This is a genomic window from Corynebacterium ureicelerivorans (genome assembly GCF_000747315.1).
Classification (GTDB): domain Bacteria; phylum Actinomycetota; class Actinomycetes; order Mycobacteriales; family Mycobacteriaceae; genus Corynebacterium; species Corynebacterium mucifaciens.
Window position 1 is genome coordinate 2,091,082 of the sequence record NZ_CP009215.1, and the last position, 113,493, is coordinate 2,204,574.

The 113,493-nt window shown below is 63.3% G+C and carries 106 protein-coding genes, 3 rRNA genes and 7 pseudogenes (2 of these 116 cut by a window edge); 45 read left to right on the forward strand and 71 right to left on the reverse strand.

Going from position 1 to position 113,493, the window contains the following annotated elements:
• The 3 genes from CUREI_RS10275 to glf form a co-directional block, all read right to left on the reverse strand.
• A protein-coding gene (locus CUREI_RS10275; protein WP_038613258.1) for a cation:proton antiporter crosses the window boundary here: on the reverse strand, positions 1-1,521 show its 5' portion. 72 nt of this gene lie to the left of the window's left edge; only the first 1,521 of its 1,593 coding nucleotides appear in the window; its start codon is at positions 1,519-1,521; the stop codon falls past the left edge of the window.
• 230 nt (positions 1,522-1,751) lie between these two features.
• Positions 1,752-3,464 carry an RNA-binding domain-containing protein gene (locus tag CUREI_RS10280; RefSeq protein ID WP_038613260.1) on the reverse strand — a complete coding sequence of 571 codons (1,713 nt, stop codon included), beginning with the start codon at positions 3,462-3,464 and terminating at the stop codon, positions 1,752-1,754.
• 536 nt (positions 3,465-4,000) lie between these two features.
• Entirely contained in the window at positions 4,001-5,191 is a 1,191-nt protein-coding gene (gene glf, locus CUREI_RS10285) for a UDP-galactopyranose mutase (RefSeq protein ID WP_084768537.1), read from the reverse strand.
• 160 nt (positions 5,192-5,351) lie between these two features.
• Here glf and CUREI_RS10290 point away from each other — a divergent pair, with 160 nt between their 5' ends.
• Positions 5,352-7,196 (forward strand): N-acetylmuramoyl-L-alanine amidase, encoded by a 1,845-nt coding sequence (locus tag CUREI_RS10290; protein ID WP_038613264.1) that lies wholly within the window; start codon positions 5,352-5,354, stop codon positions 7,194-7,196.
• 18 nt (positions 7,197-7,214) lie between these two features.
• Here CUREI_RS10290 and glpK read toward each other — a convergent pair.
• Positions 7,215-8,675, reverse strand: a pseudogene (gene glpK / locus CUREI_RS10295) (glycerol kinase GlpK).
• 413 nt (positions 8,676-9,088) lie between these two features.
• Between glpK and CUREI_RS10300 the strand changes: the two are divergent.
• Entirely contained in the window at positions 9,089-9,841 is a 753-nt protein-coding gene (locus CUREI_RS10300) for a hypothetical protein (protein WP_038613266.1), read from the forward strand.
• Here CUREI_RS10300 and CUREI_RS10305 read toward each other — a convergent pair.
• From CUREI_RS10305 to serS, 3 genes are read right to left on the reverse strand one after another with little or no spacing between them, the layout of a single operon-like run.
• Entirely contained in the window at positions 9,838-10,662 is an 825-nt protein-coding gene (locus CUREI_RS10305) for an HAD family hydrolase (protein ID WP_038613268.1), read from the reverse strand. The genes CUREI_RS10300 and CUREI_RS10305 overlap by 4 nt on opposite strands.
• Positions 10,663-10,666: 4 nt before the next feature.
• Entirely contained in the window at positions 10,667-11,515 is an 849-nt protein-coding gene (locus CUREI_RS10310; RefSeq protein ID WP_038613270.1) for a lysophospholipid acyltransferase family protein, read from the reverse strand.
• Entirely contained in the window at positions 11,515-12,768 is a 1,254-nt protein-coding gene (serS, locus tag CUREI_RS10315; RefSeq protein WP_038613272.1) for a serine--tRNA ligase, read from the reverse strand. The genes CUREI_RS10310 and serS overlap by 1 nt, the downstream gene beginning before the upstream one ends.
• A gap of 80 nt (positions 12,769-12,848) precedes the next feature.
• Here serS and CUREI_RS10320 point away from each other — a divergent pair, with 80 nt between their 5' ends.
• Genes CUREI_RS10320 through CUREI_RS10330 form a run of 3 tightly spaced genes read left to right on the forward strand, consistent with a single transcriptional unit; the run spans position 12,849 to position 14,959 of the window.
• Positions 12,849-13,577 (forward strand): GntR family transcriptional regulator, encoded by a 729-nt coding sequence (locus tag CUREI_RS10320; protein ID WP_038613274.1) that lies wholly within the window; start codon positions 12,849-12,851, stop codon positions 13,575-13,577.
• Between the two features lie 8 nt (positions 13,578-13,585).
• Entirely contained in the window at positions 13,586-14,608 is a 1,023-nt protein-coding gene (locus tag CUREI_RS10325; RefSeq protein ID WP_038613276.1) for a septum formation family protein, read from the forward strand.
• Between the two features lie 3 nt (positions 14,609-14,611).
• Entirely contained in the window at positions 14,612-14,959 is a 348-nt protein-coding gene (locus tag CUREI_RS10330) for a metallopeptidase family protein (protein WP_038613278.1), read from the forward strand.
• A 7-nt stretch (positions 14,960-14,966) separates the two neighbouring features.
• Here the strand turns inward: CUREI_RS10330 and pheA are convergent, their stop codons facing one another.
• On the reverse strand, positions 14,967-15,785 hold the full coding sequence (gene pheA, locus CUREI_RS10335; protein WP_038613280.1) for a prephenate dehydratase: 819 nt from the start codon (positions 15,783-15,785) through the stop codon (positions 14,967-14,969).
• Positions 15,782-16,696, reverse strand: a complete 915-nt coding sequence (locus CUREI_RS10340; protein WP_038613282.1) for a DUF2891 family protein — start codon at positions 16,694-16,696, stop codon at positions 15,782-15,784. The genes pheA and CUREI_RS10340 overlap by 4 nt, the downstream gene beginning before the upstream one ends.
• A 17-nt stretch (positions 16,697-16,713) precedes the next feature.
• On the opposite strand from CUREI_RS10340, the gene CUREI_RS10345 reads away from it, so the two are divergent.
• From CUREI_RS10345 to CUREI_RS10355, 3 genes and pseudogenes are all read left to right on the forward strand, one after another.
• Complete coding sequence (locus CUREI_RS10345) at positions 16,714-17,415, forward strand: CPBP family intramembrane glutamic endopeptidase (protein ID WP_038613284.1); 702 nt, start codon at positions 16,714-16,716, stop codon at positions 17,413-17,415.
• A 39-nt stretch (positions 17,416-17,454) separates the two neighbouring features.
• On the forward strand, positions 17,455-18,690 hold the full coding sequence (locus CUREI_RS10350; RefSeq protein ID WP_084768332.1) for an LCP family protein: 1,236 nt from the start codon (positions 17,455-17,457) through the stop codon (positions 18,688-18,690).
• A 13-nt stretch (positions 18,691-18,703) separates the two neighbouring features.
• Positions 18,704-19,055, forward strand: a pseudogene (locus CUREI_RS10355) (DDE-type integrase/transposase/recombinase); the annotation flags it as partial.
• Positions 19,056-19,295: 240 nt separating this feature from the next.
• On the opposite strand, the gene CUREI_RS10360 reads toward CUREI_RS10355, so the two are convergent.
• The 3 genes from CUREI_RS10360 to CUREI_RS10370 form a co-directional block, all read right to left on the reverse strand.
• Positions 19,296-19,562, reverse strand: a complete 267-nt coding sequence (locus tag CUREI_RS10360; protein ID WP_144242497.1) for a metal-sensitive transcriptional regulator — start codon at positions 19,560-19,562, stop codon at positions 19,296-19,298.
• Positions 19,563-19,929: 367 nt separating this feature from the next.
• The gene (locus CUREI_RS10365; RefSeq protein ID WP_038613289.1) at positions 19,930-22,266 is read right to left on the reverse strand and encodes a heavy metal translocating P-type ATPase; all 2,337 of its coding nucleotides are present in this window, start codon (positions 22,264-22,266) and stop codon (positions 19,930-19,932) included.
• Between the two features lie 169 nt (positions 22,267-22,435).
• On the reverse strand, positions 22,436-22,645 hold the full coding sequence (locus CUREI_RS10370; protein WP_038613291.1) for a heavy-metal-associated domain-containing protein: 210 nt from the start codon (positions 22,643-22,645) through the stop codon (positions 22,436-22,438).
• 300 nt (positions 22,646-22,945) lie between these two features.
• On the opposite strand from CUREI_RS10370, the pseudogene CUREI_RS12060 reads away from it, so the two are divergent.
• Positions 22,946-23,216, forward strand: a pseudogene (locus CUREI_RS12060) (M23 family metallopeptidase); the annotation flags it as partial.
• A 230-nt stretch (positions 23,217-23,446) separates the two neighbouring features.
• Here the strand turns inward: CUREI_RS12060 and lnt are convergent.
• From lnt to CUREI_RS10400, 5 genes and pseudogenes are all read right to left on the reverse strand, one after another.
• Positions 23,447-24,916, reverse strand: coding sequence for an apolipoprotein N-acyltransferase (gene lnt, locus CUREI_RS10380; protein WP_038613295.1), 1,470 nt, complete (start codon positions 24,914-24,916; stop codon positions 23,447-23,449).
• Between the two features lie 230 nt (positions 24,917-25,146).
• Positions 25,147-25,527 (reverse strand): annotated as a pseudogene (ccsA, locus tag CUREI_RS12820) (cytochrome c biogenesis protein CcsA); the annotation flags it as partial.
• A gap of 33 nt (positions 25,528-25,560) precedes the next feature.
• Positions 25,561-25,815 (reverse strand): annotated as a pseudogene (locus tag CUREI_RS12825) (TlpA family protein disulfide reductase); the annotation flags it as partial.
• 151 nt (positions 25,816-25,966) lie between these two features.
• Positions 25,967-27,475 (reverse strand): multicopper oxidase family protein, encoded by a 1,509-nt coding sequence (locus CUREI_RS10395; protein ID WP_038613297.1) that lies wholly within the window; start codon positions 27,473-27,475, stop codon positions 25,967-25,969.
• 71 nt (positions 27,476-27,546) lie between these two features.
• Positions 27,547-28,122 carry a CueP family metal-binding protein gene (locus CUREI_RS10400; protein WP_038613299.1) on the reverse strand — a complete coding sequence of 192 codons (576 nt, stop codon included), beginning with the start codon at positions 28,120-28,122 and terminating at the stop codon, positions 27,547-27,549.
• Positions 28,123-28,525: 403 nt separating this feature from the next.
• Between CUREI_RS10400 and CUREI_RS10405 the strand changes: the two genes are divergently transcribed.
• The 3 genes from CUREI_RS10405 to CUREI_RS10415 all read left to right on the forward strand — a co-directional run bounded on the left by CUREI_RS10405 (position 28,526) and on the right by CUREI_RS10415 (position 30,810).
• Positions 28,526-29,248, forward strand: a complete 723-nt coding sequence (locus tag CUREI_RS10405; RefSeq protein ID WP_144242456.1) for a response regulator transcription factor — start codon at positions 28,526-28,528, stop codon at positions 29,246-29,248.
• Positions 29,245-30,357, forward strand: a complete 1,113-nt coding sequence (locus CUREI_RS10410; protein ID WP_038613303.1) for a sensor histidine kinase — start codon at positions 29,245-29,247, stop codon at positions 30,355-30,357. Before CUREI_RS10405 ends, CUREI_RS10410 begins: the two co-directional genes overlap by 4 nt.
• Positions 30,358-30,483: 126 nt before the next feature.
• Complete coding sequence (locus tag CUREI_RS10415) at positions 30,484-30,810, forward strand: heavy-metal-associated domain-containing protein (RefSeq protein ID WP_038613305.1); 327 nt, start codon at positions 30,484-30,486, stop codon at positions 30,808-30,810.
• A gap of 6 nt (positions 30,811-30,816) precedes the next feature.
• Here CUREI_RS10415 and CUREI_RS12700 read toward each other — a convergent pair whose 3' ends face one another.
• Positions 30,817-31,053 carry a hypothetical protein gene (locus tag CUREI_RS12700; RefSeq protein ID WP_236627199.1) on the reverse strand — a complete coding sequence of 79 codons (237 nt, stop codon included), beginning with the start codon at positions 31,051-31,053 and terminating at the stop codon, positions 30,817-30,819.
• Between CUREI_RS12700 and CUREI_RS10425 the strand changes: the two genes are divergently transcribed.
• Positions 30,988-33,096: a copper-translocating P-type ATPase gene (locus tag CUREI_RS10425; RefSeq protein ID WP_236627200.1), complete on the forward strand. Its 2,109-nt coding sequence runs from the start codon at positions 30,988-30,990 to the stop codon at positions 33,094-33,096. The two genes, CUREI_RS12700 and CUREI_RS10425, sit on opposite strands and share 66 nt — an antisense overlap.
• A 90-nt stretch (positions 33,097-33,186) precedes the next feature.
• On the opposite strand, the gene CUREI_RS10430 is transcribed toward CUREI_RS10425, so the two are convergent.
• A complete protein-coding gene (locus CUREI_RS10430; RefSeq protein ID WP_051952344.1) occupies positions 33,187-34,740 on the reverse strand; it encodes an alanine/glycine:cation symporter family protein in 1,554 nt (517 codons plus the stop codon).
• A 186-nt stretch (positions 34,741-34,926) separates the two neighbouring features.
• Between CUREI_RS10430 and CUREI_RS10435 the strand changes: the two genes are divergently transcribed.
• Positions 34,927-36,384, forward strand: coding sequence for a YjiH family protein (locus CUREI_RS10435; protein WP_084768339.1), 1,458 nt, complete (start codon positions 34,927-34,929; stop codon positions 36,382-36,384).
• A gap of 11 nt (positions 36,385-36,395) precedes the next feature.
• Here the strand turns inward: CUREI_RS10435 and hutG are convergent, their stop codons facing one another.
• Positions 36,396-37,346: a formimidoylglutamase gene (gene hutG, locus CUREI_RS10440; protein WP_038613312.1), complete on the reverse strand. Its 951-nt coding sequence runs from the start codon at positions 37,344-37,346 to the stop codon at positions 36,396-36,398.
• A 37-nt stretch (positions 37,347-37,383) separates the two neighbouring features.
• On the opposite strand from hutG, the gene CUREI_RS10445 reads away from it, so the two are divergent.
• From CUREI_RS10445 to hutI, 5 genes are all read left to right on the forward strand, one after another.
• Positions 37,384-38,118: an IclR family transcriptional regulator gene (locus CUREI_RS10445; protein ID WP_038613314.1), complete on the forward strand. Its 735-nt coding sequence runs from the start codon at positions 37,384-37,386 to the stop codon at positions 38,116-38,118.
• A gap of 33 nt (positions 38,119-38,151) precedes the next feature.
• Entirely contained in the window at positions 38,152-39,693 is a 1,542-nt protein-coding gene (gene hutH, locus CUREI_RS10450; protein ID WP_038613322.1) for a histidine ammonia-lyase, read from the forward strand.
• Between the two features lie 128 nt (positions 39,694-39,821).
• Positions 39,822-40,484, forward strand: a complete 663-nt coding sequence (locus tag CUREI_RS10455) for a flavin reductase family protein (RefSeq protein WP_038613324.1) — start codon at positions 39,822-39,824, stop codon at positions 40,482-40,484.
• A 541-nt stretch (positions 40,485-41,025) separates the two neighbouring features.
• The gene (gene hutU, locus CUREI_RS10460) at positions 41,026-42,717 is read left to right on the forward strand and encodes a urocanate hydratase (protein WP_084768342.1); all 1,692 of its coding nucleotides are present in this window, start codon (positions 41,026-41,028) and stop codon (positions 42,715-42,717) included.
• A gap of 91 nt (positions 42,718-42,808) precedes the next feature.
• Positions 42,809-44,002, forward strand: a complete 1,194-nt coding sequence (gene hutI / locus CUREI_RS10465; protein ID WP_038613326.1) for an imidazolonepropionase — start codon at positions 42,809-42,811, stop codon at positions 44,000-44,002.
• Positions 44,003-44,084: 82 nt separating this feature from the next.
• Here hutI and CUREI_RS10470 read toward each other — a convergent pair whose 3' ends face one another.
• From CUREI_RS10470 to CUREI_RS10500, 7 genes are all read right to left on the reverse strand, one after another.
• Positions 44,085-45,215, reverse strand: a complete 1,131-nt coding sequence (locus CUREI_RS10470) for an ABC transporter ATP-binding protein (RefSeq protein ID WP_038613328.1) — start codon at positions 45,213-45,215, stop codon at positions 44,085-44,087.
• Between the two features lie 32 nt (positions 45,216-45,247).
• Positions 45,248-46,585, reverse strand: coding sequence for an ABC transporter substrate-binding protein (locus CUREI_RS10475; protein ID WP_051952345.1), 1,338 nt, complete (start codon positions 46,583-46,585; stop codon positions 45,248-45,250).
• Between the two features lie 32 nt (positions 46,586-46,617).
• The gene (locus tag CUREI_RS10480) at positions 46,618-47,427 is read right to left on the reverse strand and encodes a carbohydrate ABC transporter permease (protein ID WP_201773358.1); all 810 of its coding nucleotides are present in this window, start codon (positions 47,425-47,427) and stop codon (positions 46,618-46,620) included.
• 177 nt (positions 47,428-47,604) lie between these two features.
• Positions 47,605-48,558, reverse strand: coding sequence for a carbohydrate ABC transporter permease (locus CUREI_RS10485; RefSeq protein ID WP_038613334.1), 954 nt, complete (start codon positions 48,556-48,558; stop codon positions 47,605-47,607).
• A gap of 197 nt (positions 48,559-48,755) precedes the next feature.
• Positions 48,756-49,679, reverse strand: a complete 924-nt coding sequence (locus CUREI_RS10490) for a DUF5926 family protein (RefSeq protein ID WP_038613336.1) — start codon at positions 49,677-49,679, stop codon at positions 48,756-48,758.
• A 56-nt stretch (positions 49,680-49,735) separates the two neighbouring features.
• Positions 49,736-50,425 carry a glycerophosphodiester phosphodiesterase gene (locus CUREI_RS10495; protein WP_038613338.1) on the reverse strand — a complete coding sequence of 230 codons (690 nt, stop codon included), beginning with the start codon at positions 50,423-50,425 and terminating at the stop codon, positions 49,736-49,738.
• 10 nt (positions 50,426-50,435) lie between these two features.
• A complete protein-coding gene (locus CUREI_RS10500; RefSeq protein WP_084768345.1) occupies positions 50,436-51,215 on the reverse strand; it encodes a glycerophosphodiester phosphodiesterase in 780 nt (259 codons plus the stop codon).
• Between the two features lie 64 nt (positions 51,216-51,279).
• On the opposite strand from CUREI_RS10500, the gene CUREI_RS10505 reads away from it, so the two are divergent.
• A complete protein-coding gene (locus CUREI_RS10505) occupies positions 51,280-53,196 on the forward strand; it encodes an alpha/beta-hydrolase family protein (protein WP_236627202.1) in 1,917 nt (638 codons plus the stop codon).
• Here the strand turns inward: CUREI_RS10505 and msrA are convergent, their stop codons facing one another.
• Positions 53,197-53,850: a peptide-methionine (S)-S-oxide reductase MsrA gene (gene msrA / locus CUREI_RS10510; protein ID WP_038613340.1), complete on the reverse strand. Its 654-nt coding sequence runs from the start codon at positions 53,848-53,850 to the stop codon at positions 53,197-53,199.
• Positions 53,851-53,940: 90 nt separating this feature from the next.
• Here msrA and CUREI_RS10515 point away from each other — a divergent pair, with 90 nt between their 5' ends.
• Positions 53,941-54,543: a superoxide dismutase gene (locus CUREI_RS10515; protein ID WP_038613342.1), complete on the forward strand. Its 603-nt coding sequence runs from the start codon at positions 53,941-53,943 to the stop codon at positions 54,541-54,543.
• 241 nt (positions 54,544-54,784) lie between these two features.
• Positions 54,785-55,957 carry an MFS transporter gene (locus tag CUREI_RS10520; protein WP_236627203.1) on the forward strand — a complete coding sequence of 391 codons (1,173 nt, stop codon included), beginning with the start codon at positions 54,785-54,787 and terminating at the stop codon, positions 55,955-55,957.
• 52 nt (positions 55,958-56,009) lie between these two features.
• On the opposite strand, the gene CUREI_RS10525 is transcribed toward CUREI_RS10520, so the two are convergent.
• The gene (locus CUREI_RS10525) at positions 56,010-57,485 is read right to left on the reverse strand and encodes a TM0106 family RecB-like putative nuclease (protein WP_236627204.1); all 1,476 of its coding nucleotides are present in this window, start codon (positions 57,483-57,485) and stop codon (positions 56,010-56,012) included.
• A gap of 87 nt (positions 57,486-57,572) precedes the next feature.
• Here CUREI_RS10525 and CUREI_RS10530 point away from each other — a divergent pair, with 87 nt between their 5' ends.
• The gene (locus CUREI_RS10530) at positions 57,573-58,208 is read left to right on the forward strand and encodes a DUF6474 family protein (RefSeq protein WP_038613348.1); all 636 of its coding nucleotides are present in this window, start codon (positions 57,573-57,575) and stop codon (positions 58,206-58,208) included.
• A gap of 45 nt (positions 58,209-58,253) precedes the next feature.
• On the opposite strand, the gene CUREI_RS10535 is transcribed toward CUREI_RS10530, so the two are convergent.
• Together CUREI_RS10535 and CUREI_RS10540 are read right to left on the reverse strand one after the other, a co-directional pair.
• Complete coding sequence (locus CUREI_RS10535; protein ID WP_038613350.1) at positions 58,254-58,892, reverse strand: LuxR C-terminal-related transcriptional regulator; 639 nt, start codon at positions 58,890-58,892, stop codon at positions 58,254-58,256.
• Positions 58,870-60,144, reverse strand: coding sequence for a sensor histidine kinase (locus CUREI_RS10540; RefSeq protein ID WP_051952346.1), 1,275 nt, complete (start codon positions 60,142-60,144; stop codon positions 58,870-58,872). Before CUREI_RS10540 ends, CUREI_RS10535 begins: the two co-directional genes overlap by 23 nt.
• Before the next feature lie 519 nt (positions 60,145-60,663).
• Between CUREI_RS10540 and CUREI_RS10545 the strand changes: the two genes are divergently transcribed.
• The gene (locus tag CUREI_RS10545; protein ID WP_038613352.1) at positions 60,664-61,113 is read left to right on the forward strand and encodes a hypothetical protein; all 450 of its coding nucleotides are present in this window, start codon (positions 60,664-60,666) and stop codon (positions 61,111-61,113) included.
• Between the two features lie 243 nt (positions 61,114-61,356).
• Positions 61,357-62,025: a helix-turn-helix transcriptional regulator gene (locus CUREI_RS10550; protein ID WP_038613354.1), complete on the forward strand. Its 669-nt coding sequence runs from the start codon at positions 61,357-61,359 to the stop codon at positions 62,023-62,025.
• Here the strand turns inward: CUREI_RS10550 and CUREI_RS10555 are convergent.
• The 5 genes and pseudogenes from CUREI_RS10555 to CUREI_RS12895 form a co-directional block, all read right to left on the reverse strand.
• Positions 62,022-63,194, reverse strand: coding sequence for a globin domain-containing protein (locus CUREI_RS10555; RefSeq protein ID WP_038613356.1), 1,173 nt, complete (start codon positions 63,192-63,194; stop codon positions 62,022-62,024). The two genes, CUREI_RS10550 and CUREI_RS10555, sit on opposite strands and share 4 nt — an antisense overlap.
• Positions 63,195-63,568: 374 nt before the next feature.
• Positions 63,569-64,372, reverse strand: coding sequence for a DUF6414 family protein (locus CUREI_RS10560; protein ID WP_038613358.1), 804 nt, complete (start codon positions 64,370-64,372; stop codon positions 63,569-63,571).
• Positions 64,373-64,420: 48 nt separating this feature from the next.
• Positions 64,421-64,552 carry a helix-turn-helix domain-containing protein gene (locus tag CUREI_RS12885; protein WP_456263886.1) on the reverse strand — a complete coding sequence of 44 codons (132 nt, stop codon included), beginning with the start codon at positions 64,550-64,552 and terminating at the stop codon, positions 64,421-64,423.
• Positions 64,553-64,582: 30 nt separating this feature from the next.
• Positions 64,583-64,885, reverse strand: a pseudogene (locus tag CUREI_RS12890) (recombinase family protein); the annotation flags it as partial.
• A gap of 36 nt (positions 64,886-64,921) precedes the next feature.
• Positions 64,922-65,050 carry a hypothetical protein gene (locus CUREI_RS12895; protein WP_456263885.1) on the reverse strand — a complete coding sequence of 43 codons (129 nt, stop codon included), beginning with the start codon at positions 65,048-65,050 and terminating at the stop codon, positions 64,922-64,924.
• 340 nt (positions 65,051-65,390) lie between these two features.
• Between CUREI_RS12895 and CUREI_RS12360 the strand changes: the two genes are divergently transcribed.
• Positions 65,391-65,969 (forward strand): hypothetical protein, encoded by a 579-nt coding sequence (locus CUREI_RS12360; RefSeq protein ID WP_144242458.1) that lies wholly within the window; start codon positions 65,391-65,393, stop codon positions 65,967-65,969.
• A 792-nt stretch (positions 65,970-66,761) separates the two neighbouring features.
• Here CUREI_RS12360 and CUREI_RS10570 read toward each other — a convergent pair.
• Positions 66,762-67,043, reverse strand: a complete 282-nt coding sequence (locus CUREI_RS10570; protein ID WP_051952347.1) for an ArsR family transcriptional regulator — start codon at positions 67,041-67,043, stop codon at positions 66,762-66,764.
• 416 nt (positions 67,044-67,459) lie between these two features.
• On the opposite strand from CUREI_RS10570, the gene CUREI_RS12365 reads away from it, so the two are divergent.
• Complete coding sequence (locus CUREI_RS12365) at positions 67,460-67,816, forward strand: hypothetical protein (protein ID WP_144242459.1); 357 nt, start codon at positions 67,460-67,462, stop codon at positions 67,814-67,816.
• 203 nt (positions 67,817-68,019) lie between these two features.
• Here the strand turns inward: CUREI_RS12365 and CUREI_RS12370 are convergent, their stop codons facing one another.
• A complete protein-coding gene (locus CUREI_RS12370; RefSeq protein ID WP_144242460.1) occupies positions 68,020-68,400 on the reverse strand; it encodes a hypothetical protein in 381 nt (126 codons plus the stop codon).
• A 305-nt stretch (positions 68,401-68,705) separates the two neighbouring features.
• Positions 68,706-68,981, reverse strand: coding sequence for a XamI family restriction endonuclease (locus tag CUREI_RS12075; RefSeq protein WP_084768351.1), 276 nt, complete (start codon positions 68,979-68,981; stop codon positions 68,706-68,708).
• A gap of 177 nt (positions 68,982-69,158) precedes the next feature.
• On the opposite strand from CUREI_RS12075, the gene istA reads away from it, so the two are divergent.
• On the forward strand, positions 69,159-70,802 hold the full coding sequence (gene istA, locus CUREI_RS10575) for an IS21 family transposase (protein WP_038613077.1): 1,644 nt from the start codon (positions 69,159-69,161) through the stop codon (positions 70,800-70,802).
• On the forward strand, positions 70,799-71,566 hold the full coding sequence (locus CUREI_RS10580) for an ATP-binding protein (protein ID WP_038613079.1): 768 nt from the start codon (positions 70,799-70,801) through the stop codon (positions 71,564-71,566). The genes istA and CUREI_RS10580 overlap by 4 nt, the downstream gene beginning before the upstream one ends.
• A gap of 70 nt (positions 71,567-71,636) precedes the next feature.
• Here CUREI_RS10580 and CUREI_RS12080 read toward each other — a convergent pair whose 3' ends face one another.
• The 3 genes from CUREI_RS12080 to CUREI_RS10590 all read right to left on the reverse strand — a co-directional run bounded on the left by CUREI_RS12080 (position 71,637) and on the right by CUREI_RS10590 (position 74,097).
• Positions 71,637-72,158 carry a XamI family restriction endonuclease gene (locus CUREI_RS12080; RefSeq protein ID WP_084768356.1) on the reverse strand — a complete coding sequence of 174 codons (522 nt, stop codon included), beginning with the start codon at positions 72,156-72,158 and terminating at the stop codon, positions 71,637-71,639.
• Between the two features lie 37 nt (positions 72,159-72,195).
• Positions 72,196-72,906 (reverse strand): IS6 family transposase, encoded by a 711-nt coding sequence (locus CUREI_RS10585; protein WP_038613360.1) that lies wholly within the window; start codon positions 72,904-72,906, stop codon positions 72,196-72,198.
• A gap of 288 nt (positions 72,907-73,194) precedes the next feature.
• On the reverse strand, positions 73,195-74,097 hold the full coding sequence (locus tag CUREI_RS10590) for a DUF2262 domain-containing protein (protein ID WP_084768544.1): 903 nt from the start codon (positions 74,095-74,097) through the stop codon (positions 73,195-73,197).
• A 136-nt stretch (positions 74,098-74,233) separates the two neighbouring features.
• Between CUREI_RS10590 and CUREI_RS10595 the strand changes: the two genes are divergently transcribed.
• The 3 genes from CUREI_RS10595 (at position 74,234) to CUREI_RS12880 (ending at position 76,541) form a co-directional block, all read left to right on the forward strand.
• A complete protein-coding gene (locus tag CUREI_RS10595) occupies positions 74,234-74,968 on the forward strand; it encodes a hypothetical protein (protein WP_144242462.1) in 735 nt (244 codons plus the stop codon).
• A 263-nt stretch (positions 74,969-75,231) separates the two neighbouring features.
• Complete coding sequence (locus CUREI_RS10600) at positions 75,232-75,600, forward strand: DUF2020 domain-containing protein (protein WP_236627206.1); 369 nt, start codon at positions 75,232-75,234, stop codon at positions 75,598-75,600.
• Positions 75,597-76,541, forward strand: a complete 945-nt coding sequence (locus tag CUREI_RS12880) for a TIGR00730 family Rossman fold protein (RefSeq protein WP_038613379.1) — start codon at positions 75,597-75,599, stop codon at positions 76,539-76,541. The genes CUREI_RS10600 and CUREI_RS12880 overlap by 4 nt, the downstream gene beginning before the upstream one ends.
• Positions 76,542-76,710: 169 nt before the next feature.
• On the opposite strand, the gene CUREI_RS12705 is transcribed toward CUREI_RS12880, so the two are convergent.
• The 6 genes from CUREI_RS12705 to CUREI_RS12515 all read right to left on the reverse strand — a co-directional run bounded on the left by CUREI_RS12705 (position 76,711) and on the right by CUREI_RS12515 (position 79,705).
• On the reverse strand, positions 76,711-76,899 hold the full coding sequence (locus CUREI_RS12705) for a class E sortase (protein ID WP_236627207.1): 189 nt from the start codon (positions 76,897-76,899) through the stop codon (positions 76,711-76,713).
• Between the two features lie 125 nt (positions 76,900-77,024).
• Complete coding sequence (locus CUREI_RS12710) at positions 77,025-77,276, reverse strand: sortase domain-containing protein (protein ID WP_236627208.1); 252 nt, start codon at positions 77,274-77,276, stop codon at positions 77,025-77,027.
• A gap of 220 nt (positions 77,277-77,496) precedes the next feature.
• Entirely contained in the window at positions 77,497-78,123 is a 627-nt protein-coding gene (locus tag CUREI_RS10615; RefSeq protein WP_038613381.1) for a TetR/AcrR family transcriptional regulator, read from the reverse strand.
• Between the two features lie 110 nt (positions 78,124-78,233).
• Positions 78,234-78,503: a GlsB/YeaQ/YmgE family stress response membrane protein gene (locus CUREI_RS10620; protein ID WP_038613384.1), complete on the reverse strand. Its 270-nt coding sequence runs from the start codon at positions 78,501-78,503 to the stop codon at positions 78,234-78,236.
• A 102-nt stretch (positions 78,504-78,605) separates the two neighbouring features.
• A complete protein-coding gene (locus CUREI_RS10625) occupies positions 78,606-79,502 on the reverse strand; it encodes a universal stress protein (RefSeq protein WP_038613386.1) in 897 nt (298 codons plus the stop codon).
• A 56-nt stretch (positions 79,503-79,558) separates the two neighbouring features.
• Complete coding sequence (locus CUREI_RS12515; protein ID WP_169740484.1) at positions 79,559-79,705, reverse strand: hypothetical protein; 147 nt, start codon at positions 79,703-79,705, stop codon at positions 79,559-79,561.
• 22 nt (positions 79,706-79,727) lie between these two features.
• On the opposite strand from CUREI_RS12515, the gene CUREI_RS10630 reads away from it, so the two are divergent.
• Entirely contained in the window at positions 79,728-80,708 is a 981-nt protein-coding gene (locus CUREI_RS10630) for a pseudouridine synthase (protein WP_038614449.1), read from the forward strand.
• A 165-nt stretch (positions 80,709-80,873) separates the two neighbouring features.
• On the opposite strand, the gene rrf is transcribed toward CUREI_RS10630, so the two are convergent.
• From rrf to CUREI_RS10660, 6 genes are all read right to left on the reverse strand, one after another.
• A 5S ribosomal RNA gene (gene rrf, locus CUREI_RS10635) occupies positions 80,874-80,991 on the reverse strand.
• 168 nt (positions 80,992-81,159) lie between these two features.
• Positions 81,160-84,246, reverse strand: a 23S ribosomal RNA gene (locus tag CUREI_RS10640).
• A gap of 412 nt (positions 84,247-84,658) precedes the next feature.
• Positions 84,659-86,177, reverse strand: a 16S ribosomal RNA gene (locus CUREI_RS10645).
• The 16S, 23S and 5S rRNA genes sit together here, the layout of an rRNA operon.
• A gap of 579 nt (positions 86,178-86,756) precedes the next feature.
• A complete protein-coding gene (locus CUREI_RS10650) occupies positions 86,757-87,755 on the reverse strand; it encodes a hypothetical protein (RefSeq protein ID WP_038613388.1) in 999 nt (332 codons plus the stop codon).
• Positions 87,755-88,513, reverse strand: a complete 759-nt coding sequence (locus CUREI_RS10655) for an ATP-binding cassette domain-containing protein (protein ID WP_051952348.1) — start codon at positions 88,511-88,513, stop codon at positions 87,755-87,757. Before CUREI_RS10655 ends, CUREI_RS10650 begins: the two co-directional genes overlap by 1 nt.
• A complete protein-coding gene (locus CUREI_RS10660; RefSeq protein ID WP_038613390.1) occupies positions 88,510-88,884 on the reverse strand; it encodes a GntR family transcriptional regulator in 375 nt (124 codons plus the stop codon). Before CUREI_RS10660 ends, CUREI_RS10655 begins: the two co-directional genes overlap by 4 nt.
• 173 nt (positions 88,885-89,057) lie before the next feature.
• On the opposite strand from CUREI_RS10660, the gene CUREI_RS10665 reads away from it, so the two are divergent.
• Entirely contained in the window at positions 89,058-90,395 is a 1,338-nt protein-coding gene (locus tag CUREI_RS10665; protein ID WP_038613392.1) for an NYN domain-containing protein, read from the forward strand.
• A gap of 19 nt (positions 90,396-90,414) precedes the next feature.
• Here CUREI_RS10665 and CUREI_RS10670 read toward each other — a convergent pair whose 3' ends face one another.
• Complete coding sequence (locus CUREI_RS10670) at positions 90,415-91,203, reverse strand: PspA/IM30 family protein (RefSeq protein WP_038613394.1); 789 nt, start codon at positions 91,201-91,203, stop codon at positions 90,415-90,417.
• Between the two features lie 87 nt (positions 91,204-91,290).
• Entirely contained in the window at positions 91,291-91,662 is a 372-nt protein-coding gene (trxA, locus tag CUREI_RS10675; protein ID WP_038613396.1) for a thioredoxin, read from the reverse strand.
• 129 nt (positions 91,663-91,791) lie between these two features.
• Between trxA and CUREI_RS10680 the strand changes: the two genes are divergently transcribed.
• Genes CUREI_RS10680 through CUREI_RS10695 form a run of 4 tightly spaced genes read left to right on the forward strand, consistent with a single transcriptional unit; the run spans position 91,792 to position 95,892 of the window.
• Entirely contained in the window at positions 91,792-91,992 is a 201-nt protein-coding gene (locus CUREI_RS10680) for a heavy-metal-associated domain-containing protein (protein ID WP_051952349.1), read from the forward strand.
• A gap of 50 nt (positions 91,993-92,042) precedes the next feature.
• Positions 92,043-92,243, forward strand: a complete 201-nt coding sequence (locus tag CUREI_RS10685; protein WP_038613398.1) for a heavy-metal-associated domain-containing protein — start codon at positions 92,043-92,045, stop codon at positions 92,241-92,243.
• 20 nt (positions 92,244-92,263) lie between these two features.
• Positions 92,264-94,549, forward strand: coding sequence for a heavy metal translocating P-type ATPase (locus CUREI_RS10690; RefSeq protein ID WP_038613400.1), 2,286 nt, complete (start codon positions 92,264-92,266; stop codon positions 94,547-94,549).
• Between the two features lie 29 nt (positions 94,550-94,578).
• Positions 94,579-95,892 (forward strand): MFS transporter, encoded by a 1,314-nt coding sequence (locus CUREI_RS10695; protein WP_038613402.1) that lies wholly within the window; start codon positions 94,579-94,581, stop codon positions 95,890-95,892.
• 18 nt (positions 95,893-95,910) lie between these two features.
• Here CUREI_RS10695 and CUREI_RS10700 read toward each other — a convergent pair whose 3' ends face one another.
• The 4 genes from CUREI_RS10700 to CUREI_RS10715 all read right to left on the reverse strand — a co-directional run bounded on the left by CUREI_RS10700 (position 95,911) and on the right by CUREI_RS10715 (position 100,361).
• On the reverse strand, positions 95,911-96,099 hold the full coding sequence (locus CUREI_RS10700; protein WP_038613404.1) for a hypothetical protein: 189 nt from the start codon (positions 96,097-96,099) through the stop codon (positions 95,911-95,913).
• Between the two features lie 107 nt (positions 96,100-96,206).
• Positions 96,207-97,721: a replicative DNA helicase gene (dnaB, locus tag CUREI_RS10705; protein WP_038613406.1), complete on the reverse strand. Its 1,515-nt coding sequence runs from the start codon at positions 97,719-97,721 to the stop codon at positions 96,207-96,209.
• Positions 97,722-98,071: 350 nt separating this feature from the next.
• A complete protein-coding gene (locus CUREI_RS10710; RefSeq protein WP_038613408.1) occupies positions 98,072-100,132 on the reverse strand; it encodes a RecQ family ATP-dependent DNA helicase in 2,061 nt (686 codons plus the stop codon).
• Positions 100,133-100,175: 43 nt separating this feature from the next.
• Positions 100,176-100,361 carry a hypothetical protein gene (locus CUREI_RS10715; protein WP_038613410.1) on the reverse strand — a complete coding sequence of 62 codons (186 nt, stop codon included), beginning with the start codon at positions 100,359-100,361 and terminating at the stop codon, positions 100,176-100,178.
• Positions 100,362-100,520: 159 nt separating this feature from the next.
• Between CUREI_RS10715 and CUREI_RS10720 the strand changes: the two genes are divergently transcribed.
• From CUREI_RS10720 to CUREI_RS12095, 6 genes and pseudogenes are all read left to right on the forward strand, one after another.
• Complete coding sequence (locus tag CUREI_RS10720) at positions 100,521-101,489, forward strand: replication initiation protein (RefSeq protein WP_236627210.1); 969 nt, start codon at positions 100,521-100,523, stop codon at positions 101,487-101,489.
• 160 nt (positions 101,490-101,649) lie between these two features.
• Positions 101,650-101,895 carry a ribbon-helix-helix domain-containing protein gene (locus tag CUREI_RS10725; RefSeq protein WP_038613412.1) on the forward strand — a complete coding sequence of 82 codons (246 nt, stop codon included), beginning with the start codon at positions 101,650-101,652 and terminating at the stop codon, positions 101,893-101,895.
• A gap of 680 nt (positions 101,896-102,575) precedes the next feature.
• Positions 102,576-103,214, forward strand: coding sequence for an ATP-binding cassette domain-containing protein (locus tag CUREI_RS10730; protein ID WP_038613414.1), 639 nt, complete (start codon positions 102,576-102,578; stop codon positions 103,212-103,214).
• Position 103,215: 1 nt separating this feature from the next.
• Positions 103,216-104,952, forward strand: coding sequence for an ABC transporter permease family protein (locus CUREI_RS10735; protein WP_038613416.1), 1,737 nt, complete (start codon positions 103,216-103,218; stop codon positions 104,950-104,952).
• 139 nt (positions 104,953-105,091) lie between these two features.
• Positions 105,092-105,622 (forward strand): hypothetical protein, encoded by a 531-nt coding sequence (locus CUREI_RS10740; RefSeq protein ID WP_144242463.1) that lies wholly within the window; start codon positions 105,092-105,094, stop codon positions 105,620-105,622.
• Between the two features lie 142 nt (positions 105,623-105,764).
• Positions 105,765-106,184 (forward strand): annotated as a pseudogene (locus CUREI_RS12095) (recombinase family protein); the annotation flags it as partial.
• Here CUREI_RS12095 and CUREI_RS12715 read toward each other — a convergent pair.
• Positions 106,158-106,625, reverse strand: coding sequence for an SMI1/KNR4 family protein (locus CUREI_RS12715; protein ID WP_038613422.1), 468 nt, complete (start codon positions 106,623-106,625; stop codon positions 106,158-106,160). The pseudogene CUREI_RS12095 and the gene CUREI_RS12715 sit on opposite strands and share 27 nt — an antisense overlap.
• An 11-nt stretch (positions 106,626-106,636) precedes the next feature.
• Positions 106,637-107,071, reverse strand: coding sequence for an HNH endonuclease (locus CUREI_RS12720; RefSeq protein ID WP_236627211.1), 435 nt, complete (start codon positions 107,069-107,071; stop codon positions 106,637-106,639).
• Positions 107,072-107,353: 282 nt separating this feature from the next.
• Here CUREI_RS12720 and CUREI_RS12725 point away from each other — a divergent pair, with 282 nt between their 5' ends.
• Positions 107,354-107,509, forward strand: a complete 156-nt coding sequence (locus CUREI_RS12725; protein WP_236627212.1) for a hypothetical protein — start codon at positions 107,354-107,356, stop codon at positions 107,507-107,509.
• Positions 107,510-107,782: 273 nt separating this feature from the next.
• Here the strand turns inward: CUREI_RS12725 and CUREI_RS12730 are convergent, their stop codons facing one another.
• The 9 genes from CUREI_RS12730 to CUREI_RS10795 all read right to left on the reverse strand — a co-directional run.
• Positions 107,783-108,052, reverse strand: a complete 270-nt coding sequence (locus tag CUREI_RS12730; protein ID WP_236627288.1) for a hypothetical protein — start codon at positions 108,050-108,052, stop codon at positions 107,783-107,785.
• A gap of 290 nt (positions 108,053-108,342) precedes the next feature.
• Complete coding sequence (locus tag CUREI_RS10760; RefSeq protein ID WP_051952351.1) at positions 108,343-109,017, reverse strand: AAA family ATPase; 675 nt, start codon at positions 109,015-109,017, stop codon at positions 108,343-108,345.
• Entirely contained in the window at positions 109,017-109,703 is a 687-nt protein-coding gene (locus CUREI_RS10765) for an AAA family ATPase (protein ID WP_038613424.1), read from the reverse strand. Before CUREI_RS10765 ends, CUREI_RS10760 begins: the two co-directional genes overlap by 1 nt.
• 132 nt (positions 109,704-109,835) lie before the next feature.
• A complete protein-coding gene (gene rplI / locus CUREI_RS10770) occupies positions 109,836-110,288 on the reverse strand; it encodes a 50S ribosomal protein L9 (protein ID WP_038613426.1) in 453 nt (150 codons plus the stop codon).
• A gap of 48 nt (positions 110,289-110,336) precedes the next feature.
• Complete coding sequence (locus tag CUREI_RS10775) at positions 110,337-110,984, reverse strand: single-stranded DNA-binding protein (RefSeq protein ID WP_038613428.1); 648 nt, start codon at positions 110,982-110,984, stop codon at positions 110,337-110,339.
• A 51-nt stretch (positions 110,985-111,035) separates the two neighbouring features.
• Positions 111,036-111,323, reverse strand: coding sequence for a 30S ribosomal protein S6 (gene rpsF, locus CUREI_RS10780; RefSeq protein WP_201773331.1), 288 nt, complete (start codon positions 111,321-111,323; stop codon positions 111,036-111,038).
• A 150-nt stretch (positions 111,324-111,473) separates the two neighbouring features.
• Positions 111,474-111,662: a hypothetical protein gene (locus tag CUREI_RS10785; protein WP_038614457.1), complete on the reverse strand. Its 189-nt coding sequence runs from the start codon at positions 111,660-111,662 to the stop codon at positions 111,474-111,476.
• Positions 111,659-113,149, reverse strand: coding sequence for a glycosyltransferase family 87 protein (locus CUREI_RS10790; protein WP_051952352.1), 1,491 nt, complete (start codon positions 113,147-113,149; stop codon positions 111,659-111,661). Before CUREI_RS10790 ends, CUREI_RS10785 begins: the two co-directional genes overlap by 4 nt.
• Positions 113,150-113,493: the 3' portion of a transglycosylase domain-containing protein gene (locus CUREI_RS10795; protein ID WP_051952353.1), read on the reverse strand. Its footprint extends 1,978 nt past the window's final position; only the last 344 of its 2,322 coding nucleotides appear in the window; its start codon lies off the right edge, out of view; the stop codon is at positions 113,150-113,152. It abuts the gene before it with no gap.

Here is a 113,493-nt window from a genome sequence, read left to right on the forward strand (position 1 = left end):
TAGATCCGCGAGCACCGCGTCGACGTCGGCGGGGTTGTATTGGCGCTCCCGGCGCGCCTGCTGCAGCTCCCTACTCGCAGCCCGTAGCGCAACTTCCTGCATCTGCGCCGCCCCGGCGCGGGCGCGCTTGAAGGCTTGCTTTCGCTCCTCAGATCCCTCCGGGTCCTGCAGGCGCTTCTCCGCAATGGAATCGAGCCACTCCTGCACCATCGCGTAGGCCTCCGGTGCGAACTCCTCGCCGTGCTCCTTCACCGCCTTGCGCGCAGCGGCGTACGCGCGCTGGTTCAGCTCCTCCATAGCTTGATCGCCACCGGGCCCATTTTGCAGGTCGAGCTTGTCAACGAGCCACGGGAGCAGCAGCCCGGGTACCACCATCGTGCAGGTGAGCACAGTCAACGCGATGACGGAAAGCTCGTAGTGGTATGCGGTCGCGGACGCAGGAATTGCCAGCACAAGCGCCAGCGTGACCAAGCCGCGCATGCCCGCCCACGCCATGAGCAGCACCTCCTGCATGCGCAACGGCGAGACGTTTGTGTGATGCATGTTCTGGTTGATCTTGTACAGCACGAACATCCAGGCGAACCGGACAGCGAAAGCCACCGCCGAGAGGACGACGCCGACCTGCACCGCCTGCCAGATGTGCGTGCCTGCGGTGTCGAGCGCGTCGCGCACACTCATGCCGATCAGGCCGAACGCGACGCCGGTGAACAGCAGCTCCACCGTCTCCCAGAACGAGTGGCCGGTCAGGCGGTCCTCGGCGGTCATGGTGGAGCGCGACGACATCTCCACCGCGGCGATGACGATGGCGATGACGCCGGAGGCCTCGATGGCCTCGCAGCCCGCGTAGATGGCGAACGGGAGCACCCAGGTAAACGCGGTGCGGATCACCGAATCCGGCACGGAGTTGGCGAACATGGCGGCTAGCCTGCCCACGATCAGGCCGATGACCACGGCGGCGACCGCCGCGTACAGGAACTGGAAGAACCCTTTGGTGAAGTCCACCTCGCCGTGAGCCACCGCCGCCGCCATGGCGACGTTGAAGGTGACGATGGAGGCGGCGTCGTTGAACAACCCCTCCGTCTGCAGGGTGCTGGTGATGCGCTTCGGGATGCCGGCCGGGCCCGCCACCGCGTCCACCGCCACTGGGTCCGGCGGCGCGATCGCGGCGGCGAGGACCATCGCGGCGGCCAGGCTCAACCCCGGCAGCATCCACATCGCCGTGGCAGTCAGCGCCGCGATGGTGAGGAACACCAGGATGACGGACATGGTCAGCACCACGTTGAGCTGCGAGCGGATCTGCCCCCAGCTCGTGCGCCGGGCCAGCGACCACAACAGCGGGGGCAGGAAGATCGGCAGGATCAGGTGCGGATCGATGGACACCGTGTCGATGCCGGGGATAAAGATCACCGGCGCGACCACCACAGTCAGAAGCGCCGGCCACGGCAGGCCGGTGCGCTCACCTACCGCGGCGACGAGGACGGTGGCGAGCAGCAGGCCGATTAGTGCTATGAAAGTTCCCACGAGGGGTGAGTTTACGGCGTACCGCGGGCTGCAGCAGGTGTCGGCACGGGCGCGGGCATCATCAACCACTCCGACATCAACCGGTACCTCGTTTCGACCTTCGTCGCCCCGGCCCTGAGCGCCTAACCAACCCTTTTCGGAGTTGTTTGAAACAACTCCGAAACAACTCGCAGTAAAACTGACCCGAAATCAACCCATCTGAGCAGGTCAGGATAGTTGTTTGGAGTTGTTTAGAGGGAAACCCACCGAACACTCGGACCTCGAGTCGGGCTACCGTCGGCAATCTTCGCTTTACCCAAATCTCGAAGGTGGCGAAGGATTCGGCTCACTGATTCACGCTCTACGCCGAGTTCATTCGCAACCTCACGAGCGTTCAGGGACTGCCCCTCGCGCAACTGAGCAATGATCCAGTCCTCGGTAGTCACGGATGCAATCGCAGTAGATTCGTTCCCCTCAAAGGCCGCCCGAGCTCGAGCGGACAGTATCCACTCAGGAGCATCCCGCAAAGGTTCTAGGAAGCCCTGACTTGCGTACCAACCCAAGGTTTCTTGGGCCTGCGCTTCCGGGACTTGCATGAGTCGAGCTGCCGTGGACGTCATCAAAATCTGGTTGTTCGCTAGATGACGCGCAACCAAAAGCCCATCCACACTCTTGAAGATCGCTTCACCAAACTCAGTACGCAACAGGTACAGCGTCTTAATAAACGCCGAATCGACATGTCCGGCGGGCAACGTGACCTCAACAAACGGCCCATCGGCATTCAGACTGGGGGCTTGCCTACCACTAGCAAGCATGGAGACCCACATGCGATCGAAGCCTCGCGAAGATTCTTCAGCAAGTCCTAACTGTCGCAGTGCACCCATCAGAATCGGGTTGCGCGGAATCGATTGGGTGCTCAGAATCCTCTCCTCGGGCACGCCTACGGGGAGGCCACCAGGAGACCAAACGGTCAGACTGGTCGGAGACTGATCAACGACGATTGCAGTGGTCGCTCCCCAGTCGCGGTGCGCGAATGCGTTAGAAACAATTTCATCTACAGCAGCCGCAGGAAACGCCGGAATGGGAAACTCTTGCCCGTTCGGGAGCTGCACTCGCGCAATCTCCTGCGACGTGTGAGCCTTAATCAACGCACGTAGCTGTTCTGACGCAGTAATCAACGGTGCGGAGATCTCGGTTACTTTCGGATCGCCACTGGGCACGTCGCGAAGCAAATGTCTCACGACCGTCCGGTTGTGCAGTGGCTGCATGAAGAGAATTTCTGCCGCAAATGTCAGCGCGCCATCGGCCGTAAGCAATCCCAACTCACTGCAGAGTTGAAGACTCGTCTGGGGTACAGGCGAGTCATCACCCAAGGCATGCTTCCGGTTGGCAAGGAGTGCTTTAGCCTGCTCGATTGCCTTAGGGTCGAGATCTTTAGGGCTTCGTCGAGACACAGTAGCGCTCAGGTCAGGGTTCGAACGGGACAGGTGAATACTGCGACGCTCATCCTCCCCCAAAGGAACACAGTTTTTCCCGACGCGTTTACTGGCCTGGCCTTTGGAACGCTGATACAACGCCATCCCCCGCGGGATGCGCAACGCAATCAAACGCTTGCCACAGCGCTCGATTTCAGAAGCTTCGACCTGAATATGAGGCTGCGTCTTGCTGTATATCTTTTCTACCAACCAATCACATGAGCGATCAGTACCAGTGAACGCAGCAGGGCCTGCCTTCTTGTCATTGACGCCAAGGACAACGTAGGCGACTCCGCCGTCGGCGTTGGAGAAACAAATAACTTCGTCGATGAGAAACTCCACAAGACCCGCATCGGGGTTCTTGTTCATCGGGTGGACGGCAGGATCCTCCTTGAAATCCAGTACCTGGGATTCCCAGATATCGGCGCTATCTCCGGCCTCAATTGCCGACAGTGCTTCCTCCACACCCTCAAAACCCGAATCGAGCATGAGCTCAGAATAACAAAAGTTGTTTCAAAGTTGTTTGAAACAACTCCGAAACAACTTACCGCAAAAATCGCCTAGAATCATTCCATCGACGCAGGTCAGAATAGTTGCTTGGAGTTGTTTCGAGTTGTCTACAACTCGACCGGAGCTACCATTCTCGTTGTAATCCCGTTCATCAGCTGGCCAGGAGGCGTGGTTATTTTCCACAACCTGGTCGGCGTTTTAATTGGTCGGCCGGGCAGCGGTGCCGGGCGACCCCGGCACCGCGCCGCCGTGGCCGCTACACCGCGTCGAAGAACTCCACCGTGGTGCCGTCGAGCACCTTCGAGGGCACCCCGATCTTGCCGGCGTCCCGAGCGGCGGCGTAACCGGACAGCCGGTCACGGTAGTGCATGAAACGCTTCAGACTGCCGAGCTCGGTGACGTCGACAAGCTCCGCGTCGCCGAAGCTGTTCGGGTTGTCGTGTACTCGACGATGACGCCCGCGCAGTCCGGACAGTCGGGGTGAACGAAAATCTCTTGAATTGCCATGCCGCCCCCTAGTGCCCGCGCGGCTGGCTCAAGGGTTCGCCGGACTCGAAGAACGGGCGCAGCTGGTTGTCAAACAAGGTCAGCGCCGCGGCGATGGCCATGTGCATGTCCAGGTACTGGTAGGTGCCCAACCGGCCGCCGAACAGGACGTTGCGCTGTTCGGCTTCTTCCGCCGCGAGGCGTCGATAGGCTTCCAGCTTCTCGCGGTCCTCCGGGGTGTTGATCGGGTAGTAGACCTCATCATCGTCCTCGGCGAAACGGGAGTACTCCTTCACAATCACGGTCTTGTCGGACGGGTACTCAGACCGCTCCGGGTGGAAGTGGCGGAACTCGTGGATGCGGGTGTACGACACGTCCGCGTCGTTGTAGTTCATCACCGGGGTGCCCTGGAAGTCCCCGACCTCGAGGACCTCTTGCTCGAAGTCGAGGGTGCGCCAGCCCAGGCGGCCCTCGGCGTAGTCGAAGTACTGGTCCAGCGGCCCGGTGTAGACCACCGGCGCGTCGGGGTTCTCGGCGCGGATGGAGTCGCGGACTTCGAACCAGTCGGTGCCGGTACGTACGTCGATATGCTCATGCGCCGCCATCTTTTCCAGCCACGCGGCGTAGCCGTCGACGGGCAGGCCTTCGTAGGTGTCGTTGAAGTAGCGGTTGTTGAAGGTGTAGCGCACCGGCAGGCGCGAGATGATTTCCGGCGGCAGGTCGGTGGGGTCGGTCTGCCACTGCTTGGCGGTGTAGTGCTTCACAAACGCGTCGTAGAGCGGCTTGCCGATCAGCGCAATGCCGCGCTCCTCCAGGTTCGTCGCGGCTGCGGGGTCGAGGCCCTCGCGCTGCTCCTCGATGAGCGTCTTCGCTTCCTCCGGCGAGTAGTAGCGGCCGAAGAACTGGTTGATCAGGCCCAGCCCCATGGGGAACTGGTACGCCGTGCCGTCGTGCATGGCAAAGACGCGGTGCTGGTAGTCCGTGAAATCGGTGAAGCGGTTGACGTACTCCCACACGCGCTCGTTGGAAGTGTGGAACAGGTGCGCACCGTACTTGTGCACCTCGATGCCGGTTTCCGGCTCGTTTTCGCTGTAGGCGTTGCCGCCGATGTGGCTGCGCTTTTCCACCACCAGGACGCGTTTGCCCAGCTCGCTCGCCGCCTGCTCGGCCACGGTGAGGCCGAAGAAACCCGATCCAACAACTATGAGGTCGTATGCCATGTGGCCCATTTTCGCACAGTTGCTTATCGACGCAGCTTCGCCGCGACACGCCCCGTCACATCTCAAGTCTTACTTTAGAGTTGAACTTCCACTACACTGCACTTCTGTCACATTTACCACTGTTATCCCAGTGAACTTTAACCGCCTCAGGAGTACTACCGTGCAGCAACGTCGCAGCATCCAGGGTGGCGCGGCCCGGCCCGCCCGAGCCGCGATCATGCCCGTGATCGTGTCCATCCTCCTCATCATCGCCCTCGTCGCCGCCAACGCGCTCAGCGGCAACCGCATCCTCCCGGTCCAGTCCCTCAGCGCGGACGCGCCCGAGGTCTACACCACCTCCGAGTCCTTTGCGTCCGGCGCGAACGTCACCGTCGACGACGCCGCCATCCGCACCCAAGGCGGCGAGGACCAGGTACGGCGTGCGGTGAAGGAATTCACCAACGACCGCGAGTTCTCCCTGGTCGGCCTGACATGGACGGGCGACCGCGACGTCGCCGCCTACGTGCGCGCCCTGCGCGCTGACGGCACCTGGTCCGAGTGGTTCCAGATGGACCGCTTGGACCCGCCAGCGGGCAGCGACAAGTTCGGCACCGAGCCGATCTTCGTGGGCCGCACCAACCGCGTCCAGGTCTCAACCGGCAACGTCGACCTGCTGGACGGCGGCCGGACCGACTCAGCCGCGTCCACCACCGCCAACGACATCCAGGCAGTCTTCCTGGACGGCGGCGCCGGCACAGCCGAGGGCGGCATCCAGCCCGTCGCCGACTCCTACACCTGGGGCATGCCCAAGGTGGTCACCCGCGCGCAATGGGGCGCCGGTCGCAGCAGCGCGCCGTACTACGCGGAACCCACCACCGCCGCCACCGTGCACCACACCGCGGGCTCCAACAACTACTCCGCAGCCGAGGCACCCGGCATCGTGCGCGGCATCTGGCAGTACCACGCCGTCCAGCTGGGCTGGGGCGACATCGGCTACCACGCGCTGGTGGACAAATACGGCAACATCTACGAGGGCCACGCGGGCGGCATGGACCGCGGCCCGCAGGGCGCGCACGTGGGTTCCTTCAACCAGAACACCTGGGGCGTGTCCATGATCGGCGACTACCAGAGCGCCGAGCCCACCCCCGCGGCGCTGAAGGCCATGGGTGACATCATTGGTTGGAAGGCAGCTGTCGCCGGCTTCGACCCCAACGGCACCAGCTACCACTACGCCGAGGGCAACTTCAAGGGATCCAAGTTTGCGGCCGGCCAAGGCGCTATGTTCCCGAACATCAACGCGCACCGCGACTTCCACTACAACACCTGCCCGGGCGACAACCTCTACGCCAAGCTTCCCATCATCCGCGCAAACGCGGGGGCGAAGTACCGCGCGCTTCGCGCAGGTGAGCGCGTGGGCGTAGAGGCGAAGCCGAGCACTACAGCCGATAGCCCTGCTCCGGCCCCGGCGCAGCAGCCGTCCCCCGACGGCGTGCTGACCGACCTCGCTTCCGGAGATCCGGCCACCGTCGCCGGCGTAGCGGGCACCGCCGTCGGGCTGGTGCTGCTCTACCTGGCCGGCCAGGGCAAGCTGCCCACCGTCGACACCATGGGTGAGGTGCAGATTTTCGACGGCCTGACGCTCGCAGACGCGGCGGAGCTGGCCAAGCAAATTAGCCCGTCCGTTGCGCCGACGCTCAACGCGTTCGGCTCCAGCGACGCCGCCGAGGTCTGGACCACCCTTGAACCGGCCTTGGGCAAGCTCGTCGCCGGCGTCGGCGGCCCGACCGGGCCTGCTGTGGCGCTGTACGCGAACGGCATCGGTGCCCGCAACGACCAGGGCGAGATCATCGCCCTCGTCGGCAAGATTGCGGAGGCGTGGCTGCAGCAAGGCCTCGACGCCGGCCCGCTCGGCATGCCGATCACCCCGGCTTTCAACCCCAGCACCGACACCGTGCGGGTGGACTTTGAAGGCGGCTTCATCACCTACAACCCGGCCACCGACTCGGTGGACATCAACACCAACTAGACCCCCGCGAACTCGGACCTAGGCGAGATCTAAGCAGCGCGCCACCGCGTCCTCCCACGCAGAGACAAGCCGGTCCCTTTCGGGGCCGGCCATTGTGTTGTTCCAGGTGGTCGCGGTGCCGAGCGTGAGCGGCCCGTCGAGAAGCAAAGACCCCATCCCGGCTGCCGACGCCGCGCCCATGACCGTCGTCTCGGTGTTAGCGGGCCGCTCGACGGTGAGCCCGAGGATGTCCGCCTGCATCTGCATGAGCAGGTCGTTGGTGGTCATCCCGCCGTCCACCTTCAACGACGTCGGCCGGCCTCCCATCGCTTCCACCACCTCGCGCGCCTGCAGGCACGTCGCCTCCAGCGCGGCCCGGGCGATGTGGCGCTTATCCACGAAACGGGTCAACCCCACGATCACACCCCGTGCGTCGGGGCGCCACCGCGGCGCGAACAGGCCCGAAAACGCCGGGACGATCACCACTCCCCCACTGTCATCGACTTGCCTGGCCAGGGTTTCGGACTCCGCGGCGGTGCCCAGGATGCCCAGCTGGTCGCGCAGCCACTGGATCAACGCGCCGCCCACAGCTACCGAGCCCTCCTGGGCGTACACCGGTGGCTGGCCCTCCACCTGGTAGGCCACGGTGGTGAGCAGCCCGCGGTCACTGAACCGCGGCGTGTGACCTGTGTTGAGCAGCATGAACAGACCGGTGCCGTAGGTCATCTTGGCGTCGTTTTCGTGGAGGCCCCCTTGGCCGAACAACGCCGCCTGCTGGTCGCCCAGCACGCCCGTGATGGGCACCCCCGCCAACGGGCCGCGGCGGCGGATCGTGCCGAAGTGGCCCACCGACGGGCGGATCTCGGGGAGGATGGCGCGGGGGACGCGGAGCTCGCTACAAAGCGCCTCGTCCCACTGCAGCGTTTCCAAGTTCATGAGCAGCGTGCGCGACGCATTAGTCACGTCCGTGAGGTGCAGCGCGCGCTCCGGCTCCTTGGCGCCGCCGGTGAGGTTCCAGATCAGCCAGGTGTCGATCGTGCCGGCCAGCAGCTCGCCATTCTCCGCCCGCTCGCGCGCGCCGGGGACGTTGTCCAGGATCCACGCCCACTTCGGCGCGGCCGGGTACGAGTTGTGCAGCAGCCCCGTCGTGCGCAGGTACCTCGCCGGGTCGCCGTCGTGGTTGGTGCGCGTGTCCTGCCACACGATGGCGTTGTAGATCGGCTTGCCCGTCTTCTTGTCCCAGATCACGGCCGTCTCGCGCTGATTGGTTAGCCCGAGCGCGTCGATGTCTTGTTCGGAGATGTCCTCCGCCGCAAGCGCCTCGCTCAGCGCCCGGCGCGTGTTGCGTCAGATCTCCATCGGGTCGTGCTCGACCCAGCCCTGCTGCGGCATGTGCTGGGCGTGCTCGTATTGCGTCTGCGCGATGACGGTGCCGTCGGTGCGCGTGATGCACACGCGCGTCGACGTCGTGCCTTGGTCAATCGCCGCAATCAAAGCCATGCGCGCGATCTTACGGGTGGGGCGAGGGGGCTATCGGGGCGGGGATTGCTCCCGCGTTGCCGGATCTGCTAGTTGCCTCCGTGGCCCAACTAGCACATTCGAACCTTATTGATACTGAGTTTCACCATCACCTGGGGAAACGCAGAGTTGAACGCTTGATCTGCTAGTTACTTGCACCGGTCAACTAGCAGATCCGCAAAAGGGCACCCGCCAAGCTTCAGTTGCCCACTGAAATCGCCACGCCACCTCTTTACCTTCGCCCGGGGCCGCGAGATAGTGGGCCAATGGGGGATGTAGCGAAAAGACGCAGAGACGAGCTGGAGCTGATTAAAGATGTGGCATCGAGGTGCAAAACTGCGGTAGTGACCGGACCCGCGGCCGCAAGGTGGCTCGGTCTTTCGACATACAGGTGGGTGCAGACAGTAGATCTCGCACTCCCGGGCAACTCCAGGACCTGGGGAGACACCGATAGACGCAGGGTCTACCACGGAGGGCTCCTGCGGGAGGCGGAATACCTCACCCACAACGGCGTCCGCACCGCCACGGCGATCCGGGCCATATTCGACACCTTCCGCTACTACGGCCGCATGGATGCGCTGGTGCAGATCGAGTCCGCGCGCTTCCAGCACGACCACCTGACCACCGACTACTTGCTGGCTAAGACCGAAACACTCACCCGCGCCCGCGGGATCAAACCCTTCCGCGAGCTGATCGCGTACTCCGCAGACACGTCGGCGAGCGCGCTCGAGACGATTGCGCGGGACACCCTCCTGCGCGCCATCGCATCCGGCAGGCTCACTGGCGTCGAGACCATCGAGTTCCAGGTTGGGTTCCAGATCACGGACGCCGACGGCTGGGCTACCGTCGCGTGGGCGGACGCGCTCATCAACGGGTTCCTCATCGTCGAGGCGGATGGGCTGGAAAAGAACAGCGGCGCGATGGGAGATGCGGCTGAAGCTTTACGACGTGAGCGCCACCGCGAAACGGAGCTGCAAAACCGCGGCGCGGTAGTTCGCCGTGTGGGGTGGACCAGCGTGCAGGAGGACGCATTTATTGCGCAGGTCCAGCACGCCATCAACCAGCGCCCCGGGGTGCACCAGCTGCCCAATCGGGTGGACACGCCGTACCGTGTGTGGCTCGCCGACCTTGAGCGGCGGGCGAGCTAGAACCAGCGCTCGAGCACTTCGGCGACGCCGTGCTCGTCGTTGGTGCGGGTGACTAGGTCGGCGGCGGCGTGCAGCACGGGCGAGGCGTTGGCCATGGCAACACCGGTGCCCGCCCAGCGGAGGAGCTCGAGGTCGTTGGGCATGTCACCGAACGCGATGGTCTCCTCGGCCGCCACGCCGTAGCGTTCGGCGAGGTAGCGCGCACCGGCGGCCTTATCCACGCCGGGCCGGGAGATCTCGATCAACCCCTCGTCCATGGAGTACGTCACGTGCGCCACCGTGGCGTCGATAGCAGGCGCGATGCGCTCGTACATCTGCGCAGACGTCATCGAAGCGCAGCGGACCAGCAGCTTTGCGGCGGGTTGGCTAATGAGGTCCGCGGTGACGGCGACGCCGAACCTACTGTCCCACGCATCCCGGTTGTACTCGGGGGTGATGAGGAAGCACTCCTCCTCCGGGTCCAGCGCGGAGGAGCCGACGCGCTCCACGCCGTAACCGTGGGGCACCCCGTCAAGGGCGCGCTCGGCGACCTCCACCACCTCGGCCATGGCCGCGGGCGCCAGCTCGAAGGCGTGCAGGACGCGGTCGTCGGCTGGGTCGTACACCACCGCGCCGTTCGCGCACACGCATACGGGGGCCAGCGGCAGCTGCTCCAGCACCGGAAGGAGCCAGCGGTGCGGGCGCCCCGTCGCCAGGCCGAAATTCACACCGGACTCCACCGCGCGCACGATCGCGCCGCGCAGGCGCTGCGTCACCCGTCCGGTGGAGGTGATGAACGTGCCGTCGATGTCCGAGATGATCAGGCGGGGCGCGGCGGTCATGGGGCTACTTCCTGCGCTTTCTCGCGGCCTTTGCCGCCTTTTTCGCTTCCCGCTCGGCGCGTTCGCGGGCGTAGATGGCGTCGGCCTCCTCCAGGGTCGGCGCTGTGCCGCCGAGGGCAACCGGCATCCAGGGCTCGCCCTGGCCGTCGTCGAAGAAGTCGGCGTATTGGGCCCGTGAGGCGTCGAGAAGCAGTTGCATGCGGCGCTTGAGCTCGGTGGTGTCGGCGTCGGCGTCGCCGGTGAGCTGGACCGGCTCACCGTAGCGGACGATGACGGGGACGTTGCGGAAGTGCTTGGGCAAGTCCTTTGTCCAAATGCGCTGGGAGCCCCAGATGGCGCATGGGATGAGCGGCACACCGGCTTGGTGCGCGATGCGGGCGGCGCCGGTTTTGAAGTGCGCGAGCTCGAAAGAGCGCGAGATGGTGGCCTCAGGGAAGATGCCCACCAAGTTGCCGCTGCGCAGCATGTCCACCGCGGGCGCGATGGAGTCGCCGCCGCGGGCGCGGTCCACGGGCACGTGCTTCATCACTTTCAGCAGGTGGCCGAGCACCGGGACGTTGAAGACGGAAGCCTTCGCCATAAACCGCACCAGGCGGTTGCCGTGCAGGTAGGGGCCGGTGCCGAGGAGGATGAAGTCCGCGTACCCGGTGTGGTTGCCGGCGAGCATCGCGCCGTCGTGCGCGGGGATGTTCTCGGCGCCGATGACCGTGACATCGATCTTTGCCGTGCGCATGACGCGTCGGGCGGCGCCGACGAGGCCCTGGTAGAACCGCTCGACGGCCTCGTCCCGGTTGGCGGCTATCCCTTCGTAGAGCCCGGGAACCAAGAACCCGCGGTATCGGCGCATATCCATTAGGGCGTCAGCACATCCTTGCCCACCCACGGGCGCAGCGCCTCGGGCACGCGGACCGAGCCGTCGGCCTGCTGGTTGTTTTCCAGGATGGCCACCAGCCAGCGGGTGGTGGCCAGCGTGCCGTTGAGCGTGGCCGCGATCTGGGTCTTGCCGTCTTCGTCCCGGTACCGCGTGCGCAGGCGGCGCGCCTGGAACGTGGTGCAGTTGGAGGTGGAGGTCAGCTCGCGGTACGTGCCCTGAGACGGCACCCACGCCTCGGTGTCGAACTTGCGGGCGGCGGAGGAGCCGAGGTCGCCCGCGGCGACGTCGATGACGCGGTAGGGCACCTCGACCGCGGCCAGCATCTCCCGCTCCAGGCCGAGCAGCTTCTGGTGCATCTCCGCCGCCTGCTCGGGCTTGCAGTACGCGAACATCTCAAGTTTGTCGAACTGGTGGACGCGCAGAATGCCCTTGGTGTCCTTGCCGTAGGAGCCGGCCTCGCGGCGGAAGCAGGAGGACCAGCCGGCGTAGAGCAGCGGGCCGTCGGACAGGTCGATGATCTCGTCCTGGTGCAGGCCCGCCAGCGCGACCTCGGAGGTGCCCACCAGGTACATGTCGTCGCGCTCGAGGTAGTAGATCTCCTCGTCGTGCGCGTCCAGGAAGCCGGTGCCCTGCATGACCTCGGGGCGCACCAGCACGGGCGGGATCATCACCTTGAAGCCGGCTTCGCGCGCCTTCTGGGCGGCGAGCATGAGCATGCCCAGCTGCATCCAGGCGCCGTCGCCCGCCAGGTAGTAGAAGCGCGCGCCGCCGACCTTGGTGCCGCGTTTCATGTCGATGATGCCGAGCGCCTCGCCAAGGTCGAGGTGGTCTTTGACCTCGAAGTCGAATTCCGGCACCTCGCCCACGTGCTCGAGCACGACGAAGTCCTCCTCGCCGCCGGCCGGCGCGCCCTCCACGACGTTGGAGATGGAGTACTGCAGCGTCTGCACGCGCTCTTCAGCCGCGGTCTGCGCGGCCTCGGCGTCCTTCACGCGAACCTTGAGCTCGTTGGCGCCTTCCAGCAGCGCCGGGCGATCCTCAGGCGCGGCCTGGCCGATCTTCTTGCCAAACGCCTTTTGCTCCGCGCGCAGCTCATCCGCCGATTGGATGGCAACGCGACGGGCTTCGTCGGCGGCCAGCAACTCGTCCACAAGCGCCGGGTCTTCGCCACGGGCTCGCTGGGACTCGCGGACGGCCTCGGGGTTTTCGCGCACACGCTTCAGATCAATCACGCTTGTCTACCCTACCCTGTCCCCCGACACCGGCACGGCACACTGGCGCCCGGTCATAACCAGTGCGCTATGGTGGGCCTATGCCCCACCCGATCACAGACGGCCCGGTGCCCAAGCACGAGCAGCTGCGCTCCATCCTGGAGTCCCGCATCGCAGCAGAGTACTCCCCCGGCGACCCGCTGCCCGGCGAGCGCGCACTGGAGGAAGAGTACGGCGTCTCCCGCATCACCGTGCGCCGCGCCATCGGGGACCTCGTGGCGGCGGGTCGTTTGCGCCGGGTGCGAGGCAAGGGCACGTTCGTCGCCCCGGCGCCGCTGGTGTCGCGCCTGCACTTGGCCAGCTTTTCCGACGAGATGCGGGCGCAGCGCGTCGAGGCGTCGTCGCGCATCCTGCTCTGCGAGCGCACCACGCCGCCCGAGGCGGTCGCCGAGTTCTTCGGCACGGCGCCGAACGCCACCCACATCCGCTTGCGCAGGCTCAGGCTTGGCGACGGCGAGCCGTACGCCGTGGACGACGCCTGGTACAACGCCACCTACGTGCCGGACCTGCTGGAAAACGACGTCTACCACTCCGTGTACACCCTGTTGGACAAGCAGTACGGCCTGGGCATCACCGAGGCGGAACAGACCGTCACCGCCGTGACAGCCGGGCCCGACAACGCGCCGCTTTTGGACGTGGACGCCGATACGGCGCTGCTCCACATCGTCCGCTACGCCCGCTCAGGCACGCACAACGTGGAGTTTTGCTCCTCGGTGTACCGCACGGACCGCTACCGGCTGACTACTCGGGTCGCGCGCGAAGTGGAATAATAAGGCCCATGGCTTCGAAACAGAGTGCGCTCCGCTCCTTTCTCATCGCCGCGCTGGCGGGCTCTGTCGCCGCGGGCACATACACGTTGGCCGCGGATACCTCCGACACGGGAGAGACTGCCGCCTCCACCACAGAAACCTCCACGGCGCCAACCGAGGAGGTCGCCTCCTTCACCACCGCCGACGCCGGATCGTGCCTGACCTGGCAGGTTGGACCGGACGGCGCGATCACCGGCTTCGAGCAGGCGGACTGCGCCGGTGAGCACCGCTTCGAGGTGTCCTTGCGCCAAGATCTGGCCACCTACCCCACCGCCGAGTTCGGCCCCGATGCCCCGATGCCGAACCAGACGCGCCAGGCGCAGTTGCGGGAAGAGCTGTGCGGCGCCGGCACCCTGCGGTACTTAAGCGGCAAGTACGACCCGAACGGGCGCTACTCCATCGCGCCGATCCTGCCGCCGGCCGACGCGTGGCAGCGCGGCGATCGCACCATGCTGTGCGGCCTGCAGGAAACCGACCGCGCCGGCGAGCCGGTGCTCACCTCCGGCCGCGTGGCGGACCAGGACCAGGCGCGCGTGTTCGAGGCCGGGCAGTGCGTGTCCGTCGATTCCGCCAACACGCTGACCGACGTCCCGTGCGCGGACCCGCACCAGCTGGAAATCACCAGCCAGGTCTCCCTTGCCGACGTGTTCCCGGACAGCACCCCCACCGTCGAAGACCAGGACAGCCACCTCGAGGACGTGTGTACCGCCGCCGCGCAGGACTACCTCGGCGGGGAGGAGAACCTCTACCAGGTGGCGCTGAGCCCCTTCTGGACGACGCAGACCGCCGCCGCGTGGGAGGGCGGCTCGAGAAGCGTCAACTGCGCACTCGTGTTCTCGCGCCCCGAGGGCGGGTTCGCAACACTGACCGGCTCCGCGACAGAGGGGCGCGAGCACCTGCGTATCGACGACGCTCCGCCCCCAGAACGCCCAGCCCGTCGCCCGCTCCGAGAGCAGCAGACAACCAGCTCGGCCCCGGCTCAAGCGCAGTAGCCCATGCTCCTGGTCAGCGACGAAGCGTTCGAGGGGATGATCGACGACGCGCTCGACACCATCCCCGACGACTTCGCCCAGCACATGCGCAACATGGTCATCCTTGCCAGGGACTACAACCCGGACAACCCCACCCTGCTGGGCCTGTTCGAAGGGGTGCCGCTGACGGAGCAGCACTCCAACCACTCGGGGTACCTGCCGGACGCGGTGTTCATCTATAAAAACGCGCTCGAGGCCATCTGCGAGGACGAGGACCAGCTGCGCCACGAGGTGAAGGTCACCGTGCTGCACGAGGTGGGCCACTACTTTGGGCTGGAGGAGCACGAGCTCCACGCCCTCGGCTGGGGCTGAACCGAGGCTAGGCGCGCGGCCACGAGCCGAGGAACAGCATCGAATCCGCCTTCGCCTCTACCGCCTTAAGCGCGGCTGCGACGGCCGGATCCTCGGCGTGCCCGACGAGGTCGATGAAGAAGTTGTACGTGTTCGGCTCGATGCGCGTGGGGCGCGACTCGATGCGCGACATGTCCACCCCGCGCGCCGCGAACTCCTGCAGCACCCCGACAAGCGCGCCCGGCATGTTCGGCGTGCGCAACACCACCGCGGTGCGGTCCGCGCCGGTCGCTGCCGGCAGGGCGGTGTGCTGAGCGACGAGCACGAACCGCGTCCTCGCCGTCGCCGAGTCAGCCACGTCCGTGGCGTGCACCTGCAACCCGAACAGCTCCGCCGCGCGTTCCGGCGCCACCGCGATGTCTGCCTGGCCGTCCGCCACCATCTGCGCGGCCGCCGCGTTCGACGCGGCGGGCACGAACTCCGCGTTTGGGGCGTGCTCGCGTACCCACCCCTTGACCTGCTGGAATGCGACCGGGTGGGTGGCCAAACGGGCGGCGGCTGCAAGGGACTGCCCGGGCCGCGACATCACCGCGAACGCAATGGCTAGCTCGGTCTCGGCCACGATCTGCACACCCGGCGTAGCCGCGAGCGCGTCGGAGGTGGCGGTGACGGCGCCGTCGACGGAGTTTTCAATCGCGCACACCGCGAAGTCCGCGCCGGCACCCAGCGCCGCCAGCGCCGCAGCCGGGGAGTCCACGGGCTCGTACTCGGCGCCGTCGATGCTGAACTGGCGCGCGGCCTGCTCTGTGAACGTGCCAGCGGGGCCGAGGTAGGCGATGCGGGTCACAGCGCAGCCTCCCCTGCGTCCGCGTCCTGCGCAAGCAGCGCGTAGGTGATCAGCCAGTGCGTGGCCATGAAGTTGTCGCCGGTGAGGTGGGGCGAAGCTGCGTCGATAAGCTCGCACGTGCCCTGCGGTTTCCCGATCTCCCGCAGTAGCCACGCCCGGGTGAGCATGAGCCCGACCAGGTGGGCCTGCTGTCCGTCTTCCGGGTCGTTGACCTGGATGGGCGTGGTGTAGAACGCGAACGCGTCCGGCGCGAAAAAGCTGCCCAGCCAGGCCTCAAACTCGACGGCCGGCAGCACCCGGCGCATCAGCGCGGCCTCGGCCAAGCCGTTGGAGACGAAGTCGTGCCCCGAGACTTCCCACTCGTGCGGGTACGCGCGGTCGCTGCCGAACCAGGCGCGGGCGGTGCGCCCCACACGCTCGCGCAGGTTGGGCGAGGCGTCGTGGATAAGCAGCAGCGCCAGCGCCGAGTTGGCATGCACGCCGTGGCGCACCGGCCATTGCTGGGTGTCCAGCCAGGAGGCTACGTTGCGCTCCAGCTGGGCCTCCAGCGGGGCCAGTGCGCGCTCCCACCGGGTGCCGCGGCACACCTTGACCAGCTGCATTGCCCACGCCCAGCCGTAGGGCCGCTCGTACAGCGGGTGCTCGCGCAGGTACTCGGCCTCCGCGGCGACGTGCTCGGGGGTGAGGCGCTCGTCGAGGAGGTTGGCCAGCCTGGGGTCGTCGTCACGCACATGCAGCTTCGCGGCTGAGCAAAGCATGTGCACGCACGAGTGCCAGTCGAACGAGCCCCAGAACGCCGGGTGCAGCTCGTGCGGGACAGCGGTGTCCGGCGCTGAGCTGACGTGGTGCATCGAGGCCGGGTATTCCTGACCGACAACCTGGATGATGGTGCGCGCCCACGATTCGTTCATGGCGTTAAAGTTAGCGCATGCGCAGGCGCCTGAAGCTCGAGATCGTGCTCGTCCTCGCCGTCAGCTTCGGCACCTCGGGGTTGCGCGCTGCCCTGCGGCTCATCGATTCGCTGCTCAAAGCACCGTTGAACCAGCAGACCACCACGATCCACGACTCGGCCTCCACCATCCCGTGGCTGGACCTGGCACTGCAGGCCACCTCCGCGCTGACGCTGTTCGCCTGGGGCGGCCTGGCCTGGTTCCTCCTGGAGGAGCGGTGGCGCTGGCCGCGCTGGGCGGACCTGGCCCGCGGCGCCGGGTTTGCCGCGCTGATCGGCCTGCCTGGGCTGGCGTTCTACGTGGCGGCGGTGCACCTGGGCCTGTCCAAGGTTGTCGTGCCCACCACGGAGGCGGTGCAGATCCCCACCTCGCTGCTTTGGTCTTTCGCCAACGGCTTCGGCGAGGAGGTCGTGGTGGTGATGTATTTGGTCACGCGCCTGCGCCAGCTGGGGTGGAAGCCGCGGCAGTTCATTGCAGCGTCGGCGGCACTGCGCGGGTCGTACCACCTGTACCAGGGCGTGTCCGCCGGGTTTGGCAACATCGTGATGGGCGTGGTCTTTGCCTGGTATTTCCACAAAACCGGGCGCGTGTGGCCGCTGATCATCGCGCACTTCCTCATCGACGCAGTGGCGTTTGTCGCCTACCCGCTGCTGGACCTGTCCTGGCTAGGAATTGGCTAGGAATCTAAACACTTCCGTCACGCTGGCTACACTGTGCGCATGTCTACAACGCCCCATTCCAACGACCCCCGCGACAACGCGGGCGAGTTCGTGCTGGGCAAAGACGGCAAGCCCATAGTGGACCGCTACGGCCGCCCCATTCGACGCAGGGCAGCCGCCTCTCGACGCCACGATCCCGCCGACCCCCACCCCGGCGCGTTCACACGCGTGGAGCCGGAGCGCGCCGCCTACCAGCCGCGTCGCGCACCTGAGCACCCGCGCAGCGTGCCCGCGCGGCCGGCACAACAACCGCCGCGTCGTGCGCGCGTTCGCCAGCGCCCCGCTCCCCGGCAGGCGCCGCAGGCGGTGCCGGTGCAGGTTTCTCGGCCGAAGGGACGTCGGCAAGCAAAGCTCCCGGGCTGCGGCGCGGTGTTACTGCTCGTCATCGCGTTGCTTCTGGCATCGGTGCTGTTTGCCGACGCGCGCCTGAACCGCATCGACGCCATGCCCGAGCAGCAGATCCGCGGCACCTCGGGAACGAACTGGCTACTGGTCGGCTCCGACTCGCGCACGGGTTTGAGCGAGAAAGACGTGGAGCGCCTCGGCACCGGCGGCGACCTGGGCACGGTGCGCACCGACACCATCATGCTCATGCACCTGCCGATGCGCGGGAAGCCGACGCTGGTGTCCATCCCCCGCGACTCGTATGTTGCGGTGCCCGGGTACGGCTACGACAAGATCAACGCCGCATTCGCCATCGGCGGCCCCGAGCTCCTGGTCGAGACCGTCGAGCAGAATACGGGCCTGCGCGTCGACCGGTACGCGGAGATCGGCATGGGCGGGCTCGCCGGCGTGGTCGACGCGGCCGGCGGCGTGGAGATCTGCGTGGCCGAACCCATCGACGACCCGCTGGCCAACATCAACCTGCAACCCGGCTGCCAGACCATGGACGGCGCAACCGCCCTCGGCTACGTGCGCACCCGCGCCACCGCGCAGGGTGACATCGACCGCGTGGCTCGCCAGCGCGAATTCATGACCACCCTGGTCGAGCGGGTGCTCTCCCCCGGTGTGCTGCTGAACCCGCTCCGGATGGCGCGTCTGCTGTGGGCCTCCCCGGCCCTGCTCACGGTGGATTCCGGCGACCACGTGTGGAACCTCGCGCGGATCGTTCTCGCGCTGCGCGGCGGCCTGGAAACGGAGACCGTGCCCATCGGCGGGTTCACCGACACCGAGGTGGGCAACGTGGTGCTCTGGGACGACGCGGAGGCCGAAGCGCTGTTCGAGTCGCTGCGTTAGGGCGTCGGGCGCCGGGTATCCCAGAGTGATCAACACCGATAAAGCACCCTCACTAGCCAGGGCAATCGCCGAGTTGAAGTCAGAGGGAATCTGCCCGCCAACAGTGGAACACCGGCATGAAATACCTCAACAACATCCTGGAAGGCGACCATGGTCGGCTGAAGCGGATCCTCGGGCCGAAAGGCGCGTTTAAGAACCGGACATCTGCATATCGGACGTTGAAAGGGATGGAGGCGATGCACTCATTGCGGAAAGGGCAAGGCACGATGTTTGCCTACGGGCAACCGAACCCGGACGCGGTGATCGTCAACCGGGTCTTCGAGACGGCCTGGGAACGCCCACACGCAGCGGCCATCAGAGAATGAGAAACTGAGTTTTTGCGGCTCTCCCCCCAACTTTGCAACAGCACCGGTTGATGTTGCAGGTGGGGATGTGGTCGAGGTTGTTCAGCGGCGCGATCTTTTCGACCAGCAGCACCACAGTGGCCATCAACCCGATCATGCCGCCGCCAGCAGCAGGACTCCCAGCCTCCAGCCGGCAACAAGGGCGGTCAGAGTGGCCTGGCCGCCGTAATCGACGGGGTGTGGTGGTCGGGTCCCGGCCTGTCACCGGGCGAAACGGGCGATAGCGTCGGTGACTTCCTGGAACTTCGCGTCGGCCTCCTCTCCTCCTAACTGGGCGGCGTCACCGACGCAGTGTTTCATGTGGTCATCGAGTAGTCCCAGGGCAACGCTGCGTAGGGCAGCATTGACCGCGGAGATCTGGGTAAGGATGTCGATGCAGTACTGTTCCTCGTCAACCATGCTGTGCAGGCCCCGGGCCTGGCCCTCGATGCGCTTGAGGCGGGCGAGATAGCGATCCTTGTCGTTTATGTAGCCATGGGTGGTGTGACAGGTGTCAGCCCCACCCGAGGAGGAAACGGCCTGATCAGGGGTGCGAGTATCCACAATGATCTCCTTGCTGAAAAAAAGGGGGCAGGTATGTCCTGAGTCAGTTGCGGGTCGATCAGGATGGAAAGCCCGAGGGTATGGAATGAGGCGTGAGAACCTCATGGTCCTCACGCCCTGTGGCGTTATTCGGATAAGTAGTCGGCAGATTGTCGGCCCGGAGGGGCCTGTCGGGTTGGGCCGGGGGAGAGGTCAAGAGCAGGTACTTGGGGACGGAGGTCTGAGTGTTATTGGAGGGACTCAGCCACAGGAGGAGGACACGGGGTTCCTTATCGCTAGAAAAGGATGTGGATTAGGCGGTGACCGGCTGCCGCACGGAGGGGCGAGCGGGCTGCGGTGAGGAACTGGTGTTGTCGTGGGAGGGCTTGAATCTACGCAGCGTGAGGGAGTTGGAAACCACGAACACCGAGGAGAAGCCCATCGCAATGCCCGCCAACCCCGGGTTGAGGAAACCGATCGCGGCGACCGGGATCAGCACGACGTTGTAGGCGAACGCCCAGAACAGGTTGCCCTTGATGGTGCCCAGCGTGCGACGTGACAGACGGATGGCATCGCCCGCGGAGCGCAGGTCGTTGTTCATTAAGGTGATGTCGGAGGCCTCGATGGCCACATCCGTGCCCGCCCCCATGGCCAGACCCAGATCGGCCTGGGCCAGGGCGGCCGCGTCATTGACGCCGTCGCCGACCATGGCGACCTTCTTGCCCTCATGTTGCAGCTTCTCGATGACCGCGACCTTGTCCTGCGGCATGACCTCGGCACTCACGTTGGCCGCATCGATGCCCACCTCTTGGGCGACGGCGGCCGCGGCCTTCGCGTTATCGCCGGTGAGCAGGTACGGCCTCAACCCCAGCCTGCGGAACTGGGCGACCGCTTCCACCGAGGAGTCTTTGATGGCATCGCGCACCACGACCACACCGGCGGGCTGGTCATCGACGTAGACGGCCACCGGGGTCGCGCCCTGCGACTGTGCGTGGTCGAAGGCGGTGGTGAGGTCACGGGGCAGCTGGCCGGCGGGACGGCCGACGGTGACGACGTGACCCTTGACGGTGGCCGTGACACCCCGGCCGGCGGTGCTGTCGAAGTCGGTGGCCTCATGGATGTTCCCGGAGCGCTCGGCCTCGGTGACAATCGCCTTGGCGATGGGGTGCTCGGAGCCTGCTTCGACGGCCGCCGACAAGGCGAGGACCTCGTTGTTGGTGTAGCCGTCGGCGGCGTGGACGCCGGTGACCGACATTACCCCGGAGGTGACGGTGCCGGTCTTGTCCATGACGATGGTGTCGACCTGGCGGGTGGATTCGAGGACCTCCGGGCCCCTGATCAACAAGCCCAGCTGCGCGCCCCGGGAGGTGCCAACCAGCAGGGCGGTCGGGGTGGCCAGTCCCAGGGCGCATGGGCAAGCGATGATCAGCACCGCGACTGCGGCGGAAAAGGCCCAGTTCGCCCCGCTGCCGAGGGCGAGGTGGACGATCAGGGTGATGATGGAGACGACAATGACCGTCGGGACGAAGACCGAGGAAATCTTATCCACCAGGCGCTGGACTGGGGCTTTTTTCGCCTGGGCGTCAGTGACCAGCTTGGCCATCTGGGACAGCGTGGTCTCCGAACCTGTGCGGGTGACTTCGACCAGCAGTCGACCGGAGGTGTTGATCGTCGCGCCCGTGACCGGGGTGCCGGGGGCGGCCTCGACGGGAACGGACTCGCCAGTCAGCATCGACTCGTCGATGGCCGAGGTGCCCTCGATGACACGACCGTCGGTGGCGATCTTCTCACCCGGGCGGACGACGAAGACGTCACCGACTGTCAGCTGTGAGACCGGGACGCGGACTTCCTTACCGTCGCGGATCACCGCGGCGTCTTTCGCACCCATGTCCAGCAGGGACTTCAGCGCCGCGGAGGACTGGCCCTTGGCGCGGACCTCAAACCACCGGCCGAGCAACAGGAAGGTGATGACTACGGCGATGGTCTCGAGGTAGATGTGGTCCATGCCGTCCTGGCGGGGCAGCAGGCTCGCCTCCATGACCATGCCGGGGCGCCCGGCGTTGCCGAAAAACAAGGCCCACAGCGACCACAGATACGCAGCGGTAGTGCCCAGAGACACAAGCGTGTCCATCGTGGTCGAGCGGTGACGCAGGTTGGTTAAGGTCGCCCGGTGGAACGGGGCGCCACCGTAGAAGTAGATCAGGGTGGACATGACGAGCAGGGCCCACTGCCAGTTCATGAACTGCAGGGACGGGATCATCGAGATCGCGACCACCGGAACGGAGAGGATCGTCGACCCGATCAGACGCGACTTCAGGTCTGTGGCCTCGGCCTCGCGGGCCTGTTCGTGGCGGTCACCGGCCACCTCGGTGTCCTCCTCCGGGCCGCTGCCCACGGCGGAGGCGTGTTGATCCCCCATGGTGAACGCGTCGTACCCGGCACCCCGCACGGTTTCGATCAGCCGATCGGCGTCGACTTTGGTGGGGTCGTAACTGACGGAGGCGGATTCGGTGGCGAAGTTGACGGTGGCCTCCACGCCATCGAGCTTGTTGAGCTTGCGCTCCACCCGCCCTGAGCACGACGTACAGGTCATGCCGGTAACGCCCAGATCGACCTGGAGTAGGTCAACCGACGGTTGAGTCTGAATCATCAGTGATCAGTCCTTCAGCAAACAGTGGTGAGGTGCATCTCCGAGGTTCCAAAAGGCCACCCACAGATGCACCGTCGGGGATTTCGAACCAGCATGGCTGGGCCTGATGGTCATATCCAGCAGGGTTGGCCCGGCCGTGTCTACCCGAGGCGGGGACCGGGCCCAGGGATTAGAGCTTGACGGTGTAGCCGGCTGTCGTGACAGCGGCGACAACATCGTCATCGGTGAAGTTTTCACCCGTGACGGTCACCTGCCCGGTATCCACGGTGGCCTCCACCATGGTCACACCGGCGACCTCGCCGATCTCCTCCTCCACGGAGGACTTGCAGTGTCCGCAGGTCATGCCTTCGATGATGTACTTCTTTGTTACGGCGCTCATTAGATGATCCTTTCCTTGATGTCCTGAAGGGCAGGAGTGGAGGTGCCCCAACAACCTTCAACCTATACCCTTGGGGGGTATCAGTCAAGGAGGTGCCTGCCCCTAAGCGTCCCGTTCGGCGGGCAGGACTTCCGGAACGGCCGCGATCGTTGCTGCACTTCTTGTACAAAATGCACGTTAAAGGGCATGGGCATCACGGTCACCCTCAGTCAGTTCCGCAGCGAACAAAGCCACTATCTTGATGCCGCCCAACGTGAACCGGTCACCATCCTCAGTCGCGGGCCCCGCCGCCGGGTGGTGATGGGCGGCACTGTCATCGACTCCGGCCCGGCCTCCGGTTTCGGGCAGTGGATCCGCATCCAGCACGATGATGGCTCGATTGCCGTCTACGGCCATATGGAAACTCTCGACGTGACCGTTGGAAAACGCGTCACCGCTGGTCAGAGGATCGCTGGCATGGGCAACCGGGGGTTTTCCACCGGCTCTCACCTGCACTTCGCAGCGTTACCCGACTGGCAGCGGGGCGGTCGACCCGTTGCCCTGGTTCGCCGAGCACGGCGCCACCGTCTAACCTTCCCGCACTCACCAGGACCGGCCCCGACACCGGAACCGGCGGCAGTGACTGGGCATGAGGCACCCACCTCAGACCGCAGAGACGCTTCTCACTCATCGCCGACACAGCCCAGACTTGATAGCTTCTCCAGGCAGGGCAGACCGGGGCACAGGGGAAGCAGTCCGTGCTCGTCATATATGGGGGCGGCGAGCGTCCCGCCAACGAGGAGCAGGTGCCGTAATCCACGTTTAGTGGGATATTTCCGTAACCTGCCTTCTCCTGCGCCAGCTGACGAGGCCGGTAACCGCAGGCCATGCAAGAGCCAGCATCGCGAGAACCAACAGGGGCGTATCCCCCATGCGCGCATACGGCGTCAAACCAGTATGAAGGGGAACGGTTGCCGTCAGCAGTTCGTTCGTGCCCAGGCCACTGAGTTGTGAGACTGTGCCGTCGGGCTGGATAACTGCGGAGTATCCGGTGGGGGCAGCCTGGAGAACGGTGCGGCCAAACTCGCGGGCACGCATCCGGGATGCGGCCACTTCAATTGCAGGTACTTCCTCGGTCACAAAAGACGCGGCGTTGGTCGGTGCGAGGAGTAGCTGCCCACCATTGCGAACGGCATCGGCGACCCGGTCGGCGAAGAAGACCTCATAAGAAATGACGATCCCCAATCGTGGTGTCCCGCTGGGATCGAGCACCGCCGGTCCCTCTCCGGCAATGGCGTCGCGGGGAATGAACCGTGCGTCCTCGCTGAGTCGTTCAATCAGATTGCGCATAGGGATGTACTCGCCGAACGGCACACGATGATGCTTCTCATAGCGTCCTAACCGGGTCCCGTCCGGTCCCCACACTATGGATGCGTTCCGGAAATGTTGATCCTCGGATTCGGTAATTCCGACGACGATGTTCGTGTCGAGTTGCCTGGCCAGTTCAGCGAAAGCTGCATCAACGCGCGTCCCGTCGATTGAGCCGTCGATATTGACGACGTTTTCGGGCAGCAGAACCAGATCAGGGTCCCCGGTGATATCTTCGGCAGCCTGTAGGTGCCGGCGGGTCGTATCAAACGGATCGGTATTGACCGCGCGAAGCCCGCGGGGGCCTCCACCCTGCACGAGCACGACGTCAAGGCTGCCTTCTGCCGTATCATCTACGATCGTTGGCGCGAACGCCGGTACCGCGAGTACCACGACCACTGCGACCACGGATGCTGCACGGGCTCGTCTCGGCCCGAAGATGACAGCGGTAACAACGGCCCCCGCAACTGCGGCCAACGCGGTCACCAGGAGAGTCCCACCCAGGGGCGCTGCCGCCATGAAAGGACCATCGGTCTGGCTGTATCCGAAAGCGGACAGCGGGAAACCGCCGAACGGGAACCGGTGCTGCACAGCCTCCAATAACACCAAGGCAGCAGGGGTAAGCAGCCACCAGCCCGACCAGCGGCTGCGAAAAGCCGCCTCGTTAGGCGATACCGCGGCAACCAGCATTAACAGTAGCGCCTGAACGGCAACAACAGCAGCGTACCCGGCAGTGTTGAAGTCGGTGAGCCAGCGCAGAGCAAGAGCGTAGTGCGCCACCCCGCCCAACCCACCGAGCCACAAACGGTTGCGTAGTGGTTGATCTGCCAAAGCCAGCATGAACATAGTCACGCCCACCGGGAACAGCACCCACCAACCGCGTGGCGGCAGCGCCAGCCACCAGACCACCGCAGCTCCCATCATGAGCGCGGTGGGACCGGCCAATCTGCGCCAGTTATCGCCGGCTATCCCCCGAGAAAGACGTGAGACTGTCACGTCTGATGCAGCACTAGCCTTCACCGGAGATCACGGCCTTCTTCGGGTTGCCGCTCAGTTGTGAATATATGCCCAATCCTTCGAGTCATGTGACAGCAACTTTCAGTATTTTCCCAGTGGATCTGGGGGTGTCCGGCAAAGCGTTGACGAATCCGGATTTAGTTCAGGCCGGCATAGGAGTGCAGGCCGGAGACGACCAGGTTGATGAAAAACAGGTTGAAGATTATCGTGGCCGGGGCCAGGATATTGATCCACGCGGCCTTGTGATCGCGCCACCCGGCCGTGGCACTGGCATGCAGGTAGGCGGCATAGAGCACCCAGGAGATAAAGGATGCGGTCTCCTTCGGATCCCATCCTCAAAACCGGCCTCACGAGGCCTCCGCCCAAATCGCCCCCAGAACAATGCCCAACCCCAGCACGGGCAACGTAATGATGGCGGACTTGTAGGCCAGGGCGTCAAGCTTTTTCGCACTCGGCAGCGGCTCGGCCACAGCACCGAAGAAGCCACGCTCCGCACCCTTCGGCTGAGAGATACGCAGCCGCTGGGAAATATGTACGAGTGCATCTCCATGATCTGCGTGGACAAGCTGCAGGTCATCGACTTCCGTCCGACACGGTGCACACCACTGGCCCCAAGCGTTGAGGACGACGACCTCGTCTTCAGAATCAGACAGGCTGATCTCCTCACCCTCCTCCATCAGCGACGGGCCGGAGAAGTCCGGCAGCGGGGCACGTTCCTCCTTTGCGTAGATAATCTCGGTTTGGCCTCCTGGCGAGTGGAACTGGAAGGCAACCGCGATGGCGGCTCTGCGGGATGTGCTCGGCATGGATTAGATCTCCTTATTCCGGGGCGGTGGGGAAGAAGACGGTGTTTTGGTTGTCCCGGAAGACCACAACACCGAGGAAGGTCATCGTGCTGCCCGGTGGGTGGTCTGCAGCGACTCTGCCCACCTCGGTACTCCACCCCTGCTGTGGGGGTTACTCGTAGCGAAGCGAGCTGAACATCCCGGCTTCCATGTGATAGACGTTATGGCAGTGAAATGCCCACTCACCGGGGTTGTCAGCGATCAAGTCCGCGTCCACCGTTTCGCCGGGCAGAATGAGGACAGTGTCCTTGCGCAGCCCGCCGCTGCCGGGCAACGCCCACGTGTGACCGTGGATGTGCATCGGATGGGGCATGGCCGTGGGGTTGTGCATCCGCATCCGCAGGCGTTGGCCTTCTTGGACTGTGCCCGGGGAATCAGCACCGTCGATGCGTAGCCCCCACTGGTAGGGCATCATCTGGCCGGTTAATTCGACCGCTGTTTCCTTATCCACGTCACCGGCCGGGAGCAGGGCTCGTTCCGCCGGCTCAAAGGACGTCAAGAAGGTACCGGGGGCAGTGAGTTCGGGGAAGGTAGTCTCTGGTGCGGGGGTCTGGCCCGCGGCGGTCCGGATGACGGCAAAGGCGCGGTCGTCCTTGCCGGCGGCCAGGGCGGTCAAGGGAAAGACACCATCACCGAGTACCACCTCCACGTCGACGCGTTCACCCATCGACAGGTAGAACGACTCGATGTCGTGGGGACGGACCGGGAAACCGTCGACGTGGGTGACGGTCATACGGTGACCACCGAGGGCCACCTTGAAGATGGTGTCACCACCGGAGTTGATGAACCTCAGGCGGGCCTTGTCGCCCGGGCGAGCCTCGAAGGTCCGGTGAGCACGGGGGATACGCCCGTTGATGAGGTAGTGCGGATACATCACATCGCCGGCATCTCCGCCCAGAGCCAGATCGGGCGTGCCTTGGGCCATCATGCCCCCCTCACCACCCATATCCATCCCGCCGTGACCTCCCATGTCCATGTTTCCGTGTCCGCCCATGTCCATCCCCGTCAACATGGTCAGCTGATCTTCGGGACTGCTGCCGTCGATGCCGTCCACCCAGTCGTCGAGCACGATGGTCCACTCGACGTCCTGGTCCTCAGCGTCTTGCGGGTCACGGACGATCAGAGGGGCGTGGAGGCCGCGATCAAGCTGCAGGCCGGAGTGGGAATGGTAGAAGTAGGTGCCACCGTGGGGGACTTCAAAAACATAGGAGAAAGACTCGCCAGGTTCAATGGGGTCCTGGGTCATGCCGGGCACACCGTCGGCGGCGTTGTGGACTGCGATACCATGCCAGTGGATGGAGGTGCTCTCAGGCAGTTCATTGGTGATATCGACCTGGAGGACGTCGCCGGCGGTAGCCTCAATGGCCGTATCCCCGGTGTCAGAGACGTATCCCCACGTCTTGGCTTCGATGCCGCCGATATCCAGAGACAGGGGCCGGGCGGTCAGTGTCCGGCGCACCGTCGGCTCACCGAGCGCAGTGGGGGTGGGAGTGGGGCGAAGAGAGGAACCTGGTGCCGAGGCAGCGGGCCCAGTGTCGCTGGTGCAGGCGGCCACGGCCCCTGTGCCGGCGAGGACGAGCCCGCCGAGCAGAACCTGTCGTCGGGAAAACGCGTTCATCATGATTTAACCTTCCTTGGTGTTAGATTTCAGTGACACGGGAGACAGGCGCAGGTGAGGACCCTGCTGAGCCGTCACGTCAGGCGCAGGTCTGTGACACAGGTGGCACCGTCGTCGGTGGTGGAAAACTCCGTGGTGCCGGTACGCCCCTGGTAGCTGACCTCAATCAGGCCGGTGACATCATCGGGAAGCCAGAAGCCAATAAACCCGTTGTCGAAGGTGGTTGTCGCCTCGTCCACCAGCACCTCACCGGTCGCCTCATCGGTGATCGTGACCTGGATATCCTCATTGTCGAGTTCCCCTACGCAGGTCGTGAGGCTGTGGTAGAAGCAGTCGTGGGTGGAGGTGAGATAGGGTGCGATCGAGACATACGTCTGATTGTCGGGAAGATCGAGCGCGACTTCCTGGTCACCGCTCGAGAGCAGCAGTTCATCGGAACGCACTGAGGCGATCAGATCCGTGGGACGCTCAGTGACCTTCTGCCGGTCGAGGTGATCAATGATCTCCACCGCGTCCATGTCGGCCAGGCCATGGGTAGTCAGGATTGTGTCCTGAGACACCGTCCCGTCGGCGGTGGGTTCCGGGTCGGCGGCCGAACACCCCGTGAGGGCGAGGGCAAGGGCTGTGGCTGCGATCGCTGCTCGTTTCACGTCAATCTCCTTGGATCGTGGTAAGACCGTGAGAAGACACCGTCTCAAGGTCGATGCCATACCTTTATCTAGCACGGGTGTCTGACTGACTAGAAATCAAAAACCCTGCTCACAGCCTTATAACAGGGCGAAAAGGGGGTGAATTTGGTGGGCTGGGTCACAACCGGGGCACCACCCCACAGCCGTGGGCGATGTCCTTCTACCCGCCCCGGGTATGCGGTGCAGGCAGTGAATTCCCTGGTGGTGCCTGCTGAACCGACGAGGAGAGGCGATGCCGCCGGCCTGGGGTGGGGTACAGGGGTGACGGCGGTCGAAGGGTGATGTTTGAAGATTTGATGAAGATTGCCGCGCCGGGCACTGAGCGAGGGCGGTATTCCCCCTGCCCGGAGCGATACTGGGGTCTATGGCTGACCGCACACCGACCACCGCCACGCCCCTGGGGCGGGTGCTGGTCGTCGATGATGAACAACCCCTGGCTCAGATGGTGGCCTCCTACCTCATCCGGGCCGGCTTCGATACCCGCCAGGCGCACACCGGCACCCAGGCCGTGGACGAGGCCCGTCGCTTTTCTCCCGATGTTGTGGTGCTGGATCTGGGGCTGCCCGAACTCGACGGCCTGGAGGTGTGCCGACGGATCCGCACCTTCTCGGACTGCTACATCCTCATGCTCACCGCGCGTGGCAGCGAGGACGACAAGATCAGCGGTTTGACCCTGGGGGCGGATGACTACATCACCAAACCTTTTAGCATCCGGGAACTGGTGACCCGGGTGCATGCGGTGCTGCGCCGTCCGCGCACCAGCACCACCCCACCGCAGGTGACCACCCCCTTGATCGTTGGTGACCTCATCCTTGACCCCGTCGCCCATCAGGTGCGTGTGGGGGAGACGACCGTGGAGCTCACCCGTACGGAGTTCGAGCTGCTGGTTGCCCTGGCCCTGCGCCCCGGCCAGGTGCTGACCCGCCACGACCTGGTCGCCGAGGTCTGGGACACCACCTGGGTCGGTGATGAACGCATCGTCGATGTCCACATCGGCAACTTGCGTCGCAAGCTCGGCACCGACACCCGGGGCCGGGGGTTTATCGACACCGTGCGTGGCGTGGGCTACCGGGTGGGGCAGCCATGAATCACGGACCCGGCCTGACCTTCCGCTTCCTGGCCGCCCAGGTGTTGGTCGTGGTGATTAGCCTGCTGGTGGCCGCGACCGTGGCCACGATGGTGGGCCCGACCCTGTTTCAGGATCATATGTTGATGACGGGCCGGGAGTACCCCTCGCTGGAGCTGTTCCATGCCGAGCAGGCCTACCGGGACGCCAACGTGATCACCCTGGCCGTCGCCCTGCCCACCGCCTTGATCAGCGCCCTGCTGGCCAGCCTGTGGTTATCGCGTCGCCTGCGCACCCCCCTGCAGGATCTCACCCGCGCCGCTACCAGCCTGACGGCCGGCAACTATCGTATCCGCGTGCCCGCCGGAGAAGCAGGCCCCGAGGTCACCACCCTGGCGCATGCCTTCAACACCATGGCCGACCGGCTGGCACACACCGAACAGGTCCGCCGCCAGATGCTCTCTGATCTGGCCCACGAAATGGGCACCCCCTTATCGGTGCTCACGGTCTACCTCGACGGTCTCCAGGACGGGGCCGTGGACTGGAATAATGCCACCCACACGATCATGGCTGACCAACTCACCCGCCTGACCCGGTTGATGGAAGACATCGACGATGTCTCCCGGGCCCAGGAACACCGGATCGAGTTGGACCTGGCGGAGGAAGGGCTCGGGGATCTGCTCCATACCGCCGCTGCTGCCGCCGGGGAAGCTTATGCTGACAAAGGCGTCGATTTACAGGTCGAGGCCATTACGGACACCGCCCGGGTGCTCGTGGACCGGCAACGCTTCGGCCAGGTGATGAGCAATCTCCTGTCGAACGCGCTACGGCACACCCCGGCCGGCGGGCAGGTCCGGATCAGCGTCCACCGACAGGGGGCGTCCACCGCGCTCATCCACGTCGCCGATGACGGCGAGGGCATCCCACCTGGCCAGATCGGACACATCTTCGAACGCTTCTACCGGGGGGATGCCGCCCGCAGCCGGGACAACGGCGGGGCCGGTATCGGTCTGACCATCTCCAAGGCATTGGTCGAGGCCCATGGCGGCACTCTCACCGCCACCTCCCCCGGGCCCGGTCGCGGAGCGGTGTTTGCCATCCGCCTCCCGCTGTCCCCTCCCGGCAGTTAGGAGGCTGCTCGGTGACCACACCCTGCCCCGCGTGAGGGCCGTGCCCTCTACCTCTTGGAAATATACCCCAGGGGGGTATATGCTAGCGAGCGTTACCGTATCCCATCGACCCATAGGAGTTTTCCCATGAACACCTCCACGCCCCGCCTCTTGCCGATGGCCTCTCACGGCTGCAGCTGTTGCGGACCCGACTCACAAGCCGACACCGCCTCCATCCCTGCCGCCAGCGACTCGTCAGCAGGAGGATCCTCCCCTAGCTACCAGGTCACCGGCCTGACCTGCGGGCACTGCGTGAAAAGCGTTACCCAGGCCCTTCAGGCCCTCCCCCAGGTCGACGACGTCCAGATTGATCTCGCTGCTGGTGGTGTTTCCACCGTCACGGTCACCGGTGCCGTACCTCCGGAGATGGTTCGCCGGGCCATCGAAGAGGCCGGCTACACCGTCTTATCCTGATCAGTTTTACCCATCATCTCGACCCCGACCGGGTTGAGCGGAAGGAACCTCATGAGCACTCCCCACCATTCCGGTGATCACCATGGTGATCACCCCGCTCCGGAAACAGACCACACCCACCACCCGGATCATGCCAGCCACGAACACCACGCAGATGCCGACACCCACGGCCAGGCGATGCCCCACGATCACCCGCACTCCGCCCTGGACGAAGACCACCAGGTTCATAGTCACGGCGAACACGCCGGACACAGCACCGCAATGTTTCGGGAACGCTTCTGGTGGTCGCTGATTCTGTCCATTCCCGTCGTTATTTTCAGCCCCATGGTCGCCCAGCTGCTCGGCTACAACCTCCCGGCATTCCCCGGATCCACCTGGATCCCCCCGGTGCTGGGCACGATCATCTTCGTCTACGGCGGAACGCCTTTCCTCAAGGGCGGATGGAACGAACTGAAATCCCGCCAACCCGGGATGATGCTCCTGATCGCCATGGCCATCACCGTGGCGTTTGTCGCCTCCTGGGTCACCACTCTGGGGCTGGGCGATTTTGACCTGGACTTCTGGTGGGAGCTGGCCCTGCTGGTGACCATCATGCTGCTGGGCCACTGGCTGGAGATGCGTGCTCTCGGGGCCGCGTCCTCCGCGCTTGACGCGCTGGCTGCCCTGCTGCCGGATGAGGCCGAGAAAGTCATCGACGGGACCACCCGCACCGTGGCCATCTCAGAGCTGGTCGTCGACGACGTCGTGCTGGTGAGGGCCGGCGCCCGGGTGCCGGCCGACGGAACCATCCTCGACGGAGCCGCCGAATTCGATGAGGCGATGATCACCGGCGAATCCCGTCCCGTCTTCCGCGACACCGGTGACAAGGTGGTCGCCGGTACTGTGGCCACCGACAACACCGTCCGCATCCGGGTGGAGGCTACCGGCGGGGACACCGCCCTGGCCGGGATCCAACGCTTGGTTGCCGACGCCCAGGAGTCCTCCTCCCGGGCCCAGGCCCTGGCGGATCGGGCGGCCGCGTTGTTGTTCTGGTTCGCGCTGATCTCCGCTCTGATCACCGCGGTGGTGTGGACCATTATCGGCAGCCCGGACGATGCCGTGGCGCGCACGGTCACGGTTCTGGTCATCGCCTGTCCGCACGCCCTGGGCCTCGCGATTCCGCTGGTCATTGCGATCTCCAGCGAGCGGGCCGCGAAATCCGGGGTGCTCATCAAGGACCGGATGGCGCTCGAGCGGATGCGCACCATCGACGTGGTGCTCTTCGACAAAACCGGCACCCTGACCGAGGGTGCGCACGCGGTCACCGGTGTCGCGGCAGCTGCCGGCGTCACCGAGGGCGAGCTGCTGGCCCTGGCCGCCGCCGCGGAGGCCGACAGCGAGCACCCCGTGGCCCGCGCCATCGTGGCGGCCGCGGCCGCCCACCCCGAGGCCTCCCGTCGGCAAATCCGTGCAACTGGTTTCAGCGCCGCCTCCGGCCGGGGGGTCCGGGCCACTGTCGACGGCACTGAGATCCTCGTGGGTGGGCCGAACATGCTGCGCGAGCTCAACCTCACCACCCCGGCCGAGCTCACCGACACCACCAGCGCCTGGACCGAGCGTGGGGCCGGTGTGCTCCATATTGTCCGCGACGGTCAGATCATCGGTGCGGTGGCCGTCGAGGACAAGATCCGCCCCGAATCCCGCGCCACCGTGAAAGCCCTGCAGGACCGCGGGGTGAAGGTCGCGATGATCACCGGTGACGCGCAGCAGGTGGCCCAGGCCGTTGGCCAGGACCTGGGGATCGATGAGGTCTTCGCCGAGGTCCTGCCCCAGGACAAGGACACCAAGGTCACCCAGTTACAGGAGCGTGGCCTGAGCGTGGCCATGGTCGGCGACGGTGTCAACGACGCCCCCGCTCTGACCCGCGCGGAGGTCGGTATCGCCATCGGGGCCGGCACGGATGTGGCCATGGAATCCGCCGGAGTGGTCCTGGCCAGTGATGACCCGCGGGCAGTGCTCTCGATGATTGAGCTCTCGCAGGCCAGCTACCGCAAGATGATCCAGAACCTCATCTGGGCCTCTGGCTACAACATCCTCGCCGTGCCGCTGGCCGCCGGCGTGCTCGCCCCGATCGGGTTCGTGCTGTCCCCGGCCGTGGGCGCGATCTTGATGTCTGCCTCGACCATCGTTGTGGCGCTGAACGCCCAGCTGTTGCGCCGCATTGATCTGGATCCGGCCCACCTGGCTCCGGCCGAGTCGAAGGAGGAACACACCACGCCTACTCCGGCATCCACCGCCGTCCGCTGATAGTGTCTCCGCTTTCTCCGGTCCAGTCTGGACCAGTTCCAGCGTGTCCACTAAACGGGGGCCAGGCCTAGGCAGCCGGTTTGATTACGGCTAGATGTTGCGGGTCGTGGTGACAACCTTGCCCTCAACGCCCGGCCAGGTGCCCGCCTCGATCATGCGGTTCTTACGCTCGACCCAGAAGTCGGCGTTGCGGATGCCCAGCGCCTCGGGGTCGAAGTGCGGGTCGATGCCGGCCTTCTTCTGGCGGCGGTAGTCCCACAGGCACTTCAACGCCGGGACCTGCAGGAAGATGATCGCCACAATGTTGAGCCATGCGGTGGCACCCACACCGATGTCGCCTAGCGCCCAGGCGGTGCCCGGGGTGGTGGTCGCGCCGACAAACACTGCGACGAGGATCAGGCCGCGCAGCAGCCAGATGATCGTCCTGCGGGCACCCTCGTTCTTCACCCAGCGGTTCAGGTAGGTGAAGTTTGTCTCTGCCATGTAGTAGTACGCCAGCACGGTGGTGAAGGCGAAGAACATGATTGCCAAGGCAATGAACGATGGTCCCAGACCGGCGGCAAAGGAGTTCAGGCCTTCTTGGACGTAGCCGGGGCCGACGGGAACGCCGTCGGGAAGCGAGCCTGCGTAGCGCAGCGCGCCGTCCTCTGACTGGCCCCCGAACACCTTGTACATGTCGGTGGAAATGATGATGAACGCGGTGGCGGAGCAGACGAACAGTGTGTCCACGTACACCGCGAACGCCTGGACGAAGCCCTGCTTGGCCGGGTGGGAGACCTCGGCCGCTGCGGCGGATTGCGGGCCGGTGCCCTGGCCGGCTTCGTTGGAGTAGATGCCGCGCTTCACGCCCCACATAATGGCGGCGCCGAGCATCCCGGAGAACGCGGCCTCCTGGTCGAAGGCTGCGCGGAAGATGGTTCCGAAGACGTGCGGAATCTCGGAAGCGTTGGCGAACAGCACCACGATGGCGACGATGATGTAGATTCCGGCCATAAACGGCACGACCATGGAGGCGAAGTTCGCGATGCGCTTCACGCCGCCGATGATGATGACACCGAGGAGCACGGCCATCACCGCAGCGGAGATCTTCACGTCGATCCCCCATGCATTATCGACGGCCGCAGCCACGCCATTGGCTTGGATGCCCGGAAGGAAGTACGACGTGGCAAGCAACATGCATACAGCGAAGATGATGGCGTAGACCAGCATGAACGGGGCGGCCTTGGTGTGCTTGTAGGTCTTCTCGATGTAGTACGCGGGGCCGCCACGGTACTCGCCGGTGTCCCGGTCCGTCTCCTTGTAAATCTGCGCGAGGCAGCACTCGATGAACGAGGTGGCAGAACCGAGCAGCGCCACGAGCCACATCCAGAACACCGCGCCCGGGCCGCCGAACGCAATCGCTGTGGCCACGCCGGCGATGTTGCCCACGCCAACGCGGCCGGCGAGCGAGATCATCAGCGATTGGAATGAGGAAATGCCCTGCTCCGAGCTTTCCCCGGACTTCAGTTGGGTGATCATGTCCGGGATGCAGCGGATCTGCAAAAACAGGGTGACGAGGGTGAAATACGCACCGGCGCCGAGGCACAGGTACACGAGCCAGTTCGACCAGATGACGCCGTTGAGCGTCTCGATAACACCTTCCACGGTGTCCTCCTTGTAGTGGTGTGCGCTGGGGGTTTGTCGGGGAAACGTCTAAGTAACTAAGGAAAATAGGCCATCCAACCGTGTTTCGCGTCACTTTTCGTGTAAAACTAGATTCTCAACACTAAACAACATGAACTGTCGCTCAGTTAACGCACCAGGTGGCTGCGCAAATCCGGAAGGACTCAGATGGAATCACCCAACCCGAAGCCGCAATCCCGGCGCCGGTTCTCCCCTGCTTGGCCGGTCAAGGATTTGCCGGCCGGTTCGAGCGTGCTCGTAGATGAGCTGGATAACCCGGCGTTCGGCGACGGTGCCGACCCCACCGTCGGCGCTGCCTCTGAGTCGAACCCGAAGGCGAAGGGGGTGTGGCGCTTCTTCGTCTACAGCGCGATCGGCATCTTCGCCTTCTTTGTTCCGTTTTCTATCAACGGCTCCAAGTCCACGATTCTGCTGGACCACATCGTCACCTGGATCACCTCCACCCTGGGCGAGAACACTCGTTACCTGGCCCTTATCGCCATCATCGCCGGCACGATCTACCAATTCGTCTCGGGGCGCTGGAAGGAGGATTACGCCCGCATGGCGTTTGCTGCACTGTCGGTGCTGGCCATCGTCTTGTGCGCAATGCTTACGTTCGGCTTCGGCCCATCCTGGCTATTCAACCCGGATATCGGCCCGTTCATCCTGGATAAGCTGGTCATCTCCGTCGGCCTGCTCATCCCGGTCGGCGCAATCTTCCTCGGACTGCTCGTGGGCTTCGGCCTGATGGAGTTCATCGGTGTAATGGTGCAGCCGATCATGCGCCCCGTGTTCCACACTCCCGGCAAGTCCGCGGTGGATGCGGTCGCGTCGTTTTTGGGTTCGTACTCGCTCGGCCTGCTCATCACGGACCGCATGTACAAAAACGGCAGCTACAACGGCCGGGAGGCCACGATCGTGGCATCGGGCTTTTCCACCGTCTCCGCCACGTTCATGGTCATCGTGGCCAAGACGCTGGACATGATGGAGCACTGGACCGCGTACTTCTTCATTACGTTCATCATCTCGTTCATCGTCACCGCGATCATGGTGCGCATCCCTCCGACGTCGCGCATCCCGGAGGACTACTTCCCGGGCGCCACCCCGCACCCGGAAAAGGAGGTCACCGGCAACCGTTTCAAGGCCGCGTGGCGCGAGGCGAAGCTGGAGCTCAATCGCGCGGAGCCGTTAGGCAAGGTGCTGTGGACGAACTTCCGCGACGGGTTGGTCATGGCAGTTCAGGTCACCCCGGGCATCATGGCGGTTGGCACGATCGGCCTCGTGTTGGCCGCCTACACCCCGGTTTTTAAGGTGGCGGGCGTCGTGTTCTACCCACTGGTGTGGGCGCTGCAGCTGCCGGATCCCTGGGCGACCTCGGGCGCGCTGGCCACCGGTTTGGCAGAGATGTTCCTACCCGCCACCCTTGTGGCCGGCTCGGGCGACATGGTGCTGAAGTTCACCATCGCCGTGGTGTGCGTGAGCCAGATCTTCTTCTTCTCGGCGATGGTCCCGGCGGTTTTGGCCACCGACATTCCGTTGAGCATTTGGAAGATGGTGCAGATCTGGTTCATTCGCGTCGTGCTCACCGTGCTGATCACGGTGCCGGTGGCCCACCTGCTGTTCTAGGGCGCGTTTGCTTAGCGACGCAGCTTCGCACCCACAACCGCATCGTCTATCAGCCGCGCGGCGGCCTTGGCGGTGCGGTTATCTACGTCGAACTCAGGGTTGAGTTCGACCACGTCCAGCAGCGCCACCCGCCCCGTGGACGCCACGGCTGCAACCATGGCGCGCAGCGTGGCGTACTCCACGCCGAAGCCGGCCGGGGCGGACACGCCCGGAGCGACGGCGGCGGGCAGGACGTCCAGGTCGATGGAGAGGTGGATGGGCAGGTCGCCCTCCACGGTGGCGAGTGCGCGCTCGGCGGCCTCGCGCACGGTCATCTCCGCAAGCTCGGTATCGAGCACGGTGGTCACGCCGAGCTCGTCGGCGGTGTCGAACAGCACCTTGGTGTTGTTGGGTTTTGAAATGCCGAACACGGAGTAGTCGAAGTCGTCGCCGACCAGGCCCGCGATCTGCCTGAACGGGGTGCCGGAGGTGGGGCGGGTGGCGGAGCGCAGGTCGAAGTGGGCGTCAAAGTTGATCACCTGCATCGGGCCGATGGCTTCGTATGCGCCGCGGTGGGTGGCAAAGGAGGTTTCGTGCCCACCGCCGAGCACGACGGTCATACCTTCAGCACCCTGGGCGCTGACAAGGTCGCGCACCCGGTCGGACAGCTCGCGCTGGGAGCCTTCAAGGTCCTCGTTTTGGGTGGTGACGGTGCCGGCGTCGATGAGCGTGCTTGCTTTGTGCACCGCGAGCGAGCCGAGTGCGGTGCGCAACGCTTCCGGCCCCTTCGCCGCGCCCTGGCGGCCGCCGTTGCGCTCGACGCCCTCGTCGGACGCGTAACCGATTAGGTGCACGGCCCCTTCGGCCGGTGCGGCGGCGGTGTCCACGACGCTGTGCCAGCGCGCATGCTCGGGGCCAGGGCCGTCGTCGCGGCCGGACCAGTCGGATGCGGGGGTGAAAAGCTCAGCGGTAACGGTATTCATGCGTTCCGAGCCTAGCGCCGCAGGCATACTGAGGGCGATGAGTAAGCCCCAGGTCCCCGCCGCGCACAACGTTCTGCGCATCCTGGCGCTGTTGTCCACCACGGACGCGCCGATTTCCGCCACCCGCATCCAGCGCGAGCTGGGCCTGCCGCGGTCCACCACCTACCACCTGCTGCGCGAGCTGGAAGATTCCGGGTTCGTGGTGCACCTGCACAAGCCAAGCACGTACGGGTTAGGGCTCGCTTCCTACCGGATGGCGCAGGCCTACACCACGCAGCAGCCGCTGGTGCGCTTGGCTGCGAAGCCGCTGGCGCGCATCGCCCAGGTCGCAGGCGGCTCGGCGCACTTGACGCGCCTGGCGGGTTCGGAGATTGTGTACCTTCACGAGGTTCGCGCTCCCGGCGCTGTGTCGCTGGTCACGCAGGTGGGGGTGCGCTTGCCGTCGCTGTTGACCGCTTCGGGGCGCATCATGCTGGCGCAGCTGCCGGAGGCGGAGCTGCGCGCGGCCTACAACTCCTCGGGCGAACACCGCCACTACAGCGAGATCAAGCAAGAGCTCTCCGCTTATCGACGCCAAGGGTACGCTACCGAGCGCGAAGCGGTCTCTCGCGGCCAGGAGTCCGTGGCGGTTGCGGTACTCGACCACCTGGCGCGCCCCGCGGCGGCACTGGCAGTGACGTTTCCCGTTGACAGCGTGGACACGCAGCGCCTGGTCACCGCATTGGCGGAGGCTGCGTCTGGGCTACGAGAACAATTCTTTGGGAATGTGTGACGTGGAGCACAAAGGGGGCCTAATATCGCGCCCATGACACAAACAGTTGCTGTAGGAATTGGGGCCCCGTCCGTCGAGGACGTTGTGGCCGTCGCCCGCCATGGTGCCGAGGTCGTCATCGACCCGGCCGCACTGGAAGAAATAGCCGCTACCCGGCAGCGGGTGGAAGAACTCGCTTCCGACCCCACCCCGATCTACGGCGTCTCCACCGGTTTCGGAGCCCTGGCCACCAAGCACATACCGGAAGACATGCGCGCCCAGCTGCAGGTCTCGCTCGTGCGCTCCCACGCCGCAGGCTCAGGCCCAGAGGTGGAGGACGAGGTCATCCGCGCCCTGATGCTGCTACGCCTGTCCACCCTCTGCACCGGCCGCACCGGCGTGCGCTCGGTGGTGGCGGAAACGTACGCGGCAGCCCTCAACGCCGGCATCACCCCGGTGGTGCGCGAATACGGCTCGCTGGGCTGCTCCGGCGACCTCGCACCCCTGGCGCACTGCGCGCTGGCTCTGCTCGGCGAGGGCGAGGTCCGCGTCCGTGGCGGCGAGATCGTCCCGGCCGCCCAAGCGCTGGCCGAGGCCGGCATCGAGCCGCTCGTGCTGCGCGAGAAGGAGGGCCTAGCGCTGATCAACGGCACCGACGGCATGCTCGGCATGCTCTGCCTGGCCGTCGCGGATCTCCGGGAGGCCGCGAAGGTATCCGACATCGCCACCGCCATGAGCGTGGAGGGACTCAACGGCACTCTGTGCGTCTTTGAAGACGACCTGCAGCAGCTGCGCCCGCATCCCGGCCAGGCGGACTCTGCATACAACATCCGCACCGTCGCCGCCGATTCGCCGATCTTGGCCGCCGCGCTCGAGGGTTTCAAAGCCAACGACGTGCAGGACGCCTACTCCATCCGCTGCGCCCCGCAGGTCGCCGGCGGGTTCCGCGACACCCTGGAGCACGTCACCACTGTGGCCAACCGGGAACTTGCCGCTGCCAATGACAACCCAGTGGTTACCAAGGACGGCCGGGTAGCTTCCAACGGCAACTTCCATGGCGCGCCCGTGGCCTACGTGCTGGACTTTTTGGCCATTGTGGTGGCGGACTTGGCGTCGATAAGCGAACGGCGTACCGACCGCTTCCTGGACCCCGCCCGCAACCGCGGCCTCAACGCTTTCCTTGCGGACGACCCCGGCGTGGACTCCGGCCACATGATCGCCCAGTACACCCAGGCCGGCATCGTCGGCGAGCTCAAGCGCAACGCGGTGCCCGCTTCCGCAGATTCCATCCCTTCGTCGGCGATGCAGGAAGACCACGTCTCCATGGGCTGGTCCGCCGGGCGCAAGCTGCGCCGCAGCATCGACGGGCTGCAGCGCGTGCTCGCCGTGGAGATCCTCACCGCCGCGCGCGCCCTGGACATGCGCGACGGTAAGCCTTCCGCCGGAACCGGCGCGGCGGTGTCCGCCCTGCGCACGCGCGTGGCAGGGCCCGGCACCGACCGCTATCTCTCTCCCGAGATCGAGCAGTCGGTGCAGCTGGTTAAGGGCGGCGACTACGTCGCAGCGGTGGAGGCCGCAGTAGGCGAGCTGCGGTAGGGCGCCAAGCTCGCGCGGAATCTCACATGCAAGACAACAGCCAACTCAAGGATCGCTGCAGCCATTGCCCAAAGCATATTAGCGTTTGACAAGTTACCTGCATCACATCAAGTGGAAGGAATAGAGAAGTGAAGTGGCACCCACAGAGCGAGAAGAACCCGCTGCCGTACTCCCCGTTCAAATCGAGCACGATTCCGCGCCCCATCGGATGGCTCTCCAGCGTGGATCCCGACGGGAAAGAAAACATCGCACCGTACAGCCAGTGGCAAAACCTAACGTTCGACCCGCCAATGGTGATGTTCTCCGCAAACCAGTATCCGGATGGACGCCGTAAGGACACTGTCCTCAACGCCGAGCAAACCGGTTGGTTTGTGTGGAATATGGCGACCTACGACCTTCGCGAGGCGGTGAATATTTCCGCCATGGCACTCGACCACGATGAAAGCGAGTGGTCCCACCTGGAAGATCAAGGCGTCACGAAGACTTATGCCGACAATCACCGGATACCGATGGTGGCCGAAAGCCCAGCCAAATTCGAGTGCAAGTACAAGACCACTTTGCGCATCCCAGGCGACACCCCGGTCGGAACGATTGACCTCGTCGTGGCAGACGTGATGACGATCCACATCAACGACGACTTCATCGATGACGACGGCAAATTGGATGTCCTCAAAATGAAACCGATCTCCCGCATGGGTTACTTCGACTACACAGTTGTCACCGACAAGTTTGAGATGAGGGTGCCCGGCTCAGACTCTGCCGCACAGGCAGGACTGGAAGGATCGGCGTGATGAGCGGCGCCGAACAGTGCCCGCACGAGATACGCATCCGCCCCGGGACTGCAACCTCGTACGGTCCCCGGACCGGAGACGGAACGAAGGAAAACTCGCTGCAAAACAGCTACGGGACATGGTGGTCGCTAATTTCAGCAACGTACTTGAAAGGGGTTGCCACGACGCTGTCTCTCGCCACCGCGATTTTTGGCGGCACGGCACCGTATCTCAACGCTTTGGCTGGGCGAACAAGGACATCCACAAGTGTTCCAGTACTACCTGCTGGCTATGGCAATTTCGTTCGTAGCGACTGGACCGCTCATGTGGGAAACCAAGGACATCGAGCTGTAGAAAGGTGCGTTAAACGCCGGCCACTGCAAACCCCCGGAACCGGGCATGCGCTGGGTCGCTTCCTAGGGTTTGAGCGCACCCACGAGCGCTCCCGCACGAAAGTCTCGCACCCGAGACAAATTGCCTTACGCTCCCCTCCCCACACCCTGTGACGTGGGTTACTGTCTACCCGTTAACGCGATTGAGCAACAATAGAAAGGATTCCCATATGGCGAAGAACTGGTCCGAAGGCGCACGCGAGGTCCGCGCCCCGCGCGGCACGGAAATCTCCGCGAAGTCTTGGCAGACCGAGGCTCCGCTGCGCATGCTGCAGAACAACCTCGACCCGGAGGTTGCGGAGCGCCCAGACGACCTCGTCGTCTACGGCGGCACCGGCCGCGCCGCTCGTAGCTGGGAAGCCTTCGACGCGATTGTGGAGACCCTGAGGGACCTCGAATCCGACGAGACCCTGCTGGTTCAGTCCGGCAAGCCGGTTGGTGTGTGGAAAACCAACGAGTGGGCGCCGCGAGTGCTCATCGCCAATTCCAACCTGGTGGGCGACTGGGCGAACTGGGAGCACTTCCGCAAGCTCGAGGACGAGGGCCTGATGATGTACGGCCAAATGACGGCCGGCTCCTGGATCTACATCGCCACCCAGGGCATCCTGCAGGGCACTTACGAGACCTTCGCGGCTGTGGCGAAGAAGCGTTTCGACGGCACCCTGGCTGGCACCCTGACCCTGACCGGCGGCTGCGGTGGCATGGGTGGCGCACAGCCGCTGTCCGTCACCCTCAACGGCGGCGCCTGCCTGATCGTGGACGTGGACGAGGGCCGCCTGAAGCGTCGCCAGGGCAAGCGCTACCTCGACGAGGTCACCACCGACCTCGAGGAAGCCATCAAGCTGGTCACCGACGCGAAGAACGAGAAGCGCGCGCTGTCCGTGGGTCTTGTGGGCAACGCCGCAGAGATCTTCCCGGAGATGCTGCGCCGCCACCGCGCAGGCGAGTTCACCGTCGACATCGTCACCGACCAGACATCCGCGCACGATCCGCTGTCCTATCTGCCCTCCGAGATCCCGTTCGAGGACTGGGACAACGAGGCGGATTCGGACCCGACCACCTTTACCAAGAAGGCCCGCGAGTCCATGGCTGCCCAGGTGCAGGCCATGGTCGAGTTCCAGGACGAGGGCGCCGAGGTGTTCGACTACGGCAACTCCATCCGCGACGAGGCCCGCAAGGCCGGCTACAACCGCGCCTTCGAATTCCCGGGCTTCGTCCCGGCCTACATCCGCCCGCTGTTCTGCGAGGGCCTCGGCCCCTTCCGCTGGGTTGCCCTCTCCGGTGATCCGGAGGACATCAAGGTCACCGACCAGGCCATCAAGGAAGCCTTCCCGGAGAACGAACACCTGCACCGCTGGCTGGACGCCGCCGAGGAGTACGTCGAGTTCGAGGGCCTGCCGGCGCGTATCTGCTGGCTGGGCTACGGCGAGCGCGCCAAGGCCGGCGTGATCTTCAACAACCTGGTCAAGGAAGGCAAGGTCAAGGCCCCGATCGTTATCGGCCGCGACCACCTGGATTCCGGCTCAGTGGCGTCGCCGTACCGCGAGACCGAGTCCATGCTCGACGGCACCGACGCCGTTGCGGACTGGCCGCTGCTCAACGCCATGACTGCCGTTTCCGGCGGCGCTACCTGGGTGTCTATCCACCACGGTGGCGGCGTGGGCATGGGCCGCTCCATCCACACCGGACAGGTCACCGTGGCTGACGGCACCGAGCTCGCCGAGGCGAAGCTCAAGGCCGTGCTCACCAACGACCCGGGCATGGGCGTCATCCGCCACGTCGACGCCGGCTACACCCGCGCCAATGAGGTGGCCAAGGAGCGCGGCGTGCGCATCCCGATGGAATTCAAGGCGCGCGACTAGTCCCGCCCGCAAGCGCTGACGTTTCCCCTCGTGGGCGCGTCAGCGCTTCTCATTACCCTGGGCCCTGCAAAACCCCCAACGAAAGGCACTCATGAGCACCCTCATCACCGGTATTTCCGAGCTGCGCACCGTCTCGGAGCTCGGGACCATCAAAGACGCCGCCATGCTTATCGACGACGGCGTGGTCACCTGGGTCGGCCCCGCCAACGAGGCGCCGGCTGAGGCGGCGAAGGCGGAGGAAACTGTAGACGTCGAGAAGCGAGCCGTGCTTCCTGGCTGGGTGGACTCGCACACCCACATGGTCTTCGACGGCAACCGCGCTGAGGAGTTTGAAGCGCGCATGGCCGGCGAGTCCTACGCCGCCGGCGGCATCGCCGTGACCATGGAAGCGACCCGCTCCGCAGGCGAGGAGCGCTTGGACGCGCTGGTCGCAGAACGCGTCGCCGCAGCCCACGCGCTGGGCACCACCACCTTCGAAACCAAGACCGGCTACGGCCTCAACGTTAAATCCGAGGCCGAAGCCGCGCGCGTCGCCTCGCGCCACGTGGACGAGGTCACCTTCCTCGGTGCCCACCTCGTGCCGCCGGGGACGGACGCGGAAGAATACGTCGAGCAGGTCGTCGGCCCGATGCTCGACGCGGTGAAGGACCACGTCCAGTGGATCGACGTGTTCTGCGAGCGCGGCGCGTTCAACGAGGAGCAGTCTCGCCGCGTCCTCGAGGCCGGCAAGGCTGTTGGCCTGGGCGTTCGTGTGCACGGCAACCAACTTGGCGAAGGTCCGGGCGTGAAACTCGCCGTGGAGATGGGCGCAGCCAGCGTGGACCACGTGAACTACCTGTCGGACGAGGACATTAAGCTGCTCGCCGATTCCGATACCGTGGCCACGCTGCTGCCCGCCTGCGACCTGTCCACCCGCGAGGAGCTGGCCCCCGGCCGCAAGCTCATCGATGCCGGCGCGACCGTGGCCATCGCCTCCAACCTCAACCCGGGCACGAGCTTTACCTCCTCGATGAACTTCTGCGTCACCACCGCGGTGCTGCAGCAGCACCTCACCCTCGACGAGGCCATCGAGGCCGCGACCACCGGCGGCGCCAAGGCCCTGCGACGCCACAATGTCGGCAACGGGAAGGATCCCCAGGGCCGCCCCGCAAAGGGCACCCTCGTCCCCGGCGCGGCGGCCGACCTGCACATCCTAGACGCGGAAAACGCCATCAACCTCGCGTACCGCCCGGGCATGCCGATTACGTGGCAGACCTGGGTGGCGGGCGAGAAGGTCTACGGCTAGGGGCTGCCCGGCGCGCCCTGCTTTTGCCCATGGGCGGCCTCCCGCCCCTTTTCACCCGCGAAATGGGGTTCCGGGATCAGGGTCAGAGGTAGTCGTAGTTGATCTCGGTGTCCGGGTCGAAGAAGACGACGCCGCCTTCCATGGGCCGCAGGTAAATGGTGTCTCCGTGGTCCACGCTGATGCCGCGTGGGACCTTCACCGTGATGCGATCGCCGCGCACAGCGATGACGTCGTCGGCGCGCTCTTTGCGGTGCCCGTAGACGTACAGGTCGGAGCCGAGGTGCTCGACGATGTCGACCTCCACAGGCAGACCGTAGTGCTCGCCGGGCTGATTCACGCCGATGATTTCCCAGTTCTCTGGGCGCACGCCGACGATGACGCGCTCAGACTGCACCTTCGCCGCTAGGTCGCGTGGGATGTAGTAGTCCATAGCGTGGCCTTTGCCGCCGACGACGTGGCCGTCGATAAACGGCACATTCTCAATCAGCGTCATCGAGGGGGAGCCGATGAAGGAGGCCACAAAGGTGTTGCCCGGGTTGTCGTACAGATTGGCCGGGGTGTCCACCTGCTGGAGAATGCCCTTCTTCAGCACGCACACGCGGTCGCCCATGGTCATCGCCTCGGTTTGGTCGTGCGTGACGTAGAGCGTGGTTGTGCCGAGCCTGCGTTGCAGCTGCAGGATCTGCGCGCGGGTGGACACGCGCAGCTTGGCGTCCAAGTTGGACAGCGGCTCATCCATCAAGAACACCTTGGGTTCGCGCACGATCGCGCGTCCCATGGCGACGCGCTGACGCTGTCCACCGGACATCGCAGCGGGCTTCTTGTCCAGGAGGTCTTCGAGCTCGAGCATCTTCGCCGCGAAGTCGACCCGTTCCTTAATGGTCGCCTTGTCCACCTTGGCGTTTTGCAGCGCGAAGGCCATGTTCTGGCGGGCCGTCATGTTCGGGTAGAGGGCGTAGGACTGGAACACCATGGCAACGTCGCGGTCGCGCGGCCGCGTCTCCGTCACGTCCTCGCCGTCGATGAAGATCTGGCCTTCGTCCACCGGCTCCAGCCCCGCGAGCATGCGCAGGGTGGTGGACTTGCCGCAGCCAGACGGGCCCACGAGGACCAGGAACTCGCCGTCGGCGATGTCCAAGCTGATGCGGCTGACGGCCGGCGGGCGAGACGGATCGTAGATGCGGGACGCCTGCCGGAATTCGACGGTTGCCATGTGCGACTCCTATTCTGCTTCAGCCGGTGAAACTACTTGTCCAGCTTCGGGGCGATGTCGCGGTCGATGACCTGCTGCGTTTCGGTATCCAGATCCGCGAAAACCTTCTCCACGTCCTCGCCGCCGACGGTGATGCGGTCGAGCGCGCCGCCGATGCGCTTGCCGCCGCCCGGCACGAACACACGGGCGTAGTCCTGCGGCTTGGTGTTGTCGTTGAGCTGCTTGATCGCGGTTTCGGCGTTCGGGTTCTCGTCGAGGAACTTGCGCTCCTCGGGGTCCTCGAGCGCGTCCTTACGCACCGGCATGTACCCGGTCTGCTGCGAGAACTTGATGGTGTTCTCCGTGTTGGTGATGAAGTCGATGAACTTCACGGCGTTCTTCTTGCGGGTGTCCGAGATACCGTTCGGCACCGCCAGGCCGGCACCACCGGTTGCTGCGGACGGGCCGGGGCCCGGCAGGTAGGTGGTGATGAACGGCACGGTCGCGGATTCCTTCAGACCGCCCAGAGAGCCGGTCGATTCCAGCAGTGACGACGCGTTACCGTTGCCGAACGCAACGGTCGGGTCGGTGCTGATCTCAATGTGGCCCTTCTTTACCTGATCCTGGAGGAACTTCGCGGCCTCGATGGTCTTCGGGTCGCTGAACGTCGGCTCCCACTCCTGGGAGTACGCACCACCGAACGCCCATACCATGCCCTGGAAGTACCAGTCGAGGTAGCTAGAGCCGTCCGGGATGGTCAACGCCGGGTGGCCGGTGGTCTCCTTCAGCTTGCCCGCCCACTCGTCGAACTCCTGCCACGTCTCCGGGCCGCGGTCCGTGGGCAAGCCTGCGGCCGCCAGGTCCTCGGTGTTCCAGTACATCAGGTTGGTGGAGCGGGAGTACGGCACGCCGAAGTGCTTGCCGTTGTACTCGTAGTCGTCGCGCAGGGTATCCACGTAGGAGTCCGCGTTGATGTTCTCGGACTCCCACAGGTCGTCCAGCGGCGTCGTGGCGTCGTTCAGCGCGAAGTTGAACCACGTCACGTCGGAGGCCACGATGACATCGGGCAGATCGGAGCCTGCAAGCGCGGCGTTGAACTTCTGCGCCAGCTCTTCGTAGTTGGCGCCGCCGTCCACGAGCTCGACGTCCAGGTCCGGGTTTTCCTTCTCAAACGCCTCGATAAGCTCCATCTCAAGGTCGCGGGAGTTGCCCGGGTGGTTGGACCAGAACACGATCTTGTTCTCGTCGCCGGCTGCGTTGCCGCCGTCGGAGTTGCCGCCGTCGCTAGTGGAGCCGCCTGCGCAGGCGGTGAGAGAAACGGCGGTCAGCGCGGCCAAAGCTACGGCGCCGAGGCGCTTGGTTACAGAGCGGTTGGACATGGGGTTCTCCATTCTTGAGATGGTGTGGAAAGTAAGTGGCCGGGCTAGCCCTTGACGGCGCCCGCGGTCAAGCCCTTGATCATCTGCTTCTGCAGCAGAATGAACACGATGATCATGGGCAGCGTGGTCAAAACTGTTCCTGCCATCACCGGCGCCCAGTTGGTCAGGCCCTCGGCATCCTGCAGGCGCGTCAGGCCCACCGGCAGCGTCGCCGCCGCCGGCGTATCGGTGATGAGGAACGGCCAGAGGTACTCATTCCATTCGTTCACAACGGTGATGAGCAGGAATGCTGAGAGGGTGGGCCACGACATCGGCAGGACCACCTTGAACAGCCGTGTGAAGAAGCCGGCGCCGTCCATTTCCGCCGCCTCCATGATCTCGGACGGCAGCGACTGGAAGTGGTTGCGCATGAGGAAGCAGCCGAACGCCACTCCCGCCAAGGGCACGATCACGCCGGTCCAGGTGTCGCGCCATCCAAGGGACGCGGCGAGTGCGTAATTGGAAATGATGGTGATCTGGTTGGGCACCATCAACGCGGCGATGACGACCAGGAACAACAGGTTGCGCCCCGGGAAACGGAGGAACGCGAAGGCGTACGCCGACAACACGCCGAGGACCACCTTGACCACGGTGAGGATGAGCGTGATGCCGATGGAGTTGCGCAGGTATTGCGGGAAGCCTGAGGTCTCCCACACGCGCGCGTAATTCTCCGGCACCAGCGGATCCGGCCAGAACGTGATCGGGTCCGAATACACATCCTGGTAGGTCTTGAACGACGTGATGACGATGAAATACAGCGGCACCAGGATCATCAGCACGGTGAGCACCAAGGCGATGTAGCCGAGGATCTTCATCCCCCGGGAACTGGTCTCCGCGGGTGCGCCGGTGCGTTTGCGCTGCGCCTCGGTGATCACTGGGTCACCGTCTGCTTGGCTCCCCGGAACCGGCGGGAGGGTGTCCTCGCCGCGCACGACCGGTGCGGGACGCTGCTTGCCGCTCGCACCCGGCTCAGCCGAGAATTTGGTCGACACTTACTTGTCCAGCCTTTCCTGCAGCTTGATCTGGAGCACGGTGATGATCAGAACAATGAGGAACATGACGGTGGCCACCGCAGCGCCATAACCCGCACGGCCGTTCACGAACGTCTCGGTGTACACCTGGAACACCATCGTCGTGGTGCCGTAAGTGAACGGGCCGCCCCTCGTCATTGCGTTGATAACGTCAAAGACCTGGAAAGAACTCAGCAGCACCGTGATGAGTAGGAAGAACGTCGTGCCGCGCAGCTGCGGCAGCACGACCCGGAAAAAGTGGCGCGCGCTCGACGTGCCGTCAATTTCCGCGGCCTCGTCCAAGTCGTGCCGACGCCCCTGCAGGGCGGCGAGGTAGATGACGAAGACGTAGCCGACGTTTTTCCAGATGTACGTCACCGTGATCATGAACAACGCCCAGCCGGAATTCTGGTAGAAGTTCGGCACCGGAATGTTCACGAGGTTGAGGAAGTACTGGATCAGCCCGTACCGGGGATCAAACACGAACTGAAAGGCCACGCCGATGGCTGCGCCGGCGATAACGTAGGGGGCGAACACCATCGAGCGCACCGCGGCCCGACCGAACAGCTTCTGGTCCAGCAACACCGCCAGCGCGAGTCCAATCACCATCGACCCCGCCACGGCGAAGAACGTGAAGATGATGGTGTTCCAGACGATGGTTGACGTCTCGGGCGCACGGAACCAGTCGATGTAGTTCTGCAGCCCCACCCACGTCATCGTCGGGGAGGAAATGTTCCAGTTGTAGAACGAGATACGGATGTTGTCCACCAGCGGGCGGTAGGTGAACATGATCAGTAGCAGCAGGTTCGGCCCGATCAACAGGGCAGCCAGGCCCACCTGGCGCCAGTCAATCTTCCGGCTCCCCTTCCCGCGGTTCGCCGCGTACTCCGTGGAGACTTCCGGCTCCACGGAGACGGCCGGGATTGTTGAACGCATGTAGCGAACCGTAAAACCGTGGCGTGAACGCACGGTTAACTGCGCGTTGTCTGCAAGGAAACGTTGCGGGAACGCATCGTGCCACGCACTGCGGCCGCCGCCAGATCCAGCTGGAAGGACCCAGCTATTCGCCGGAAACAAGCGGTTAGCTGGGTCTTAGTAGCTGAATTTGGCCAACCCAGCGCAAGCAGATGACGCTAGATCGTCACCTGACGGGACTTAATATTGTCCAGCTGCTTGCGCTCGTCGGCCGAGAGTGCGGCGTCGTTGCCGTACTCGGCCTGGATCTGTTTGTCCAGCGCAGCCAGCGCGGACTCGTACGCGCCGGCCTCCACCGAAGGGTCAAGATCGAACACCGGCACCACCACACCGTGGGTGCGGAACACGCCGGCGAACTTGGTGCCCTCGCCCAGGTTCAGCTCGCCACGCGCGGCGATGCGGGCCAGCGCGGAGAGCATCTGCGCCTCGTTGTCCTCGGTGCGCACCCACCGGATGTGGGCTTTGCCGCCGCCCGGGTTCACCCACCAAACCGCACCCGGCAGGCCGTCGCCCACCTTTTCGGACGGCAAGACGGCGCTGTTGGCCTGCTGGAATGCCTGCTGGATCTGCGGCGGCACCTGCGCACCCTCGGGGAACCACCAGGAAAAGTCCTGGTAGGTGGTGATGGTGGGGGTGGCGGAGCCGTCGAGAAGCGTGGCCAGCTCCGGCTGCGAACCGTCGGCGACGGTGGACTGCAGCGTCTCGCCTGGTGCCGCATCCACCACCCAGTTCAGCGCGTAGGCGAGGTCGCGGCCCGGGTTTTGGGAGTGGGAGGTGACCTGCAGCGCAACGAAGCGCTCGCCGCCCTCGCTCTCCTCGCGCACCAGCGCGGCGCCGGCGCCGGGCAGCACGGTCACGATGTTGACGGGCGTGCCCTTGACGTCGAACGTAGCGGTGGCGGACGGCACGAACTCCTGCAGCGCGACGAGGTCCGCCTCGGCCGCGAGGCCGCCGAACGGGCGGGGGTCTTTCTGCAGCTGCTCGCGCTCGGCAGCGCGCGCGGCCAGTTTGGCCTCGCGGCGGGACATACCCTCGGGCAGGTCCTCGCGGTTCTTTTTCTTCTTCGGCTTGCGTTGCACCATGGGCGCAATCGTACCGGCAGGCCTATGGCAGCAACCGCCGCGAATGCCAGCGGACGCTACGCCAGCGTCTCCAGCGCGATGTGCGGCAGGTCGGTGCCGATCAAGGACGCGCCGTGGTGTTGAAGCCACAGCATGTCCTTGGGCAGGTTCACGGTCCATACGTAGGTGCGGAATCGCCCGTCGAGAAGCTCGGGCTGCTGCCGAGCCAGCCGCACGCTCGGCCCGGCGCCGCATTCCCCGACCGGTTCGAACCCCTCGTCAGCGAGCAGGAACGTCTCCAGATCCGGGAGGAGCTGGTGGAACCGCTCGATCGCCTCCGGGTTGAAGGAGATGAGGTGGACGCGCGGATCACGCTCCATCCCGCGGGTGCGCAGCACGCGGGCCACTGCCTCCTCCAGCGCCGGGCCGAACGGGGAGGGGTGCTTGGTCTCAATCAGGATGTGCTTACCGGGGTACTGCTCCAGCAGGTCCAGCAGCTCGTCCAGCAGCATGATCTGCTGCGGGTCGTCCTCGGTGCCGACGTTGAGCTGGCGCAACTCGTCCAGAGTCATCTGCCCTACCTCGCCGCTGCCGTCGGAGGTGCGGTCCACGGTGAGGTCGTGGATGACCACCACTTCACCGTCCTGGCTCAGGTTGACGTCGCACTCAATGCCCGCGATGTCCAGCTTGAGCGCTTCCTCGAAGGCCCGGCGCGTGTTTTCGGGGTACAGGCCGTTGAAGCCGCGGTGCGCGATGATGCCGGTCATGTGCTTCCGCCTACCCAGCCAGCGCCGCTGACGGCACCTGGCCAAACGTTGCCAGGGCGACATCAGGCTGGTCGGTGGCAATCACGTCAACGCCGTTGTCGGCGCACCACTGCATCTGCCGCGGCGTGTTCACGGTCCACGTATACGTCTTCAGCCCCTGGTAGCCCAGCAGCTCGCGGCGCAGCTGCAGGTGCTGCAGTGCCGGCCCCACGCCGTAGGGGCGGGAGAGCATGCGGTTTTTCCTGTTCCACCGCATCTCTTTGAGCCGGAACAGATAGAAGGTTTCCAACTCCGGCGCCATCTCGGTGAAGTAGCGCACCGCGCGGTGGGAGAAGGAGATCACGTGCACGTTCTCGGATTCGTGCAGGCCCGCATACCGGAGGCTGCGCAGCGTCTGCTCGTCCACCTCGGGCCCGTAGATGGTGGGGTGCTTGGTCTCAATGTAGAGGTGCTTGTCCGGGTGGTCCTGCATGAGCTCCAGCAGTTCTTCCAGGCGCATGATGCGCTGCGGCTCGTCCGCGGTACCGCAGTTGAGCTGCCGCAGCTCCGCAAAGTCCAGGCAGTCCACCCGCCCCGTGCCGTCTGTGGTGCGCGACACCGACGCGTCGTGGAACACCACCACGCGGCCGTCGCGGCTCAACCGCACGTCGCATTCGATGCCGTGGATGGGCAGTTTCAGCGCTTCCTCGAACGCCCGGCGCGTCAGCTCGGGATACCTGCCGGAAAATCCGCGGTGCGCCACAATCTTCGGCCCGTTGTGCTGCAGCGTGTGCTCGGTCTGCTCGCTCACGGCTTGGAGGCTACTCCCGCCCCGCCTCCCCCGCGACCGGAGCAAATTTGGGACAATCACACCCGTGGCATTCCAGCTCCTGCGCGACACACGCAAAGCCCTGAACCAACTCCCCGCCGCGCTCGAGCGCGCCCGCGACCGATACTCCGTGAAACGCGACGGCCTTCTCGCGGTGCCCATCGCCGCCCTCGAGATGCTCGGCGACATCTCCCCCGGCGTGCGCATGCGGGGCCCTCGCCGCCTGCCGCCGAACTTTGGCGCGGGCCTCATCGGCGCTGAGGTGGCCACGTGGGGCGCGGTGTCGCCCTCCCTCCTGCCGCACAGTTGGTGGGCCACCGCGGCAAATGTGGGCGTGCTGCAGGGCATCGGACATGGCTTTGCGACGGTAGCTTCGCAAGCCCTCCGCCCTGCCCTCGACGATTCCCCGCGCCGTCCGCTTCCCCTCCCGGTGCGGGTGGCCATGACCGGCGTCACCGTCGGCGTGTTCGCCACCTCCATGCGCCGCCGCATACACCAAGAGCGGCTGGTGGAAAGCGACGACACGTTCAAGGTGAGCGCGCAGATTGTGGGGGTCACGCTGGGCACCCTCGGCTACGGCGCGGTGCTGCTCGTCGGCGACGCGATCCAGACCTTCATCGACGCGATCAACGAGTTGCTGGGCAAAAAGCTGCCGCCGGTGGCGTCCTGGCCGCTGGCCGTTATCGGCGGCGGCGCGGTGCTCGTCGTGGTGGGCGACCGGATGGTCGTGCGCCGTTTCGCGGAACGCGTGAGCCGCCAGGCGCTGGAGCTGGACCGCGAGTTCCTGCGCGGCGCCGACCAGCCGCGCCGCCCGCAGCGCTCCGGTTCGCCGGATTCCGCGGTGGATTGGAACACGATGGGCCGCCAGGGCCGCGCGGTGGTTGCGGGCGGGCCCCGCAAGGAGGACATCGAGCGGCTGGTCAGCGGCGACGCGATGGAGCCGATCCGCGTCTTCGTGGGCTTGGACGCCGAGGCCGACGCCGACCCGGACTTCGAGGAGATGGCCGCGGTGGCCGTGCGCGAGATGCACCGCACCGGCGCGTTCGAGCGCAGCCACATCGCGGTGATGTCCGCCGCGGGCACGGGCTGGATCAACGACTTTCACACGTCCGGCTTCGAGTTTGTCACGCGCGGCGACTCCGCCATCGTGTCCATGCAGTACTCCTACCTGCCCTCGGCCTACTCCTACATGGCGGACCGCGCGAATCCGGTGCGCTCCTCGCGGGTGCTCATCGAGGCCATCCGGGGCGAGCTCGACCGCCTCGACCCGCACGCGCGCCCGAAGCTGTACATCGGCGGCGAATCGCTCGGCGCGTACGGCGTCTCCGACGCGTTCGACACCGTCGACGAGTTCCTCGATCAGACCGCCGGCGGCGTGTTCACCGGCACGCCGGGATTCGCACACAACCACAGCGAGCTGACCAAGCACCGCGCGAAGGGCTCGCCGCAGCGCCTCCCGCTTATCGACGGCGGCCGCCACGTCCGCTTCACCGCGCACCCCGCCCACATCCGCCACGACTTCCGCGGCGAAAACTACGCCAACGCCTGGGAGGAGCCGCGCTTCGTGTTCGCGCAGCACGCCTCAGACCCTGTGGTGTGGTGGGAGCCGAATCTGGCGTGGCGGGCACCGGACTGGCTCAAAGAGCCCGGCTCCCGTGGTGTGCCGGCGCCGCGGGCGCAGCACCTAGACGCGCTGGACACGATGCGGTGGATGCCGCTGGTGACGTTCTGGCAGGTGGGCATCGACCAGCTGCCCTCGAAGGATTACCCGTCCCCCCACGGGCACAACTACCACGACGAGACGGTCGCGTACTGGAACGCCGTGGTGCACGGCCAGGGCGAGCACGCCGGTGCGGGCCTGCTCACGCGCCCCGAGCTCGTGCGGGTGGCGCGCTGGATCCACAACGACGCCACCAAGACTCGCATGCCCAAGGGCGGTTTCCCCTCAAAGCACGGGTACTAGCTAGATGCCGCAGGCCACACCCGTGGAGTGATGCGGGCAGTAGCCGTTCGGCACCTTGTGCAGGTACTGCTGGTGCTCCTCTTCGGCCAGGTAGTACGTCACGCCGTCCTTCTCCACGGACGCGACTTCGGTCGTGATGTCGCCGTAACCGGCGCTCTTCAGATCAGCTTCGTACTGGCGGATCCATGCACGGATCTGCTCGGCCTCCGCCTCGGTGTCCGGGTAGAAGGCGGAGCGGTACTGCGTGCCCACGTCGTTGCCCTGGCGGTAGCCCTGGGTCGGGTCGTGCGCCTCCAGCGCGGTCTTCACGATCTCCTTGAGCGAGATCACCTGCGGGTCGTAGACCACCTCCACCACCTCGACGTGGTTGGTCTGGCCGGTGCATACCTCGCGGTAGGTGGGGTTTTTGGTCACGCCGCCCGCGTAGCCCACGGAAGTGGACTCCACCCCGTCGAGTTGCCAGAACATCTTCTCGGCGCCCCAGAAGCAGCCGATACCGATGAGGATGCGCCGCTGCCCCTCCCGCCAGGGCCCGGTGGTCGGGGTGCCAAGCACTTCGTGGACTCTCGGATTGGCCAGTACCGGCTCGGCGCGGCCGGGGAGGGCGGAGCTAGCGTCGACAAGCTTGGGTGAAGGTGCGAAAAGAAATCCCATGCCCCTTGCAACGCAGGGCTCCGCGACGCTGTTCCCAAATTTTCTCTACCATGGGTGGCGCAACTGATTCGCAGACGAAAGGAATCAATCATGGCTGTTTACGAGCTTCCGGAACTCCCCTACGCATACGACGCGCTGGAGCCGCACATCTCCGCCGAGATTATGACCCTGCACCACGATAAGCACCACGCAACCTACGTTGCCGGTGCAAACGCCGCGCTCGAGGCACTCGAGGCCGAGCGCAACGGCGAGGCCAACCCGGACCGCCTCCGCGCGCTGTCCAAGAACCTGGCCTTCAATCTGGGTGGCCACACCAACCACTCCATCTTCTGGAAGAACATGGCACCGAACGCTGGCGGCACCCCGACCGGCCAGATCGCTGAGGCCATCGACCGCGACTTCGGCTCCTTCGAGGCCTTTAAGAAGCAGTTCTCCGGCGTTGCCACCGGCCTGCAGGGCTCCGGCTGGGCAGTGCTCGGCTACGACCACATCGCTGGCCGCCTGATCATCCAGCAGCTGACCGACCAGCAGGGCAACGTCTCCGTGGACTTCACCCCGGTGCTCATGCTGGATATGTGGGAGCACGCGTTCTACCTGCAGTACAAGAACGTTAAGGCTGACTACGTCCAGGCGTGGTGGAACGTTGTCAACTGGGACGACGTCAACGAGCGCTACGCAAAGGCAGCTGCTTAACGACGTCATATCGTTCCGCTTTCCCCGGCCCCGGCCTTCGCGCCCGGCCGGGGTTTTGCGTTGCGAGCTCAAGCCGCGCACGCACCAGCGCCCGCCGACCCTCTGAGCCGGGGCGGCGGGCGCTGGTGTTCCCTGTGATACGTCGAGTCCGTGCGAACTCGTTGTTTATTCTAGGTTAGCCTTACCTAACGGCGCAATGGTTTTGCGAAAATCCGCGTGCGATTTTCCTAGCATGGTGGACATGCGGAAAGGCAGCCTGGAATACCGTCGCGCAACGCTGGCGATGTTGGCGTTCGGGCTTGCCATCTTCAACACCCTCTACGCCACCCAGGCGCTGCTGCCCACGCTCACCGACGAGCTGGGGGTCAGACCCTCCACCGCCGCCCTCACGGTCTCCGCCGCAACCGGCGCCCTCGCCGTGTGCGTGGTGCCGGCCTCTATCCTCTCGGAGAAGTACGGGCGCGGGCGCGTGCTGGTCATCTCCGCGCTGGGCGCTACCGCGCTCGGGATGGCCCTCCCGCTCGCGCAGACCGCGGGACAGCTCATCGCCATGCGCGCAGTCCAGGGCGCCCTTATCGCGGGCACGCCGGCGGTAGCGATGACCTGGCTGTCCGAGGAGCTCGACGCGGCCGACCTGCCCGGCGCGATGGGCCTGTACATCGCGGGCAACTCCATCGGAGGTTTAAGCGGGCGTCTTATCCCTGCCTTCCTGCTTGAAGTCACGTCGTGGCGCTGGGCGACGTTCGGGTCCGCGCTGGTCGCCTTCACCCTGGCGGTAATAGCGGCGTGGGCGTTGCCGGAGCAGCGGAACTTTGTGCCGAAGGCGTCGATACGCCCCAGCGTCGAAATACGCGCGATGCTGGGGCACCTGCGCAACCCCCGCCTGATGGGGTTGTACGCGACCGCATTCATGGCCATGGGCGTGTTCGTGTCCATGTACAACTTCTTCGGCTTCCGCGCGGTGCTGGACTACGGCCTCCCCGCGGCCCTGAGCGGGCTGGTCTACGTGGTCTATTTGTCGGGCACCTGGTCCAGCGCGCGGGCCGGCGCGTTTTCCGAGCGTCACGGCCGCGGCGCGGTGTTGCTGTCGTCGGCGGCGCTGATGCTCCTGGGAGCGCTCGCCGTGGCGGCCCCGAGCTTGTGGGTGGCGCTCGCTGGGCTCTTGGTATTCACCGCCAGCTTCTTTGCGCTGCACTCCACGGCCTCCGGGTGGGTCGGCCTGATCGCCGAGCACGACCGAGCGGAAGCGTCCAGTATGTACGTGTTCAGCTACTACATGGGATCGTCCATCCTGGGGGCTGCAACCGGCTGGGCGTACGAGGGTTTGCCGTGGGCCGGGTTCGTCGCGGTGCTCGCGGCCGCACTGGGGGTACAGGCACTAGTGGCCGCGGCGCTGTGGAAGGCCGAGCGCTAGCAGGTATCAGGTGCGGCGGAAGCTGTCCACCTCCCCGCCTCACACCGCCCCGTCACACGCTGCCGAAGTCGGGCACGCCTGGAGCGCCCGCGGTAAGGAAATCGCGCACCGCCCGGGTAGCCCGGCAGTCGTCCTCGTTGTAGCGCAGCAGCATATCGCGGGCAGCCTGATCGCCGAGGCGGGCCGCGCGCCGCAGGGCCACCGAGCGCTCCCCGTCCACGTCGTCGTCCTCCCACTCAAAGCCGACCACCGGACCAAGCACCTTCAGCCCCAGCCCATCAGTACCCACGAGCGAGCGGCGCACATGTGCGAACACGTCCACCCACTCATCGGAGGCGATGAACGCTGCGACCTCAGCCTCGTCGACGGACGCGAACCGCTTCGCGGACGAACGCAGCCAGTGGTTCTCCCCACCCGCGGCGTAGCAGTAGGCGCGAAACGTCTTACCCTCCGCGTGCGCGGCCGCCCGGCGCGCCATCAGCCAGGACCAGAACGCGGCGAAATTGCCCTCCTCAGAGCCCCCGCCGACCTCGTCCCAGGTAACAAAAGGGCGGTAGCGCGACCCGTCAAACGTGCCCCACAGGTACGCGCCCTGATCCAGGTAGGCCTCCATGTCGACGTCCACCTCCACGTCGGCGCGGGGCACAGGCGCGAAACCGGGCCGCCGCAGCACCGGAACGCCAGCGCGCCAGGCGCGGGCCAGGGCGGCGGGTTCGGGCGGAGCATCGTCGATAAGCTGCTGCACCGTATGGATGCCGCGCTCACGCCAGACGTCGCCGCGGCCGCCGGGCAGCAGCAGCGAGATGTCGTCGAGCTCCACTAGACGGGGCTCGCACAGAGGCCAGAACCTGCAGGCGGCACACTGTTTCAGCCGCTTTGGCTCGGTCGGCAGCGGCGCGAGCAGTGCACGCACGAGCGGCTCGACGTAGCGCTCGGGTTCGCACAGGTAGGCGCGGCTGCGGTCTTGCCCGATTACGGCACCTCGGCCGTCCGCACGCTCCCCAAGCAGCAGATGCGCCAGCGCCACGCGGTACCCGTCCACGGTGTGGTGGCGCGGCTTCGCCCCGACCACCAGCGGCTTCCCCAGACCAAGCCGGCCTGTGGGGACCATCTCCATCTCGTCGCCGGCGTGGGCGCGCGCGACGCGGTGGTTGGATATCACCACCGGCATGTACCCCGCATCTGTGCGCACGAGAATGTCCACGTCGGCCTCCGCGTCCACGCCCTCCACAGCGCCGACCAGGGTGGCGTTGGTGATGAGGTGGGCGCGGCGCCGGAACGCCTCGCGCGTCGCGTCGATACGGTCGCCAGCCGGGTCGATGTCAACGCGCAGGAAGGCCTTGCCTGCGCCGTCGCCCACAGCACGCTTGACGGGCAGGAGCTCGAAGACGGCGGCACGCGCGGCGTCTATCTGCGGCTGGCGGATCAGCGCCTCCGGCAACTCGGGCACGTCCGGGTGCGCGCGGCGCTGTCGTTGGCGGAAGCGGCAGCCCACGAGGTCTGAAGCGCGCACGGGTTCGTAACTCACAATGCCCAAACGATACCCGGGCGGGGGTGTCTGCCAGGCAGGTAGAGTGTGTGAGCGTTAGAGCGAACGATTAGAGGAGAGATACCGATGGGCGTTTTCGAGGCCATCCGCAAATCACGCGCGAAGACGAAGGCAGAGGTCAAGGCGGCGCAGGTACACGCCCGCCAACTGGCCAAGCGGGAGGCCAAGACCGACGAGCGCGTGGCCAAACTCCTGGACAAGGCAGAAAAGCGCCTGCTCAAGGAAGAGAAGAAGGGCCTGAAGCGCAAGCAGAAGCACGAGAAGGACCTGGCCAAGGCGCACCTGAAGCGCATCGAAGAATCCGGCATCACCCAGAAAAAGGCGAAACAGTGGGTCTCCGCCGCCCGCGTGCTGGTGCCGGTGCTGCTGCCGCTGGCGTACAAGGCGCTGACCTCCTTCCAGCAGGGGCAGGTGAACAACCGCGCGGCCGGTCTCGGCCTGACGTCGCAGGATCTCGCGCGCCACTCCGGGCGCGGCGCCGAGCTGAAGGCGCGCATCGACGCGGTGCGCCAGAACGTCGAGCAGTCCGACAAGCTCGGCGACGGGTTCAAGGGCGACGCGCGCGTGCGCCTGGACGAGCTGGAGCAGGCCGTGCGCAACGCGGAGCACGCGAACCCGGAGCAGCGCCGTCTGGCGCACAACTCCGTCAACGACGACCTCAACCAGCTCTCCGCCGAGGTGCACGAGAAGCTGTCGAAATAATCCCCCTGTTGTGAGGCTGAGGTACGAAGCCTTACAACGAGGTCGCTACAGCACTCCCTGCTCGCGCGCCGACGCCACCGCCGACGTGCGCGAGCGCACGCCCAGCTTGTCGTAGATGTGTACGAGGTGGGATTTCACGGTCGCCTCGGAGAGCATGAGCTGGCGCCCGATCTCACGGTTGGAGGATCCGGCCGCCACGAGCTGGAGCACCTCCAGCTCGCGCGGGGTGAGCGACGAGCGCGGGGTGCGCTCCCTGGTTTCCAACCGGTCGCGCACGACCGACGACATGGTGGCGTCCCCCCGCGCAGTCGATCGCGCCGCCGCGACCAGCTCTTCCGGCGGAGCGTCCTTGAGCAGGTACCCCACCGCACCGGCCTCGATAGCGCCGAGGATGTCCGCGTCCGTGTCGTAGTTGGTCACTACCAGCACCTTCGGCGGGTGGGGCATGCTTCCCCGGATCGCGGCGGTGGCCTGCGCACCGGTGGTCACGCGCTGGCCCTCTGCTCCTGCACCGAAACGCAGGTCCATGAGGATGACGTCGATGCCGCCCGCTTGCGCGGCAGCAATCGCGCCCTCCGCGGTGGCGACCTCTGCGACTACCTTGATGTCCTCGGCCTCCTCCAGCACGGAGCGCAGGCCGAGACGGACAATCTCATGGTCGTCAGCCAGCAGTACCCGGATCAACGTCGGCCTCCTCGCCGGTTTGTGGGTCGTTCTTTTGGCTGATACTAACCGGCACCGCCACCGACAGCGCCGTCGGCCCGCCGGGCGCGGACTCGATTTCTAGCCGTCCGCCCAGCTCCGCCGCACGCGAGCGCATTGCATCCAGCCCGAGGTGGCCCAACCCGCTGGGCTTCGATCGCTGTGCGCCCACGTCGAAACCGCGGCCGTTGTCCACCACGTCCAGGCGCACCTCCCCCGGCGCGTACGTCAGCGTGATTCGCGCCGCAGAAGCACCAGCGTGGGTGACCACGTTGGATACCGCGCCCTGCGCGATGCGCAGCAGGCCCGCCTCCACCCGCATGGGCAACGGCACGGCGTCGCCGTCCACCTCCACCCCGATGTCCAGCCCGCCAGCGGCTCCGAAATCCCCCGCAACACGGGTGAGCGCATCGCGCAGCGACGCCTCCGTCAGCGGCGCCGGAGCCAGCGCGGCGATCATCGCCCTCGTCTCCGCCAAGTTGTTGGACGCCGCACGCCGCGCGGTCTCCATCTTCCGCAGCGGTTGTTGCGCCGCCGCCTCTGGCAAACTGCCCCGAACGTCGTTCTCTGCGGAGTGCAGCAGCATCTGGATGGACGACAGGTTTTGCGCCACGGTGTCGTGCAGCTCGTGCGCCAACCGCTCGCGTTCCTGCGCCACGCCGGCAGCCCGCTCCGTCTCCGCGAGCCGGTCCCGGGTGGCAAGCAACTCGTCGATAAGCTGCTGCCTCTCGCGGCTCACGCGTGTGATGGTGGCGAACGCGTAGTTGATGGCCACTACGACCACCGCCGAAAGCGCCGGCCCCATCACCCCGCCGAGGGTGAGCCCCGCTGGAATTTGCATGCCGATACTCACGCCCAAGCACACCGCCACCCACGCGTACCCCACCCAGTTGCTAAACGCGCGCAGTGCCACGAAGAACAGCACGAAAACCCAGTACACGGCAACCGGCGAGACGGTCATATCCGCCACCCACACCGCCGTGGAGCCGAGCATCCACACCGCGCGACCCAGCGGGCCCCAGCGGTACATCTCCACCATGCCGTAAAACAGCAGGAAGGCGAACGCCGCCGTCAGCACGATATGCAACAGCGCTTCGTTAAGCGGCATCCGCGCAAGCACGCCGAACGAAACGAGCATGAGGCACACTGCCAGGACGGTGATGCCGGTGTCGAGCGCCCGGTAGTCCGTCGTCCTGCCGGGATGCTGCTCCAACAGCACTAATCTGGAGCTCATGCGTCTGAGCGTACCCACCGCCCTGCTCGCCCTCGCCGGGTGCTCTCAGGAGCCTTCGCTTCACGACGCCCCTTCGGCCAACCCCGACCCCGACCCCACACCCGCAACTCGATCCTCGTGTGGTCGCAAAACCTCACCGAGCGTTTTCTGCAGGCGCGGTTGCCGGACTCCACGCCGGCATTGTTGCTGTTGTTTTGGGGCATATGTTCCAGTCATCGTGGTGTGGGTACTGGATTACCGCTTGGATGTTGATGGTGGGTGCCGTTCTCGGTGGAGCCCTCATGGCGGGTTTACCCGGTGTATGACAGACGCACGGCGACGGCACACATCTACGCCAACGTTGGAGGCTTCGTTGGCTGTGCTGCCCTTGCTTCGCTTACCGTCCTCGTGCCGGCAATGTGGAGGGTCAGAGGGGTGCGAGACAGGACCTCGGTGAGCCTTGTTGCGCTTCTTGCAGGAATTGCAGTGGCGGTATGCGGTGCCAGTGCGGGATGGCCACCCGCGGAAGGAATCGGCCTGGTGATCTACGCGGCGGGTTGGGTGTGGCCGTTGCAGGGATGGGTGGCCACGCTTATTGGATCCCGCCCGCGGCCAACTTACCCGGCACTATCCGCGCTCGCTGCAGTGATCGGGCTCGTGGTTTCTATTCTCATCCACGCGGTGGGGCTTCTCCGCGGTGCTGAGTCACAACCTCCGATTCTCATGCTGCTGCTTGGATTCGTCGCGCAACTCTTGATCGGCACCATGAGCTATCTACTTCCCACGACCATGCGCGGTGGCCCCGGGGCGGTCCGTGCGGACGTCAGGCGGCTCGGTGCTGGCGGGGTCTTCCGCTTCGCGCTGTACAACCTCGCGCTCGTCACCTGGTTCCTGGCGCAGAACTCCGCGTTGCGCATGGCCATGAGACTGCTTGTTTTCGGCGTGCTCCCGGCCTTTTTGCCCCTGCTGGGTAGCGGAGTGAAAAACTAATTGGCAGTGTTAAAGGGCAAAGCAGAACCTCCGGCGCGAGAATACGATGCCCACGCAGTGGTACAACTCGGGGTGGCAGTAGCAACGGTGGCAGTAGTTTCCGTGGTGACGGGCATACCCACCAGTGTCTTCTAGAACTACACATTCCTCGCGCGTCCGCCACGCCGCTTTTCGGTGGTAAACCTGTTTAAGTGCGGAAATGATGGTTTGAATTCTGTAGATGACGGTGAAAGAGGTGGGACGGTGTCTGACAGCAATATTCCGCGGCCCACAACAGAGCTGCTCCGTGCCGCCGCACGCTTGAGCGCGAAGCAACGCGAGGTACTGGGGGCGCTCAAAAAGTTTCCGGAAGGCGCACGCGTCGACGAGCTCAGTGACGCCCTCGGCATGCACGTCAACACCATTCGCGGTCACCTCGACGAGTTGATTCAAGACGGCATCGTCTTCTCCATTCCCGCTGCCGCGGGTGGACGTGGGCGCCCCCGACAGGTCTATTTCGCCCGGTCCCCGCGCCAAGACAGTGTGGCCGCCGAGTACATTTCCCTCGTTGAGGTGTTAGCCCAGCTGCTGCCAGATTCTGATGTAAACGCCGCCCGGGAGGCAGGGCGCGCTTGGGCTCGGCGCGCCGCAGCGGGTTTACCCCCGGAGCGTCGGATGGGAGAACTGGTCTCCAAACTGCGCGAGATGGGGTTCGATCCCAGGCTCCGCGACGGTGGCAACGAAGTTGGCCTACACGCCTGCCCCTTCATCACGGCTGGCGGGCAGCGCCCCGCGCCTGCGATCTGTGTGATGCACGAAGGTTATCTGCAGGAAGTATGCGCATCCGAGGCGGTTAGCCTGTTCCCCTTCGACAGACCGGGGCAGTGTGGGGTGCGTTTCGGCACAACCCCCGGCGATACTCCGGGGATTTAACCCACGAGCCAATCATTCGGGCTGAACAGCTCGAAGTAGACGCCCTTGGGGGATTTATCAGCCGGCAGGGCTTCAATGTCGGCGCGCAGAGCCTGCAGAAATGCCACACCGCCGCAGAGATAGACATCGGCACCAGCAAGGTCGTATTCCGCGATGTTCACCCGCTGACCGGCATCCCTGAAAGACACTTCCATTGTCGCATCCGCGATCGTGGCAATGAGCTCGCGCGATTCCTCGCGCTGAGCCCACGATTCTTCGCTCACATCTGCGTGGAGGTATGTCACCTTGCGGCTCGGCTCTTCTGCGGCGAGATGACCGAGGATACCTACCATTGGAGTGGAGCCGATACCGGATGAGACGAGCACTACCGGGTTGTCCCCCTCATGGAGGACCAGGTCGCCAGCGGCGAGGGTCGCATCCACGGTGTCTCCGACTTCAATGTTGTCGCGCAAGAAGGTGGAAACCTCACCCTCGGTGAGAACCGCGATGCGGTAACGGTTCGCGTCACCACCGATGATGGAATACTGGCGCAGCTGTCGAGCACCGTCGGGAAGCTTGACACCGACAGAGGTGTACTGACCCGGTCGCGGCACTGAGAAGTCCCCGGTCAGAGTGTAGGCAGTCACATCCTCGCTGAGCCTTTTCTTCTCGGTGACCGTTGCGGTGCGAAACACTTCACTGGGGGTGACGTTATCGGAGGCGTAGAGCTTGGCCTCGTGTTTGATCAGAACATCCGCCATGAGCCAGTAGACCTTGTCCCAAGCTTCCGCGACCTCAGGCGTGACGGCATCACCCAGCACATCGACGATGGCGGCCATGAGGTTGTCATGGACGATCTGATACTGGTCGGGGGTGATGCCGAGTGAAACATGCTTATGGGCAATACGGTCGAGCATCATCACCGGGTCGGGTGCGCTCGGGTCAACCAGCTGCGTAGCGAAAGTGGCCACCGATGCCGCCAGTGCTTTCTGCTGGGCACCCTGTTTTTGATTACCTCGGTTGAACAGGTCGGAGAGCAACTCCGGGTGCGCGGCGAACATCTTGGAGTAAAAGACGCGGGTGATGGTTTCGATATTTTCCCCGACCAGAGGCAGCGTGGCCCTGATGGTTTCGCTGTGTTCCGGACTTAAGTGGGCTGATTTGGTGTCGGGCAGATCGGTGACGAACACGTGGTGATCCTTTCACGGGACGGGATGTTTATAACCGAGTTTACCCGTGTTTAATAAGAGAGGTGAGGTTACCTCACCCTAGCCACATGGGGCCGGATTGGATGGATCCTCAGGCGAAGGAGGCTAGTCGGCGACTAGAGCCGTGGCCATCTTGCGGGTTTCCCTTGCCTGTTCCAGAGGACCCTCGCAGAAGCGGAGAACATACCGGGAGTTATCTACACCCGGAAATGAACCCGCAGGCTCCGGGCTTCGGGGCGCGCTATAGGTGCCACCGGGAGCATCTTGACCCCGTCCCGCAGGTTACTGAGGGCGATGCTTCAAGCCAGTGACAAAGCTTCGCGGCATCCTCACCCAGCGCAACGACGATCCATACATCATCTATAAACAGCAAGGATATCCAAGATAACTGCAGGGCCAGCGATAAACTGACCTTCTTCGCTCGGATCTTTCGGGCCTTGACGCTCCATCTGACGGCGACGATCACGACCCAATGCATTCATCCCTGGGAGAGAAAGAAGCGGGTACCACTTTTCAGAAGCGATGGTTTTTCTCACTTTCCCGACGATCTTATAGGGCCCTTCGAATTGGGCGCCGGGGACGATCCATCTTTTATCAAGCGTCCCCACCACTTTCCAATCGGTGTCATACCCCTCCCCCACAATCACCGGGGAGAGATCCATCCTCTCTAGAAAAGAACTCATTGCCTCGAGAGAGGAAGAGTCGGGCATATTTGCCGTATCCCACCCAGACGCTGCCGCGAAAGGAAGCATCGCCCTAAAGCCTCGAATTGTTTGGCTTACCTCTTTCCCATTTGCCATAAGAGAGCTGAGCTCTGGAATATAGGCCTCACACTCCCATTCCAACAGGGCACCCGATCCAATATCAGAGAAGGCGCTGTCCGGCTCCAAAACTTCAACCCAGCCTGTCGATTCGGGGTCTTCGTGGCCAGCGTCTATCAAACGCTTCAATTTCGAAACCTGATGATCGCCAAAGCTGAAGGTACTTTCCGTCTCGGAGCTACTTCCCACTCCCCCGTTAACAGGGCCCACGTTAACTTTTCCACTACGGTCTTTTCCGTTAACCGTTCGCAAAGTCTCGGACTCTCGGACCCCTCCCTCGATCGTAGAAATATATCCGTCGAGAGTGTTTACATCCAGGTATTCAGCCTTATACAACATCTTCTCAATAATAGAGGCACCTTGTAGCTGTACTGCCTCAAAAGCAGATCAGTTTCTTCTGCCGTTGAGGTATTTGTACAAGGTGGTCCGCCCGATCCCTAGCCGCCGCGCCACCTCAGCCTTAGGCACTCCGTCAGCAACCCACTGTCGTGTTTGAACGACTTGGGCGTCGGTGAGCACTTTCGCCCGGCCTTTGTAGACCCCGCGCGCCTTGGCGCGGGCGATCCCCTCCGCCTGACGCTCCTTAATGATGGAGCGCTCGAACTCGGCGACGCTGCCCATAAGCCCCAGCATCAATTTGGCGATCGGGTCAGCCTTTGTGGAATAGGTCTGTCCCTCGCGCAGAAACTTCACCGAGACGCCGCGGCCCACCAAGTCCTCGACAATCGTGCGCAGGTCCACCAGTGAGCGCGCGAGGCGATCCATGCTCGTGACAATGAGTTGGTCGCCTTTTCGTAGATACCGAAGCACTTCCTCCAACTGGGGGCGGTGCCGGGTCGAGCCGCTGACCTTCTCCTTGTAAAATTGGGACGCCCCCGCCGCGAGGAGCTAATCGAGCTGGCGGTCTAGATTCTGCTCTACGGAGCTCACCCGGGCGTAACCGAACTTCTGTCCCAGAACCACGTCCTGGTGTTCATTGATGCCTAGAAGCAGCGACGGTTCTGTTCCGTTTGACATGATCCGACCCTACCGAACAGGGAGAAGTTGTAATTCCGGACTGTCCATTTGGGTGTACCTATATCAAACATGCACATCCTAATGCTTCCCGTGGGTAGAGAGCTCTCGTCCGCCAGAAGCAACTGACCCCAAGCCCCCTGAGCACCTTAAAGCCTTTCGTTGGAACCCCTGCAGAGCAGTCCCTGAGCTACCCATCCACTCGATTGCCGCTCGATCAGGTTCAGTGCATTTTTACCGAATGCACACCCAAAGTGCAGACATTAAAGCAATATGTTAAATCAATAAGAATAGCGCATTATCAGTTGCGCGACTGGGCAGCTTTTAGAGAATTTTACGCCGGATGACTTTTCATCCTGCTTTTGTTCACTTTCACCCAAGAAAAGGATTTATGCCGCACGCCCAGAAGAAACTACTTTCCGGCTTTACTGCAGCGGTGATTGCATTGACAGCCACCACCGCAATCGGAACCGCTAATGCGGAAACGCCCGTGGACAACGAGTCCGTGCAAAACGCCATCGAACAAACGAAGATTGAGCAAAATGCTGATCTTTCCTCGACTGAGGAAGTCACTTTCGAGCCATCTATTTCCACTTACTCTGCAGATGGACTCACCGCAGCTCCTGGAGCAAGTGGAGCATACGTAGGCATCAACGTAAACGGTAGTGGACTTCATGTAGATACTGTCTACGTGAATTACTTTTCTGGGGCTGAGCTTGAAAACTCCACAGTAGAAGACATGGAGCTCGCCTGGTACGAGGGTGGACAGCGACACGCAGAAACCACCGGTCCTGATAGCGGATGGGTGCGTGCTACTCGTAAGTGGGATTTTAACCGCAGCATTGACGCCGGCCCTATGTGCGGTCGCGTAAAGGTTGAAGGACAGTGGAGTAACTACGCCTGCGTAGAAATCAAGCCTTAGGAAACTGCAAAAAGGGCGAGGGCTTCAATAGCTCCTCGCCCTTTTTCGCTTAGCAAGCTCCCCTACATCCTATCCTTTTGCTTTTCGGCATCAGTACGCAAATCCGCTTGATTCACCGATCGGTACCCGTTGGCGAAACCCCTTAGAATTTTGACCACCCACCAAATCACCGCAATTACGATGAAAGCAAGGATCGCATAGACGAGAAATTCCTGCATCGAGAAATTAATTGTCGGTCTCCTATCAGATACAGCAGTTACAACAAATTCACCGCAATAGTAAGGCGGCCAGTTATCTGACGCACGGTTGAGAAATTATTCGTATCCAATCCGTTACGTAGCGATACGCGGTGACACCGAAGCACTCAAACAGTTCCGACCAGTAACTCTGTGCGTACTCGCGCTCTAGCGCGCCTTGGTCGGCGCTGCCCCAGCCGTCCAGGCGGTCACGCCACCGCAGTTTGAAGCGGTCGAGGTTCTGGCGCATAGTCGCGCGATCAAGACGAAGTGCAGCTGGGGAAGTCACTCCCCTACTCTAAGCAGCCCGCACGACACAGCCGGTGCAGTCTCGAACATTCAGTGCCCAGCACACTCAACAGATACGAGTTAGCCTGACGCCGACGCTGCGGTGGGTTCCTGCTCCCCAGGCGTCCGAAAACCCTGGGTTGAGTACTCCCCATTCCCCTGTCGCTCCCCAAGGTCTTTCGCTATCCAAAGCTGTCTCAAGAGAAAGGTTCTTCTTCTCCACTGCCCTCCGGCAGGGGAACCGTATATTGCTTACGGTGTGACCCCCCTAGATCGGCAGGAGTCCGTTCTCCCGGAGAGATCGCAAGTGGCGCTTGACGGTGGCCTCTGACAGCCCCGTCTCCCGCATGATTTCGCGGCGTGTGGGTATCTTTCCGGTGTCGGCAAAGACCTCACCAACGACTAGTTGCACACGTGCGCGCGTTGTTTGCCCCTGGATCTTCTTCTTTCGGTGGGTCTTTTTCATTGTGGCGCGCTGGGCTTGGGCGTATTCACCGTCTGGATCGGTTTTCCAGCGTTCTGCGGCTTTCTTTCCGCCTTTGCGTCCCATTGTGGCGAGGGCTTTACGTTCTGAGCTTGTCGCGCGTCCTGGGGCGGATGTACTCGTGTATGAGCGACTTATCTAATTAACTACTTGTTCTTTCGCTTGCGGTCGCAAATCATGTTGACCACGAAGCGAATAGAAACAAGGAGCATCTCGTATGGACTTGGAAAAAAATCCATACAGTTGTTTCTCTGATGTGAGTTTGCGGGGCGCTCCAAACGCTTTGTCGACTTCCTTGTCCAACGCGTCGTGTGTTTTGAGCAGCTGTGGCTACCGCTGTGGCCACTAGCCAGCGGCGCGCTGCGCGCCGACGGGTACCAAACGGTATGTTTACTTAGTGAAGTCGAGCTCACGCAGAGACCTTCCATATTCAGCGTAAATTACGCGGGAAAACTCTGGATCTGCGAGCTAGAATTCTAGCCATGATGAAAGCATCTACTCTTCAGCGCCGCTCAGGTCTCTCCCGATCTGCAGTTCGAGGAATCGCCTCGCTCAGCTTGATTCTTTGCATGATGGGCGCATCTCCAGGGGCAAACGCTACGGCGATGCCCCTCTTCACTGATAATGCAAATGTCAAATCCCCCTATGCTTCAAAAACGGTTTATGTCAAGTGTCCTGTGGAACGTATTCGCGATACAAATATCGTAGGAATCATTTCCGAAAGCGGGAGGACTAAAACCATTGCTGTCGCGAAGGCAAACGCTCGGGTTTACTCGGAGTACGGCATAGGATATAGGCTTCACCACTGCACGGTGACGGGTGGATCATCAAGCTTTTAGGTGGTGTCCGATAGTGTGGTGTATCTGTAACTGCCGGTGGGTGACCCTATTGACCAGCAGGAGACAGCATCAATCAGCATCGGTTCCTAACACGAGATAGTCCGTAAGGTCGCTACCCTGCTAGTTTTCTCGAAAGGGCAGATACACCACTTCCGCGGACTTGACCGGCTATTACAGTATTTAGTGACACTGTGCCGTCAGGATCACTCCCCGTTAGAGCACTCACTCAGCATACTGAAGTAGGCTATTTTCCTTCTACGACTAAGTTCCCTAATCGTAGAGTAGATGGCTTCACCAATGTGCTCGATTTCTTCGTGGGTAGATGCGGCCATAAAAGAGACCTTGACTCTATTTAGGTTTAGCACTTCTGGATTTACGGGAGTACCGAAATCATCGATCCATTGACGTTCTAGATCAAATTCATCTACCGCAAGTGCGGTAGACTCTACGGTCGGTTCACCCACTAAGGGGATTTTAGATCGTATCGCCTTGACGACCTGCTCTGTAGCATATTCCAAATCGTGGTCTGTCGCATAGAGGAAGACCTCTTCAGTCAGAGACATATATGAGCGTTTAGTCACCATGGACTCATCCTAGCTGGCGCCAGATATGGAATAGCGCCTCAGATCCTCTCCAAAAATACCTACCCTAGAGGGCCTGGGTTGAGCACTCCCCCATTCCCCCTATAGCTCCCCGGGTCTTTCGCTACCCAAAACTTCTTTAAAGCAAGCTCTTCTCCACCCACTGCCTCACGGCAGGGGAACCGTATATTGCTTACGGTGTGAGACCCCTACGGATCAGGCCACTCGTCTGCTTCCTTGAGTGCGGCAACGTGTCGCGCGACCGTACCTATAAAGGACGAGAAAGGCGCGAGGGGACTAAAGTGGCGTCAGCTCATGGTCTGCTCGACGAACGAGGTGAGTTCTTCGAGTGAGTGCGCCCAAAAAATCGTTAAGCCACGACGCTGGGCCGACTCTAAATTTCCGACGTTAAAGACTCCCGAAAGCACCGCCGCGGGAACTACGCCTAGCTCCCCGAAATCTTGCCGCCACCGAACTGCCTTCTGCGCCGCATCATTATTGAGGCGCTTAACGCTGTTGGTTGACGAGTTCGAGACTTTGCATTCACAAGGCATGAATCGCCCATCACCTAGCCCAATAACGATATCGGCTTTGCGATCCCCAACGAGACTTTCACTGTTGCGACCGGCTAGTTGGTAGCGGTGTGGTGACTTTCGGGTAGCGGTTCAGTGGGTATCCGGTAGCGGGGTTTGCGGTGGCGGGTGATGCTTTCGGGTGGTTGCACCGCAGGGGTGTGGCCGGTTACCGGAAGGAGTCCGCTGATGACGGATTACCGGGCGGTGATGAAGCTGCTTGTGCAGCAGCGTTCGTACCGCCAGATTGAACAACAGCTCGGATGCTCGCACCGCGCGATTTCCCGGTCGAACCAGGTGCTTCGATCCCTCGGGATTCGCACCGTCGACCAGGTGTTGGCGCTGACGGATGATGAGCTCGATGAGTTATTCGTCGATGGGCGCAGCACAGGCCAGGGCGAATTCGTCCCCATCGATTTCGATGCGGTGGTCAAAGCCCGCACCGGGCGTAACAAGCAGACACTGCAAGTGCTGTGGGCTCGCTACACCTCCACACCTGCTTTACCCGGCCAGCTCCATTACAGCTACGACCGGTTTCGCCAGTTGGTGGCGTCCCATGTCGATGCGGCCGGTTTGACCGCACGCATCACCCATACACCGGGGCACACCATGCAGGTGGATTGGGCAGGCACCAAGATGCGTCTGTTCGACCCTTATGGCGCACCGGGGATCAAGGTCAGCGTGTTTGTTGCCTCAATGCCGTATTCCGGGATGATTTTTGCCCTCGCATGTCCGGATGAGCGCCAGCATTCCTGGCTTGATGCCCACCACCACGCGTTCGCCTACTTCGGGGGCGTGCCTGAGGTTGTGGTGCCGGATAATGCCTCGACTGCGTCGAACGCGATCAGCGCGGCGGATCGAAACCGCAAGGTCAATGACACCTACGAGCAGTTTTTGGAGCATTACAACACCGCAGCGCTGCCCACGAGGTCGAAACGGCCGAAAGACAAAGCCAATGTCGAAGCCGCAGTCAAGATCGTCACCCACAAGGTCATCCACGCACTCGATGGCCACCAGTGCGTCGACCTAGACGAACTCAACACGCGCATTAGGCAGATGGTTGACCAGATCAACCAGGCGGTGCCGTTTCGTCACCAGCAGACAAGCCGCAAAGACATTTTCGATGCGCATGAAAGACACCTTTTGACAGCACTTCCCGATACCCCGTGGCAGCGCACCGAGTGGAAACGCGCCAAGATCGCCCCGGATTTCCACATCACCGTAGCCAGCGTGCGGTACTCCGTGCCGCACCAGCTCGTTGGCCGCACTGTCGATGTGCGCATCACCGGGCAAGTGCTCACGGTCTTCGACGGTGGCCGTGCCGTTACAACCCACGCGCTTTCCCACACCCGCGGGGCGTATGTCACCGATACCGATCACATCCCGGCGAACATGGATCACACCCAGGGCCTGTGGACGAGCGATTACTTCCTGCGCGAAGCCCAAAAAATCGGCCCGGCGACACGCACCGTCATCGAGGAAATGATCGCGGCGAAAGCAATCCCGGCCCAGGCGTACCAATCGTGCAGAAACGTGCTGTCAATGGGCAAACACGCCAACAAGCCCGTGCTGGAAGAAGCATGTAAGCGTCTGCTCTCCTCCGACGGGACCCGCCGGGCGGTGTCCTACACCGCGGTCAAAAACATGATGGCCGCCGTACGCAAAGAAGCCGCAACTCGACCACACGGCTTCGACCAGCCGGCACCGGCCACACCTGGGCATCCGGCCCACGCACCCGCCGCTGCAACACGCGACACCAGCGGCGCCTACCTCGGTGGTGCAGCACAGTTCAGCCTGGACAACCTCATCAAGAAAGGAACCACAACGCCATGACCCCACCGACCCCGCCGCAAGAGCGTTTCCTCGACGAATCCGTCCTCGCGGACTTCACAGCAATGCGCATGACAGCCTTCGGCAAAAGCGTCATCGACATCGCCAACGACCCAACCTTCGATACGTGGACCTTCTCACAAAAGGTGCTCTACGCACTCGATAAAGAAGTCGCGGCCAGACGCGAACGCCGCATCAACAAACTGCTCAAGGCATCACGATCGCCAAACCCCGATGCCTGCCTTGAAGACGTCGTCTACGCGCCTGACCGCAACATCAACCCAGAACAAGTCAGCCGACTCGCTCACCGACAATGGTGCCACCTGGGCCAAAACATCGTCATCTTGGGCAAATCCTCAGTCGGCAAGACCTACCTCGCCCAAGCACTGATCACCGCAGCATGCCGCAACGACTACTCCGCCAGATTCTACCGCACCGACATGCTTGCCGCGCACTTCGCAGTGATGCCACTCGACGACCCAGCCCGGCTCAAACTCACCCGCGAGTTGATCAGCGTCGACGTGCTAGTCCTCGACGACTTCCTCACCACCCCAGTCGATGCCACCACCGCACACCTGCTCTTCAACATTCTCTCCGAACGAGAAGGCAACCGATCAACAATCGTGACCTCACAGTTCACCCCGCAAGACTGGTACAGATCCATCCCGGACGCCGTCATCGCCGAATCCATCCTCAACCGACTCATCGCCGGCGCCGAGATCATCACCCTCGAAGGACCAAACATGAGACTGGAAACTAACCAGTAACACACAAAACGCCTGAGCAGGGACCGCTACCGGATCCCCACTCAGGCGCTACCACAAACTCACCACACCGCTACCATTTCCATCTTCTAAACATTTCACGGCAAAACTCACCAGCAGCAGGGGCATTAGTGACTGCTAAAACCGTACGCGGTTCCACCTGCTCATACCCTTTACTTAAAAGGTGGCTAGCAACCGCCATTTCCTGCACATCCTTTGCCTCACTCCGCCGCAAAGTTTCCGCCCTGCGGTTAGCGATTAAGGAAGTGGTTGCTATGACGGCGAGGTGCTTTTCCGCTTCGGTAGGGTCACGGCCTTCCGAATACCAGGGAAACCGCCATCGATCTAGGCCGGAAAGCACGGTTGTCACGATGCGATTAGCGGCATCGTGATCTTTTTCTAAAGCCGCTTTAGAAAAAGTCGTCTTTGCCAGCACCTTAAGGTCATCATCGCTGATAGCCGGCGAAGAAAGGTAGCGCAGGGCATAGCGTAAATCATTATCCGTGATATAGGTATCGACGACCTCGGGAAGCAGGGTCAGATCTACGCTCTCCGGTGCTGTTGCAAAGTTGGGCGGAGAGCAGCGAAGACTCAGTTTCTCATTCCCTGATGGCCGCTGCGTGTGGGCGTTCTCAGGCCGTCTCGAAGACCCGGTTGACGATCACCGCGTCCGGGTTCGGTTGTCCGTAGGCGAACATCGTGCCTTGCCCCTTCCGCAATGAGTGCATCGCTTCCATCCCCTTGAGCGTTCGGTAGGCAGACGTCCTGTTCTTGAAAGCGCCTTTGGGGCCCAGGATCCGCTTCAGCCGACCATGATCCCCTTCCAGCACGTTGTTCAGGTATTTCGCTTGCCGGTGTTCCACTGTGGGAGGGCAGATTCCCTCCGACTTCAGCTCGGCAATCGCCTTGGCCAGAGCTGGGGCTTTGTCGGTGCTGATCACTCGCGGGTACCCGGCTGACGCGTTCGACCGCAGGGTCTTGGCCAGGAAACGCTTCGCTGCCGCGACGTTGCGTTTTGGAGAGAGATAGAAGTCCAGGGTCTGACCACCGGCGGTGATCGCCCGATAGAGGTAGCACCACTTTCCCCCGACCCGGATATAGGTCTCATCCACCCGCCAGGAACTGGCCTGCCAATCGGGTACCTGCCGGTACCACCGTGTTTGCTTGTCCAGCTCAGGGGCGTATTTCTGGACCCAGCGGTAGATCGTGGTGTGATCAACCGGCACGCCTCGCTCGGTCATCATTTCCTCCAAGTCTCGGTAGCTCACCCCGTAGCGGCAGTACCACCGCACCGCCCACAGGATGACCTCGCGAGGGAAATGACGACCCGAGAAGATACCCATGGCTGTGATTATTTCACGTCGATCTTCCTACTGCCCCAACTTTGCAACAGCACCCTCGCCCGTATCCCGCTGGCGGATTTCGAACACACGGTTTTCCTCTCGTGGGTGATTTCGCAGGCAACAGCCACCACCCTCAACTTCATCCTGCAGAGCAAGTGGGTGTTCACCAGCGAAAACACCTTACGGTGAGCGCATTCCGCTCCGCCAAGCCCCTGCCGAGTAAGCGACAACCCGGCAAGCACCCCTCATCCTGCCCGGCAGGGCAAGGTGGGAGAAGGACTGTCGGGGTTAGACGTCCATCTCGATCGAGGTGGGAGTTCCGTCCCTCTTCGTCTTCACCGTCACGGGGTGCCCACCGAACATGTACCCGTCGTCGAACTCGACACCAACGTTTCCCCTGTGGGGAATGCTCACCACAGTCGGAGTCAGCTTGGCGTAGACGTCCTCCACCCCGAGTTTCGGGGCGGGTGTCGGCCTCCCTTCCGCCTCGGCCACATCGTGGCGCCACCGGTTCGCGGCCGGAAGCGCTTTTTCGGCCCCCAGCATGCGCGCATTATCGAGGTACTCCTGGGAGAGGACGTTGTTGATGAAGTTCAGCGCCGACTTGAACTTCTTCGCCATGTTCCTCTGGCCCGCGAGGAGCAGTTCCGGCCCCTCGTACCACATACTGACCTTGACGCCGAGGTCGTCCGCTTTACCCTCGAAAGTCGGGAACGTCCGGTCAAGGACCAGTTGTCCGATATTGGTCTCCAGGATCACCGGTTCGGCAGTCTTGGCCGAGAGTTCTTCCATCTCTGGGTCGGGCAGCGGGTCAAGCATTTCCCAAATGGTGACGTAGGGTTCCTTCCTGATATCGGAAAAGAAGTAGCTACCCCGCGCGCGGTACACCTTGAACGGCTCCAGATCGGCGATTTCCCGCGGATCCCAGAGCGTCTTTCCCTGCCGGGTGTGAAACAGGTGCGGGTAACACACATGGATCCTCCCGGTGGTTACTTCCCCGTCGGGAAGTAGCCGGAGAGCCACACCAGGCATAAGCATAAATTGGAGCTTGAGTTTGTCTTTGGCGTAGTCGTCACCCACGACCCTCTTTTCCGGCACCGAGGAGACGATGAAGTGGAATTCGACTTCCTCTTCCTTAGCGCTCCTCTGCGTAACAGGGTCGTCGGGAAATTCCTCGTAAAGCGACAGCATGCGGCAATGGTAAATCACCCCACGTGCCCCCGCACCGGAATTCATGGCGGCGGGACCCGACACATGTGCGCCCCCGCGCACCTCCGATCCCCAGCCAGCCAGGGGGCATGACCGGGGTGTTTGTTACCGTGTGTGCATGAATCGACACATAGTGCCCGCCCTCGCCCTCGCCGCCGCCTGCACCACCGTCGGCGCCTGCACCACCGACCAAAACACCGGGGACAACCCCGCCACCGGGGTCTCTGTCTCCCCGACAATCGACAAGGGCCCCGTCGACCCCCACACCACCGTCGTCGACGACACCGCCGCCCCACAGGGCTACACCATGGACAGCATCAACCAGATGATCCAGGACCAGGAAGCCGAAAACCCCGGCATCAACCAGGACATGGTCTCCATGGCCCAGGAAGTCACCGCCGACCCGGCCGAATGCGCCGCCTTAATCCCCACCGCCGTGACCTACATCTCCAAGATCGTCCAGAACCCCGACGCCATCGCGGCCCGCGACTTCACCGACGAGTCCACCGACGCAACACTCAGCGTCGCCGTCACATCCGACCCGCAGCTGTTGAACCACCCCCGTGACGTGTCGGTATGCGAGTCGATCACCAGGACCCACGCCGGCGGATCCGCGTCCTACACTGCGGCACCCATGGAGCTGCGCGTCGACGGTGCCGACTCCGTCACCGGCGCCGAGGTGACCTTGACGCAGTCCTCCTCCCCCCTTTCCGGTGACAACGGCTCCCTCAGCCGCATCGCCTACGTCGAGATCGACGGGGCCACCTACACCGTCTCCGCCTCCCCCGAAGTCGCACCCGAGGACTTCACCCGCATGGTCCAGGCGCAGGCCGAGAAAATCCGCCAGCGGTAACACACCGCGGGTCGTGCCCGCCACCGCTCCCTGGGTACCGGGGGCGGGCGGGAGACACCCCCTCCCGCCAGGCAAGGCTGACAGGGTCTCACATTCCAGCCGCGGTGGCAGGATCCCCGCCCAGGATGGGGTCCAAAAGTCAACCGGCGATACGGTCCAAAAACCCGCCCAGGGTCCTGCTGGTCGCCCCCAGAAGCGCCATATTGGGCGATTTCCCGTCCTTATCGGCGTAGAGAGGGTCAATCAGCCACAGACACTGCGCTTTGGGTGCGGAGCGGGTAGCCCAGACCAACGGGCAGCGCGTCACCGGAGTAGGCACGGCCACCCGCTTCGAGCCGCCCGCGCGCCAGCTCTGGTCCACTGCGGAGAACCCGCAGCTGACCGTAATCGTGCGTCAGGTGGGCTCCGCGGAGGATGCTCGCGCGGTGGTGGATTGTGCAGCTCCGGTGGACGCGACCCTGTCCGGCGGTTGGGACGGCGGACGCCACGGCGGCGGGGACGTGCCAGGCCGGATCGGCGCTGCGTACGCCGTTTCCAAAGGGCCGGTAGTAGTGACCGTCTTTACCAAGCAAAACGAGTCCGTGAAAGCCGAGGCGGTGGCGAGAGAGGTCATCACTACCCTAGCCCTATGACCATTTCCGTAGCTGCCATCGTGTTCACCGACGACAACGGGCGCGTGCTCTGCGTGCGCAAACATAGCAGCCCGCGTTTTCAGTTGCCGGGCGGCAAGCCGGAGGCCGGCGAGACGGTAGTACAGACCGCGTTGCGCGAAACCCGGGAAGAGGTAGGCATCGAGGTCGACCCGGAAAACCTGAGTTACCTGGGCCAGTTCAGCGCGCCCGCGTCCAACGAACCGGGCCAGACCGTCACCTCCACGGTGTTCCTGCACCCGGGCGTAGGGCTAACGCCTCGGCCGGCGGCCGAGATCGCCGAAGCACGCTGGATCGACCCCACGGGCCCCGCCGACTCTGAACTAGCACCCTTGCTGCGGGAGCAGATCTTCCCTGCGCTCAAAGCCCGCGAGATTTCCGCGATCGCTGTGTACGCTGGCGCACGGGCAGGCACCAACCCGACGTATACGGCGCTGGCCCGTTCGCTCGGGGAAGCGCTGGCCCAAGCCGACGTGACGTTGGTGTACGGCGGGGCCAGGGTAGGCCTCATGGGTGAGGTGGCCGAGGGGGCGCAGAAGAGCATTGGCGTCATCACCGAGCAGCTTGCCGGCTACGAGCTGCAGTACGACGGGCTGGCACGCCTCGACGTAGTGGCGACGATGTCAGAGCGCAAGGCGCGCATGAGCGAGCTCGCCGATGCAATCGTGGCGTTGCCCGGTGGTGCCGGCACCTTGGACGAGCTGTTCGAAGAATGGACCAACCAGCAGCTGGGCCTGCACCGGAAACCCATTGGACTGCTGGGCAGCGCCTTCTGGGCGCCGCTGGTGGCAATGGTGGATCACATGGTCGCCGAGGGCTTCATGCGACCCACAGACCGCGCGCACATGGTCATCGCCGATGACCCGCAGGAGCTGCTAGCCAAACTGCATGCCTGGGCCCCGCCGGTGCCGCGCTGGCTGTAGCCTTTTCGCCCCGCTGCTACACCGCCACTTCGTTGTACGGCATCAAGGACGACACCCACGGGAAAATAACCTCCGAGCAGGAAAAACAGGCCGGTGAAGAGAATCAGAGTGAGCAGCCACTTCACCGGGGCGGGGCCGGGAAGCTTGCGCCAGAGCGCCGCGTACATCGTTACCGCACCTCTTTCATGGCCGCCGGAAAGCCGGCGCCCGGGTCCTTCGGCTGCACGTCGGTGCGCACCGCGTGAATGATCAAGCGCTCCGCGTTGGAGAACTGCGGGTGGCATGTAGTTAGCGTGAGCAGACCTTCCACGCTCGGCTCCACCGCTGTGGATTGCGCCCCCGGCATGGGGTTGATCACCTAAATGTTGCCGGGCACCGTAATCTCGCGGCCCCTAAGCCGGGCGTAATCACCGGCAGCGAGGCGCCCGTGAGCGGCGCTGGCAGACAGTTCGCCCCTTCGTCGCGGCGAGCAGCAGGATCCTGCTACATCGGCAGGACGCGGTAGGTCACCCACTCCCGCTTCGTCTCCACCACCACGGCGTCGCACGCCTCCAGTGCCCCCAGGTCATTGAAGGGCGCCCCTTTGCCCACGCGGTGGCCGGCCACCGCGAAGTTGCCGTCCTGCCCCGGAAGCTGTGTGACCGGATAGTGCCCCGGGCCAGTGCGCAGCTCGTGCACCTGCACGCCCTCAACGACGTCGAACTGGTGGCCTTGTCCTGACGCGGATTGACCCATTGCACCTCAATCCGCGTTTGCCCCTGGTCCTGCATCCTGTTGGACGCGATATTGATCCAGTTCGACTCGTTGAAGGCAAAGAGGAGCGGCAGCACACGAGCCGTGAGGAACACGCCCCGATCACCTGCGATACGCCGATTCGGCGCTGCGCGGCGGTCGTTGGCGTCGCTGGCGCGGGCAAGCCCGAGTGGGGCGAAGTCATGCGGGTCGTCAGGTTGTCCTAGATGGAGTAATCCGGCGGCGGGGCGCCCAGCGTGGATTCCGCCAATGCCCGGGCAGTGCGGAGCGGTTCGAGGCTGTGCAGGATCCGCGCGCCGGAGAGGCCACCGTCTAAGAAGATGAGCAGCTCGTCTGCGAGGGCGGAGGATTCGTAACCGTTCTTTTCCGTCAAGAGGGCCGTGATGGTCTGGTGCATCCAAGCGCGGTGCGCCACGCACGCCGCGACAATGCGTTCCTCCGACTCCACCTCCGGTCGCGGGTACTCACCGGCGGCGTTCAGGAAGGGTGAGCCGCGGAAATCCTTCTCCGGCTCTTCGTCGATAGCCATGTCGAAGAACGCGAGGATCTTTGCGTCGGCGTCCGGCGCCTTCGCCGCTCGCTCGCCCCAACGCGCACGGTACTGCTCGTCCAATTGCTCCAGGTAGGCGATAACCAGGTTGTCCTTCGAGCCGAGCAGGGAATACAGCGAGGCCTTCGCTACGTCCGCTTCGCGCAAGATCCGGTCGATGCCGATGACGCGGATGCCTTCCTCTGTAAACAGTTTCGTCGCCGCGTCCAGCAGCCTTTGCCGCGGGCTCGGCCGGTCGCGGCGTCGCGTCGACGGCTTCTTTTTGCTGGTGGTTGGCAAGGAGTGCTCCTTCGTGCGTCGGTCGGTTATCAATATAGACAAACCGGTTCGTATATTACAACGGGCAAGAAAAAATCCCCCGGGGTCACCGGGGGACGCAGGCGTTACGCCTAGCGACGCTTGCTGGTCACCATGTTGATGATCCACAGCAGAATCACTGCGCCCAGGAGGCAGGTGAGGAAGCTGAAGAACAGCCCGCCGCCTGCGACATCGACGCCGAACGCGGAGAGCAGCCAGCCGCCGAGGAGACCGCCGATAATACCGACCAGAATATTCAGGCCGATGCCCATCTGCGCGTCACGATTCTGGATCTTGGAACCGATCCAACCTGCAAGGCCGCCGATAATAATCCAGCCAAGGAAACCCAGGGTAGGTGTCATGATTACTAACCTCTTCTCATTTGTGTTTTCAGTACGCTGCCATTGTTCCATTACCGCCCGCCGGGCGTGCAACGCCCCGCGTGCGATTGCGTAACAGTTCGACTACGAATCTTGGGTACGCACCACCATCATGGGGCACGGAGCGACTTGGAGCAACGCGCGGGACGTGGAGCCCAGCAGCATCCCCTTGAAACCGCCACGCCCGTGCGAGCCGGTAACCAGCAGCTGCGCACCTTCGGCTGCGCCTGCCAACGCGCGCACCGGACCCTCACGGGTAATAGATTTCGTAACCTCGACGTCAGGGTACTTCTCCATCAGCTCGTCCAGGTACCGGCCCAGTAGCTGGTTCTTTTCGGACTGCACTGCCTGCCAATGATCATCGGCCACGGCGTATCCAGCCCCCGGGCCTTGGATCTGCGTGTCCACCCACGCGTGCACAGCGTGCAGCTGCGCCCCGCGTGCGGCGGCCTCGGCGAAGGCCACCTCGGTGGCCTGGCGGGACACATCGGAACCGTCCACGCCGACGACAACAGGGCCGTACTTGTTCGCATCGGTCACCGCGTTGTCCTCGCGGACGACCACCACCGGGCAGTACGCGTGGGACACTACAGCCGCGGACACGGAGCCGAGGACAAGCCCGGACAACCCGTTCAGCCCACGAGAGCCCATCACAACCATGGTGGCCTCACGCGACATTTCCAGCAGCATGTCAATAGGTGACCCCTCCGCCACCGCGTGACCGATGCGCAAATCGGGTGCCACTTCGAGCGCGATTTCCCGGGCGCGATCGACCGTCTTCAGCGTCTCCCGCTGGAGATCGTCAAAGACCTCCTGGGGCGGGATCATGCCTTCTGCGTACAGGAACTGCGGCATGGAGTAGCTCGCGGCGAGCCGCAGAGGGATATTGCGTTTCATTGCCGTGTTCGCTGCCCAGCGCACAGCGTTGTCGGAAGCGGGGCTGCCGTCAACGGCAACGATGACGATATCGTCGTGGGTCATGTCCAAACCTTTCCTCGGATCGGCGTTATAACCCACAGTCTAGTGCCGCGGCGTAACTACCGCGGCAGCTCGATAGGAGTCGCTGCCGGCGCGTTCGCAGGGTACAGCACCCGGTAAATCACAGTGAGAGCATCCAGGAATGCCTTACCAGCGCCCTGGGAGAAGAATGCCACCAACGGTTCAACCAATGCTCCAAGATCCATGCGCGTTAATCTACTACACACCATGGCAAGGAAAAAGACGAAGAGCGCTGGACCGCTTCCGCCGCGCGACGGCCTCGGCGCCAGCCGCGCGCGAGTTCCAGCTGGCGACGGCATCCGCGCCGCAGACCTTGTTTGGCACCTCGTGTCCACACAGCGGTACCGCGACCCGGCAGATGACGAGGCCGCGGTACTGGAGCGGTTCGCCGACGGCCTCGTAGTCACCCGCGACGGGACTCAGTTGGGCCCATATACCTGGCTCGAGCCAGGCACCGATGTCTTCTTCTATCGACGCCCCGCCCCCGAACGTCCAGTCCCCTTCGAAATCACTACCGTCTTTGAGGACGAGGACCTCCTCGTGGTGGACAAACCGCCTTTCCTGGCGACCATGCCGCGATCAAGCCACATTACCGAGACCGCGACCGTGCGGTTGCGACGCGCTACCGCCAACGAAGAGCTCACCCCTGCGCATCGCCTCGACCGCGCGACATCTGGCTTGCTCCTCTTCACCAAGCGGCGGGAAATCCGAGGCGCGTACCAGGAGCTTTTTGCTCGCCGGGAGGTGCGAAAGGAATACGAGGCCATCGCCCCGCTTCACGACGTCCCTCCGGCCACAACCTGGCTTCACCACCTGACCAAACGACACGGTGAGCCCGCCGCAGTGGTGCACCCCGACGTTCAGCCCAACGCAAAGACCATCGTGGCGGGCGTGGGCCGTTTGGACGCGTCTACAGAGAATGCTCTTCAGCACCGCTACAACACAACGACGCCACTGGGTCGCTACCGCCTGCACCCAGTTACCGGGCGCACGCACCAATTACGGGTGCAGATGATGGAGGAGGCGGCCCCGATCCTGGGAGACCGTATCTACCCGCAGCTGCTGCCGGTCGACACCGAGGACTTCACGCAGCCGATGCTGCTACGTTGCGTGGCGTTGGCATTTACTGACCCACTCAGTCGAGAGCCGCGCCGCTTCCAGCTCCGCACCCCCTGGCCCCTGGTGTAGAAGTTGACGTTAAGACGCGTCCGGCGCGGTATCTGCCTAGGCCAGTATCGCGCGGTGTCAACCCTTACACCCCCCGCACACGCGAAAGCACCCGCCACCACACCAACCCCGAAACGGGGCCATCACGGTGTGGTGGCGGGTGCCACAACATATCAAGTTTTTAAGCGTCGGCGGTAACCTACTCTCCCACTCCCTCCCGGGAGCAGTACCATCAGCGCGGGCGGGCTTAGCTTCCGGGTTCGGAAAGGGACCGGGCGTTTCCCCGCCGCCATCAACCACCGACACACCCACAGGGGCATGCACAACACTGACACGCAGCGAACATATGCACTTCACACTGCCAGCCAACCCACCACCACAAGCGGTGGGTGGTGTGCTGTGTCAGCGACTGCACAGTGGACGCGAGAACATTTCCTCGTGTTTTACGCGGTGTTACCTACCAACACGTCGTGTGTTGGTGTTTATCGGCTCATTAGTACCAGTCACCTCCACGCATTACTACGCTTCCAGATCCGGCCTATCAACCCAGTCGTCTCCTGGGAACCTCAAACGAAACCTCATCTCAAAACAGGCTTCCCGCTTAGATGCTTTCAGCGGTTATCCCTCCCGTACGTAGCCAACCAGCCATGCCCCTGGCGGAACAACTGGCACACTAGAGGTACGTCCGTCCCGGTCCTCTCGTACTAGGGACAGCCTTCTTCAAGTTTCAACGCGCGCGGCGGATAGAGACCGAACTGTCTCACGACGTTCTGAACCCAGCTCGCGTGCCGCTTTAATGGGCGAACAGCCCAACCCTTGGGACCTACTCCAGCCCCAGGATGCGACGAGCCGACATCGAGGTGCCAAACCATCCCGTCGATATGGACTCTTGGGGAAGATCAGCCTGTTATCCCCGGGGTACCTTTTATCCGTTGAGCGACACCACATCCACAAGTAGGTGCCGGATCACTAGTCCCGACTTTCGTCCCTGCTCGACACGTACGTCTCGCAGTCAAGCTCCCTTGTGCACTTACACTCTACCCACCTGATTGCCAACCAGGCTGAGGGAACCTTTGGGCGCCTCCGTTACATTTTGGGAGGCAACCGCCCCAGTTAAACTACCCACCAGGCACTGTCCCCAACCCAGATCATGGGCCAAGGTTAGATATCCACTACGGTCAGAGTGGTATTTCAACAACGACTCCACACACACTAGCGTGCAYGCTTCWAAGTCTCCCACCTATCCTACACAAACCGCACCGAATGCCAATACCAAGCTATAGTGAAGGTCCCGGGGTCTTTTCGTCCTGCCGCGCGAAACGAGCATCTTTACTCGTACTGCAATTTCACCGGGCCTGTGGTTGAGACAGCAGGGGAGTCGTTACGCCATTCGTGCAGGTCGGAACTTACCCGACAAGGAATTTCGCTACCTTAGGATGGTTATAGTTACCACCGCCGTTTACTGGGGCTTAAATTCTCCGCTTCGGACCAAAAAGCCCTAACAGGTCCTCTTAACCTTCCAGCACCGGGCAGGCGTCAGTCCGTATACATCAACTTAACCGTCTTCGCACGGACCTGTGTTTTTGATAAACAGTCGCTCCCCTCTCTTCTCTGCGACCCACACCAGCTACCACACGAAACATGCTTGACCAGCATGGGTCCCCCTTCTCCCGAAGTTACGGGGGCATTTTGCCGAGTTCCTTAACCACAGTTCACCCGCTCGCCTTAGTATTTTCTACCTGACCACCTGTGTCGGTTATGGGTACGGGCCGTACACACACATCGCTAGAGGCTTTTCTCGGCAGTACAGGATCACCAACATCACCCACMMAAGGGCTACGCATCACGCCTCACACAMAWGACAACCGGATTTGACCAATGTTGTCGTGCCACACGCTTGCACCGCAATCCAATAAGCGGCTCGGCTACCTCACTGCGTCACCCCATCACTGACCTACAACGGATCAGGCCCCACGCATCACCACCAACCAACCACTCAAAGAGTGATCAACGTCAGCAGATCAGGGTGGTTAGTATCACCGCTTCGATACTGGGCGCGCATATACGGGTACGGGAATATCAACCCGTTAACCATCGACTACGCCTGTCGGCCTCGCCTTAGGACCCGACTCACCCTGGGAAGACGAACTTGACCCAGGAACCCTTAGTCATCCGGCGGGCAAGATTCTCACTTGCCATTCGTTACTCATGCCTGCATTCTCACTCGCATGCAGTCCACCGCTCCTTACAGTACGGCTTCACCCCACACACGACGCTCCCCTACCCAAGCCAAAAAGGCTTGCCGCGGCTTCGGCGGTGTGCTTGAGCCCCACTACATTGTCGGCGCGAAACCACTCGACCAGTGAGCTATTACGCACTCTTTCAAGGATGGCTGCTTCTAAGCCAACCTCCTGGCTGTCTTCGCGATCCCACATCCTTTTCCACTTAGCACACCCTTAGGGGCCTTAACCGGCGATCTGGGCTGTTTCCCTCTCGACTATGAAGCTTATCCCCCACAGTCTCACTGCAATGCACCACTTCACCGGCATTCGGAGTTTGGCTGACGTCGCTAAGATGATAGTCCCGCTCAACCAACCAGTAGCTCTACCTCCGGCAAGCTCACATCACGCTGCACCTAAATGCATTTCGGGGAGAACCAGCTATCACGGAGTTTGATTGGCCTTTCACCCCTACCCACAGCTCATCCCCTCAGTTTTCAACCTAAGTGGGTTCGCGCCTCCACAACCTCTTACAGCTGCTTCACACTGGCCATGGGTAGATCACCCCGCTTCGGGTCCAGGACATGCCACTAAAAACACCCTATTCGGATTCGCTTTCGCTACGACTACCCCACAAACGGGTTAACCTCGCGACATGCCGCTGACTCGCAGGCTCATTCTTCAAAAGGCACGCCATCACACACWWAACGGTGCTCTGACGGATTGTAAGCGCATGGTTTCAGGAACTCTTTCACTCCCCTCCCGGGGTACTTTTCACCATTCCCTCACGGTACTTAAATCCACTATCGGTCACACTGAGTATTTAGGCTTACCGGGTGGTCCCGGCAGATTCACAGCAGATTCCACGAGCCCGCTGCTACTCGGGGACATGCACCACACAACCACACATGCCTTCACGTACGGGACTCATCACCCTCTCCGGCGCACCATCCCAGATGCTTCCACTGACACGCGCGAATCATGCCTGCAGGTGGCAGCCTGCACACGCACACACCCCACAACACCGCACACGCAACCCCTGCCAGGTCTYACACGCACACGGTTTAGCCTCATCCGCTATCGCTCGCCACTACACACGGAATCACAAATTGTTTTCTTCTCCTACGGGTACTGAGATGTTTCACTTCCCCGCGTCAACCCCCACACAGACTATGAATTCACCTGCGGGTAACACCACACAACCGGTGCTGGGTTTCCCCATTCGGACATCCTCGGATCAACGCTTTGTTGGCAACTCCCCGAGGCATAACGCAGCCTCACACGTCCTTCATCGGCTCAGCATGCCAAGGCATCCACCATACGCCCGTAACAAAACACACGGACACACAAACAATCAAGGTAAATAACACCAAAACACAAAAAAGAAAGATACTCGCGTCCACTATACAGTTCTCACACAACACAACCCCCACACAAACCAGCAAACAACCGCCGCCRGCYCACRMMARGGGCCCAACAAGGACACACAAACCTGTGCTGCCCCAGACACCCAACAGTGCACCAATGCTTACAAACCTTCTGTCACGCAACAGGTGCGCATCACCCACCCACAGCACCACACAGCAMACAACCCACCARTAAGCAGTACGCCACCTGACCATCCAGATCAAGCAACCAACCACCACTAGGTGTGCGTCCACCCGGCACAACATATTTCATGGCAGTCGCACACTCGGCGACATCAACCACACAAAAAAGCCCACAACTGTGAGCCASAAAAAAACTCCTTAGAAAGGAGGTGATCCAGCCGCACCTTCCGGTACGGCTACCTTGTTACGACTTCGTCCCAATCGCCGATCCCACCTTCGACAGCTCCCATGACAGGCCACTGGCTTCGGGTGTTACCAACTTTCATGACGTGACGGGCGGTGTGTACAAGGCCCGGGAACGTATTCACCGCAGCGTTGCTGATCTGCGATTACTAGCGACTCCGACTTCATGGGGTCGAGTTGCAGACCCCAATCCGAACTACGACCGGCTTTACAGCGATTCGCTCACCCTCACAGGCTCGCATGCGCGTTGTACCGACCATTGTAGCATGTGTGAAGCCCTGGACATAAGGGGCATGATGATTTGACGTCATCCCCACCTTCCTCCGAGTTAACCCCGGCAGTCTCTCACGAGTCCCCACCATAACGTGCTGGCAACATAAGACAAGGGTTGCGCTCGTTGCGGGACTTAACCCAACATCTCACGACACGAGCTGACGACAACCATGCACCACCTGTACACCAACCACAAAGGGAAACCGTATCTCTACGACGATCTGGTGTATGTCAAGCCCAGGTAAGGTTCTTCGCGTTGCATCGAATTAATCCACATGCTCCGCCGCTTGTGCGGGCCCCCGTCAATTCCTTTGAGTTTTAGCCTTGCGGCCGTACTCCCCAGGCGGGGCGCTTAATGCGTTAGCTACGGCACGAACCCCGTGGAAGGGACTCACACCTAGCGCCCACCGTTTACGGCATGGACTACCAGGGTATCTAATCCTGTTCGCTACCCATGCTTTCGCTCCTCAGCGTCAGTTACTGCCCAGAGACCTGCCTTCGCCATCGGTGTTCCTCCTGATATCTGCGCATTCCACCGCTACACCAGGAATTCCAGTCTCCCCTACAGCACTCAAGTTATGCCCGTATCGCCTGCAGTCCCGCAGTTAAGCTGCGGGCTTACACAAACGACGCGACAAACCACCTACGAGCTCTTTACGCCCAGTAATTCCGGACAACGCTCGCACCCTACGTATTACCGCGGCTGCTGGCACGTAGTTAGCCGGTGCTTCTTCTCCAGGTACCGTCACAAAAACGCTTCGTCCCTAGCGAAAGGAGTTTACAACCCGAAGGCCGTCATCCCCCACGCGGCGTCGCTGCATCAGGCTTGCGCCCATTGTGCAATATTCCCCACTGCTGCCTCCCGTAGGAGTCTGGGCCGTATCTCAGTCCCAATGTGGCCGTACACCCTCTCAGGCCGGCTACCCGTCGACGCCTTGGTAGGCCATTACCCCACCAACAAGCTGATAGGCCGCGAGCTCATCCCACACCGAAAAAACTTTCCACCACAACATCCAAGAAGTGGTCCTATCCAGTATTAGACCCAGTTTCCCAGGCTTATCCCGAAGTGCAGGGCAGATCACCCACGTGTTACTCACCCGTTCGCCACTCGAGTACCCAAGCAAGCTTGGGCCTTTCCGTTCGACTTGCATGTGTTAAGCACGCCGCCAGCGTTCATCCTGAGCCAGGATCAAACTCTCCACAAAAGTTTCAGCAAGAAACAAGGCCGTGAAAAGCCCGAAACCCAACCAAAAACAAACCACCCAACACCACCACACCAAAAAGGCAGAGATGCTGAACTGGCACAAAAATTCCAAAAATTACAAGGTTCAAAAAACAACCGACCCCTAACCCGACGGGGCAAAACAAGGGCCGATCACAAATACGCGAGTGAAAAGCATGTCAACCACACCCCAACACGCACTGAACCAAACAGATGACGCGATTAGTTATTGGAATTCAACCACGCCACCACCGGCACACACCCAACAAAGCAGGCATCCACCACACAGTGCACAAAACGGGGTAGGTGACACACACCCACGCAACAAAAGTACATTGGCACACTATCGAGTTCTCAAACAACACCAGCACACAACACCAACCCACACAAATGAGCCAGCATCGAAGCGACTGAAGGAATCCACCAGCGATTGTTTTCCTGCCCGCCACACAAACCGGAGCACCTTCTCGGTCTCTCCAGCGGGGCGTTGTCGGTCTCGCTGACTTGGTATAAGTTACACACACCCCAACAACAACACAAACTCGCAGCGCAACGGCGGTTTTTACGTATTTTTAAGCGCCTGTTTCGGGTTCATATAGCCGCCCAAATACGCCACCTGCATCGCTGCACCGACCAGCAACAGTGTTCCCGCGACTACAAGGAGGTAGACGGTTTCGCCGTCCGTGAAGTACTCCACTTCCGCCGCTCGCGAGATAGGGATGGCCAAGAACATCGCTGGAAACAGGCCTATGTCGCTGCGCCGGACTTTTATGGCGGTGCCCAGTACTGCGCAGGCGAACGCACCCGCCGCCCCGACCGCCACCGCGGCCCAGCTCAAGCTCGAAACGACACCAACAACGACCGTATAGAGCAAAACCGACACGACTGATGCCGCGAGCGATACCGCGAGCCAGCGCCGACGTGGCACCCCGTAGCTCGCGCCCACGTCCGGGCCAGCGATCCCCGTGCCGTCAGTGCAATACGCGTAGTACCAAGCCAACAACGGCAACATCCCAATCCACGCTCTGAGCGGCTCAGAACCGATAAAGCTTGCCAGGTACAGCGTCACGCAGTGCGCCACCGCGATACCCAAAGCCCACAGCAACTGCGGTTTCCACACCAGCTCAACGAGGAAGCCGCGCGAGCCTAAGCGCGATCGCACACGCTCACTCGCCTCGGGCACCTCGCCGGTGACGTAGCGCTGCCCCATGATCAGGCCTATCGCGATTGCTCCCAAGGCACCTACGACTCCAAACCAGTCGGGCCGCAGCAGCAACGCGGCGGCCGCACCAATCACTACCGCCGGAACCACCGCCATCGCGGCCAGTCGTAGTCGCCGGTCCCGTGGCATGCCGTACGCCGAGTACGCCGTCTCTTCCATCGAGAGCGCGCCGATCACAAAGAGGGTCACAACTGCAGGCGTCATCACCGCAGTAAGCGCGTGATTCGTAATCGTTGCACCGAGGCCGAACATCACGGCCAGCGGCACCATCCACAGCAGCCTGGTCAGCGGTGGCGAGGTGAACTGGTGGCGGAAAAATCCAAGCAAGGTTGTGTTCATCAGTACACCTCCAGGTAGTGCTCGATGAGGTCGTCGAGTCGTGCGGGGCGGGCGTGGCGCGAAGCGTCGTCGATAGGCAAAAGCTCCCCTCCCACAACCGCGAAGGCGTCGGCGTCCTCAGGGGCGCATTGCTTGGCGACGATCCCCTCGCGGCCCAGCACCACCGCCGTATCCAGCACCTTCGCCGCATCCTCGATGTGGTGGGTCGCCATGACAATGGTGCGGCCCGTGTCTGCCTGGGCGAGCAGGTGGCGGTAGAACACGTCAGTGTTGTGGGTGTCGAGGCCGACGTAGGGCTCGTCGAGAAGCAGAAGGTCGGTGCCAGCGGCCAAGCCGATGACGATGGCGACCATCGCGCGCTGGCCACGGGAAAGCTTCCCGTAGCGGGTTTCCAATGCCTGACCCATGGCAAAGTCGGCGGTCAGCACGTCGGCAACCTGCTGGTCCCAATTCCGGTAGCGCAGGCTGGCGCCCTTGATCACATCCGCGCCGGACCACGAGCCCGGGTAGGCGGTATCAACGCCGGTCAGGCAGGTGTTGTCCATGACAAAAGCGTTGTCGAAGGGGCGCTCGCCGAACACCTCCACGGTTCCGGAGGTGGGTTTGAGTTGACCGGACAGGATGCGTAGCAGCGTGGATTTTCCCACGCCGTTGCGGCCGAGCAAACCGTGGATGCCGGGGCCCAAATCAATGTCGACGCCGGTAAGCACCTCGGTGGAGCCGAAGCGGCGGGTGAGGTCGCGGGTGTGGATGGTCATTGGTACATGCCTCTGCTTTCTGCGACGCGGTCGATCAGGTCGTGGAGGTTGGAGCGGGTGTATCCCAGGTGGACGGCTTCGTCGATCAGCGGTGCGATGTAGTCGCCGGCAAAATTCTCGCGGCGCCTGTCCAAGATGCGGTCGCGGGCGCTCTCGGTGACGAACATTCCGAGGCCGCGACGTTTTTCCAGCACGTGATCGTCGACAAGAAGCGCAAGCCCCTTGCGTGCCGTCGCGGGATTTATTTCATGGAACTGGGCGAGCTGATTCGTCGACGGTGCCTGCTCGCCGGGTTTCAGAGTGCCGTCGACGATAAGGTCGGCGACGAAGCTGGCGACCTGCACGAAAAGCGGATCTGCATCAGTGTTCATGCCCCGTACTCCGGTTCGTGTGTTAGTTACTCGAGTAACTAACTAACTATCACGGTGTGCACGGCGTCGCAAGCGCTAGGTGAGATATCGGACATGGAACGAGCGCGCATTTTCAGGCAAGATAGGACGGGTAAATCAATTTAGAAACGAAAAAGAATCGGAATCTAGGAGCCATGCTTGAACGCACACTCGTGTTCGTCGATACGTCGTACCTGCTTGCAAGCTTTTACAACTCGTGGGAAATCGGCGCGCGCGCACAGTTAGAAATTGACTTGCCGGAGGTTGTAGCGACCCTCGGCAAGATGATCACTACCCAACTCAACCAACCCATCCACCGCCAATTCTGGTACGACGGCATCCCCGACTCGGGCCCGCACCGCTACCAGCGCGCGCTGCGCACCTGCGACGGCGTGCAACTGCGCACCGGCCAGCTCATTGAGTGGGGCGAGCGCCGCACACAGAAGGGCGTGGATACCCGCTTGGTCGCCGACCTCGTGGTCAACGGCGTCAGCGAAAAGTTCACCGACTTTGTGCTGGTCTCCGGCGACGCAGACATGATCCCCGGCGTGGAGGAAGTGACCAGCCACGGCGGGCGCATGCATCTCTACGGCTTCGGCTGGGACTCCATGTCTTCTGCGCTGCGCCACGCGTGCGACAGCACCACCATCCTCGACCCGCGCGAGGATTTCGCCGACGCGATGCGCCTGCAGGTGCTGGAAGGCCCATTGCCGCCGAGCATCAGGGAGCGACCGCTTAACGACGCTGCTCCGCTCGACGAGGCCGAAGGGCCCACCGCCGTGCCGGGTCTGGGCCCGGACCCGCTCCGGCCCGCCGAGCCAGCGACAAATGAGGACTCCAGCGCAAAGCCCGACGGCGCAGAAGACGCCGGGAACTCCGCGGAGCCGGCGGACACCCCCTCGCCCGCTTCTTCGGGTACCTCGGCGCCGAAGCCGTCCGACATCGTCGGCACCCCCACCGCCCAGCAACGGACCCACCAGCCTGAGTCCCCAGAGATGGATGAGCCATCCGAGGCGCAGGTGGAGGCAAACAACGAGTCCAACAAGCCGGGCAACCATAACGTCTCGAGCGAGCCGACGCGCCCCGCTGCCCCCTCGCCGGCAACCATGGCCGATGCCGCGGCGGGTGCTCCCAAGCCAGGCCCGAAGCCCGCTCCGAAGCCGTCGATGATGGCACCGCGCCGGAAGCTGCGGTCGCGCTACGTGCCGCTTCCGGAAGAGGTGTGGACCTCTGCTGGGTTCCAAACGCCGTACGACGTTGGGCAGCAGTACGCCACCTGGTGGTTCGAAAACGCTGCGTCGAGCGAGCAGCGCGACAGCGCCCATCTTCTCTCCGGCGGAGGGCTACCCCCAGAGATTGACCGGCCACTACTGCAGTTCGCGTGCGAGACCCTGCACGAGTACACGCTCACCGAGACCCAGCGCGTGAACCTTCGCGACGGGTTCCACTCCGGCATCCGTGGGGTGCTGATCAACATCCGCCGGGACCACTGACACCCGGCGGAATAATGGGTCAGTCCTGGCCGCGCGAGTCCTTTTCGGCGTCGCTCAGTGCTGCCTCATCGCGCGGCCCGGCTTCCAGCTCGCCGGCCATGGAAGCGCGAATCTGGTCAAGGCGGCTTGCCGCGGCCACGTCTGAGGTGCCGGACTCGATCTCGGCCATCCGGTCCGTCGTGGAGTCCTCCATTAACTCCTGCTGCCCCAGCGCGGTGGCGTAACGGCGTTCGATCTTGTCGCGCACGCCGTCAAGGGTCGGCACATCGCTGTCGTTGAACTGATTCATGGAGTCCATGGTCGTAGCAGTCTGCTCCTGCATGCGCGCCTGGTTGAGCTGGGACTCCAGCTGCGAAACCTGAGCTAGCTGTTCCTTGAGGTGTGCTTCGGACTGCTGCTGCTTCGCCTGCGCTTCTTTCGCCGCCTGCTCAGCGGAAGCATAGGCCTGCTTCGTCTGCTCCAGCTCTTGCTCCACCGCTACCAACTGGGTGGCGATCGCTTCGGCGGCGCTGTTGAACTCTTGCGCCTTCTGCGCATCCCCGGCGGAGCTTGCCTTGTCGGCGGCTTGCAGGGCAGTGCGGGCCTTGGTCTGCAGGTCGTCCTGGGACGCGATGAGGCGATCCATCTTCATTTGCAACTGGTTGCGGTTGCCAATGATGTTCGCGGCATGCTCTGACACGGCCTTGTGCTGCTCTTTTGCTGCGGCGACCGCCTGCTGAATCTGCACCTTCGGGTCGGCGTTCTGGTCGATCTTGGAATCGAACGATTGCATGAGGTACTTCCAGCCCTTGCTGAATGGGTTCGCCATGGGGGTGTCCTTCCGGTGGGGGTTTCGTCGATAAGCGAGTGTACGCATGAAAAAAGCGCCCGTCTGGCGGGCGCTTCGGGCGAAAGCCTACTGCTCGGAGGCGTTCTGCTCCTCAATCTGGCGGCGGACATCTTCCATGTCCAGACCCTTCACCTGCTGGATCAGGTCGTCGAACGCAGCGGGCGGGAGGGCGCCGGCGTTGCGGAAGACCATGATGCCGTCGCGGAACGCCATCAGCGTCGGGATGGCCTGGATTTCCAGCGCCGAAGCCAGCTGCTGGTTCGCCTCGGTGTCCAGCTTGGCAAATACGACGTCGTCGTGGGTTTCGGAGGCCTTCTCGTAGGTCGGCGCAAACTGCTTGCAGGGGCCGCACCAGTCAGCCCACGCATCGACGAAAACGATGCCGTCCTGGGTAACGGTCTGCTCAAACGTGTCCTCGGTTACATCAACGGTGCTCACGGTCCGCTCCTTCACGCGATTGGTTATTGTCTAAGAGATTGCAACGGGTATAACCCCAACCCTCTCCGCGTTATTCCGCGCCGGAGAACAGCAACTACTCAACGCTAGATCAGGAGGCGTGCAGCAGCCATGACGAAGACGTACCGGATCTCGGGCCCGAAGGACGAAGTCGCGGTCGATTCGCTCAAGGACGAGTTGTCGGTTGTTGAAGGGACGCACGAGGTCGACGTGGACCTCGACGAAGGCGAGCTCACCGTCGTCGGTTTCACCTTCGCCGACGAAGACATCGAGCAGGCCGCGAAGAACGCCGGTTACACATTGCAGGTTTAGCGCCTACCATCGGCCGTGGACTGAGTTTTCTCGACTATTAGGAGCTGACCATGGCACAACGCGAGTTCGACGTAAAAGGCATGACCTGCAGCCATTGCGAGTTGAGCGTGCAGGAAGAAATCGCTGAAATCGCCGGCGTGACGGCCGTTGACGCCGACCACACCACAGGCAAGGTCAAGGTGGAAGGCGACGGCTACACCTGCGAGGACATCGAGGCGGCCGTGAAGGAAGCCGGCTACTCCTTGGCGTAGTGCCGGCATATGGTGGGGGTATGACCCAAAGCCCCACCCAAACCCCGACCGCATTGCAACACATTGAGCTGGGCGTGACGGGGATGACGTGCTCGTCGTGCTCGTCGCGCGTGCAGCGCAAGCTCAACAAACTCGACGGCGTGGACGCCTCCGTGAATTTCTCCACGGAGACGGCGGCCGTCGACTTCGACGCATCCACCACCACCCCGCAGATGCTTATCGACGAGGTACGCAAAGCGGGGTACGACGCTTTTGCCTTGAACGACGGCGCCGAGAGCGCAGACGGCGCGGGGGGCGCCGAAGGGGTGTCGTCAAGCGATCGGCTTGTAAACGCCCGCTTGGAAGAGGCGGAAAAGCTCAAGCGCACCACCATCTGGGCTGCGCTGGTGTCGCTGCCGGTGATGCTGGTGAGCATGATCCCGTCGCTGCAGTTCACCAACTGGCAGTGGGCGGCGTTTGCGGCCACCACGCTGGTGTTCTTCGCGGCGGGCAGCGTGTTTCACCGCGCGACCTGGGCGAACCTCAAGCATGGTGCGATGACCATGGACACGCTGATCACGCTGGGCACTTCCGCGGCGTACCTCTGGTCCGCGTGGGCGCTGTTCGTCGGCAACGCGGGTGAGCCCGGGATGACGATGGAGATGTCCATCCTGCCTTCGCACGCCGGCATGGACGAGATCTACCTCGAATCCGTCTGCGTGGTGATCACGTTTTTGCTCCTCGGGCGCTGGTTTGAAACGCGCGCCAAGGGGCAATCCTCGGAGGCGCTGCGCGAGCTGTTGGACATGGGGGCGAAAGACGCTGCCATCATCCGCGACGGCAAGGAGGTCCGCGTCCCCATCGGCCAGGTTGCGGTCGGCGACCGGTTCGTGGTGCGCCCCGGCGAGAAAGTGGCCACGGACGGCCGCGTGATCGCCGGGCACTCCGCTGTGGATGAATCCATGCTCACCGGCGAGTCCGTGCCCGTGGAGGTAGAGGAGGGCTCCATGGTCACCGGCGCCACGCTGAACACGTCCGGGCGCTTGGTGGTGGAGGCCACCCGCGTCGGCTCTGAAACCACGCTGGCGCAGATGGGCAAGCTCGTGCGCGACGCCCAGGCCGGCAAGGCCCCTGTGGAGCGGCTGGTGGACCGCATCTCGCAGGTGTTTGTGCCCGTTGTCGTGGTCGTTGCGTTGCTCACCCTCGCTGGTCACCTCCTAGTGGGCCACGGCACCGCCCATGCGTTCACCGCGGCGGTGGCCGTGCTGATCATCGCGTGCCCGTGCGCACTTGGCCTGGCCACCCCCACGGCGATCCTGGTCGGCACCGGCCGCGGCGCACAGCTGGGGCTGTTAATTAAGGGCCCCGAAGTGCTCGAATCCACCCGCCAAGTGGACACGGTGGTCATGGACAAGACCGGCACCATCACCTCGGGCAAGATGGGTGTCACCGACGTCGCCGCCGCCCCCGGCTTCGACGCCGGCGAGGTGCTGCGCCTCGCCACCGGCGTCGAGTCCGGCTCCGAGCACCCGATCGCGCTCGCCATCGTGAACGCCGCGGAGGGCATCCCGGAGTTCGACAACTTCCAGAACGAGGTGGGCCAAGGAGCGTCCGCGCGTGTCGACGGCCGTTCCGTCCGCGTCGGTCGCCCATCCGTGCCCCTGGGCGGGCTGTCGGACGCCTTTGCACAGGCCGAGCGCGCCGGCGCTACCCCGGTCGCGGTCGAGGTAGACGGCACCCTCGCTGGATTCGTGGCAGTGCGCGACACGGTGAAGGAGGATTCCGCGGAGGCAGTGACTCAGCTGCGCGAGCTGGGGCTGACCCCGCACCTGCTCACTGGCGACAACCAGGGCGCCGCGGAGGCCGTTGCGTCTGAGGTTGGCATCGCCCCCGCCAACGTCACTGCCGGTGTGCTGCCGGAATACAAGGTTGAGGTGGTCAAGCGCCTGCAGTCCGAGGGCAAGCAGGTTGCGATGGTGGGCGACGGCGTCAACGACGCCGCGGCGCTTGCCCAGGCGGACTTAGGCCTTGCCATGGGAGCGGGCACCGACGTCGCCATTGAGGCCGCGGACATCACCCTCATGCGCAACTCCCTGACCTCCGCCGCCGACGCGATCCGGCTCTCCCGCAAGACGCTGAAGACGATCAAGGGCAACCTGTTCTGGGCGTTCGCCTACAACGTGGTCCTCATCCCCGTGGCGGCGCTCGGCTTCCTCAACCCCATGCTCGCGGGCATCGCCATGGCGTTCAGCTCCGTGTTCGTGGTGTCCAACTCGCTGCGTCTGCGCACGTTTCAATCCGCGGCCGGTGAAATTAACGCGGAGTAAACGGGGCTCCGCGTTTTACACTCCCCGGCATGACCTCTGCTGAGCAGCTCACCCGCACCGAGCGCCTCGACCGCCTCCCGGCCACCGGCAAGCACAAGCGCCTCCTCGTCGGCTCCGGCATCGGCTGGGCCCTCGACGCCATGGACATCGGCCTGGTGTCCTTCATCGTGGCGGCGCTTGCCGTGCAGTGGGACTTGGACAAAACCACCACCGGGTGGATCGCCTCGGTGGGCTTTATCGGCATGGCCATCGGCGCCTCGCTCGGCGGTCTCCTGGCAGACAAGATCGGACGACGCCAGGTGTTCGCGGCCACGCTCTTGCTTTACGGCCTCGCCACCGGCGCGTCCGCGCTCGCATGGTCCGTGGCTTCCCTCATGGTGTTCCGCTTCCTCGTGGGGCTGGGCTTGGGCGCGGAGCTGCCTGTGGCCTCCACGCTGGTGAGTGAATTCTCCCCGCGCAAGGTCCGCGGGCGGATGGTTGTGCTGCTAGAGGCATTCTGGGCCGTCGGCTGGATCGTGGCCGCCGTCATCGGCACCTTTGTGGTGGCGCAACACGACAACGGTTGGCGCTGGGGTTTCGCGCTTGGCGCTGTGCCGGCGATCTACGCCATCTATGTGCGCATGGGCCTGCCCGAATCTGTGCGCTTCTTGGAATCAGCCGGCCGACACGAGGAAGCCGAGCAGATTGTGCGCTCGTTCGAAGCTGAGGCTGCCCCAGCCGAGTACGACACCAGCCAGCCGCCACGGGAGGAGACTATCCGGGGCGGCATCTGGGGGCCAGATCTGCGGGCCCGCACCGCCGCCTTCTGGACGGTCTGGTTCTGCGTTTCACTGTCCTACTACGGGGCGTTCATCTGGATCCCGTCGTTGCTGGTGGAACAGGGATTCTCGCTCGTGCGCTCGTTCACCTTCACGCTGATTATCACCCTCGCCCAGCTGCCGGGGTACTTCGCCGCCGCGTGGCTCATCGAGGTCTGGGGCCGCCGCATCACCCTCGCGGCGTTTTTAGCGGGTTCCGCCGTATCCGCCTTCGCCTACGGCATGGCCAGCGCAGAGTGGCAGATCATCGCGGCTGGCTGCCTGCTCAGCTTCTTCAACCTCGGCGCCTGGGGCGCGCTCTACGCCGTCGGCCCTGAGCTGTACCCCACCCCAGTCCGCGCAACAGGCACTGGCGCGGGAGCGGCATTCGGCCGTATCGGCTCCATCCTGGCGCCGCTCATTGTCCCGCCCGTCCTCGCGTTCGGCGGTGCTACCGCCGTATTCGGCGTGTTCGCCGCTGCCTTTGCGCTGGCGTGCGCAGCCGCGTTCACGCTGCCTGAGCAGCGTGGTGTGGCGATTGGGTAGGGGCGGAACGCGCCGTCGCTAAGCAAACAGACGCGAAAAACGGGCCTTCAGAGACGTATCGGCCGTCGCCTTATCAATCTCCTCGATGCTGCGCGGCAGGTTGAGCAGGAGGGTGTTCTCCCCCGTCTTAGCGACAGTGATGCTCGGGTCGAGCTTCGCCACCGTGCTGGCGCACGCGGCTGGGCCGTTGATGGAACGCACGGTCATGGCTTTCTCCTTATCTGCTTTTGGGTTGTGATGTTGGATCATAAACCCGTTTTCGCAGCGTGTCACCGTTGGAAAGCCATGCCTAACTGAGCAAAGGGCAAGCAAAGCTAGCCGTGGGCCATGTTGACGAAGCGGGAGTAGTGCAGCTGGTGCGCCACCGGGATGGTGTCGATGGGGCCGCCACGGTGCTTCGCCACGATAATGTCGGCTTCGCCGGCTCGTTCGTCGTCGCGGTCCTGGGAGTCCGGTCGGTAGAGCAGGAACACCATGTCGGCGTCCTGCTCGAGAGAGCCTGATTCGCGCAGGTCGGCGAGCTGCGGGCGCTTGTCCGTGCGCGCCTCCGGGCCGCGGTTGAGCTGGGAGATCGCGATGACCGGGACCTCGAGCTCCTTGGCCAGCAGCTTCAGGTGGCGGGAGAATTCCGAGACCTCCTGCTGGCGGGATTCGACCCTCTTGCCGGAGCTCATCAGCTGGAGGTAGTCCACCACCACGAGGTCGAGGCCGTGCTGCTGCTTCAATCGGCGGGCCTTGGAGCGGATCTCCATCATGGTGAGGTTGGGCGAGTCGTCGATGAACAGCGGGGCGTCCTGAATCTCGGTGAGCCGCTGGGTGAGCTTTTCCCAGTCGCGCTCCTCCATCTGGCCCGAGCGCATCGCGGACAGCTTGATCTCCGTTTCGGCGGAGAGCATGCGCATGATGATCTCGGAGGCGCTCATCTCCAGCGAGAAGATGACGGAGGTCTTCCCCTGGTGGATGGAGCACGAACGCATGAAGTCCAGCGCCAGTGTGGACTTACCCACGCCGGGACGCGCAGCGACGATGATCATCTGCCCTGCGTGCAGGCCGTTGGTGAGCTTGTCTAAGTCGATGAACCCGGTGGGCACGCCTGCTTCCAGAGCACCGCCGGAGGCGATCATGGTCAGCTCGTCGATGGTGGGTTTGAGCAGGTCGGACAGCGGGCGGTAGTCCTCGCCCGTCTGGTTACGCGTAACGGCGAAGACTTTCTGCTGAGCGCGGTCGACGATCGCGTCGACCTCCATGCCCTCTTCGCCCTCGTAGCCGAGCTGCACCACCTGCGTGCCGGCGTTGACCAGCTGGCGCAAGATGGACTTCTCCTCCACGATCTCGGCGTAGTAACGCGCGTTGGCCGCGGTGGGCACTTCCGAGATCAGGGTGTGCAGGTAGGGCGCGCCGCCGATGCGCTCGAGCGCGTTGAGGCGGTCCAAACGACCGGAGACAATGAGCACGTCAACGTTGCTGCCCTGCGCGAAGAGGTCCAGGATGGCCTGATAGATCAGCTGGTGCGCGGGGAAGTAGAAGTCGTCCGGGCGCAGGCCCTCCGCCACGTCCAAGATGACGTCCGGGTTGAGCAGCATCGCGCCGATAACGGACCGCTCGGCGAGCTCGTCGTGCGGCGGAGTGCGGTACTCCTGCAGCTCGTCGCTGCCGCGGTTGAAGTTGGAGTACTTGTTCCCGCCCCGGCCGCCGCCTCCGGGCTCCCGGCGCGTGGAGCCACCGCTGTTGCCTCGGAACGCTTCAAAGTCGGAATCACTGAAATCCCCGTAGTCCGCGGCCGGCTCCGGCGGCGGCACGTAATCCGCGAAACTGTCGTTTGCGCCCATGTTCTCCCCTTTCGATGTGTGTATGACACTACCCCGCGGTGCAAACCGCTAACCGAGTTATCCACAGGGGGTGTGGACAACATCAGAATGTGTGGGCGAGTTGTCCACAAGCCTGCACCCTGGGGTGTGGAATTTGTGTGGAATCAGCGGTCAAACCATCGGCGGGTTATCCCAAATGACCAGCTGAACGCATATATTTTTCTTCTGTCATCTTCCGTCGGCACCGGTGGATAAACCCGCTGACCACGGTGTTTGACAACCGGCCCTTGCTCACTCCAGTGGACATCTGGCGCTCTCACCAGGGATTCTCTTCCCACACTTATCCACACCCCTGCTCAAGCGCCGTGCCGTTACGCACGTGAGGCGAAGGCCAGCGGGAGCACCTCAACGCCGAAGCGTTCGGCGATGTCCGCGGCGGCGACGGTCACCGACCAGCCGGAGTCCACCTCCCCGGTGAGCAGCAAGACCGGCCCTGCGTCCACGGCAAGCCCTGAGTAGTCGAAGTACCGGTCGAGCGCATTGACACGAAACGCGGAATTGCGGGCCTCCACCTCCGCCTCACCGGCCCGCACCACCCCGCCGAAAGCCATCTGTCCCACGCCCGCCAACGCCTCGGCGGTGGCGGCGACCATCTCCGACCGGGCGGGATCCGCCGTACCCAGCGCCACGACTGTGGCGGGGCGGGTGCCCCAGTCCCAGTCCGCTAGCACCGCCACAAAGCGGGTGAGCCACTGGTCGTCCCGCCAGTTCTGGGCAGGGCGGTAGGCGCTGTCGCGCAGTAGCGCAGCCAGGGCTGGGCCGCGGGCGACATCGTTGAGCCTGCCGAGCGCCTTCCCTCCCAGTACGCCCTTGATCTTGCCGCGGCGTGCGGAGCCTGTCGGCCACATCTTTCGCTGGGACAGCGGCACGCCCGGGGCTTGCAAGCGAACGTCGATGCGCTCGACCAGCGCCGGGTCCACATCCGCTGACAGATGGTTGCCGGTGCAGTTGTCACACCGCCCGCAGCGCTCCCCTTCCCCGATGGTCGGGTCGTCCAGCTCGCGGCGGAGAAACACCATGCGGCATGCGTCCGTGGTCTCGTACGCCAACATGAGGTCCTGTTCGCGCTCGCGGGCGCTGGCCAGGCCGTCGTAACGCTCATGGTCATATGCCCACGGGGAACCCGTGGAGACCCAGCCGCCTTTGACGCGCGTGACCGCACCATCCACGTCAAGAACCTTTAGGGCTTGGTCGATGCGCGTGCGCGACAGATCAACGGCGTTCTCCAATTTCGGTGTGGACACCGGGTCCTCCCCGAGCGCGCCCAGCAATTGCTGCACCACCGGTTCCTCCGGCATAGACACGGATGCGAAGTACTCCCACACGCGCTCGTCCTCCGGCCCAGGCAAGAGCACCACCTCGGCGTGGTCAGTGGCGCGCCCGGCGCGGCCGATCTGCTGGTAGTAGCTCACCGGCGAGCTCGGTGCGCCCATGTGCACGACGAAGCCGAGGTCCGGCTTGTCAAAACCCATGCCGAGCGCGGAGGTAGCCACAAGCGCTTTCAGCTCGTTGTGGATCAGTGCCTGTTCGAGGCGCTCGCGTTCCTCCGCCTCCGTGCGGCCTGTGTACGCCGCGACGTTCCACCCGGCCGTCTCGAGCGCTTCAGCCAGGTCGTGCGCGGCGGCCACGGTGAGGCAGTAGATGATGCCAGACCCTTCGACCTGCGACAGGTACTGGGCGATCCAGGCGGCGCGCTGCGTCGGGTCTTTGAGCTGCACGACGTTCAGCGACAGGGACTCTCGGTCCAGCCCACCGCGCAGCACACCGGTGCCCTCCCCCAGCTGTGCGACCACGTCCGCCACCACGCGGTCGTTCGCAGTTGCGGTGGTGGCGAGGACGGGGGTGTGTGGCCGGAGGTCGTCGATAAGCAGGGCAATGCGGCGGTAATCCGGCCTGAAGTCGTGCCCCCAGTCGGAGATGCAGTGTGCCTCGTCCACGACGAGCATGCCCAGGGATTGCGCCAGCTGCGGCAGCACATCCTTGCGGAAGTCCGGCGCGTTGAGGCGCTCGGGGCTGATCAACAGCAGGTCCAGCTCGCCGATGTGCGCCTGGATCTCCTCCCACTGCGTCATGTTCGCCGAGTTGATCGTGGCGGCGCGGATCCCGGCGCGGGCGGCCGCCTCAACTTGGTTGCGCATGAGCGCGAGCAGCGGCGAGACGATGATCGACGGTCCCTCCCCCGCCTGGCGCAACAGTTTCGCAGCGATGAAGTACACCGCCGATTTCCCCCACCCAGTGCGCTGCACCAAGAGCATGCGTTTGCGCTGGTTGGCCAGGGAATCGATCGCTGTCCACTGGTCGTCACGCAGGGCTGCGTTAGGGCCTGCAATGCCCCGGAGGAGTTCGTCCGCGTGTTCGCGTGTCGCTGTCATGGCGCACACCGTATATCACCACCCCGACACGGACGTTCGAACGCTACGCTAGCTCGCCTTCCGCCCAGTCCGCCATGTACTCCGCGATCCCGTGCGGATGCGCGAGGAAGTCACGCATGGCCCTGTACGCGAGGGTGTCCTCCACCGCCGCGCCCCGCTTCACGCCGTGCTCGCCGATCTCTATTACCTCCGCGCCCGGTATCCCCAGCCCGGCAGTCAGGGAGGCCACCCATCAACCTGGCCGAGGAGTTACGGGGCAAACTCCTCCAGCTCGTCACCCGCAGTCTCGGGCCGGCCTGGGTGGGCATCAACCGCTTAAGCGGCAAAAGCGCAGTGCCTGTGGCTGATTGACCCTGTCTACGCCGACAAGGACGGGAAGTAGCCCAACATGGCGCTTCTGGCGCCGACCAGCAGGACCCTGGGCGGGTTTTTGGACCACGACCCGAGATTCGCCCACCGGTTCAGCCGCAGCCCCTTCTACACGGGAGACAGCCCCGATCGCTATATCTGGTACCGGCAGCATCACCGTATTGACCGGCTGTCCGACTTCATCAGTAAGGTGCGCGAGGTAGCCGACGAGCCCCAACACGTCTCCCCCCGCCAGGAGTTCTCCAGTGGGCGCGAGCTCATCAAGACGGTCAAGGCACGCCGCGAGCAGGCCCAGGCCTTCCGCGCGATCGCCGACGAGATCGAAGTCGAGATGGGCGAGGAGGCGGATCGCTACAACCCGGATCTCATCGACGGTGTCCTGGTGCGCTGGATCAACCCGGGACGCGCCGCACGCGACGAGACAGCGTTTCGCCACACGCTGAAGACCGCCCACCGTTCGCGGGCGGCGGGGGAGCGGATGACCGACGCGGCGATCATCGACGCCTACGAGCGCGCCTACAACATCGCCCAGCGCAAAGGTGCTGACGGCAGGACACGGGAAATGCCCCCGATGCGCGACCGCCAAACCATGGCCCGGCGTGTGCGCGGTTACGTCACCCAGGGCAAGACCGACTCCTACGGCACACCGACTGCCCGTTACGCCACCACAAGCCAACGCAAGGCCCTGGCCACCATGGGCCGCAGAGGCGGCCAAAAAGCCGCACAGCGATGGGAAACAGACCCCGAAGGGGAATACGCCCAAAGCCGGCTAGAAGCGTTAGAAGAGGCTAATCAGCGCAGACAGACTGGAGCAAAAGCAAGAAAATTCGCTATCGCCAGTTGGTTTATGACCGCTAACGCTGAAACAGGTGAATGGCCATCTATTCCCGAGGCGATGAGTGAATTCGGGGTGTCCCGAGACACGGTAAAAAGAGCTCTCCGCACCGCAGGAATCAGTTTGCCGAGAGGGCGGAGGCGATCAATTTAAATGGTGCAAACCATAAGCAATAAACGGTTCCCCGGCCTTTGGGCAGTGTGTCGTTTTCTCCACGAGAGAGCAACGGGTTATAGATGTGCTGCGGGGAACTTCTTTTAAGCGATTGGGCGAGATGCTCGGCATGCTCTTAATTACGTAATGCGATAATCGTATGCCTGTTAATTCCACCGAGAAACAGTTGAACGCCTGGGTTGCTGAGGCGGAGCATGGTTATAACGTCGATGTGCTGAAGAAGCGCGGGCGGGGACGACCGGGTTGTGGCCCCGAAGCTTCTCAGGTGGTTACGGTTCGTCTCACCCCGGAGGAGCTGGACTCGCTCGACAGGGCCGCCGCAGAAAAGCATTTGTCGCGCTCAGAGATTATGCGCCCGGCCATCACCGCTATCACCGCGACATGAGGGTGGTGGCATCCGCCACCAAGTACGGCGTCAGTGAGGGGGACGGCATCAACGCCGCTTCATTTCGGCATGGGTCGCACTCCTCGACGACGATCCCGTGCAATAGCGTGAACTGCGCCTCGGGTTCGACACCCACGCCCGCTTTTTGGAAACCATCGTGGTTGTCGCCTTCGATGGAGACGAATTATTGATTCATGCGAAGAAGGCACGGTCGAAGCGCGTTGACCTGCTTACGTGGAGGGGGGGTGGCGGTGTTGTTTATGGGTGTTCTCCTTGCCATGTCAGGTGTCGAGCACGGAGACCAGGAGCTGGTGTGGAGAACAAGTTGAACGCGCCCATGACCAGAAGGATCTATCGCTGAATTCTTGTCAGGGCAGCGATAGGCGCAAAAATTCCGGTGGTGGTGATGCCGGGTACGGGGGGAGATGCCAACGGGCTCTGAGTGAGGCTGGAAACGGCGATTGCACCGAGTTTAATCATCGGGGACCTGTTCAATAGGGCTTCACTACTGCGTTGTGCTCTCGTAGATGGTTTGAAGGATCAAGGTCATTCGTAGAGCCCTACTCTCGCCATAAATTGTCATTATGCAGTGCTAGCAGGTCTCATTAGTGAATATTCTTTATACGAAAGTCTATAAGCCCAATAGATGTTGGAAACACGGAAAGTGAGAGGATACTTAGATGGAAATCACCTGGAAAGACCTTTCATTTAGATACACCAGGTACGCTCCCCTGATTCTCGATAATGTCTCCCTGACTCTGAATACGCCCGGGATATACGTTGTCCGTGGCCCGTCGGGGAGCGGCAAATCGACGGTGCTGGACCTTTTAGCGGGTCTGCACACCCCTCAGTCGGGCGAGGTCGTCATTGATGGTCAGCGGGCTGACCGTTGGTCGGGTAACAAGACTTCACACTGGCGAGCTCAGCATGTTGGTTACGCGCCCCAAGCGCCGACGCTGCTTGAAAGTCTGACATGCCAGGAGAACCTGGCCCTGGCTGTTAATGTCGCCGGCCGCGGCCTCAACGCGCAGCAGCAGGTGGATCTGCTGGGGGATGTGGGTATGGCGGATTATGCCGGTGTCTACCCGGGTGAGCTCTCCGGAGGGCAGCGTCAGCGTGTGGCGATTGCCCAGGCATTATCCTCCCAGCCGGACGTGTTGTTGATGGATGAGCCGGTCAGCGCCCTCGATGAGAACAACATCGCCGTCGTTGAATCGCTTATGCGCAACGCGGCTACCAGTGGCGCGATCGTCGTGTACTGCTCCCACCGGGAGCTGTTCGGCGGCGCAGCACACACGCTGCTGGAAATGGGGAGGTGACATGCAGTCCCTCAACCCCACGGCCGCGTACCGCAGAGAGCTCAAGACCACTGTCCGCCCCTACATCGGCGGTCTGGTGGCAACCGCCGTCATAGTCGGAACGCTTGTCGGAACCATCCTGTACGTCGCGTTTTCCTCTGGCGGCAGTTCCGACCTCAAACAGGGCATGGTCAATGTCAGTTTGATCGCAATCTTTCCCACGATCATCGGGGTGCGTCTGGCGCACCAGAACTTCATCAGTGATCACCGGGCCACGGTGCTGACGATGAAGAACCTAGGCGTTTCGAACGGATTTTTCCAGCGACATTTCCTTCTGCAGGCGCTGGCCTTGGCGGGTGTGGCCAGTGGGTCGGCGGTGGTGCTCGGGCGTGTTATCCTCCGACCCTTCTTGAACCTACTCTTCCTGGGCATGGGAAAAGAGCTGCCCGATGTGTGGGGTGCGCCCCTGCCTGTGCTGGGTACGGCACTTATCGTCCTCGGCCTTATTTACCTGGCGGGGGTCGGTACGATCCGCCTCGACCGGGTTGTGGGTCAGGCCAGCACCGCAGGCGCAAGCAACGCGGCAGTGAAGAAAGCCGGAAAAATTGCCGGCATCGTCGTCGCGGCACTCAACATCATCTGCGGCGTGTGGCTGATTGCCGCAGGCGGGTCGAGCATGGCTGTGGCCGTCATGGTGCTGACAACCCCGGTCCTCGCGGCGGTCATGGCGGGGCCGTTGAGCCGATTTGCATCCCGTGCCATCTCCTCGGTGCTCAGTCGCACCGTCGGATGGACCGCCCCTGCGGTGGGGATTCGCTCCATTGCCGCCACGGGCACACTGTCCAGGGCAGGGTTGGCGGCTGCATTGGTGGCCATCCCCCTCGCCGGGTTCAGCTGGGCTATTTCCTCGCTGGATGCCGGGGCCTATTACACGACCCAAAACGTCAGTGAAGCTCCCGTCATCGTCACCGGCGATGCTCGCCTTTTGGCTCCGGGGGACGCGGAGAAGGTGTGCGCCCAGATCGGAGACTCCTGCCACGGGGTTGTCTACTGGCAACCGTCGGATATCACTTATTCGGGTTCCGAGTCCGCCTCGCACGAGGTCGCCAACGATTACACGATCGCCGGGTCAAATCTTCAGGCTATCGACGAGTTCCTCTCCGGAGCCGAGGCCCCGGCCAAGGAAGATCCCTTCCATCTCGACTACATGCAGCTTTCTGCCGCGGTGTCGGAGAATCCCCCGGTCGATCCTGACTGGGCTCTCGTTGTCACCGACTCCTCCGCACAGGCCCCCGAGGGTTACTCGGCGATGCCGGCAAAAAAGTGGGCGGAAGGATCCGGGAAGGATACACAACTGTTCTACGGCCCCAGTGGTGACGGCACCGCCGGCTTCATCCCCCTGGCCGCCTACACGTTGTTGGCAATCTGCGTCATCCTCGTCGTCGCCACGATCGGTAAACGCTCGAGCCTGCAGCGCTTCTTTTCTCCGCTGCACCTGCTGGGTAAGACGCGATCGGGTATCCAGGCCACCGCGTTTTGGGCGGTACTGTTTCCTTACCTGACGGCCACTCTCGCGGCTGTGGCGGCAGGCTTGTGGCTGACCACCGTTGCCCACATCGTCACCACGGGCAGAGTTGGAGCGTGGACACCGTTCATGCCGCTGGGGTTGTGGATCCTGTTCGGGGTTGTGTTCCTAGCTACCAGCGCCACCGCGTTCTTTCCCCATTCCAAGAAGCCTGCGATCAATGGAGCAGTGTAACTCACATAATCCGCTACCATTACCGAAGAAAATTGGGTAAGAGCGAAGAAGAAAGCGGTGCCGAATGGTGGGTTTGGGGCGAAAACAACCCTCCTCCTTGCCGCTATCTTGCAGTTTATGTGCCATTGGGATGACGTCAGTGGCGATGGATCTCACTTTAGATCCGAATGCATCATTCTCGGTTTTGAAAATTATCGTCGTATTTGCGCATCTGATGTGCCTGGTGACGATAGCTTATTTTCCAATCGCGGCATGGATTTTCTATTTGGCACTCTTCTCGGTGACTTCCGGCCAGGAAGATATATGGTTAGTGGGTTTCACCTTTCTTGCACCGCTTATGGCCGGAGTCGTCGCTTATAGCGGTTATCTCGTAGAGGCGTTGCTTGGTTTTCTGATCCTCTGGTATGGGGGATCGATTGATCTGGCGGAGGGAATATTTATGCCTTCCGATGCCTTAGCCACTGTAATTTGGGGTGTTTTACTGGGGGTTTCCGTATCTATCGGCCACGTACTCTACCGGATTCGCAAACAACGAAAAGATCTCTTAGAACAGTGGGATAGAGATGTGGAGCAGCGAAAGAAGACCATGGCCCATCTACTGCATGAGGATCTATATCGGGGCCTCATAACGGGGGAGCAATACAGAGCGGATAAGAAAGCCTCTCTTTAAATAAACGGCCCTATAGGTTTTGAGGAGAGGGTCGGCGGCATTGATGGCGTGTGCACCTATTAAGTCCCGGTTGTCCGCATTGGGTACACCTTACGTGAACAGGTCTGAATGACAACTTCTCCCTGTTAGGTAGCGTTATATCATGCCTAACGGAGCAGAACAGTCACTGCCTCTAGAGCTGGACGAACATCAGGACGTTGTTGTGGGGCAGAAAGTCGGTTACGCCCGCGTGAGTTCTTTGGAGCAGAACCTGGATCGCCAGCTTGCCCAACTCCGTGCGGCGGGGGCGTCGCAGATTTACAAAGAGAAGATCAGTGGCTCGACTCGTCACCGTCCCCAGCTGGAGGAGGTTCTGCGGTATCTGCGTAAGGGGGATCAGCTCATTGTTACGAGCATGGATCGCCTCACGCGTTCCCTGGTGGATCTGCACACGATTTTTGAGGATCTTGTGGGCCGTGGTGTGTCGGTGAGGTTTCTGCGTGAGGGGCAGACGTATTCGGCGAAGGCGGACCCAATTGCCAAGTTAATACTGGGGTTAATGGGTAGTGTGGCTGAGTTTGAGCGCTCCATCATCAAGGAGCGTCAGGCGGAGGGGATCGCTCGCGCGAAAGCCCGGGGAGTCTACAAGGGCCGGGTGAAGGTGCTTACTGATGTTCAGATCGCGCAGGCCCGAGGGCGGGGGGCCGGTGGTGTGCCCAAGGCGGACTTCGTCGGGAATCTCCCATTCCTCCATGAGGAAGGTGGCGTGGGTGGCCAGGTCGAAAGTGCGGGTGGTCTCGGTCGTGCCATTGCCGAAGATGTCGTCGGTGGCCAGGCGTCCGACTCCCTCGGGCAGGCCTGGCATGACGCAGTTGGTCAGTTTGAGGGTGCCGCCGCCGGTTTCCTTGATGAGGGCCCGGTAGTCATCAGGCAATCGCCTGCCGATGGCGTGCTCGATCTCGGTAAGTCGGGCCTCGTCGGCGGGGTCTCCGGTTTTGGTGAACATGTCGGTGTAAACAGTCATATATCTGCTCCTTAGAGGCAGTCGGGCAAGGTCGGCCACAAAGCTACGCCGCCGGTGTGCCTAACCTCATTGTGCACTTCCTTTTCAATGAGCTGCATGCAACCGCAATCCTGGTGATGGTGCCATACCAATCCGCGTTCTTGACGAAATTTTGCATTTGTTCCGAGTTTATGATCTGCGATTGCAATATCTAGATCCCTGTCCCCCGTAGGTTTGATGACGAAGTCTGTTGAGTTGGCTTCGCCACGCATAACTTTCGGGTCATATTCAGCTACAAAGCGATCGAGGATGGGGAATCCTTCGTCGGTGAAGTAGATGTCTCCATGTTTTTCGTGGAATCCTGGTGGCATTTTGGCGGGGTCACCGTCGCGCCATTTATTGCCTGCAAAACGGGCGTTGATGGGGTTGCGTCCGTTGATTTTTTGACGGTGGATGGGATTGGGCATTTCGATGCGGCAGTGATGTAGGTGTGCTGGGTGCCGGCGGGGGTGCGGCAGATCGCATTGGAGTAGGTGATAGTCCCGGTGGCTGCGACACCGCTAATCCTGCACGCTGCGGGGATGAGTGCGTCATCGAGTGCGGCTTTGACCCATGAGTACTGGAAGGCGCGTTTGATCTCGCCGGATTGGCGATGAGCTTGCGGATTGCGGGCATGGCCTTGGCGATTTTTGCGCCTTTGCCGATGGGAAAACTCCCACGGCAGCCCAGATGCATCCACTGAATTCCCCGTGGAAGCATTTGAGTACGTCGCCCACACCGATGAGGTCGAGGATGAGATCGAGAGCTTCCTTGCCGATCGCGGAGCGGATTTTATCCAGTGCGCTTTGAGGCTCGACTTTGAGCTCGCCTACGGCGGCGGCCCTGGCCTGTTCCCTTTCGCTTAGTTCGAGTTGCCACGCTGCGGCGTAAGCGTCGTTGGCTGCCTGGCTAGCTGCGGCGGCATCCTGGCTGGCGGCGTTGGCGGATTGGCGGGCCGCGGACGCTGAAGCGGCGGCGTTGGTCGCGGCGGCGCGGGCGGTGGCGGCGTACGTGGTCGCCTGGTCGGCGTTACTGGTCGCCTGGGCTGCGTCGGCTTCGGCGGACGCGGCTGCCTCGTGGCCGCATTGCTGTTGTTGCTGGGCGAAGTCGAGTGATTGCTGGGCGGAGTCGACGTGGGCTTACGCTTGTTGGGCGGATTGTTCTGCCCGCCCGGCCCATTGCCGTGCTTCGCGGGCGTATTCATCGGCCCGGTCGGCTGCTCCGTTTGCCTGCTGGTAGGCCGCCTGTGCGGTCGCGGCTTGTTGCGAGGCGTCATCGGCGGCTTTGTTTCCCAATTCGAGGAGGGAATCAATTTCGGCGTTGTGGGCATCGCGTTGGCAGTCGAGCATGCCGCGGCGATACTGCTCGATGGTGATGAACTCGTCGAGGGTCTTCCGGTCCCCGGCAATGGCGGCTTCAGCTGCGGCTTTGACCTCCGGGCCACCACTTTCACCAGGTGATACGCCTGCTGGAGCTGGTCACTATAGCGGGCCTTGTCGTACCCGCCGCCGTTGACGAAATCGTCGAGGGCGTCATATCCGCCGTCGCGTAGTGCTGCGTCGGCTGCTGCCCGGGTGTTGTCCCCCTGGGTCTCGCGCAGCTTCCATGCTGTGTCGATGAGATCGGGAAGACGAAGGGTTTTGACTTCGTCGTTGATGAACCAGTCGTACACCACCACCCCGACACGGACGTTCGAACGCTACGCCAGCTCCCCTTCCGCCCAGTCCGCCATATACTCCGCAATGCCGTGCGGGTCCTCCAAAAAGTCGCGCATGGCCCTGTACGCGAGGGTGTCCTCCACCGCAAGGCAGCGCTCCATGCCGTGCTCGCTGATCTCCACGATCTCCGCGCCCGGCACCCCGAGCACGATCGGCGAGTGCGTCACCGCGATCACCTGCGCATCCGCCTCTGCCAGCGCGTGCAGCTGGGACAACAAGGCCATCTGCGCTACCGCAGACAGGCCCGATTCGGGCTCGTCCAGCAGGTACAGCGCGTTCGGGATGAACCGGGAGGTCAGCTCCATCACGGACTCGCCGTGCGATCGGCCACCAAACTGCGTCACCCGTGTATGCGTCTCTCCACGGAGAAAATACCCGGCCTTCGCACGCGGCCCAGTCCGTAGTTCCAGCGCACCGAACATCGGGTCATGGGCGCCAGCCTTGCCGACGCCCCACGTTCCGCCTTCCACCGCAAACCCCCACGCCCGCGCCATCCCCTCAAGCAGCGTGGATTTGCCTACGCCGTTGCCGCCCGTGATCAGAGTGATCGGGTGGGTCAGCGCGAAGCCTAACTCCGCCACGTGCGCAATCGCCGGGGTCGCGAGCGCCCAACCCGGGGACTTCGAAGGATCGACGGTGACGTGCTCGATAAACATCACGGCTGCACCAGGAATTGTGCCGTGCCAGCCGGGTCGCTGATGAATTCCCGGGTGGCGGTGACGGGCTCGCAGGCGTCGTAAGGCACAGGCTCTAGTGCGGGAACACCCACAATGCGGGCACCGGGGACGGCGAGCAGCACCGGCGAATGCGTGGCCATGAGCACCTGTGCGCCGCGACGTACCAGGACGGTGAGCAGACCGAGGAGCTCCAGCTGGGCAAACACGGACAGGCCGTCCTCCGGCTCGTCGAGGATGACCAACGATTCCGGGCCGAGGCGCTCCCGCGCCAGCAACATGATGCCCTGGCCGTGGCTGCGCTTCGGTATTGCCGCGAGCGGGTCCTCCGGGCCGAGCGATTGGTGGTATTCGCCGAGAGAGAAGAATGTCTCGCCGCGTAGGAAAAACACGTCGCGCGGGTTCTGCCGGCGGGTCAACGTGAGCGAGGCGTGCAGCTGGGAATGGTCCGCCGCCGCAAACCGGGCGTTGCGGGAGCCGCCCGCAGCGTTCGCGCCGGCGGCGACAGCGATGGCCTCAACCAACGTGGACTTTCCAGAGCCGTTGTCGCCGGTGAGAATGGTCGTGCGGTCGAGTTCGAGGGGGCGCTCGGCCAAGGCCCGAACCACCGGCAGGTCGCGGGCGTAGCCGTGCACCTTACCGGTAACGCTGATCTTGGTCAGGAACATGAGCGGTAGTGTATCCGCACGCAACAGCGCGGGCCCCACTCCTCACAAGTGGGACCCGCGCTTGAAATGCTGTTGTCGTTGGACTGCCTATATTCCGTTCTCAGGCGGAGCAGTCGTCGATAAGCGGGTGCGTTATGCGCTTACGACCTCGAAGTTCACCTTGCCCTCCACGTCATCGTGGAGGTTGACCTTGACCTGGTAGCCACCGGTCTTGGTCACAAGGCCCTTCGGCACGTTGATGCGGCGCTTGTCCAGGTTCGGGCCGCCTGCAGCCTTCACGGCAGCGGCGATGTCAGCCGGCTTCACGGAGCCGAACAGCTTGCCGTTGTTGGCGGTGCGCACGGGAACCTTGATGCCCTTGAGCTGGTCGAGCTGGTCACGCAGCTCCTTGGCGTGGTCCAGGTCGCGGACCTGGCGCTCAGCCTGGGCGCGCTTAATGTCTTCAATCTGCTTCTCTGCGCCGCGGGTAGCCGGGATAGCCAGGCCGCGCGGGAGCAGGAAGTTGCGTCCGTAACCGTCCTTTACCTCGACGACCTCTCCAGGCTCGCCAAGCTTCTCGACGGCAGCGGTGAGGATCAGCTTCATAATCCTAACCTTCCTTGTGGTGAAAAATGCTTGATGTGTGGTTGTCGTTTAGAACGGCGGCTCATCGCCTGCGCCGCCGGAAAAACCGCCGGCATCCGGTGCGGAACCCCACGGATCATGATCGGGCTGGGACTGGTTTTGGCCACCCTGGTTGCCGTTGTAGCCACCCTGGCCGCCCTGAGGCTGGCCGCCCTGGGACTGGCCGCCGAAGCCGCCGTTGCCCGGGTTGTAACCGCCCTGGTTCTGGCTCTGGCCGCCCTGGTTTCCACCGAAGCCGCCTCGCTGGCCACCCTGGTTGCCACCACCGTAGCCGCCCTGCCCGCCCTCACGAGGGTTGCGGGACACAGACGCGCTAGCGTACTTCAGGGACGGGCCGACCTCGTCGACCTCGACCTCGAACACGGTGCGGTTTTCGCCCTCTTTGGTCTGGTAGGAACGCTGGCGCAGCTTGCCGGTGACAACGACGCGCATACCCTTGGTCAAGGATTCCGCGACGTTTTCCGCCATCTGCCGCCAGCAGTTGCACGTGAGGAACAGGGCTTCGCCGTCCTCCCACTGGTTCGTCTCCCGGTTAAAGGTGCGGGGCGTAGACGCGATACGGAAGTTCGCAACGGCGGCGCCGCTCGGGATGAAGCGCAGCTCCGGGTCTGCAACCAGGTTGCCGACAACGGTAATTGGGGTATCGCCTTGAGCCATGTCCTAAACCTTCCTACCTGCTGATCGTGTGGTTTCTGAGCCTACCGGTTCCTACTTGTCGGTACGCAGAACCTTGGTGCGCAGAACGTTCTCGTTCAGGTTCAGCACGCGGTCGAGCTCGTTGACCGTGTCAGACTCGCAGTCGAGGTTGACAACGGCGTAGATGCCCTCTTCCTTCTTGTTGATCGGGTAAGCAAGGCGCTTCTTGCCCCACACATCAACGTTTTCCACCTTGCCGCCATCCTTGCGGACGATCTCCAGGAACTTATCCAGGGACGGGGCAACGGTGCGCTCATCCTGCTGCGGATCGAGGATGATCATTACTTCGTAGTGACGCACGGACCTCATCACCTCCTATGGTCTTGATTGTTTCGGCCATCACCCTTGTGGTCATGGCAGGAGGGTCGTTGCGTCAAGCAACCCGAACAGACTACCTGACGGTTTGACCAGCACAAAACCCCGCGCGGCGTGAGGTGGCCCGGCTTTCGCCTAGTGCGGGTTCGGCACCGCGGAAAAGAGCGCGAGGGAGACTGGGATGACGGTCATGAAGATGAAGGCGGCTGCGCCGAAGCCTATCGACGCCCGCTTACGCCCTTGCACAGCCATGGTGAAGGACACGCCGAAGAGGGCGAACGCCACCACGATGGAGGCGATGCCCAAGATCGTTGTGGTGCTCACCGGCTGCACCTTTCCAGCGACGGCTCCTTCCACTCAGCGGGAAGTGACATGAGGGGGTCGTGCCCGTTGTGAGCGGCTCGGACCTTGTCGCGCCGCTTGCCCAGCACCTGCCGCACCACCAGCATCATGATGGTGATGATGAGTGCGTCGCGGGCGATGATGACGATGTTGAGGAACCAGCCGGGCAGGCCCATGTTGTCGGCCCCCAGCATGTGCCACATCAGCACAGGCCACACGGCCATGTCCACCGTCATCCAAGTGAGCAGTAGACGCCAGTGCGGCAGCGCGAGGACCGCGGGGATGACAAACCAGAGGGAGTACTGCGGGCTCCACACCTTGTTAAAAAGGAGGAAGAACCCCACGATCAGCACGACCAGCTGCGCGATGCGCGGCGTCTGCGGCGCCTTCAGCCCCAGCACGAGCACCGCCAGGCAGCCCAGCAGGAAGAGCACCAAGGTCACGGCGTTGAGGACGACCGGGGCGCCGTCGCCGGAATCGAAGCCGTCCCAGCCCGTCAGGCGGGAAATCACGGCGTAGATGGTGGTCCACTCCCAGCCGCGGTCCGTGTTGAGGCGGTTGAACTCGCCCCACGCGTCCGGGTTGCGCAGGTAGACCGGCACGTTGACCGCCAGCCAGGACACCACCGCGGCAGCGAGCATTCTGCCGAACGGCGCAAGCTCACGCCTGCGCAGCGCCACGGTGAGGTAGGCACCGAGCAGGAAGATTGGCCACAGCTTGAAGGCGGTGCCGAGTCCGATGAGCACGCCCGCCAACCAGAAGCGGCGGTTGCGGGCCGCGAGCATCGCGGCGACGGCGAAGAAGATGGACGGGATGTCCCAGTTGGTGAACGCGTGGACGATCAGCAGCGGGGAGCCAGCAACCAGGAGGGTGTCCCAGATGCGGTTGCCCGCGAGCTCCGCCACCATGCGGACGGTGATCACCCAGATGATCGAGAGCAGCAGCGCGGTGACGTAGAAGTACCAGCCGGACGGCGGGAGGACGGTATCCACCAGGAAGTACGTGCCGCGCGACAGCCAGGCAGACAGCTGCTGGAAAAGACCGGCCAACACGGGGTACTCCATGTAGCGCGTCAGACCGTCGTCGACCCACGAGTAGTCGTAGACGAAGCCGCCCTTGTCTAAGCCGCGTCCACCGTAGAGCGGCACGATGTCGTTGTAACAGGCTGCGGTGTACTGACGGTTGCCGTCCCAGTTGAGCTGGATGCCGCCGTTGCCGTCCGCCTTGCCGCCGGCGCAGTGGGCTTTTTCAAGCAGACCAAAGGAAAGGAAGAGGTAGGTTACCGCGAGGATGGAGCGCAGCGGTGTCCAAAACCTTGCCCGGCCGATCTGCGCGAAGCGGCCCATCGGCCCGCCGAGAAACTCCACCCAGCCGCGGGCAACCGGCTCGGTGCGGCCGGGCTGCACACGGTCCGCCGGGTCCGGCCACGTGATCAGCTGGGACTGCTGGGTCTGCCGGGTGGAGGACATTTACTGCAATGCCTCTTCAACTTGGCCGATGACGTTGTCGATGGCGTCGCGGAGCTCGTCGGCAGGCGCCGGGTCCTGCTGGGGCGCCGGCGCCGGTGCAGACGACGGGGCGGGTGCCGGGGCGGAAGTGTATGCGGGGGCGGGAGCCTGCTCCACCACCTGGCTCTGCGGCGCCGTGTAGCCCGACTGCGTCTGCGAACTAGACGTCGACGCAGACTGGCCGGTGCCAGTGCCCGTGCCAGTGCCGGTGCCTGAGCTGTACGTGGTGGAGGGGCTGGAGTAGTAACCGCCCATGCTGGTGCCGCCACTGTAGGGGCTCACGCCCCAGTACACCGGGCTGGCTT

Excerpts from the sequence above, each read along its gene's own strand:
- CUREI_RS10280 (WP_038613260.1), bottom strand. The coding sequence starts at position 3,464 with ATGCTCGATTCGGGTTTTGAGGGTGTGGAGGAAGCACTGTCGGCAATT.
- glf (WP_084768537.1), bottom strand. The coding sequence starts at position 5,191 with ATGGCATACGACCTCATAGTTGTTGGATCGGGTTTCTTCGGCCTCACC.
- CUREI_RS10305 (WP_038613268.1), bottom strand. The coding sequence starts at position 10,662 with ATGACCGCCGCGCCCCGCCTGATCATCTCGGACATCGACGGCACGTTC.
- CUREI_RS10310 (WP_038613270.1), bottom strand. The coding sequence starts at position 11,515 with ATGGATATGCGCCGATACCGCGGGTTCTTGGTTCCCGGGCTCTACGAA.
- CUREI_RS10320 (WP_038613274.1), top strand. The coding sequence starts at position 12,849 with ATGCCCCACCCGATCACAGACGGCCCGGTGCCCAAGCACGAGCAGCTG.
- CUREI_RS10325 (WP_038613276.1), top strand. The coding sequence starts at position 13,586 with ATGGCTTCGAAACAGAGTGCGCTCCGCTCCTTTCTCATCGCCGCGCTG.
- CUREI_RS10330 (WP_038613278.1), top strand. The coding sequence starts at position 14,612 with ATGCTCCTGGTCAGCGACGAAGCGTTCGAGGGGATGATCGACGACGCG.
- CUREI_RS10340 (WP_038613282.1), bottom strand. The coding sequence starts at position 16,696 with ATGAACGAATCGTGGGCGCGCACCATCATCCAGGTTGTCGGTCAGGAA.
- CUREI_RS10345 (WP_038613284.1), top strand. The coding sequence starts at position 16,714 with ATGCGCAGGCGCCTGAAGCTCGAGATCGTGCTCGTCCTCGCCGTCAGC.
- CUREI_RS10350 (WP_084768332.1), top strand. The coding sequence starts at position 17,455 with ATGTCTACAACGCCCCATTCCAACGACCCCCGCGACAACGCGGGCGAG.
- CUREI_RS10365 (WP_038613289.1), bottom strand. The coding sequence starts at position 22,266 with ATGATTCAGACTCAACCGTCGGTTGACCTACTCCAGGTCGATCTGGGC.
- CUREI_RS10370 (WP_038613291.1), bottom strand. The coding sequence starts at position 22,645 with ATGAGCGCCGTAACAAAGAAGTACATCATCGAAGGCATGACCTGCGGA.
- lnt (WP_038613295.1), bottom strand. The coding sequence starts at position 24,916 with ATGATGGGAGCTGCGGTGGTCTGGTGGCTGGCGCTGCCGCCACGCGGT.
- CUREI_RS10395 (WP_038613297.1), bottom strand. The coding sequence starts at position 27,475 with ATGATGAACGCGTTTTCCCGACGACAGGTTCTGCTCGGCGGGCTCGTC.
- CUREI_RS10405 (WP_144242456.1), top strand. The coding sequence starts at position 28,526 with ATGGCTGACCGCACACCGACCACCGCCACGCCCCTGGGGCGGGTGCTG.
- CUREI_RS10410 (WP_038613303.1), top strand. The coding sequence starts at position 29,245 with ATGAATCACGGACCCGGCCTGACCTTCCGCTTCCTGGCCGCCCAGGTG.
- CUREI_RS10415 (WP_038613305.1), top strand. The coding sequence starts at position 30,484 with ATGAACACCTCCACGCCCCGCCTCTTGCCGATGGCCTCTCACGGCTGC.
- CUREI_RS10425 (WP_236627200.1), top strand. The coding sequence starts at position 30,988 with ATGCCCCACGATCACCCGCACTCCGCCCTGGACGAAGACCACCAGGTT.
- CUREI_RS10435 (WP_084768339.1), top strand. The coding sequence starts at position 34,927 with ATGGAATCACCCAACCCGAAGCCGCAATCCCGGCGCCGGTTCTCCCCT.
- hutG (WP_038613312.1), bottom strand. The coding sequence starts at position 37,346 with ATGAATACCGTTACCGCTGAGCTTTTCACCCCCGCATCCGACTGGTCC.
- CUREI_RS10445 (WP_038613314.1), top strand. The coding sequence starts at position 37,384 with ATGAGTAAGCCCCAGGTCCCCGCCGCGCACAACGTTCTGCGCATCCTG.
- hutH (WP_038613322.1), top strand. The coding sequence starts at position 38,152 with ATGACACAAACAGTTGCTGTAGGAATTGGGGCCCCGTCCGTCGAGGAC.
- hutU (WP_084768342.1), top strand. The coding sequence starts at position 41,026 with ATGGCGAAGAACTGGTCCGAAGGCGCACGCGAGGTCCGCGCCCCGCGC.
- hutI (WP_038613326.1), top strand. The coding sequence starts at position 42,809 with ATGAGCACCCTCATCACCGGTATTTCCGAGCTGCGCACCGTCTCGGAG.
- CUREI_RS10470 (WP_038613328.1), bottom strand. The coding sequence starts at position 45,215 with ATGGCAACCGTCGAATTCCGGCAGGCGTCCCGCATCTACGATCCGTCT.
- CUREI_RS10475 (WP_051952345.1), bottom strand. The coding sequence starts at position 46,585 with ATGGAGAACCCCATGTCCAACCGCTCTGTAACCAAGCGCCTCGGCGCC.
- CUREI_RS10480 (WP_201773358.1), bottom strand. The coding sequence starts at position 47,427 with ATGAAGATCCTCGGCTACATCGCCTTGGTGCTCACCGTGCTGATGATC.
- CUREI_RS10485 (WP_038613334.1), bottom strand. The coding sequence starts at position 48,558 with ATGCGTTCAACAATCCCGGCCGTCTCCGTGGAGCCGGAAGTCTCCACG.
- CUREI_RS10490 (WP_038613336.1), bottom strand. The coding sequence starts at position 49,679 with ATGGTGCAACGCAAGCCGAAGAAGAAAAAGAACCGCGAGGACCTGCCC.
- CUREI_RS10495 (WP_038613338.1), bottom strand. The coding sequence starts at position 50,425 with ATGACCGGCATCATCGCGCACCGCGGCTTCAACGGCCTGTACCCCGAA.
- msrA (WP_038613340.1), bottom strand. The coding sequence starts at position 53,850 with ATGGGATTTCTTTTCGCACCTTCACCCAAGCTTGTCGACGCTAGCTCC.
- CUREI_RS10515 (WP_038613342.1), top strand. The coding sequence starts at position 53,941 with ATGGCTGTTTACGAGCTTCCGGAACTCCCCTACGCATACGACGCGCTG.
- CUREI_RS10520 (WP_236627203.1), top strand. The coding sequence starts at position 54,785 with ATGCGGAAAGGCAGCCTGGAATACCGTCGCGCAACGCTGGCGATGTTG.
- CUREI_RS10530 (WP_038613348.1), top strand. The coding sequence starts at position 57,573 with ATGGGCGTTTTCGAGGCCATCCGCAAATCACGCGCGAAGACGAAGGCA.
- CUREI_RS10540 (WP_051952346.1), bottom strand. The coding sequence starts at position 60,144 with ATGAGCTCCAGATTAGTGCTGTTGGAGCAGCATCCCGGCAGGACGACG.
- CUREI_RS10560 (WP_038613358.1), bottom strand. The coding sequence starts at position 64,372 with ATGTTGTATAAGGCTGAATACCTGGATGTAAACACTCTCGACGGATAT.
- CUREI_RS12895 (WP_456263885.1), bottom strand. The coding sequence starts at position 65,050 with ATGTCAAACGGAACAGAACCGTCGCTGCTTCTAGGCATCAATGAACAC.
- CUREI_RS12360 (WP_144242458.1), top strand. The coding sequence starts at position 65,391 with ATGACTTTTCATCCTGCTTTTGTTCACTTTCACCCAAGAAAAGGATTT.
- CUREI_RS10570 (WP_051952347.1), bottom strand. The coding sequence starts at position 67,043 with ATGGGACGCAAAGGCGGAAAGAAAGCCGCAGAACGCTGGAAAACCGAT.
- CUREI_RS12365 (WP_144242459.1), top strand. The coding sequence starts at position 67,460 with ATGATGAAAGCATCTACTCTTCAGCGCCGCTCAGGTCTCTCCCGATCT.
- CUREI_RS12370 (WP_144242460.1), bottom strand. The coding sequence starts at position 68,400 with ATGGTGACTAAACGCTCATATATGTCTCTGACTGAAGAGGTCTTCCTC.
- istA (WP_038613077.1), top strand. The coding sequence starts at position 69,159 with ATGACGGATTACCGGGCGGTGATGAAGCTGCTTGTGCAGCAGCGTTCG.
- CUREI_RS10580 (WP_038613079.1), top strand. The coding sequence starts at position 70,799 with ATGACCCCACCGACCCCGCCGCAAGAGCGTTTCCTCGACGAATCCGTC.
- CUREI_RS10585 (WP_038613360.1), bottom strand. The coding sequence starts at position 72,906 with ATGGGTATCTTCTCGGGTCGTCATTTCCCTCGCGAGGTCATCCTGTGG.
- CUREI_RS10590 (WP_084768544.1), bottom strand. The coding sequence starts at position 74,097 with ATGCTGTCGCTTTACGAGGAATTTCCCGACGACCCTGTTACGCAGAGG.
- CUREI_RS10595 (WP_144242462.1), top strand. The coding sequence starts at position 74,234 with ATGAATCGACACATAGTGCCCGCCCTCGCCCTCGCCGCCGCCTGCACC.
- CUREI_RS12880 (WP_038613379.1), top strand. The coding sequence starts at position 75,597 with ATGACCATTTCCGTAGCTGCCATCGTGTTCACCGACGACAACGGGCGC.
- CUREI_RS12710 (WP_236627208.1), bottom strand. The coding sequence starts at position 77,276 with ATGGGTCAATCCGCGTCAGGACAAGGCCACCAGTTCGACGTCGTTGAG.
- CUREI_RS10620 (WP_038613384.1), bottom strand. The coding sequence starts at position 78,503 with ATGACACCTACCCTGGGTTTCCTTGGCTGGATTATTATCGGCGGCCTT.
- CUREI_RS10625 (WP_038613386.1), bottom strand. The coding sequence starts at position 79,502 with ATGACCCACGACGATATCGTCATCGTTGCCGTTGACGGCAGCCCCGCT.
- CUREI_RS12515 (WP_169740484.1), bottom strand. The coding sequence starts at position 79,705 with ATGGATCTTGGAGCATTGGTTGAACCGTTGGTGGCATTCTTCTCCCAG.
- CUREI_RS10630 (WP_038614449.1), top strand. The coding sequence starts at position 79,728 with ATGGCAAGGAAAAAGACGAAGAGCGCTGGACCGCTTCCGCCGCGCGAC.
- CUREI_RS10650 (WP_038613388.1), bottom strand. The coding sequence starts at position 87,755 with ATGAACACAACCTTGCTTGGATTTTTCCGCCACCAGTTCACCTCGCCA.
- CUREI_RS10655 (WP_051952348.1), bottom strand. The coding sequence starts at position 88,513 with ATGACCATCCACACCCGCGACCTCACCCGCCGCTTCGGCTCCACCGAG.
- CUREI_RS10660 (WP_038613390.1), bottom strand. The coding sequence starts at position 88,884 with ATGAACACTGATGCAGATCCGCTTTTCGTGCAGGTCGCCAGCTTCGTC.
- CUREI_RS10665 (WP_038613392.1), top strand. The coding sequence starts at position 89,058 with ATGCTTGAACGCACACTCGTGTTCGTCGATACGTCGTACCTGCTTGCA.
- CUREI_RS10670 (WP_038613394.1), bottom strand. The coding sequence starts at position 91,203 with ATGGCGAACCCATTCAGCAAGGGCTGGAAGTACCTCATGCAATCGTTC.
- CUREI_RS10680 (WP_051952349.1), top strand. The coding sequence starts at position 91,792 with ATGACGAAGACGTACCGGATCTCGGGCCCGAAGGACGAAGTCGCGGTC.
- CUREI_RS10685 (WP_038613398.1), top strand. The coding sequence starts at position 92,043 with ATGGCACAACGCGAGTTCGACGTAAAAGGCATGACCTGCAGCCATTGC.
- CUREI_RS10690 (WP_038613400.1), top strand. The coding sequence starts at position 92,264 with ATGACCCAAAGCCCCACCCAAACCCCGACCGCATTGCAACACATTGAG.
- CUREI_RS10695 (WP_038613402.1), top strand. The coding sequence starts at position 94,579 with ATGACCTCTGCTGAGCAGCTCACCCGCACCGAGCGCCTCGACCGCCTC.
- CUREI_RS10700 (WP_038613404.1), bottom strand. The coding sequence starts at position 96,099 with ATGACCGTGCGTTCCATCAACGGCCCAGCCGCGTGCGCCAGCACGGTG.
- dnaB (WP_038613406.1), bottom strand. The coding sequence starts at position 97,721 with ATGGGCGCAAACGACAGTTTCGCGGATTACGTGCCGCCGCCGGAGCCG.
- CUREI_RS10710 (WP_038613408.1), bottom strand. The coding sequence starts at position 100,132 with ATGACAGCGACACGCGAACACGCGGACGAACTCCTCCGGGGCATTGCA.
- CUREI_RS10720 (WP_236627210.1), top strand. The coding sequence starts at position 100,521 with ATGGCGCTTCTGGCGCCGACCAGCAGGACCCTGGGCGGGTTTTTGGAC.
- CUREI_RS10725 (WP_038613412.1), top strand. The coding sequence starts at position 101,650 with ATGCCTGTTAATTCCACCGAGAAACAGTTGAACGCCTGGGTTGCTGAG.
- CUREI_RS10730 (WP_038613414.1), top strand. The coding sequence starts at position 102,576 with ATGGAAATCACCTGGAAAGACCTTTCATTTAGATACACCAGGTACGCT.
- CUREI_RS10735 (WP_038613416.1), top strand. The coding sequence starts at position 103,216 with ATGCAGTCCCTCAACCCCACGGCCGCGTACCGCAGAGAGCTCAAGACC.
- CUREI_RS12715 (WP_038613422.1), bottom strand. The coding sequence starts at position 106,625 with ATGACTGTTTACACCGACATGTTCACCAAAACCGGAGACCCCGCCGAC.
- CUREI_RS12720 (WP_236627211.1), bottom strand. The coding sequence starts at position 107,071 with ATGCCCAATCCCATCCACCGTCAAAAAATCAACGGACGCAACCCCATC.
- CUREI_RS10760 (WP_051952351.1), bottom strand. The coding sequence starts at position 109,017 with ATGTTTATCGAGCACGTCACCGTCGATCCTTCGAAGTCCCCGGGTTGG.
- CUREI_RS10765 (WP_038613424.1), bottom strand. The coding sequence starts at position 109,703 with ATGTTCCTGACCAAGATCAGCGTTACCGGTAAGGTGCACGGCTACGCC.
- rplI (WP_038613426.1), bottom strand. The coding sequence starts at position 110,288 with ATGAAGCTGATCCTCACCGCTGCCGTCGAGAAGCTTGGCGAGCCTGGA.
- CUREI_RS10775 (WP_038613428.1), bottom strand. The coding sequence starts at position 110,984 with ATGGCTCAAGGCGATACCCCAATTACCGTTGTCGGCAACCTGGTTGCA.
- CUREI_RS10790 (WP_051952352.1), bottom strand. The coding sequence starts at position 113,149 with ATGTCCTCCACCCGGCAGACCCAGCAGTCCCAGCTGATCACGTGGCCG.